This window comes from Xanthomonas sp. NCPPB 2864, assembly GCF_056675615.1.
In genome coordinates, this window is record NZ_JBWWVS010000001.1 from 57,672 (window position 1) to 173,014 (window position 115,343).

The window sequence follows — 115,343 nt, forward strand, 5'->3', positions numbered from 1 at the left end:
CCGCGAGTTCGTGTTACCGCATCAGTGTTACTGATCGTTCTTGCACTCAAACACCGACACGCTGCGCGGCGGGGCCAGGAATTCGCTGGCGCCGGCCGGCATCATGTCCACTTCCAGCGCTTCGTCGGTCGAGAGCGCCAGCTTCCAGTGCACCGGTTCGTCGGCCGAGGGCAGGGTGAAGGTCACGCCTTCGTGGTAGGCATTGATGACGATCAACAACGTGGCGTCGTTGGCCAGCTCCTTGACACCGGAGGTCTGTGCCTTGCCTTCCAGCAGCAGTCCCACCGAGCGCGCGCCGGCATCGGTCCAGTGCGCGTCGTCCATTTCGGTGCCACCCGGATTGAGCCAGGTGAGATCGCGCAGGCCTGCCTCCTCGTTGTACTGGCCGTTGAGGAAGCGGCCGCGCGACAGGATCGGATAGCGCTTGCGCAACTGTGTCAGTGCCTTGACGAAGTCGGTCAGGCGGCCATCGGTCGGGTCGTTTTCCCAGTCCAGCCAGGTGATCTCGTTGTCCTGGCAATAGGTGTTGTTGTTGCCGCCCTGCGACTGCGCACGCTCGTCACCGGCAAGCATCATCGGCGTCCCTTGCGAGAGCAGCAGCGTGGCGAGCAGGTTCTTCATCTGCCGCTCGCGGATCTGCAGCACGTCCGCGTTGTCGGTATCGCCTTCCTCGCCATAGTTGCAGGAACCGTCGTTGGACGAACCGTCGCGATTGTCCTCGCCATTGGCGATGTTGTGCTTTTCGTTGTAGCTCACCAGGTCGCGCAGGGTGAATCCATCATGCGCGGTGATGAAGTTGACCGACGCCCATGGACGGCGACCGCGACGATCGAACAGATCGGCCGAACCGGTGAAGCGCGTGGCGAACTCGGCGAGCTTGCCATCCTCGCCCTTCCAGAACTCGCGCGCGTTGTCGCGGAACTTGTCGTTCCATTCCGACCAGCCCGGCGGGAAATGACCGACCTGGTAGCCGCCGGGGCCGCAGTCCCAGGGTTCGGCAATCAACTTGACCTCCGACAGCAACGGATCCTGGTTGCACGCATCCAGGAAACCGCCACGCTGGTCGAAGCCACTGGGCTCGCGTCCCAGGATCGTGGCCAGGTCGAAGCGGAAGCCGTCCACATGCATCTCGCCGGCCCAATAGCGCAGCGAGTCGTTGACGAACTGGATCACCCGCGAGTTGCTCAGATTGAGCGTATTGCCGGTGCCGGTATCGTTGATGTAGTAACGCTTGTCTTCGGCAAGGCGATAATAGCTGGCGTTGTCGATGCCCTTGAACGACAGCGTCGGGCCCAGCTCGCTGCCTTCGGCGGTGTGGTTGTAGACCACGTCCAGGATCACTTCCAGGCCCTGCTTGTGCATGGCCTTGACCATGTCGCGGAACTCATCGCGATGTCCGCTGGACAGGTAGCGCGACTTCAGCGCGAAGAAGCCGATGGTGTTGTAGCCCCAGTAATTGCGCAGGTCCTTGTCCAGCAGATGCTGGTCGTCCAGATACGCATGTACCGGCAACAGCTCCACTGCGGTGATGCCCAGGTCCTTGATGTATTGCAGCACCTGCGGCTGCGCCAGGCCGGCGAAGGTGCCGCGTACGGCCTCCGGTACCTGCGGGTTGCGCATGGTATAGCCACGCACATGGGTCTCGTAGATCACCGTCTCGTTCCACGGCTTGAGCAGGCGCGCATCGTCTTCCCAGTCGTAGGTGTCTTCAACCACCACACACTTGGGCATGAACGGCGCGCTGTCGCGCTCGTCGAAACTCAGATCGCCGTCCGGGTGACCCACGGTATAGCCGTACAGTTCGTCTGCCCAGATCAGGTCGCCATCCATCTCGCGTGCATACGGGTCCATCAACAGCTTGTTGTGGTTGAAGCGGTGGCCTTCGGTCGGCTCATACGGGCCATGCACGCGGTAGCCGTAGCGCTGGCCGGGTTTGACGTCGGGTAGGTAGCCGTGCCAGATCTCGTTGGTGTATTCCGGAAGATCCACCCGCACTTCGGTGCCCTGTTCGTCGAACAGGCACAGCTCCACGCGCGTGGCATGCGCGGAAAACAACGCAAAATTGGTGCCCTGGCCATCGAAGACGGCACCGCGCGGAAACGGGCGTCCTTGACGGATGCGGGAGGGGTTGGCGTAAGCCGCGCTTGCTGGACGTCGCATTGAGAGTCTCGGGTGCGCCGGCATGCCGGCATTGAGGGAACTCAAGCATTGCGGGTTGCGCTGTGCAAACTGCGTCACGACGACAGGGGGGCGGCGTGAGGGCGGTCGATACGGCGCGCGGCGGCCGGTCATTCCGACCGAGGTGACGGAAGCGCGCGCTGACGCGGATGGAGCTGAGACGTTGAGTCGCGCATGTCTGCTGCGTTGTCTGCGCGACTGTCGCGGGCAAACCTGCGCCGTGCATCACCTGTGCCGAGGTACGTCAGCGCGCTTGAGCGCTGCGCAGCCGCCCTGCTAGCATCCGGGCCGTCGCAGCCACGCCGCGCGTGCAGTCTTACAGCTGCCTTGCTGCGTCACTTCCACCTCCCATTCTCGGGGCCGTCGCACACCCGTCGAGCGCAACGTGCAAGGGCAGGGAAGCTGCCCGCGCGTGCAGTCGGCTGGCAGACCTACGGACTTGGGTCACTCCGTCATCAGACTCCGACCATGTCCAGGCCCCGCCGTACACCTGCCGCGATGAAAATCGCCATTCTTTCCCGCAACAGCAAGCTGTATTCGACCCGGCGGCTCATCGAGGCCGGGCGCAAGCGTGGTCATACCGTGCGCATCCTCGACCCGCTGCGCTGCTACATGCGCATCGCCGCCGACGGTTTCAGCCTGCACTACAAGGGCAAGCCGATCACCGGCTTCGATGCGGTGATCCCGCGCATCGGCGCCTCGGTCACGCGCTATGCCACCGCCGTGTTGCGCCAGCTCGAATTCATGGGCACCTACACGCCCAACCCGTCCGACGCCATCCTGCGCTCGCGCGACAAGTTGCGTGCTCATCAGTTGCTGGCCGCGCAAGGCATCGACATGCCGGTGACCGTGTTCGGCGACAACCCGGACGACACCCAGGATCTGCTGTCGATGCTGGGCCCGCCGCCGCATGTGGTGAAGTTGAACGAGGGCGCGCAGGGCGCCGGGGTGATCCTCACCGAGAAAGCCAGCGCCTCGCGCGGCGTAGTCGAGGCGCTGCGCGGGCTCTATGCCAACTTCATCGTGCAGGAATTCATCGGCGAGGCCGAGGGCGCGGACCTGCGCTGCTTCGTGGTCGGCGACCGGGTGGTTGCCGCGATGCGCCGGCAGGCGGCCGAGGGCGACTTCCGTTCCAACCTGCATCTGGGCGGCAGCGCTGCGGTGGCCCAGGCCACCGAGCAGGAGCAGGAGGTCGCGGTACGCTCGGCGCGCGCGCTGGGCCTGGCCGTGGCCGGTGTGGACCTGATCCGTTCCAGGCGCGGGCCGTTGGTGCTCGAGGTCAACTCGACTCCCGGACTGGAGGGCGTGGAAGGGGTCTGCGAGGTGGACGTGGCGGCGGCGATCATCCAGCACCTGGAGCAGTCGATCCGTTGATCGGGCCGGGAGTGTTGTTAGCAAAAATTTAACGAAAATCTAATCCTTTCCTCGCTAGCCTCACCCGACCGTAGCTCCGCTCTCGGCAGTGACGGTGATCGGGATGAACTTTTGGCCCAAGTGCGTTGTCGCACTTGGGCCTTTTTACTTAGGCACGCTTGCTCCACCAGCGACGTCGAGTCTAAAGTGAGGAAATGTTAAACGGACGATGGAACAAGGAACGATCATGCTCAAGGCTTTCTGTTATACGGCATCTTTGTCTGTGCTCTTGCTAGTCAGTGCTGCGGATGCCTCGGCAACAGTAGACGTCAAGAAGCCTTTCGCCCAGCAGGCCGCTCAAGTGCGCAACGAGCTGGATGGCGGCACCAAGTACTCCGAGATCAGTCAGGAAGACCGCGCTAAGGTGCTTTCTGCGCTCACGAGAATAGAAATTGCAGTGGCAGAAAATGGTGATGCACAGGCGTTGACGCCGGACCGAAAGGCAGCGGTCTACAACGACCAAGAGCTCATCAATACAATTTTGACGAGGGCGGGTGAGGAAAGTCGCCTGGTTTGTACGCGTGAAAAGGCGACGGGTTCTCATCACACCACTTCGATCTGCAAAACCGTTGCCGAACGCAGACGCTTGCGTGACAGCGGCGAGCGTGACATGAGCTCCATGCAGCGGAGACACAAGGCCACCGACCCGGGCTCCTAAGTCCACCCCGACCATAGTTATTGAGGTTTCAGTGCGAATTCTAGTAATCGAAGACAACAGCGATATCGCCGCCAATCTGGGCGACTATCTCGAAGACCGCGGCCACACGGTGGACTTTGCCGCCGACGGCGTGACCGGTCTGCACCTGGCCGTGGTGCACGAGTTCGACGCCATCGTGCTCGACCTCAACCTGCCCGGCATGGATGGCATCGAGGTGTGTCGCAAGCTGCGCAACGAAGCGCGCAAACAGACACCGGTGCTGATGCTCACCGCACGCGATTCGCTGGACAACAAGTTGGCCGGTTTCGACTCCGGCGCGGACGACTACCTGATCAAGCCGTTCGCGCTGCAGGAAGTGGAAGTGCGGCTCAACGCGCTGTCGCGTCGTGGCAAGGGTGTGCACACCCGCGTGCTGGAAACCGGCGATCTGGAATACAACCTGGACACGCTGGAAGTGCGTCGCCGCGGCAAGCTGTTGCAGCTCAACCCCACTGCCTTGAAGATCCTGCAGTCGCTGATGGAGGCCTCGCCGGCCGTGGTCACCCGCCAGGAGCTGGAAACCCGCGTCTGGGGCGAAGAACTGCCGGATTCGGACTCGCTGCGCGTGCATATCCACGGCCTGCGTGCGGTGGTCGACAAACCTTTCGATGTGCCGATGATCCAGACCCGTCACGGCATCGGCTATCGCATCGCCTCGCCCGATGCCTGAAAGCAATAACGGCGCGCGGCCCGCCCGCAGGCGCGGCCGCTACCGGCGGCGTCTGCGCAGCCGCATCATCCTGTCGTTCGTGTTGTTGGGCTTCTGCCTGACCACGCTGTTCGCCTTCGCCACCAACTGGGCGCGCTCTCGCGTGGAAAACCAGTTAGTGGAAGACGTGATGAACCGCAACATCGACGCCTTTGCGCAGCGCTTCTATTCCGACCCGCTGCGCAACCCCGACCTGCCGGTGCAGCAGATGCGTGGGCGGGTGGTCAAAAGCGACAAGTTCGAAGCGCTGCGGCTGGAACAGCCGGAGTGGTATCAGTTCCCGGACGGCATCCACACCATCTCCGGCGTGGACGAGAACGGCAACGCGTATTCGTACAAGCTGGCGGTGCGCAAGACGCCGAGCGAGTGGTTCTTCCTCGCCTACGACATGACCCAGACCATCAAGGGTGAGATCCAGCTCAAGCGCACCTTGATGCTTTCGGTGCTGGTGTTCAGCGGCTTCTCGCTGCTGATTGGCTGGTGGTCGGCGTCCAAGGTCATGCGCCCGGTGTCGGACCTGGCCGCACGCCTGCGCGCCTACCGCGGCGGCACCAGCGAGCCCAAGCCGCTGGCCGCGCACTTCCCGGACGACGAAGTTGGCCAGCTGGCCGAAGCGCTGGACGATTACTCGGCCCGCCTCACCGAAGTGGTACAGCGCGACCGCGAATTCAATGCCGACGTCAGCCACGAACTGCGCACCCCGCTGGCGGTGATCCGCGGCGCCACCGAACTGCTGCTCACCAAGCCCAACCTCGACGAAAAGATGCTGCAACGCCTGCAGCGCATCCAGCGCGCCGAACTGCAGTGCAGCGACCTGATCGGTTCGCTGCTGCTGCTCTCGCGCAATGAACGCGGGCAGGGTAGCAGCAATGTCGCCAAGGTGGCCGAGCAACTGATCGACGCGCACCGCGCACAGCTGGGCGGCAAACAGCTGGAGCTGCTGCTGGAAGGCGAGCGCGACCTGGTCATCGACGCGCCCGAATCTGCCTTGTCGGTGGCGCTGGGCAACCTGATCGGCAACGCGGTCAAGTACACCCAGGACGGCCAGGTGCGCGTGCGCGTGCTTGGCGATGCGGTGGAAGTGATCGACTCCGGCCCCGGCCTGAGCGAGGAAGACGCCGCCAAACTGTTCCAGCGCGGCTACCGCGGCACCCACGCCGGCCACTCGCAAGGCGGCGGCATCGGCCTGTCGATCGTCAGCCGGCTGTGCGACCTCTACGGCTGGCGCGTCAGCGTGCGCCCAGGCCAGCAGCGCGGCGTCATCGCGACACTAGCCTTCCATCGCTAACCACCACCCGCACTCCCGTAGGAGCGCACCCGGGCGCGAGGGCTTTACACGTATCGTCCTTCCCACTGCAGGGCATCCAAACAACATCCGCACCCAAAACCCAGCTCAGCGCTCACCACCGTCACCACCAACTCGCCCGCACGCGCAGTGATCTGCAGCTTGCACCCAACCGCAAATCCCAACTGCTCCAGCCAAATCCCGCGCAAGCGCACGCTGGGAATCCGCTGGCTGTGCGGCCGGCCAGATTCTGCATCGTAGTAAGGGAGTAATGGATGCCACGCTTCGTGTGCTAACGATCTCGCCGGCGGTAACGGCAGCCGACTGTCCATGGCAGTATTTTGAGTGCGCACCCGTAGATGTCAGCGCCCGATTGGATGCGTTTGTAAAACTGCCCTGTAGCTCGCATCCAGGCTTCGCGCTTGTTGCGCCAATCGGTCCGTGTCGCCTTCGTTGCTGACTACGTCATCGGCAATGGCCAATCGTTGTTCGCGAGACGCTTGCGCGGCAATCATCTGATCGGCAAGCACCGATGTGCTCCCGTCGCGTTGCATCAGGCGAGCATGTTGGAGCGACACCGGCACATCGACGACGAGAATGCGGTTTAGCCAGGCATAGGTCGCTCGTCCGCCCGCTTCGGTCAGCAGGGGAATCGCGACGATCGTATAAGGGCCCACGGCTGCCAGCGCGGCGCGCTGCAGTTCTGCGCGAATGGCCGGGTGGGTGATCGCTTCCAGCGCTTTCCGTTGGACTGGATCGGCGAAGACGATCTTGCGCAGCGCTTGGCGGTCCAGCGTTCCATCCGGTAACAGAATCTCGCGGCCGAACTGCTCGGTAATGGCGTCGAGAATGGAGCCAGGCGCCACGACCTGCCGCGCAACAACATCCGCGTCAATGACCGGCACACCAAGCTTCTCGAACTCGGCGGCGAGGGCGCTCTTGCCGGAGGCGATGCCACCTGTGAGGCCGACGATGAAGTCGCTCATCGCCGTGCCCCGGTCAACGCAGGCCTGCGAAGTGCAGGTAGCCGTCCACCAGGTCGTTGCCCCAGAAGAACACCACCCAGCCGGCGATGGCCAGGTAGGGGCCGAACGGGATCGGGGTGGCGCGGTCGCGGCCCTTGGCCACCAGCCAGATCGAGCCGAGGATGGCGCCGACCAGCGAGGAGATCAGGATGATCGGCAGGATGCCTTTCAGCCCGCACCACGCACCGAGCGCGGCCAGCAGCTTGAAGTCGCCGTGGCCCATGCCTTCCTTGCCGGTGAGCTGTTTGAACAGCCACCACACTGTCCACAGCGAGACATAGCCAACCGCGGCACCCAGCAGGGCGGGCTTGGCCGGCATATAGAGGTTGTCCATCGAGCCGACCAGGCCCAGCCACATCAGCGGCAAGGTCAGTTGGTCCGGCAGCAGCTTGTGGCGCAGGTCGATGCCCGACATCGCCACCAGGAAGCAGCTCAGCACGATGGCGCCGAAGCCCTGCCAGCCAAAGCCGAACCGCCAGACGCTGGCCACGCACAGGATCGAGGTCAACAGCTCCACCAGCGGGTACTGGATGGAGATCGGCTTGCCGCTGTAGCGCGACTTGCCGCGCAGCATCAGCCAGCTGAAGAGCGGGATGTTCTCCCACCACTTGAGCTTGTCGCCGGTGACCGGGTCGTGCGACGGCTCCACCACGATGCCTGGCGGCGGCGGCTCGTAGATATCCGGCAGCTCCAGGATCTCGCGCGCATCGCGCCGCCATTGCCACTCCATGCGCTTGGGCAAGCGCAGGATCACCACGTTCAGGAAGCTGCCGATCAGCAGTCCCAGTCCGGCCGCGGCAGGAAAGCCGAGACCGGGATGCTGGTCGAGAAATGCCATTACGTCTTATCCAACCACCGAAGCGAGCTTGAAGATGGGCAGGTACATGCCGATGACCATGCCGCCGACGATGGTACCAATGAATACCATGATGATGGGTTCTAGCAAGCTGCTCAATGCATCGACAGCATTGTTGACTTCTTGTTCGAAGTATTCGGCTACCTTGAATAGCATCGCATCCAATGCGCCGGCCTCCTCACCGATTGAAGTCATCTGTACAACCATATGCGGGAACAGATTGACCTGTTTCATTGCCACGTTGACTGGATAGCCGACTGAAACGTCATCGCGCATACGTAACACAGCCTTCTCATAGACCGAATTGCCTGTCGCACCTGCAACGATGCTCAGCGCCTCTACCAAGGGCACGCCAGCCTTGAATGTCACCGCCGTCGTACGGGCAAATCGGGCTATCGAGCTGTTATGCATTATTTGGCCTAGGACGGGGGCCTTCAAGATCAGGCGGTCCATGCCGTGTTGCATAGCAGGCGACCGTTTATAAGCGAATATAAAGCCAGTGATACTTCCTGCTAATACAATCAAAAGGAGCCACCACCACGCAACCATGAATCGCGAAGCGTTGACAATCATCTGTGTAAATGCAGGAAGCTCCGCGCCAAAACCTTTGAAAACGTCTTCAAATTGGGGTACCACCCAGACAAGGAGGATGGAGCTGACAATCAGTGCGACGGCCATCACCATTGCCGGGTAAAACATCGCTTTTTTGATCTTTCCCTTAAGTGCTTCGATGTTTTCTTTGTAATTCGCCACCGTATCAAGAACGGTCTCAAGTACGCCCGCGCCTTCGCCTGCACGGACGAGATTTCGGTAGAGCTCGTCAAATTGCACGGGATGCTTGCTAATTGCTTCGTGCAACGAGGAGCCCCCCTCAATATCCGTGCGGATCTGGCCAACCATGTTCCGCATACGGGGGTTCTTGTGGCCACTGCCAATAATTTCGAGGGCACCCACAATTGGGACGCCTGACTTCATCATCGTCGCCATTTGACGGCTGAAAAAAGCGATATCTTTAGGTGTGACCGTCTTGCCCGCCGCGCCGAATAACGGCTTGGGTTTGACCTTCACTACCGTTGGCGTGATGCCTTGGCGACGCAATTCTGCGCGCAGCAAGTTAGCACTCTTGGAGGTCTGTTCCCCCTTCATCTTGACGCCGCGCTTGTCCTTACCCTCCCAGATGAATTGCAACTGCTGGTCGATTGAGCGGGACACGGCCTCTTTCTTGATTGCGCTACGTATTGCTGACATTAGCTCTGCTCCCCGTCCAGCCATCCCCAGGTGGACACTGTCTTATCTTATCTGGTTCTAAGGCGTATGACACTCGTTCGAACAGGAGCGTTGCACGCATATCGGTACTCAAACAATGTGACGCGCAGAGTCACTTTCTGGCCTTGTCCGGCAGAGGGTTAGCCCTGTCGCAGATATCACTTTTCACCATGTGCCCTACGGCGCTACGCAGATAGACTTGCTACCGGGGAGGCAGGTCATTGTTCATGAAGTTGGCACGTAATCTGCTTGTATCACCCGCACGGGGCGCTCTGCGCCGCCGAGGCGCTCAAGGGGATCAGTAGCCTTGAGAGCTGAGTGTCCGTCAACCTACTCAACTTATCTCTAGGGGATTCACAATGAAGAAGCAGCAGGGCTTTACCCTGATCGAATTGATGATCGTTATCGCGATCATCGCCATCCTGGCCGCTATCGCACTGCCGATGTACCGTGACTATGTGGCCAAGTCCCAGCTGACCGCTGCCCTTGCGGAAGTGAGTCCCGCCAAGACCATGCTGGAATCCAAGCTTCAAGAAAACAGCCTGTATGTTCCTGCAGACGCGCAGGAGGTTGGTCTTCAGACTACATCCCCGCGCTGCACGAGCTTTGGTGCAACCGCTACTACGCTTACGTGCGTCAATATTAAGGGCAATGACATCGTTGCCGGTGCGACTTTGACGTTGACTCGTAACGCAGGTGTTTGGACGTGCGGTATCAGTGGCGGCGCCGTAGTTGCCAAGCACAAGCCGGCTGGCTGCACCTGATCGTTGTAAGCTTTGAGTCTTGAAAAGGCCCTGTATGGGCCTTTTCTTTTATCAGCATGCAAGTGCTGTCGGGGTATGTGCGGCGCAAGCTTTTTGTATTTGTTGCCGGGTTTCTCTGAATTGGTAGGGTTTTTGGCTTGGGGAGTGTGTTGTACATTTATATCCCCGCTTTCGGAGCGACAAGATGAACGTAGTCATTGCCAATCTGGTCGGCATTACCGGCATTGCTCGTCGGCTTGTCCAAGACGGGGCTTTAGATGAGTCAGCGGCAAGGCTGGCGATGGATCAGGCTAGCGCTGCCAAGGTGCCTCTGCCCCAATGGTTTGCTGAGAAAAAATTGGTAACCGCGTCTCAACTTGCCGCCGCTAACGCGGTCGAATTCGGTATGCCACTGATGGACGTGTCGGTCTTCGACGCCAATCAGAACGCGGTCAAACTGGTCAGTGAGGAGTTGCTCCAGAAGTACCAGGTGCTGCCGCTGTTCAAGCGCGGCAACCGGTTGTTCGTGGGGGTGAGCAACCCGACCCAGACCAGGGCGCTGGACGACATCAAGTTTCATACCAATTTGGTGGTCGAGCCGATCCTGGTCGACGAGGACCAGATCCGTCGTACCTTGGAGCAGTGGCAGGCCAGCAACGCATCGTTGGGCTCGTCGCTCGGGGACGATGATGAGGGGATGGGCGACCTGGACGTGTCGGCCGGGGACGAGGACATGGGCGCCGGCGGGGATTCCGGGGTCGATGCCAAGGGCGACGACACGCCGGTAGTGAAGTTCGTCAACAAGGTGCTGGTGGATGCGATCCGGCGGGGAGCCTCCGACATCCATTTCGAGCCCTATGAAGACGACTACCGGGTGCGGCTGCGGATCGATGGGCTGCTGAAGAACGTGGCCAAGGCGCCGGTGAAGTTGAGCCAGCGTATCGCGGCACGCCTGAAGGTGATGTCGCAGCTGGATATCGCCGAGAAGCGGGTGCCGCAGGACGGGCGCATCAAGCTCAACCTGTCCAAGACCAAGCAGATCGACTTCCGTGTGAGCACTTTGCCGACCCTGTTCGGCGAAAAGGTGGTGCTGCGTATCCTGGACGGCAGCGCGGCCAAGCTGGGCATCGAGAAGCTGGGCTACGAGGCTGACCAGCAGAAGCTGTTCCTGGATGCGATTCACAAGCCGTACGGGATGGTGCTGGTGACCGGGCCGACCGGTTCGGGCAAGACGGTGTCGTTGTACACGGCACTGGGCATCCTCAACGACGAGACGCGCAATATCTCCACCGCCGAGGACCCGGTGGAAATCCGCCTGCCCGGCGTCAATCAGGTGCAGCAGAACAACAAGCGCGGCATGACCTTTGCCGCGGCGCTGCGTTCGTTCCTGCGCCAGGACCCGGACATCATCATGGTCGGCGAAATCCGCGACCTGGAGACGGCCGAGATTGCGATCAAGGCCGCGCAGACCGGTCACATGGTGCTGTCCACGCTGCACACCAACGATGCGCCGCAGACCATCGCGCGTTTGATGAACATGGGCATCGCGCCTTACAACATTACTTCGTCGGTGACCTTGGTGATCGCGCAGCGTCTGGCGCGGCGCCTGTGCAACAACTGCAAGCGCAAATCGACCTTGCCCGAGCATGCGTTGCTGGCGGAAGGCTTCACGCCTGCGCAGATCGCTGCCGGGATCGAGCTGTATGAGGCGGTCGGTTGCGACGAGTGCACCGAAGGCTACAAGGGCCGTACCGGTATCTACCAGGTGATGCCGATGACCGACGAGATCGGCGCGATCGTGCTGGAAGGCGGTAACGCGATGCAGATCGCCGAGGCGGCACAGAGTATCGGCATCCGCGACCTGCGTCAGTCGGCGTTGGTCAAGGCCGCGCACGGTGTGACCAGCCTGGCCGAGATCAATCGGGTGACGAAGGACTAAGGGCTGGGATTTGGGGATTCGGGATTGGGGATTCGCAAGAGCCCCCGACCGGCGGGCTGGGCAGCTGTCTGTCTTGGATCGTTACTGGCGACCTGCATCAGGTGGACTGGATGAAGGTCGCACGGGTGATCAGCCTGGCCGAGATCAATCGGGTGACGAAGGACTAAGGGCCGGGAATAGGGAATCGGGATTGGGGAATCGGAGAAGCTGGCTACGGGGGGAATCCTTTTCACCCAAGCTTCTGCTCACCGGTTTTGGCGAGACTTGGCAAAGTTGCGAAGCCCCCAAAAAAACGGCGCTTCCTCGTAAGGGGAGCGCCGTTTTTATTAGGAGAACAGCATCCGGCCATGAATGCCGTCCTCTAAGGTTCTCGAGACGTAGAAGCCAGAACAGAGCCGTCAAAGCAACTAAACACGGCAACCCGCTGTTACGATTCCCGATTCCCCAATCCCGACTCCCGGCCTTTTACTCCATCCCCAACTTCTTCAACTTGTAACGCAACGCCCGAAACGTGATGCCCAGCTGCGCGGCGGTCTTGGTCTTGTTCCAGCGGTTTTCTTCCAGCGCCTTCTGGATCGCGGCGCGCTCCAGTTGCTCGATGTAGGAAGGCAGGGCGGCCGAGGCCGGGTCGATGTCGACCACCGCTTCGCGGGGTTCGACGGCGGCGCTGCCGGGGGTGGCGGCCAGACGATGGCCGCCGTGGGCGGGCAGGCGCAGGTCGGTGGCGCTGATCTGGTCGTCTTCGGCCAGGGCCAGGGCGCGTTCTAGGATGTTTTCCAGCTCGCGCACGTTGCCGGGAAAGCCATATTGGTCCAGCGCGTCGAGCGCGGACTGGGTGAGCAGCGGAATCGGCCGGCCGTGGCTATGTGCCAGGCGCGCGATGATGGCCGCGGCCAGTTGCGGCAGGTCGCCTCCGCGTTCGCGCAGCGGCGGCACGCGCAGTTCGATGACGTTGATGCGGTAGTACAGGTCGTGGCGGAAACGGCCGTCGGAGACCAGGTCGCCCAGGTTCTTGTGGGTGGCCGAGAGAATGCGCACGTCCACCAGCGACTCGCTGGAGGCGCCTACCGGACGCACTGATTTTTCCTGGATCGCGCGCAACAGCTTGACCTGCATCTGCAGCGGCAATTCGGCCACTTCGTCCAGAAACAGCGTGCCGCCATGCGCCGCCTGGAACAGGCCGGGCTTGTCGGCATGCGCGCCAGTGAAGCTGCCCTTCTTGTGGCCGAAGAACTCGCTTTCCATCAGCTCGGCGGGAATGGCGCCGCAGTTGACCGGCACGAACGGGCCGGCCGCGCGTGCGCCCTGTTCGTGGATGGTGCGGGCGACCAGCTCCTTGCCTACGCCCGATTCGCCGACGATGTAGACCGGCGCCTGGCTGCGCGCGACCTTGCCGATGGTGGCGCGCAGGCCTTCCATCGCACTGGAATCGCCCAGCAGGCGGCTGGCCTGTTCCGGCGGCGGCGCGGGCGGGGCGGGGCGGTCGCGGTTGTTCAATTCCAGCGCGTGCTTGACCAGGCCGCGCAGCACGCTGATGTCCACCGGCTTGCTGACGAAGTCGAAGGCGCCGGCCTTCAAGGCTTCCACCGCCAGGTCCATGCTGCCGAACGCGGTGATCATCGCCACCGGGGTCTGCGGATAGTGCTTGGCGATTTCGGTGACCAGCTCGATGCCGTTGCCGTCAGGCAACCGCATGTCGGTCAGGCACAGGTCGTAGGGATTGTTGGCCAGCAGCTCGCGTGCTTCGGCCAGGTTGGCGGCGGTGCTGATGCGCAGGCCCATCCGGCCCAGGGTGAGAACAAGCAGTTCGCGAATGTCACGCTCGTCATCGACAACCAGGGCACTTTTCGGTTCGTTCATGTGGCGCACGATAGCCCACGGCGATGACCGTCGACAATTGCCGGTCGGGTCCGGGCGTAACGATTCACGCGATCACACGATGGTGCGCGGGCGCAGCACGATGCGCAGCGGCTGGCCGCACGGACACGATCGCAGTGCCAGCGCAGGCCGCAGCGCCATTGGCTTGCTGCTGGCATGACGCAACGCTCCCGCTCATTTCCCGAGCAGGCTATTGGGCCCCTGCAACAGGATCCGGAAACAGGCGCCGCCGCCCGGCACCGACACGTAGTCCAGTTGCGCCTGGTTGGCGCGGCACAGTTCCTGGGCGATATACAGGCCCAGCCCGGTGCCGTGCTCGGAGGTGGTGTAGAACGGGCGGAACAATTGCGCGGCCACCGTCTCCGGGATGCCGGGGCCGCGGTCGACCACGTCGATCACCGCCATGCGCTCCATGCGCTCCACGCGCAGTTTCACCCGTGCCGGTTCGTCCATGACCCGGCCGTACTTGAGCGCGTTGTGCACCAGCGCGGTCAGGATCTGGTGCAGGTGCTTTGGGTCGATCAAGGCATGCACGGCATTGCCCTGGATGCTGGCTTCCAGGATGTCGGTCTCCATCGACAGGGTCTGCCGGTACTCGACCACGAAGCGGCGCACGAAGGCGGCCAGATCCAGGTTGTCCGGGCTTGCGCGCTCGCGGCGGGCCAGCGCGAGCACGCTCTCGACAATGCCGTTGGTGCGCTGGCATTGCTGGTGGATGATCTGCAGCAGGCGGCGGTCGGCATCGCCGATGTCCGGGGATTCTTCCAGCAGCTGTGAGGCGTAGCTGATCGCCGCCAGCGGGTTGCGGATCTCGTGCGCCAGGCTGGCCGAAAAGCGCCCCATCGCCGACAGGGTGAGCGATTCGGCGCGCCGCGACACCACGCTGGCATCGTCCAGAAACACCAGCACCAGGTCGCTGTCGGCGAGCAGCCGCACGAAGCGCGGCTGCACTTCCGGGCGGTCGGCGCCCAGTTGCAGCGGAGCCTCTTCCTCGCGCCAGCCGCTGCGCCAGCGCTGCAGGCGGCGCAACAGTTCGGGCGTGAGCGCCGCCAGCGACAGGTCGACCGGGGCGTTGCGCTGGTCGCCGTCGCCGAGCAGCGCCAGCGCCGCCTCGTTGGCCAGGGTGATGCGGTTGTGCGTATCGACCACCAGCACGCCGGTGCGCATGCGGCGGATGATCAGTTCGTTGATCTCGTAGAGGTTGGCGACCTGCGCGCCGCGTTCTTCGGCCAGTACCTGATTGCGGCGCGCACGCGAGCCGATCTGTTCGCAGATGAAGGCCACCGCGACGTAGCTGGTGGCGAACATCGCCAGTTCCGCGACCGGGCGGGCGGCGCCGCCACCTTCGAGCAGGGTCCACAGGTATTCCAGCACGATGGCGCCGCTGGCGAGCACCGCGATGCTCATGCCGTAGCGCAGGCGCAGCAGGATCGAGGCAGCGGCGACATTGAACAGCAGCATCATCGCGATGCCGGCGCTGGCGCCGGGCAGCGCATGCGTGGCCAGGGTCGCGGCGGCGATGTCGGCCAGCACCGAACAGAACACGGTGGTGGTCAGCCGGCGCTCGCTGCGGCCCCAGAACAGCAGCGGGATCGCCACCGACAGATAGCCGATCGCCACGCCGGCCGCCAGGCGCGGGTAACGCGGCTCCGGGATCGCGTCGGACAGGGGGCTGAACACCAGGGCGGCGATCAGCCCGGCCACCAGCACCCGGTACAGCGAAAAGAAGTACAGCTCGCGCTGCGGCGCGGACTGGATCCGGTCGATAAGCGATGGGCTGGATGGCAAGCCGATTCCCCGCTGGAGCAAGCCGCGAGTATAGGCAGGTGCGCGGCCCGCGCAGCGCTTGCGCACAGTGCCGGGCTGCGTGCAAGCGGTGCAAACGGCAGGCCACGCGCGCCGACTTTTGCGCCGCACGGCGTGGTCGGCCACAATAGGCGGCCCGTTCGCGTCTCTTGACGTGCCGCCCAGGCGGTCTGCGTTGCACGCAGCGGTCGTTTCCTTTTCCCACGGTGACGCATGAATTTCCACGAATACCAGTCAAAACAGCTGCTTGCCGAGTACGGCATCCCCGTTCCGGCCGGCAAGGTCGCGGCGACCCCGGACGAAGCGGTTGAAGTCGCCAATTCCCTGGGCAAGGGCCCCTGGATGGTGAAGGCGCAGATCCACGCGGGCGGTCGCGGTAAGGCTGGCGGCGTCAAGTTCTGCAAGACCACCGACGACGTGAAGGCCGCAGCGGCCAAGATGCTCGGCACCAAGATGTCCACCTACCAGACCGCCGGCGTCGAGCTGCCGATCAACCTGGTGCTGGTGACCACCGCCGGCGAGATCGTCAAGGAGCTGTACCTGTCGATCCTGGTCGACCGCGGCACCAAGACCATCACCTACATCGCCTCCAGCGAGGGTGGCGTGGAGATCGAGCAGGTCGCCGCCGAGACGCCGGAGCTGATCCATTCGCTCAACGTCGATTTCGTCGAAGGCGTGCAGGGCTACCACGGCCGCGATTTCGGCTTCAAGCTCGGCCTGACGGCCAAGCAGGCCGGCCAGTTCGCCAGCATCATGGTGAACCTGTATCGCCTGTTCAACGAAAAGGATCTGGCGCTGGTTGAAATCAACCCGCTGGCGATCCTGGACGACGGCAACCTGTACGCGCTGGACGGCAAGTTCGACAGCGACGACAACGCCGCGTTCCGTCAGAAGCAGCTGATCGCCATGCGCGACAAGACGCAGGAAGACGAGACCGAAGTGACCGCGTCGGAGCTGGACATCAACTACGTCACCATGGACGGCAACATCGGTTGCATGGTCAACGGCGCAGGCCTGGCCATGGCCACCATGGACGTGATCAAGCTCAACGGCGGCGAGCCGGCGAACTTCCTGGACGTGGGCGGCGGCGCCAACAAGCAGCGCGTCATCGAGGCGTTCAAGCTGATCCTGTCCTCGGACAAGGTCGAAGGCATCTTCGTCAACATCTTCGGCGGCATCGTCCGTTGCGACATGATTGCCGAGGGCATCATCGCTGCGGTCAAGGAAGTGGGCGTCAAGGTCCCGGTCGTGGTGCGCCTGGAAGGCACCAATGTGGAAGAAGGCAAGCAGCTGCTGCGCGACAGCGGCATGGCCATCATCCCGGCCGACAACATCAACGACGGTGCCAAGAAGGTCGTCGAAGCTGTCAAGAACGCCGCCTGATCCACGACACCGAAGGAACTATCCATGTCCGTTTTGATTAACAAGAACACCAAGGTGATCGTGCAGGGCTTCACCGGCCAGCAGGGCACCTTCCACGCCACTCAGATGATCGAGTACGGCACCCAGGTCGTCGGCGGCGTGACGCCGGGCAAGGGCGGCACCACGCATATCGACCTGCCGGTGTTCAACACCGTGGCCGATGCCGTGCAGAGCACCGGCGCCGATGCGTCGGTAATCTACGTGCCGCCGCCGTACGCGGCCGATGCGATCCTGGAAGCGGCCGCGGCCGGCATCAAGGTCATCGTCTGCATCACCGAAGGCATCCCGGTGCTGGACATGCTGCGCGTCAAGAACGTGCTGACCCGCTCGCATCCGGACACCGTGCTGATCGGGCCGAACTGCCCCGGCGTGATCACCCCGGGCGAGTGCAAGATCGGCATCATGCCGGGCCACATCCACAAGCCGGGCAAGATCGGCATCGTGTCGCGTTCGGGCACCCTGACCTATGAAGCGGTCAAGCAGACCACCGAAGTGGGCCTGGGCCAGAGCACCTGCATCGGTATCGGTGGCGACCCGATCAACGGCCTGAACTTCGTCGACTGCCTCAAGCTGTTCAACGAAGACCCGCAGACCGAAGGCATCATCATGGTTGGCGAAATCGGTGGCGACGCCGAGGAAGCCGGTGCCGAGTACATCAAGCAGTTCGTGAAGAAGCCGGTGGTCGGCTTCATCGCCGGTGCGTCGGCGCCGGCCGGCAAGCGCATGGGCCACGCCGGTGCGATCGCATCGGGCGGCAAGGGCACCGCCGAAGGCAAGTTCGCGGCGATGGAAGCTGCCGGCGTCAAGACCGTCCGTTCGCCGGGCGATCTGGGTGCGGCGATTGCTGCGCTGGTGAAGTAAGCACGCCGCGCGCGTAAGCGTGCGAGCGTCGGAGAGGCCGCCTTCGGGCGGCCTTTTTTGTGGCTAGCTACTGTGGCTAGCCGTTTGTGGCAATGTCCGACGTGGCCATTGCCGTTGGCCAATGGCTGGCTGGTGCCAGCGTCTTCGCCGGCCGCTGTTGCCTGCCGCGGCCTGGCGGCGGATTCGAGCGGCTTGCAGCGTTCGATTCAAAGCTCGTGCTGTTGCGCATTGAGCTCAAGCAACAGGTCCACGAACGCGCGCACCTTGGCCGGTCGAAAGCGCGTTGCCGGAAACACGGCGTGGATGCCGCCGGACGGCAACTGCCACTGCGGCAGCACATGCAGCAAGCGACCGGCGGCCAGATCGTCGGCGACCACATAATCGGGCAGCACCGAGATGCCTGCACCCTGGCACACCGCCTCGCGCACGGCGAGGGTGGCGTCGAGAAAGATGCCCGGCTGCACGTCCACACTCTGCGGCGCATGCGTGGCGTGCGCGAATTGCCAGCGCTGGTGATCGCGCAATGCAGTGTTCGCCACGAAGGGCAGGGTGGCGACGTCCTGCGGCGATGCGATTCGGGCCAGCTGCGCGGCCATCGCGGAAGGCGCGACCAGCAACTGGCGAAACGCGCCGATCTTGCGTGCCTGCAGGCTGCTTTCGGCCAGCCAGCCGACGCGGATCGCAAGCTCGATGTTGGCCGTCATCAGGTCCAGGGTCTGGTCGCTGAGGATTGCGTCGACCTTGCAGGCCGGATGGCGCCGGGTGAAGGCCGCGATCGCCGGCACCACCACGCGCACGCCGTAGTCCAGCGGGGCGGTGAGCCGGAGCAGGCCGGACGGTTCGGCGGCGGTGTCGGTGAGTGCGTCGAAGGCGTCGTCGGTATCGCGCAGGATGGCCGCGCAGCGCTGGTAGAACGCCTGCCCGAGTTCGGTGGTGCGCACCCTGCGGGTCGTGCGCACCAATAACGAGGTGCGGCATTCGCGCTCCAGGCGGGCGACCTGCTGGCTCACCACCGCCTTGGTGATGCCCAGGCGCTCGGCGGCCGCCGTGAAGGAGCCGGTGTCCACCACTGCGACGAAGTAGGCCAGGCGGCGCAGATTGCCCAGGCCGCCTGGTCCGGTCTCGCTTCGATTGTGTGTCTTTGGCATACGGTATGTTTATGGCGGATGGATTTAAGAGTCAACGGCGCGGGCCTAGGATGCCTTCCTCGCCACCGGATGCCGCTGCCATGTCCACTACCGTTCACTACATTTACGACCCGCTGTGCGGCTGGTGCTATGGCGCCAGCGCGGTGGTGTCGGCGCTGCAGGCACGGGCCGATGTCGCGCTGCAACTGCTGCCAGCCGGGCTGTTTCTGGGCGCGGGCGCCAGGGCGATGGACGACACCTTCGCCGGCTACGCCTGGTCCAACGACCAACGCATCGCACAGCTGACCGGCCAGGATTTCAGCGCCCAGTATCGGCAGCGCGTGCTCGGCAATCGTCAGCAGCGCTTCGATAGCGCTCCGGCGACGTTGGCACTGACGGCGGTGGCGCGTGTCGCTCCGTCGCGCGAAGTGCAGGTGCTGGGGGCCATCCAGCGGGCGCGCTATGTCGAGGGCGACGATGTGACCGCGCTGGACACGCTGGTGGGCCTGCTGCAATCGCTCGGGCTGGAGCAGGCCGCGAAGCAGATCGCCGCGCCGGATGCGCAGCTGCTTGCGCTGACACAGGCGCGCATCGACCAGGCGCTGGAGCTGTTGCAGGAATTCGATGTACGCGGCGTGCCGACGCTGGTTGCGCAGTCGTCCGGCAAGCGGTGGTTGCTGGATGTCGGGGCGGGTTATGGGAACCCCGATGTCGTCCTGCGGCAGTTGGATGCTGGGCATTTTTTGGCATCTGGGTGACGGGTTTCTCGCCATGGGGTTGGCTTTCTTGCAGCGGACCTTTCCCCACACACGTCTCCAGTGACTTGGCTGTCTTCCGCCGCACCCTCACCCCAACCGTCGCCATCCCCAAAGGCCAAACCAATGCCAACCCGACGAGACGTCATCAAAACCCTGGCCGTTGCGAGTGTCGCAACCGCCTTCCCTGGAGCGAATACCGCCATGGCTGCACCGACCACACTGACGTATCAACATTTCCCCGCCGGTGAACATGGGTTCTTCCGCGCGCCGGTGCTGATTTCCGGCACGCACGATGCGGTGCTGATCGATGGTGGCTTCACCCTGCCCGACGGCAAGGCGCTGGTCGAGGCGATCCGCGCCAGCGGCAAGACGCTGACCACCATCTACATCAGCCAGAGCGACCCGGACTACTACTTCAGCCTGGCGCCGATCAAGGCTGCCTTCCCCGAGGCGCGCGTCATCGCCGCCTCGGCCACCATTGCGGCGATCAAGGGCAATGTCGAAAAGAAACTGGCCACCTGGGGCCCGCAGCTAAAGGAAAACGGCCCGCAGCGCCTGGCCGACATCGTGATGCCGGAACCCTTCGATGGCCCTGCACTCACACGTGAAGGCCACGCGCTGGAGATCGTGGAGGCCGACGGTCTGGCCAACCGACGCTATATCTGGGTGCCTGCGCTGAAGGCGATCTTCGGTGGCGTGCTGGTGTTCTCCGGCACGCATGTGTGGACCGCCGATACGCACGGCGCCGAAGGCCGTGCAGCCTGGCGCAAGACGCTGGAGCGCATGGCGGCGCGTTTGCCATCGGTGGTGGTGGCCGGCCATTTGCTGCCGGGCGCGCCCACCGATGCCTCGGCCATCGCCTACACGCGCGATTATCTGCTGGCTTTCGAGCAAGAGCTGGCCAGGCACAGCAACAGTGCCGACCTGATCAAGGCCATGACCGCGCGCTACCCCGATGCCGGCATGACGGTGGCATTGCAGATCGGCGCCAAGGTCGCCACCGGCGAGATGCAGTGGGGCTGATGCGATGACGGCGCAGCCGGACACCATCCGCGCAGGCGCCGTGCATGCAGTGGACGCGCAACACCGACGCAGCGCCAGATCCCTGCACGCCGCTGCGCTTCTGGAATAATGCAGGCTTGGCGGCGACGCCGGTCTGCATCCCGGTCTGTTGCGGGATGCGGCGCAGCCACGCCTTCCCCGCTGCATTCGCATAGGCCTTCCAATGTCCCAGACGCTCCGCATCGCCATGGCGCAGTTCGACTTCCCGGTCGGCGCCGTGACGCGCAATACCGATCGCATCATCGACTTCATCGCGGCAGCGCGCGACGAGTTCGATGCGGACATCGTGCTGTTTCCCGAGCTGGCGATCAGCGGCTACCCGCCGGAAGATTTGCTGCTGCGGCCCGGTTTTCTCGCCCATTGCCAGGAAGCGCTGGCGCGCATCGCCGCCAGTACGCGCGGCATCGTGGCGGTGGTCGGCTGGCCGCAGAGTGCCGGCAGCGTGGTCTACAACGCCGCCAGCGTGTTGCGCGACGGGCGTATCGAGGCGACGTATCGCAAGCGCGAATTGCCCAATTACGCAGTGTTCGACGAGCGCCGCTACTTCGACGTGGACCCGGATGGCGACAACTGCGTGGTCACGGTCAAGGGTGTGCAGGTGGGCGTGGTGATCTGCGAGGACCTGTGGTTTGCCGAACCGTTGGCCAGGACCGTGCAGGCCGGCGCCGAGCTGGTGCTGGTGCCCAATGCCTCGCCCTACGAGCGCGGCAAGCATGCGCAGCGCGATGCCCTGCTGGCCGAGCGCACACGCGAGAGCGGGGCGGCGATTGCCTACCTCAACGTGGTCGGCGGCCAGGATGCGCTGGTGTTCGACGGCGCATCGGTGGTGGCCGATGGCGACGGTACCGTGCATCCGGCCGCTGCCGCCTTCGTCGATCAGTGGCTGGTGGTGGACTACGCCGCCGGCGAGCGCAGTTTCACCCCGGTGGTGTGGGTGGACGATGGCGACGAGAGCATGGATGCGCTGGCCTGGCGCGCCGTGGTGCGCGGGCTGCAGGACTATTGCCGCAAGAACGGCTTTACCAAAGTCTGGCTGGGCCTGTCCGGCGGCATCGATTCGGCGTTGGTACTGGCGATGGCGGTCGATGCGCTGGGCGGCGACAACGTCACCGCGGTGCGGTTGCCGTCGCGCTACACCGCCAACCTGTCCAACGATCTGGCCGACGAGCAATGCCGCGCGCTGGGCGTCAAGCTGGAAACCATCGCGATCGAGCCGGCGTTCGAAGGCCTGCTCGCCGCGCTGGGGCCGATGTTCGAAGGCACCCAGCCGGACATCACCGAAGAGAACCTGCAGTCGCGCAGCCGCGGGGTGATCCTGATGGCGCTGTCCAACAAGTTTGGCGGGCTGCTGCTGACCACCGGCAACAAGAGCGAGTACGCGGTGGGTTACGCCACCATCTACGGCGACATGTGCGGCGGCTACGCCCCGCTCAAGGATCTATACAAGACCGAAGTGTTCGGCCTTGCCAAGTGGCGCAATACCGTGGGCGGGGCGCCGGTGATACCGCCGGCCGTGATTTCGCGCCCGCCCTCGGCCGAGTTGCGCGACAACCAGACCGACCAGGATTCGCTGCCGCCGTACGATGTGCTGGACGGCATCCTGTACCGCTACGTCGACCAGGAACAGTCGCGCGATGACATCGTCGCGGCCGGCTATGCCGCCGACACGGTGGAACACGTGCTGCGGCTGGTGCGGCTCAACGAATGGAAGCGCCACCAGGCCGCGCCCGGGCCCAAGGTGTCGCGGCGCGCGTTCGGCCGCGAGCGGCGTTACCCGATCACCAATGGTTATTCCGGCCAGTAGCCCGACGGCTATTGCGGTCGGTCGTCCGGCGCACCAGCCACCGCTGCGGTGGCCGGTGCTTGGGCAAAGCGGGTGAGCAGGTCCAGGGTCGGCTTGGGCCGGGTCAGGTCGTACATCAGGCCGAAATGGCCTTCGGCGCCCTGGATGCTGGTCTGGTCCAGCAATTCGTAGACGTTCACCTCGGACACCACGTCGGCATAGTTGTCGCGCACGTTGCGCAGCAGCTGCGCCAGGCTGTCGTAGCAGCCGCGGTCGCCTTCCGCACCGCCGGTGGTGTTGCCGGTGTAGATCTCCGCACAGTTGAGTTCGTTGAAGAACACCGGGGTCTTGTAGGTCTGCGCCGCGGTGCGCAGCTGGCCCAGGTACAACGCGCTCCAGTAGCCGGCATCCTGGTGGAAGGCGTAGTAGTGGAAGCTGATGTGGTCGAAATTGAAGCCGGCCGCCTTGGCCTTGGCCAGGAACCATAGCGAGCCATTGCGATCGCCGGGGCAGCGTGCGTTGGCGCTGCGGTCGTCGCTGTTGCAGGCGGTGATGTTGATGGTGAAACGCAGGCCGGCGCCCAGTTCGTTGGAGGCCTGGCGCATGCCCAGGTACATCGTGGTCATTGCCGCGATGCGCGCATCGGCCTCGGCGCGCACCAGGTCCTGTTCGTTGCCGATCTCCCAGACCTTGATGTCGGCCGCATAGCGGCGTGCCAGCTGGTAGCCGATCTCGCGCGACATCGGGTAGACCATCGGGCGCAGCGTGATGCCGTACTTGCGCGCCAGCGGGACCAGCGCATCCAGCGTTGCGTAATCGCGCGGGTCCACATCGAAGCGGTAGCTGCGCAGATTGCGTGCGGCCAGCAGCTGGAAGCGGGCCTCGGCCTGGGCCATGGAATAGCCGGGGCGATTGTCGTGAGCGTTGACGCCGTAGACGATCGGCGCCGCGGTGGCGGTGTTGGTCATCGCCGCCAGCAACAGGGCGAGCAGGAACGGGACGATGCAGCGGGACATGCGGCCTCCTGGGCGGGCGCCAGCGGGGAGTCGGGTCTTCTTCAGGGCCGAGTATAGGCAGCGCACAGGCGCGGTTCGGTGACCTGGTGCCGGGTCTGGCGAGGTGCCTGCAGCTGTCGCGGGCAGGCGCGCCCCGCGTTGCGGGAGAGGGTGGGGCGCGGGCGCGGAATGCGGGACGGCCGATCTCCCGGTCGATCAGGCGTCATTGTCGCCAGGCATCGCGAGTGCCTGCGGCAGCCGGCGCGCCGTCACCGCCGCAGGCGCGTTACCGCAATAAAAAAGGGGCCTTGCGGCCCCTTCTCATCACGCCGGCGACTGATGTCTCAGTCGCGGCTCATCTGTGCATTGCGCTGACCGGTGGCGGCAGACTTCTCGCCGGCGAACGGATTGAGCTTGCGAATGGCCCAGGGATACTTCGGCCAGTCGCCGGTCAGCCACGGGTGCTGCGGGCTGTTGAGCTCCAGCACGCGGCGTGCGTCGGCGGCCAGGGTCTTGTTGCCCAGGTGGGTGTAGGCCTCGGCCAGCACCGCGACCGCGTCGTATTGGTAGGCGCTCTGCGGATAGGTTTCCAGCAGGTAGTTGGCACGACCGGCCGCCGAGACCCAGGCGTTGCGCCGCAGGTAGTACAGCGCGTTGTCCAGTTCATGCTGGGCGAACACGTCGCGCAGCTCGATCATGCGCTTGCGCGCATCCGGCGCGTATCGGCTGTTCGGATAGCGGTCGGTGACGGTGTTGAAGTCGTTGTAGGCCTGCTGCGGCGAGGACAGGTCGCGACGGCTCGGATCCAGCGACCACACGCGGCGCAGGAACACCGTATCGCGGTTGCTGTTGGCCAGCCCGCGCAGGTAGTACAGATACGAGATGTTGCGATGGGTCGGATAGGTCCGGATGAAGCGGTCGACGCTGGAGACGGTGTCGTCGTGCTTGCCGGCCTTGTACTGGGCATAGGCGGTTTCGATCATCGCCTGCTCGGTGTACGGGCCGTACGGGTACTGGGCGATCAGGCGCTTGTAGCTGGCTTCGGCGCCGGCCCAGTTGCCTTTCTCCATCAGGCCGTGGCCCTTGCCGTAGAGCTGCTCGACCGGCATGCCCTCATCGGGATTCTTGTCCTTGGCGCCGCGGTGGCAGCCGGTGACGACGAACGCCATGACCAGCATGAGGGCAATCAGGCGCGCAGGCGCGGAAAACGTGGACCGTCGGATCATGGGTCTGGGCAGGACGCATCAGGAAAACGAGAGCGCGATGATAGCCTAGTGGCCTGTCCGGCGACTGACTCCCGCCGCCCGGACCGCCAAATTCCCGCTTTTGCCTGAGTGCCCGTGTCCATGTCCGACCCATCTGCCGACCCCCTCGACCCGTCCATCCGCCAGGCCATCGTGCCCGACAACGCCGCTGGACGCCGTTTCGACGCGGTGCTGGCCGAGCTGTTCCCCGAATTCTCGCGCTCGCGCTTGTCGGAGTGGATCAAGTCCGGCGATGCGCTGCTGAACGGGGAAATGGCGCGCCCGCGCGACACCTTGCGCGGCGGCGAGAGCGTGCAGGTGCAGGTGGTGCTGGAAACCCAGACCCACGCCGCGCCGCAGGACATCCCGCTGAGCGTGCTGTACGAAGACGACCAGGTACTGGTGATCGACAAGCCGGCCGGGCTGGTGGTGCACCCGGGCGCGGGCAATCCGGACGGTACCCTGGTCAACGCCTTGCTGTTCCGCGACCCGGCGCTGGCGGCAGTGCCGCGCGCAGGCGTGGTGCACCGGCTGGACAAGGACACCAGTGGGGTGATGGTGGTGGCGCGTACCGTGCAGGCGCAGACCGCGCTGGTGGAACAGCTGTCCGCACGCGATGTGCATCGCCAGTATCTGGCGGTGGTGGTGGGCGCGCTGGTCTCCGGCGGCACCGCCAACGCGCCGATCGACCGCCATCCGCGCGATCGGCTGAAGATGGCGGTGCGCGACGACGGCCGCGATGCGGTCACCCATTACCGCCTGCGCGAGCGCTTCCGCGCACACACCGCGCTGGAATGCCGGCTGGAAACCGGGCGTACCCACCAGATCCGCGTGCACATGGCGCATCTGAAGTCGCCGATCGTCGGCGACCCGCTGTACGGCGGCGCGCTCAAGCTGCCCAAGGGGGCCACCGACGAACTGGTGCACGAGCTGCGCACCTTCAAGCGTCAGGCGCTGCATGCCGAAACCCTGGAATTCCTGCACCCCGTCAGCGGCGAGCCGGTGCGCGCCAGCGCGCCGGTGCCGGCCGACCTGCAGCGGCTGATGACGGCCCTGCGCGAAGACAGCGCACGCGCCGCCGAGCTGGCACGCCGCTGACGTGGCCGCCGCCGCACCCTTCGTGCTGCCGGCCGACTGGCCGGCGCCACCACGCATCCATGCGCTGACCACGCTGCGTCACGGCCTGGGCGGCTCGCTGGCGCCGTTCGACACGCTCAACCTCGGCAACCGCCACAGTGCCGATGGCGACGTGCCGGAGCAGGTGGAACGCAACCGGGCGCTGCTGGTCGAGGCGCTGGCACTGCCCGGTACCCCGCAGTGGCTGCGTCAGGTGCATGGGGTGGAGGTGTTGCGTGTCGACGCGCCCGTGCTCGCGCCCGGCGAACAGCCGCCTGCAGCGGGCACTGTCGCGCCAGGCGCGCAGGAACCGGTCGCCGATGCAGCGGTGACCGCTGTGCCCGGCGTGGTGCTGGCGATCCTCACCGCCGACTGCCTGCCGGTCGTGCTCGCCGCTGCCGATGGCAGCGAAGTGGCCGCCGCGCATGCAGGGTGGCGCGGCCTGGCCGACGGCATGCTGGAGCGCAGCGTGGCGGCGATGCGCACGCCGCCGCAGCAGGTGTTGGCATGGTTGGGGCCGGCAGCGGGGCCGCAGGCCTATGAAATCGGTGAAGACGTGTTCAACGCCTTCGTCGCGCACGATGCGCAGGCGCAACGCGCGTTTGTTGCGACCCGTCCGGGGCATTGGCGGGTGGACCTGTATGCGTTGGCGCGTCAACGCCTGCAGCATGCCGGTGTGCCGGCCAGCGCCATCCATGGCGGCGGGCTGTGCACCATTTCCGAGCCGCAACGCTTCTTCTCGCATCGTCGCGACCGCCGCAGCGGACGCATGGCCACGCTGGCATGGATCGCGCCCTGAGCGTGCCGTTGTTTGCGCAGGTGTTGGGGCAGGACGCGTTCGCGCAGCTGCCTGCGCCGGTGCGCGCGCTGCATTCGGTGCAGCAGCGGCAGACCTTCGCCGGCCGGGCAAGGATTCAACGCGGCACGCATGCGCTGGTCCCGTTACTGGCGCTGTTGAGCCGCTTGCCGCGCAGTGGCGAGGTGGAGGTCGAAGTGGAGTTTCTTGCAGACGCGGCGGGCGAGCGCTGGCATCGGCGGTTCGGCGGCCTGCCGATGCATTCGCGCCTGTGGCGCGAGGGCACGCGCCTGCGCGAACATCTGGGCGCGGTGCGGTTCGAATTCGCGCTGCGCGCCGACGCGCAATCGCTGTACTGGCAGGCCACGCGGGTGTGGGCATTGGGCTGGATCCGGTTGCCTGCGCGCTGGTTCGAGCAGGTGCGTTGCCGCGAGCATGCCGACGCCGGGCGTTACGGATTTCTGGTCGACGTGCACTTGCCGCTGGTCGGCCCGTTCATTCGCTACGAGGGCTGGCTTGAACCACGTTGATCCACCGCTCGCTGACGTGTCTCAGCTGGAGTCGTCTCGGTTGGAGCCTGCTCACTCGAAGCCGTCGCGCGTGGAGCCGCCCGGCCGTCAGCCAGGTGCTGTGCCCGCGACCATCGTGTTCGATGGCGTGTGCCTGCTGTGCAATGGCTGGGTCAGGTTCCTGCTGCGTCATGATCGACGCGGGCGTTATCGCTTTGCCGCAATGCAGGGCCAGGCCGGACGTGCGCTGTTGCAGCAGCATGGGCTGGATCCGGACGACCCGTTGTCGTTTCTGCTGGTGGATGACCGCGGTGCGTGGACCGACAGCGACGCGATCGTGCGGGTGCTGGCCGGGTTGGGCGGCTTCTGGCGGCTGGCCACGGTGTTGCGCGTGGTGCCGCGTCGCGTGCGCGACATCGGCTATCGCCTGATCGCACGCCATCGCTACCGCTGGTTCGGTCGCACCGAGCATTGCATGCTGCCGACACCGAAGCAGCGCGAGCGGTTTCTCGACTAGCGCCCCAGCTAGACGTAGGAGCGCACCTGGGCGCGATGGGGCGTTACCGATAAAGCTTCGTCGCGCCCAGGTGCGCTCCTACGACTGCGCGTTGATTTCTATGATGGCTTGTCGATACGGAGTGCTGTTCGGCCGCGTGCGCTGGATCTGTGGTGGCGGACAGGCACGCCTGCTCGGTGTAGGAGCGCACCTGGGCGCGATAGGGCGTTACCGGGAAAGCTTCGTCGCGCCCAGGTGCGCTCCTACGACTGCGCGCTGATTTCTATGATGGCTTGTCGATACGGAGTGCTGTTCGGCCGCGTGCGCTGGATCTGTGGTGGCGGACAGGCACGCCTGCTTTGTGTAGGAGCGCACCTGGGCGCGATGGGCGTTACCGGGAAAGCTTCGTCGCGCCCAGGTGCGCTCCTACGACTGCGCGCTGATTTCTCTGATGGCTTGTCGATACGGAGTACTGTTCGGCCGCGTGTGCTGGATCTGAGGTGGCGGACAGGCACGCCTGCTCGGTGTAGGAGCGCACCTGGGCGCGATGGGGCGTTACCGATAAAGCTTCGTCGCGCCCGGGTGCGCTCCTACGGTGATCCGTGACGGCGGCTTACGCGGCTGCGTTTTTGAAGCTTGCGGGCGCTGCTCTCGGGTTGCCGCTGTGCGCAGGCTGCAGGCGGAAGATCGACACCGCATCGGCCAGTTCCACGGCCTGTTCTTCCAGGCTGCGCGCGGCGGCGGTGGCTTCTTCCACCAGCGCGGCGTTGCGTTGGGTGACTTCGTCCAGTTGCGCGACGGTGCGGTTGACCTGTTCGATGCCGCTGGATTGCTCGGCGCTGGCGGCGGTGATCTCGCTCATGATGTCGGTGACGTGTTTGACCGAGCCGACGATCTCGCGCATGGTCGCGCCGGCGCGGTGCACCAGGCCCGAGCCCAGTTCGACCTTGTCGGTGGAGTCGGCGATCAGCGTCTTGATCTCCTTGGCCGCATCGGCCGAGCGCCGCGCCAGCGCGCGCACTTCCGAGGCGACCACCGCAAAGCCGCAGCCCTGTTCGCCGGCGCGTGCGGCTTCCACCGCAGCGTTGAGCGCCAGGATATTGGTCTGGAAGGCGATGCCGTCGATGACGCCGATGATCTCGCCGATCTTGCGCGAGGCGGTGCTGATCTGCCCCATGGTGGACACCACATCGTCCATCACCTGGCCGCCGTTGTGCGCGACTTCGCCGGTGCCCACTACCAGCCGGTTGGCCTGCAGCGCGCTGTCGGCGTTCTGCTTCACGGTGGAGGTGAGCTCCTCCATGGAGCTGGCGGTTTCTTCGAGATTGGCGGCCTGTTGCTCGGTGCGCTCGGACAGGTCGGCGTTACCGGCGGCGATTTCCACCGCCGCGCGGCGGATCGTGTCCGATGCGATCTGGATGTCGCCGATGATCTCGGTCAGCCGGGTCACGGTCTGGTTGGTGTCGTCGCGCAGGCGCGCGAAGATGCCGTGCGCATCACCCTCCACGCGTTGGGTGAGGTCGCCTTCGGCCAGTGCACCGATCACCCGCGCCAAGGCGGCCAGGTGGGTTTCCACCGAGTCGTAGATGCGGTTGATGCCCTGCGCCAGCGACAGCAGCACGCCGTCCATGCCGTCGATCTGCATGCGCCGGCTGAAATCGCCGGCCGCGGCGGCATCGATGATCTGGATCAGCGCCTGCTCGGCGTTGACCTGCGCGGTGACGTCCATCCACTGCGCGATGGTGCCCAGCTTGGTGCCGTCGGCGGCAATGATCGGGCTGTAGACGAAGTCGATCTGGCGGCCGAAGAACGGTGCGCGCACCGCCTTGGAGGCGGTCAGCGCACGCATGCGGTCGATCGCGGCCTGGCTGTCGGGATAGATGTCGCCGATGCTGCCGCCGACGAAGCCTTCGGCATGGAAGCTGGGGCGGAAGCTCTGCACATCCGGCTCGATCAGCTTGAGCATCGCCAGCAGTTTGCGGTTGGCGAACAGCACCTGGCCGTCGTCGTCGGCGATGCGGATCATGGTGTCCAGATCGTCCAGCGCCTTGATCACGAACTGGCCGTGGCGCAGCCCCTGTTCCATCACATCGAGGCGGATGGCCAGCTTGTCCTGGGTCGCCTGCAGGGCGTGCAGCAACGGCGCGAGTTCGCCGGAGGCGGTGCGCAGATCCAGGCGCTGAAAGCGCCCTTCACCGATGGCGGTCACCGTGCCGATCGCCTGTTGCAGTTGCGCCACACCGCGACGGCGTGCCCACCACCACAGCCCGGCACTTGCCGCGCCCAGTACCAGCAGCGCCGGCAGCAAGCGGCCCAAGCCGCTCCAGACACCGCCGGGCAGCAGCGTGGCGGCGTAGAGCGTCAGCAAGCCCAGCAGCCCGATCTGTGCAGCGGCAGGCAGCCATGCGGCCGTGCTGGCACGCGCAAGGTTCCGGCCGGAAGGCGGGCGGGAGACGGCGGTGGCATCGGGTGAGGGCGACATAGGCTGAGTCCAACTGAGTGATTCGGAGTGGGGAGCGGCGTCCTGCGCTGCATGGGCTGCTATGGGGTATCGGCGGCCGAGCCCGAATCATGACGGCGTGAAATCACCGTTCGTCGGAATCTGCCGACCATACCCCCAAAAACACCGATGTAGTTGATTTGGAAGCGGTTTCAGTACGTCCCGATGTGCTGCGAAACCGTGATTTGCAGCCGGATACCGGTCTTGCAATTGTAAATTTCACGTGAAATATTGGCGGGCTTCGTAAACACTTCGTAGACCTCGACGCCACGCAGTCCGATCGCATGCACGCCACCAAGACTGGCCAGCGGCGCCATCGGTGCAACGCGACGAACACGCATCGAAGCGCGGGGAATCGGGAGTGGGGATTGGGGAATCGGGCGCGCCATCAATCCAGCCCAGCCCTGAAAGACGACAGAAAAGCGCTTTTCCCATTCCCGAATCCCGATTCCCGATTCCCCAAAAAAAAACCGGCCATCTCACGATGACCGGTCTATCGATACCTAACTAGCTGACGCTACACCGGCTTACTTCGCCGGCTTGGCGCCCGCGTCGTCGGGCAGCGCCCAGGCGATCACGCTGTCGCCCGACTTGGTTTCCATGCGGTCGTGTCCACCCACGGCGGCCACGATGTACTGCTTGCCGTCGATGGTGTAGCTCAGCGGAGCGGCCTGCGGGCCGGCCGGCACGCGGGTCTCCCAGACCTGCTTGCCGGTGCGGGTGTCGAAGCCGCGCATGAAGTCGTCCAGGGTCGCGCCGATGAAGGTCACGCCGCCGGCGGTGGCCAGCGAGCCGCTGTTGTTGGGCGTGCCGATCTCGAACTTGGTCTTGGACGGGATACCCATCGGGCCCTGGTCGTAACCGGTGCCCAGCGGACGCCGCCAGATCACCTGCTGGGTGCGCAGGTCCACGCCGGAGATGTAGCCCCACGGCGGTGCCACGCACGGCGTGTTGAGCGGCGACATCCACGGCTCCTTGCGGGCGCCGTAGGCCAGGCCCTTCTGTGCCATGTAGCCGGGCGTCTTGCTCTTGCCGTCGAACACCGACACCACGCCCAGCTCATTCATCTTTTCGCGGGTGTAGACCTGCAGGGTGTAGGGCAGGCGATTGCTGTTCATCACCATGATGCCGCGCTGCAGATCGACCGAGACGCCGCCCCAGTTGATGCCGCCGTGGTTGCCGGTAAAGGCCAGCGAGCCCTGCAGGGTCGGCGGGGTGAACATGCCTTCGTAGCGCAGCTGCTTGAACTGGATGCGGCAGGCCAGCTGGTCGAACGGGGTCATGCCCCAGGCGTCGGATTCGACGATGGTTTCGTACTCGCGGCTCGGTGCGCCCACGGTATTGGGCATGCCCGGCGAGATCGGCTGGGTGGCCGCGGTCCAGTCGCCATGATCGGTGCCCTGCGGCACGGCGATCTGCTTGACCGGCATGAGCGGGGCACCGGTGGCGCGGTCCAGCACGAACACCTGGCCGGACTTGGTGGCCTGGATCACCGCAGGGCGGGTAGCGCCGCCGGCGACCGGCCAGTCGACCAGGTTCGGCTGCGGGCCGATGTCGTAATCCCACAGGTCGTGGTTGACGGTGCGGAAGTGCCAACGCTCCTTGCCGGTGGCCGCATCCACGGCAACCAGGGAGGCGGTGTATTCCTCATCCTGCGGGGTGCGGCCCTTGCCGAAGAAATCGCCCGAGGCATTGCCGGTCGGCAGATACACCAGGCCCAGTTCGTCGTCGGCGGCCATCAGCGACCACACGTTCGGGGTGGAACGGGTATAGGTCTGCCCGGCCGGCGGCTCGGCGGTGATCGCCGGGTTGCCCAGGTCCCAGGCCCAACGCAGCTGGCCGGTGAGCGCATCGAAGCCGCGCACCACGCCCGACGGCGCATCGCCTTCCTGGCCGTCGCGCACCTGGCCGGTGGGCTGGATCACCACGCCGCGCATCACCACCGGCGGCGAGGTGGGGCCGACGAAGCCCGGCTTGGTGTTGCCGGTGCCGGCATTGAGATCGACAAAGCCGTTGTTGCCGAAGCTGGTGCACAGCTTGCCGGTCTGCGCGTCCAGCGCGCCGAGGCGGCCATCGACCATCGGCCAGAAGATCCGCGTCGGGCACTCGGCGGTGCCTTGCGGCGCCTGGTAGTACGACACGCCGCGGCAGGTGGTGGCGGCAACGCCGGCCATCGCCTTCGGATTGGTCTGCGGGTCGAAGCGCCAGCGCTCCTTGCCGTTGGCCGCTTCCACCGCGATCACCTTCTGGGTCGGGGTGCAGATGTAGAGCAGCTCGCCGACCTTGAGCGGGGTGTTCTGGAAGGCGTAGCCCAGCTTGGAGCCGGCCGGCTTCAGATCGCCGGTATGGAACTCCCAGGCCACCTTCAGGTTCTTGGCGTTCTCCGGGGTGATCTGCGCGCCGGGGGTGTAGTGGTTGGACAGGTTGGAGCCGGCGTACGAGGTCCAGTTGCTGGCATCGTGATTGGCCGCGACGTTACCGTCCGGGCTGGGCACGTTGGCGCGGCTGAACGGCGTCGCATTCTCGGCCGGCAGCTTGGAGGCATCGGCCAGTTCGACATTGCGCGGCACCAGCAGTGGCCACAGGATCAGCGTCGCGCCCAGGATCGGCAGCACGCCAGTCACCAGCACATAGCCCAGCCCCGACAGCGGCTGCATACGGCGACGGGCCACGCCCCAGAACGGCAGCAGCACCAGCCCCAGCACCGACATCCAGGCCAGACGCGGGACCAGGCCCCAGCCATCCAGGCCCACTTCCCACAGCGCCCAGGCGATGGTGGCCGCCAGCGTGGCGCCAAACAGCCACAGGCCGGCACGCTTGCCCAGCGCCAGCAACACGCCGGCCAGGAACAGGCCGATGCCCGCCAGCAGGTAATACCAGGAGCCACCGACGGCGACCAGGCGGCCGCCTTCGTAGGCAAGCACCGCACCGAGCACGGCGATCACCACGGCATAGACCACCAGCAACCAGGTGCCTAGTCCACGTTTTGAGGATTGATCAGTCATTTTGAGATGTCAGGAAGGACCCAGGCACCGGCAGGCGGTGGCGAGTCGTGGAGGGAGCAAGATCACAGGCTGGCAAAGGGCGGCCTTGGATCCAACAAAAACGTCCTAAAGCAGAACGTCCGGATATGAACGCGCAGCCCCTCCCAGGGTCCTCAGCGCTACTCATGCGGATATTTTAGACCGCAATGACGCTTGTGTCCGTGATGGAATGAGAACCAACGTTCCAGGCCATGCGGTTGAGGCGCTGAAATTGCTCAAATTCGATATGGCTGGAGATTGCTGCAGGCGTCAGTCGGTGTTTGGTGCATTCGTGCGCCGCGACAAATGCAGGATCCTGCAGTAGTTCTATAGAGTTATTGACTCAAGTGGTGAGGCGGGGATGTGGCATTCGGGAGTGAAGATTTGTAGAAGCTGGGAATTTGCGCTTCGGACATTTCCACTTGTACGTGCACGCGTACCCTCATCCGCCCTTCGGCCCCCTTCTCCCGAGGGGAGAAGGGGGGCGCTGCCGGTGCGCAGCGCGTCTGTGCTGATAGCGTGGTGCTGGCAGCCTGCGTTGCGGACACCGGAGTCAGATATCTGCAAGTGCCTGCAGGTAGCGCTGGCGCCAGTGATTGATGTTGTTCTTGCGCAGATGATCCATCATCGCGCTCCAGCGTTCGATGCGTGTTGCCAGCGGCATGCTTGCCGCAGTGGCGATCGCGTCGGCTACGCCGTCCAGATCGTGCGGATTGACCAGCAGTGCCTCTTTCATTTCGTCCGCTGCACCGGCCAGCAACGACAGCACCAGGACGCCCGGATTCTGCGGATCCTGCGCCGCGACGAATTCCTTGGCGACCAGGTTCATGCCATCGCGCAGTGGCGTGACCAGGCCGACCGAGGCTGCGCGATAGAAACCGGTCAACGTCGCATGGCTGAAGTTCTGATTGACGTAACGCAGCGGCGTCCAATCCGGCTCGGCATGTCCACCGTTGATGTGGCCGGCGATCTGCTCCAGCTGCCCGCGCAACTGGCGATACTCGTTGACGTCGCCGCGCGATACCGGCGCGATCTGCAGATAGGTCAGGCTGCCGGATTGGTCCGGATAACGCTCCAGATAGCGCTCGAAACCCTGGAAGCGTTCCGGCAGGCCCTTGGAATAATCCAGCCGGTCCACGCCGATCGCCAGTTGCCGGCCGCGCAGGCTTTCGCGCAGGTCGCGCACCGCCTGCTTGCCGACCGAGGCCTTGGCCTGGTTGGCGATCAGGTCGGTATCGATCCCGATCGGGAACGCCGCGGCACTGAAGCGACGCCCGCCGGGGCCTTCGACGATGTCGCCGTCGAGAATGCGGCCACCGCCGAACAGACGCACATAGGCCTTGAAGCGCTCGGCATCGCGCTGGGTCTGGAAGCCAACCAGGTCGTACGCATAGAACGTGCTGAACAAGCGCGCGTGATCCGGCATCGCCTGCATCAGGTCGGCCGAAGGCATCGGCACGTGCAGGAAGAAGCCCATCTTGCAGCCCACACCCAGCTCGCGCAGCATCGCGCCCAGCGGAATCATGTGGTAATCGTGGATCCACAGCGTGTCGCTGTCTTTCAGCAACGGCGCCAGCTTCTCGGCGAACAGCCGGTTGACGCGCATATAGCCTTCGCGGGTGGCGCGGTCGTAATCGACCAGGTCCAGGCGGAAGTGCAGCAGCGGCCACAGCGTGCGATTGGCGAACCCGTTGTAGTACGAATCGATGTCGCGCTTGTTGAGGTCCATGGTGACGAACTTGATGTCGCCCTCGGTCTGTTCGTGCATGCCGCCGCTGTCGCCGCGGACGGTCTTGCCGCTCCAGCCGAACCACACACCGCCGCGCTCCTTGAGCGCAGCCAACAGACCAACCGCCAGCCCGCCGGCGCGGTTTTCGCCGGGCACTGCAACGCGGTTGGATACCACCACCAAACGACTCATGACGCCTCCTGCCAGCTCCGCGACAAGCGCATCGCTGCGATGATCAAGCCCACATGCGAATAGGTCTGGGGGAAATTCCCCCAGGCTTCGCCGTCTTCAAACGATAGGTCCTCCGACAGCAAGCCGAGGTGATTGCGGCGCGAGAGGATGCGCTCGAACAATTCACGCGCTTCCTCCTTGCGGCCGATCGCGGCCAGCGCGTCGATGTACCAGAACGTACAGATGGTGAAGCTGGTTTCCGGCTCACCGAAGTCATCCGGTGCGATGTAGCGATACAGCGCATCGCCATGCTTGAGCACGCGGCCGACCGCTTCGACCGTGCGCACGAAGCGGCTGTCGTCGTTGGCGACGATGCCGATATCGGCCAGCAGCAACAGCGATGCGTCCAGGCGATGACCGCCCAGCGTATCGGTGAAATGGCCGCGCTCTTCGCTCCAGGCCTCGCCCAGCACGCGTTCGCGGATGGTGTCGGCGCGCTCGCGCCAGTACACGCTGCGCTCGGGCAGCACCAGCCGGTCGGCGATCTTGGAGAGGCGATCGCAGGCGGCCCAGCACATCGCGGCGGTATAGGTATGCACTTCAGCGCGGCCGCGGAATTCCCACAGGCCGGCATCGGGCACGTTGTGCAGCGCGAACGCGCGCTCGCCCAGTGGCTCCAGGCGGCGGAAGGTGTCCGCATCGCCCTGATCCTTCAGGCGAAGATCGAAGAACAGTTGGGTGGACGCCAGCACCACGCTGCCGTAGACATCGTGCTGCTGCTGGATCCAGGCCAGGTTGCCGCGGCGTACCGGGCCCATGCCGCGGTAGCCGTCCATCGTTTCGACTTCGTGCTCTTCCAGCTGCGATTCGAAACCGATGCCGTACAGCGGCTGCATGGTGCCGTCGGCGGTGGCGATGTTGAAGATGTAGCCGATGAACTGCTCCATCGTGCGGGTGGCGCCCAGGCGATTCAGCGCACGCACCACGAATGCGGCGTCGCGCAGCCAGCAATAGCGGTAATCCCAGTTGCGCGGGGTATTGGGTGCTTCCGGGATCGAGGTGGTCATCGCCGCGATGATGGCGCCGCTGTCTTCGTACTGGCACAGCTTGAGCGTGATTGCGCTGCGGATCACCGCTTCCTGCCAGTCGAGCGGAATCGACAGGTAGCGCACCCATTCGCGCCAGTATTCTTCGGTGCGTTCCTGCGCTTCCTGCACATAGCCGGTGAGCGAGCGGGTCAGCGATTCGTCCACGCCCAGCACCAGGTTGACCGGGTGGCTGAGCACGAACGGCAGGCCGTCGCGTACGAAGCGTACCGGCACGTCAGTGGTCAGGCGCAGGGTGAATTCGGGCAGCACCCAGCGGATGTGATTGCTGCCCCAGGTGGTTTCCGGGCTGCGTCCGCCCCAGTCGGCCAGCGGGCGGGCGCGCACGATGATGCGCGGGTTGCCGGCCAGCGGGCGGATCTGCCGGATGATGCTGACGGGCCGGTAGAAACGCCCGTTGTTGCGCCAGCGCGGTGCGAAGTCGATGACTTCCACTTCGCCGCCGTGGTGGTCGCGCAACACGGTGCGCAGCACAGCGGTATTGGGCAGATAGTGTTGCTCGCTGCTGGCGAAGTCCTCCAGCTCCACGGCAAAGTCACCGCCTTCACGCTTGGGCGAGAGCAGCGAACAGAACGCCGGGTCGCCGTCGAAGGCCGGCAGGCAACTCCACACCACGCGTGCCTGCCGATCGACCAATGCCCCAAAGCTGCAGTTGCCGATGACGCCCAGATCCAGGTTTGGCTCGGTCATGGAGTGCGAACGATCCTTTTGAAGAGAAGAGGGGAAGGCGCGCTGCACTCAGACCCGGCGCGCATTGCGTTGCAGCCACGCATGCACGTCGGCGGTGCCGTCGACGCGGAACCGCGCGCTGGTCTGGGCGCGATCGCCGACCAGCACGCTCCAGCCGCCGAGACGATTGGCCGCTTCGAAACCGAATTCGTCGGTGAGGTCGTCGCCGACGAACACCGGCGTGCGGCCGGCGAATGCGCCCTGCTGCATCAGCTGTTCGACCGCCAGGCCCTTGTTGCTGCCTTCGGGGACGAATTCGACCACGTGATCGCCCGGTTGCAGGCGGTACCCGGAAAGCTGGGCGATTTCCTGCTGCGCAAAGGCGAGCACGTCGGGCCCGGCCAGCGGCTGCGCGCGCCAATGCAGCGCGACGCTGACGCCCTTGTCTTCGACCAGCACGCCGGGGTGCCGGTGCGTGAGTGTGGCGGCACGCTGATGCAGGCCATGCAGCCACTCGGAGGTGTCCTGCGGCATCGCCGCGCGTGCGGCGATGTCGCTACGCAATTCGTGTCCGTGCAGGCCGGCGGCCGGAAGCAGCAACGGCGCGAACAAGGCGTCCAGTTGCGACAGCGGTCGGCCGCTGACCAGCGCCACGGCGCCCTGCAGGCGGTCACTTAGCTGGCCGATGGCCGCGCGGACCTCGGGCAGGAGCCGCACAGCCTCGGGGCTGTCGGCAAAGTCGATGAGGGTACCGTCCACGTCCAGAAACAATGCGCAGGCATCGTCCAGCAATGGCGGCGACGGAAGGGGGGAGTGCACGTCTGCCATCGCGCTAGTGTGCGCAAGGCGATGTGATATTCAGGTTATGCAACAGCGGGGAGTGGGGTTCGGGAGTGGGGATTGGTGATGCGCCGCCCTTGCCAATCCCGAATTCCCGATCCACCCATCCCGGCGTCAGAACGAGTAGCGCACCCGCCCATACCAATACGCGCCGTTGCTGCCGATCGGCGAGAGCACGTCGTAGGGCAGGTTGCCGAAGTAGGCGATGTCGTCGATGGAGCGGTCCGAATAGTTGTCGAGAATGTTCTGGCCACCGATTGCCAGCGTCCACTGCGTGCCCAGGTGGTACTCGGCTTCCAGGTCCAGCTGCCATTCCGCGCCATAGGTCTGGCGTGGCACGAAGCCGCCGCCGAAGTCGAACACGCGCGTGGCGCTGCCGTAGCGATTGACCCGGGTCTGCAGGTTCCAGTGTTCGTTGTTCCAGTTGGCGGCCAGCGCGGCGCGCGTGCGTGGTGCGGCATCGGTGAGCGTGTTGCTCTCTTCGACACCGAACAGCACGTAGTCCGGGTCCAGCGCGAGCAGCTGCGCCGGGGTGCCGATGACGTTCTTCAACTCGGTCTTGGCATAGCTGTAGGTGCCGGTTAGCAGCAGGTCGCCGCCGAAGGCGTACTGTCGCCAGTTGCCGACCAGCTCGGCGCCGCGGGTGCGGGTGTCGGCGGCGTTGAGGAAATAGCTGGCGCTCTGCACGCCGGCAACGGCGAAGTTCTGCTGCACGAAGTCGGTCAGCGTGGTGCCGGTGATGTCTTCGGACAGCGCGATGCGGTCGTCAATATCGATCTGGAAGAAGTCCAGCGACAGGTCGAAGTGATCGCCCAGCTGGCTGGTGAAGCCCAGGCTGTAATTGAGCGATTTTTCCGGCTTCAGGTCGGTGGCACCGAGCGCGCGTGCGATCGGGTTGTTGACCGACAGCAGGCGGCCCTGGGTCAGGCGGCCGGCGGCGTCATAACCGGTGGACGTGGCTTCGTAGCCGATCTGGCTGAGCGAGGGCGCACGCACGTTGTTGGAGACCGCACCGCGCAGCGCGAACGCCGGGGCGAAGGCATAGCGTGCGGCCAGCTTGCCGGTCCACTGGCTGCCGAAATCCTGGTAATGCTCGTAACGGCCGGCCAGGTCGGTGGAGAACTTGTCGCCGAACTGGCTGGACACGTTGGCATAGGCGCTGGCCACGTTGCGCGACAGGTCGGCCTCGTCCTGCGGGGTCAGCCCACCGCCGGCCTGCGAGCCGGTGGGGCGATCGATGAACGGGCCGGCCGCATAGCTGGCCGGGTCGCCGGCATGGGTGCGGTATTGCTCGCGGCGGAACTCGGCACCGGTGCCGAAGGTGTGGGTGGCGCCGGCCGCATCGAACACGCGGGTCAGATCCAGATTGCCCACGGTCTGCGCAAAGGCGAAATCGCCGGTCTTGAAGCGGGTGGTGCTGCCCGGGCCGAGCGAGGCGTTGAGCGAGTTGCGCAGCCGGTAGGTGAAGTCGTTGCGGCCGTAGTTGACGCTGGCGTCGTAGTCCCAGCTGCCGAGCTGCCCACGTGCGCCGGCGACGACCTGCAGGTCGCGGTTCTCGCCTTCGGAAATCGGGCGGTAGCCGTTGGGATAGATCTCACGCCAGTTGGCGCTGCCATCCGGGTAACGGAAGTAATTGGCGCCTTCGGTGTCGCGCTGGTTGTAAGTGCCGAAGGCGTAGAACTCGCCGGTGGCACTGAAGGGCACCTTGGTGTTGAGCCAGGCGTTCAGGCCCTTGGTGGCGCCGTCGCCGAGCACGTAATTGCGCTTGCCGGCCAGCGCCAGGTTGGCCGGAGTCTGCTCCTCGAACGACGGAATCTGATCGAAGCCGGCGCGGTTGGTCGCCTCGCGATTCTTCAGCTCCAGGCCGACCTTGAAGAAGCCGCCGTCATCGCCGAGCAGGCTGCCGACCTTGGCGCTGGCGTAGCTGGTCTGGCCATCGGTGACGCGGCGATTGATCGGCTCCACGTCGGTGTTGTAGGCGCCGAAGCTGGCTTCCAGCTCGCCACGCTCCGGGTTGTCGTCCAGGATCACGTTGATGACGCCGGCGATCGCGTCCGAGCCGTACTGCGCGCCGGCACCGTCGCGCAGCACTTCGATGCGCTTGATCGCGTTGATCGGGATGGAATTGAAATCCACCGGCGTGGTGCCCTTGCCGATCTTGCTGTCGGTATTGACCAGCGCCGAGGTGTGGCGGCGCTTGCCGTTGACCAGCACCAGCACCTGGTCGGGCGAGAGCCCACGCAGCTGCGCGGCGCGGATATGGTCGGCACCACCGGAGTTGGACTGGCGCGGGAAGTTGAACGAGGGCAGCAGCGCCTGCAGCGCGCTGCCCAGCTCGCCGTTGACCACGCCGGCCTTGCGGATGTCCTCGGCGGTGAGCACGTCCACCGGCACGGTCGATTCCAGCACGGTGCGGTCGCTGGCGCGGGTGCCGGTGACGATCACGGTGTCCAGCGTGGTGGCGCCGGGGGCGGCCTGCTGGGCCTGGGCGTTGGCGCTCAACACGGCGGCCACGGCCAGGCCGATAGCCGAAAGGGTGGGGCGGGTCATCTCTCTCTCCTGCGACAGCAACTGCGAACGCGCCGCGCGGACGGCATCCGGCCGGGCAGGGGCGCAAAGGGGGGTTCGGATCGTCCACATTCATCCGGATGGAGAGATATTATCGCGTTGTTCAGGCGCGTGCGAGATGGCACAGTGCGCGCACGCCGGCATCAGCTGATGCCGGCCCTGCATGAGCCCGCCCCCGATCCGTCGTAAACGTACCCGTTGTGGAGAAGTCGATGAAGTTGCTGCCGTCCTGCCTGCTTGCCGCCATGCTGGCGCTGTCCGCCTGCGCCACCACCCCCGGCGGCGCGCCGGGTTCGACCACTGCCAGCCTGCAGGGCGATGCGGCGCGGCCGGCGGCGGCGCGCGGCTGGGTGCGCAGCGAGCTGTACTTCGGGGTGGGCGAGGAGACCGGCCCGGCCGATCGCCCGCAGACCCGTACCATCGACGAAACCCAATGGCGCGCGTTTCTGGACAAGGAAGTGACCCCGCGCTTTCCCGACGGCCTGACCGTGTTCGACGCCTACGGCCAGTGGCTGTTCCGCGGTGCCAAGGAGCCGAACCGGCTGGGCACCAAGGTGCTGGTGATCCTGCACGAGGACACCCCGCAGCGGCGCAACGACATCGAGGCGATTCGCCTGGCCTGGAAGCAGGCCACCGGCCACCAGTCGGTGCTGTGGTCGCGGCAGGCGGTGGAGGTGTCGTTCTGAGTCTGGCGACCATGCGGCTTGAACATCTGCAGCGACTGCGCGTGAGCGCTGCACGCAAGCTGTTGTTCGCCGCACTGGGCGGGCTGTCGTTTGCGTGCTTTGCGCGCGACACCAGCGTGCAGGTGACGCTGGACGCAAACACGCAGGCGACCGCCACACTGGTCGGCGCACGCCTGCATGTGGTGTTGGGCCCGGGCGGCAAGGAGCAATGGTTCGACGCGAACCTGGACGAGGGCGAAGGCGGCGCCGGTGTGGACAGCGACGACTACAACTTCGACGGACATGCGGATCTTGCGGTGTCGGCGATGCTTGGCCAGGTCAACGAAGCGGTGCTGGTCTTTGTGTTCGATCCGGCGCAACGGCGCTTTCGTGCGCTGACCGCGCCCACGCGCCCGGCAGTGCAGTGCGAGGGCTTCTTCAATCTGACGCCCGACAAGCAGCAGCGCAGCCTGACCAGCTCCTGCCGCAGCGGGCCGATGTGGTACGCCGATGTGTATCGCTACGCGGCCGATGGGCGGTTGTATGTGGCCAGGACGCAGCAGCCGATCGCCTCGCCCGACATCCAGACCTTGCTGGATCCAGGCACCGGCGATGGCATGCCGCTCTCGGTGTGGCCCAGTTACGACGCGCGCGGGGCGAAGCTTTCAAGCGAGATCGGCACCACCCTGGACGCGCCGATGCCGGTCCAGCTGCGCGTGCAGGTGGCGCGTCTGCCGCTCTACGCCACCCCTACGGCGACCGGCACCAAGCGCTATCTGGTGCAAGGCGATCGGGCCGACGCGCTGGATGTCAGCGCCGATGCCACGCGCGTGCAGGTGCGCTATCGCAGTGCCGGCCGTGGCGACATCGTCGGCTGGATCGAGGTCGCTGCGGCAATGAAGTAGGGCCGTTGCTGCCACGCAGCCGCCTGGCATGGAACAGACCGGCGCAATCGCGGCGACACGCTCTGATCCACCGCGCCGCTGTCGCGCGTGCGGAGCAGCGGCTACCATCGGTCGATCCCCACGCTTCCTGGCTCCCATGTCGGCCCCTTCCTCGCGTACTGCGGCATCGCCGCGCTGGTTCGTCGCCGGCGACCTCAATGGCTTCTTCGGCCTGGTCGTCGACAATCTCTCCATCCTTGGTTTCATCGCGATGGCGTTGGTCGGGATGTTCCAGTTCCCGGCCGAGGTGGTGTTCGGGCGCATGTTTCCCGGCACCGCGTTCGGCGTGCTGGTGGGCAACCTGCTCTACACCTTGATGGCGCGGCGGCTGGCTGCACGCACCGGGCGCGACGACGTCACCGCGATGCCGCTGGGCCTGGATGCGCCGACCAGCATCGGCATGGCGCTGTTGGTGCTGGGCCCGGCATTCGTCGGCTTCAAGGCACAGGGGCTGGACCCGCAGGCGGCTGCCATCGCCACCTGGAAACTCGGCATGGCCGCGCTGGTGGTGATGGGCCTGCTCAAGCTGGTGCTGTCGTTCGTCGGCGAGGCGGTCACGCGCGCGCTGCCGCGCGCGGCCTTGCTGGGTTCCATCGCCGGCATCGCGCTGGTGTTGATGGGCTTGCTGCCACTGCTGGAAACCCTGCGTTCGCCGGTGGCCGGCTTCGTCACCCTGGGCCTGCTGCTGTACGTGCTGCTGGCCAAGGGCCGGCTGCCGACCAAGTTGCCCGGCGTGCTGGTGGCGTTCGTGATTGGCACGGCGTTGTACTACGGGCTGGGACTGGCCGGATTGGGCGCACCGGGCTTCGCGGTGCCGGAATGGACGCCGCCGCAGATCGTGTTGCCGTTGCCGAATCTGGGCTTCATCGACGGTCTGCCCGCCACGCTGGCGTACCTGCCGCTGCTGCTGCCGTTCGGCCTGTTGATGGTGGTGGGCGGCATCAATGTCAGCGAGAGCGCACGTGCCGCGGGCGATGACTACCGCACCCGCGACATCCTGCTGGTGGAAGCCCTGGCGACGCTGGTCGCAGGCGTCTGCGGCGGGGTGGCGCAGACCACGCCCTACATCGGCCAGCCGGCCTACAAGCACATGGGCGCGCGCTCCGGTTACACGCTGCTGACCGGCCTGTTCGTCGGCATCGGTGGCATGCTCGGCGTGATCTCCGGCTTGGTGCAATGGCTGCCGCTGGCGGTGCTGGCGCCGATCATCGTGTACGTGTCGATCGACATCACCACGCAGGCGTTCCAGGCCACGCCCAGGCAGCACGCCGGTGCGATGGTGCTGGGCTTTCTGCCATCGGTGGCGTACCTGCTGACCATCAAGGCACCAGGCTGGATTGCGCCGGATCAACTGGTCGCACTCACCACCAAACTCGATGGGCATGGCCTGCCGGAGCTGGCGGTGATCTTCGCGTTGGGCAATGGCTTCATCATCACCGCGATGCTGTGGATCGCCGCCGTGGCGGCGATGATCGATGGCCGCCTGCGCCGTGGTGCGGTCTTCCTGCTGGTGGCCGCGGGGCTGACGCTGTTCGGCCTGATCCATTCGGTGGACCCGCGCGGCGGCATCTATCTGCCATGGTCGCTGCACGGCCTGGCGCGCGTGATCAGCTGGCAGTTCGTGGGTGCCTATGTCGCGCTGGCGGTGACCCTGCTGCTGCTCTCGCTGCTGCCCGCACGCAAGGAGGCAGTGCAATGACATCCTGCTCCAGCGTGTTGCGGGTGATCATCGGTGGCGCACTGTTGCTTGGCGCCGGCGGTGCCTGGGCGGCCTCGTTCGATTGCAAGCAGGCCGGCACGGCGGTCGAAAAACGGCTGTGCGCGGTGCCGGCGCTGGGCCATCTGGACGATCAGCTGGACGAGTCCTATCGGGCGCTGCTGGACACCACGCCGCGTGGCGCGGTCGCAGGCGTGCGTGATCAGCAACGCGCCTGGCTGCGGCAGCGCAATGCCTGCGCGCAGGACGCCAAACTGGACGACTGCCTGCAACGCACATTGAAGGCCAGGGCCGATGTGCTGGCCAAGGCGCTGACTGTGCAGCAACAGGCGCTGGATCGCATCATCGCCTTGATTCCCACTGCGCCTGCCGACGCCGCGCGCCAGTTGCAGGGCTACGACACGCCGCTGGCTTCGGCGTGGCTGGCGTATCTGCATCAGTTTGTCCCCGCCGCGGGCGTGGATGCGAAGCTGGCGAGTGCGCGGTTTGAAAGTGCGCGCAAGGCGCTGCGCAAGGTCGACGACTTCGCCGCATCCTTGCTCGACGATGTGGATGGCATGCCCGCCATGCAGGCGCAGGAACGCGTGCTGACATTGCTGCGGATGTGGATCGAACGCGACAACAGCGATCATCGTCCTTACGTGCATTGCTTCATCTTTGCTGCAGTGGGCGAGCCGGCGTATGAGGCGTTCGGGTCGCTGTATGGCTCGACACGCGACGGGTTCGCGCCGATCTGCGAGCCGCCGGGCGGTCTGTTTGCATTGGCCAGCTGGAAGCAGCTGGATGCCGGCTTCGACGGGTTGATCGAGGCCCTGAGCAAGGACGCCGGCACCATTCGCTACGCCAGTTACGCCGAGTGGAAAATCATCGCGTTACGCGCGTCGGTATCGCCATTGCTGTACCTGACCCCGGCATTGCGCAAGCGCTACGGCGACGATCCGGACAAGGCGATTGCCGCCTGGACCGGGGAAGACAGCGACTGGCCGGCGGCACAGCGCAAGGCCGTGCGCGCGTTACTGCCGAAGGTGCGCGCCGACACGGCCGCATGGCTGGTGCGCGAGAAGCGCCTGCCTGCGAAGCAGGCCGAGCAGGCGGCCGCCGCCATCGTGGCGGCCTGGGTGAACGCGCGGCTGGATTTCGCAAGCTGAGAGCGGCGGAGACAGCCACTCGCGGCCATCGGGCGGGCGGCGTTGTTGCTTGATGCGGCGATGCTGGGCGTTCTGGTTCGAGCGTTGGCGATGTGGGTGAGCCAAAGCCAAACCAGAGCTAGAGCTAGATGCGATCTGCGGCCTGGCTGCAGGGCCCTTGCCCGCCCACCGTCGCAGGACACGCCGCAAGTACGTCCCTGTAGGCTCTTACGCGGCATCCATGCCGCGTAAGGTCCCGCGACGGTGGGCGGGCAAGGACCAGTGGAGATGGTCGGTATGCATAGGGGAAGCGATGCATGACATGTGCTGGTCGGATCACTAAGCGTTCGATCAATCTCTGACCATTTTCCATTCGCAAGCCAAACAATACGCTTTCAAGAAAGCAGCCGACTAACTCCCTGGCGCGGTGTCCTTGCCGGTTGCGGGACCCTTGGCGGCATGGATGCCGCCAAGGAGCCTCCATGGACGGATTCACGGCGTGTCCCGCAAGCGGCGAGGGCACCGCGCACTCGACCAACTCGGCTTTGGAACGTCCAGGTGCTGCTGAAGCTCAAGCGCTCGGTCGCCTTGGAAGGTATTAAGCGGTGCGAATGCGTCGACTGTAGAGCAGACGATGTGTGGCTTGGCTGCAGGGCCCTTGCCCGCCCACCCTCGCAGGACACGCCGCAAGTACGTCCGTGTAGGCTCTTACGCGGCATCCATGCCGCGTAAGGTCCCGCGACGGTAGGCCGGCAAGGACCTGTCGAGATGGTCGGTGGTTTGGTTGCAAGCAAAGCATGGTGTGCGTTGTTCGGATCACCGTGCGTTCGATCAGCTTTCCAGCGCAGACCGAGTAACGGCAGCGGCTCAACAAAGCAACCTGCAAACTTTTCAGCGTCCCGACGCAAGACTTGCAATCGCAACAGGCAGCTTTTCATTCGACCACCAACCAACCTCCTGGCGCGGTGTCCTTGCCGGTTGCGGGACCCTTGGCGGCATGGATGCAGCCAAGGAGCCTCCACGGACGGATTCACGGCGTGTCCCGCAAGCGGTGAGGGCATCGCGCCCCTCGATCACTGAGTTGTGACTGCATCGGATTTCGCTGCGCGCGTGATCGGTTCGCAATGAGGACGGTGGTCAGGCGTATGTCGTTGCCAGTTCTAGCGCTGCAGCCAGCGTTCTCTGCCAGAAACAGTCCTCTTCGCGGCCAATCGCCCTTGTGCGATGCACATGGTCTGCTTGATCGCGTCATCGCCGCACATCGATGGAACCACCGCGATATCTGGTTGTCACACCATGGATGTCGTCGATGTAAGGAGTTCCACGATGCAATCCAAGTCTTCGCGTTGGCCGTGGCTGCTGGCGGTGCCGGTGGTGGCTGGCGCCGCCTGGTGGCTATTCAGCGGGTCACCCACTGCACCGGGCGCATTGCCTGCGCCGATCAGCCAGACCGCCAGCGCCGTGGCAGCGGCGGTGACCCCCGCGCCGCCGGCACCGGCCGGGCCGCGCCATCCGGTGCAGCAGCCCTCGGCCGATGCCGCCGACGCCGCGATTCCTGCGCTGGCACAGAGCGATGCCGCTGCGTGGCAGGCCTTGGTGGAGTTGGTGCAGGACGATGGCGCCTTGTCGATCGTGCTGCGCAAGCACCTGATCGAACGCGTGGTGGTGATGATCGACAATCTCACCCAGCCCAGCATCAGCCGTCGCGCCTCGGTGCTGCAGCCGGTGGCGGGCGAGTTGGCAGTGTCCGATGCCAGCGGCAGTGTGGTGATCGATCAGGCCAATGCGGCGCGGTATGCGCCTTATGTGGCGGCGTTCACCCAGGTGGATGCGCAGGCGCTGGTGCGCAGTTATGCGCGTTTCTATCCGCTGTTCCAGCAGGCCTATGCCGACCTGGGCGCGCCGGACCGCTACTTCAACGACCGCGTGATCGACGTGATCGATCATCTGCTGCGCACGCCCGACCCGGTACAGCCGATCAAGGTGCAGCGCGACGAGCGTGGCCGTTATCGTTTTGTCGATCCCGCGTTGGAGTCGCTGTCGGTCGGTCAAAAAGCGCTGCTGCGGTTGGGGCCAGCGCAAGCGGCTGCAGTGAAGGCGCAGTTGCAGCGGATCCGGACGGCGTTGCTGCAGGGACGCTGACGCAGCGTGTGATGACGTGAGGAGAAGGCCGCCCGAATGCGGCCTTGCATGCATGGATGCAGCGTCGTGCGCCAGCCCAGCAGGGAAACAACGCAACTTCGGCGGCACGCGGTGCATCACACGCCGCCATCGCTTACGCCGCATCCAGCTCCGGATAGTGGCGGAAGATGCCGTTGGTATTGAACGCCACGCGTCGTTCGGAGGCGAGATAGGCCGCGATGCGTGGGCGGGCGGCCACGCGCTCCTGCAAGGCCTTCAGGCCGGGAAGATCGGCTGACAGTGTCTTCATGCGCTTGGGGAACATGTATTCCAGCCCGCTGATCAGCTGGAACAACGACAGATCCACATAGGAATGCGTGCCAAGCACATGCGTGCCGCCGGCCTGTTGCAGCACCTGCTCGAAGTGGCCCAGGAACTTGGGCAGGCGGTTGTCGCGTAGATCCTTGGCGCGCTTTGCTGCCTCGGCTTTCTGGTCTTCGTAATACAGCCCAGTGGCAATAGGATGATGGCTGTCGTGCACCTCGGCCACCAGATCGGCGATGGTCAGCTGCAACTGCAATGCCTGGATGCGCTGTGCGTCCGAATCCGGCACCAGCTGCAGTTGCGGTCCGATGACATGCAGGATCGCCGCCACCTGCGCAACCACCGTGTCGCCGGCCCTGAGGAAGGGTGGTGCGAACGGCTGCGCGCCGGCCTGGTGGCCTTCCAGAAAGGCATTCATCACCTCATCGCCTTCGACGCGCGCCACGTCGGTGTAGTCGGCGCCGGCGTCTTCCAGTGCGAGCCGGACGAATTCGCCGCGGCCTTGCAGGCCGGTCCAGTAATAGAGCTGATAGTGCATGCGCTGCTCCGCGATCGATGGCGCTACAGCGTAGAAACCGCGCGGCTAGGCGGGCGTGAGCGAAGCGTCAGCGGGCTGTGACCCGATATCGTCGTGCGGTTGCGCCAGCAACCAGGCCAGCTTGCGCGCCCGCGGTTGCTGCTTGAGCTGCCACTCTGCGCGCGAGGCGGCGGCGCGGTCCGCATACGGATGGCTGGCAAGCAGCTCCAGCGGCGGGTTTGCACGGGTATAGCGCGCGCCGGTGCCGCGCTGATGCGCCTGGAAGCGCCGCTCCAGATCGTTGGTGATGCCGGCGTAATAGCTGCCGTTGCGACACAGCAGCAGATAGAGGTGCCAGGGCTTGGGTGCATCCATGGGCCCATTATCGCCATTGGCCTGGTGTCGTGCAGCGATGGTCTTGGCGAGCGCTGGGCACGGACGGTCGACACGCGGCGGCGCGTGAGTGAATAACCACCTAAACATTGGTTATTTGACGCTCGCGGCCGCTGCAAACAGCATGCGCTACTGCGTTGCAGCGCCGTGTCGGTCTGCACTGCGGCCGGGTCGCCGTGCATGCATGGCGCTGGCCAATTCGCAAGAAATCTCCCCACGCTGCTGCACGACAGCCGACGCCACGAAAGGACGTACATGCCTGCGCGACACCGGACCCCTGCAAGGATCCTCGCTGCTTCGAGATGGTTGGCCAGGCCGCAGGTGCTGGCGTGGAGTCTGGTGTGGGCATGTGCGCCGGTGCTGGCCGATGAAGTGAGCGAGGCTGCTGCGACGCCGGAGCACGCCGCGCAGACCCTGGGCGCGGTCACCGTGACCGCCACGCGTCGCGAAACCACCTTGCAGCAGGTGCCGGTGGCGGTGTCGGTGGTGCAGGGCGAGACGCTGGAGCGCGAAAACCGCAACAGCGTGGCCGACCTGCCGGCGCTGGTGCCCAGCCTGAGCTTTCGCAACGGTGCCTCCAACAAGGACACCTCGTTGTTCCTGCGTGGCGTGGGCACCATCTCCACCTCGCCAGGCGTCGAGCCCAGCGTGGCGACGGTGATCGACGGCGTGGTGCTGGGGCGTCCGGGCCAGGCCACGCTGGACCTGCTCGATGTCGAACGCATCGAAGTCCTGCGCGGGCCGCAGGGCACCTTGTTCGGCAAGAACGCCTCCGCCGGCGTGCTCAATATCGTCAGCAGGCCGGCGCCGGAGCTGTTCGGCGGCTATGTGGATTACTCGCACTTCGGTGGCGGCGACGAAGACCGCGTGCGTGCCAGTGTCGGCGGCACGCTGGTGCCGGAGCTGCTCAAGGCCAGCGTGTCGGCAGTGTGGGCCGAGTACGGCGGCAACGTGCGCAACGTGGCCGACGGCCAGACCGTCAACGGCTACCGGCGCGCCGGCGCGCGCTTGCGGCTGGACCTGAGCCCGAACCCTGGCTTGAACGCGACGCTGCTGGCCGACTACCTGCAATCGCACAGCGACGCGCCCAGCGGTGTGGTGGTGGACAGCACGCGCGCCGACTTCGCCGCGGCGCTGGCACCGGTCGTCGCCAGGGACGACAACCGCCAGATCAACAGCGATTACCGCACGTATCTGGACGACATCAACAAGGGCGCCTCGCTGCAGCTGGACCAGCAGCTCGGCGATGCGCTGCTGACCTCGATCAGCGCGTGGCGGCAATGGGACAACACCCAGTTTCAGGATGGCGATCGCACCGCGCAACGCAGCGCGGCGTTTCCGTCCTCGCACGACCGTGGCGACCTGGGCTACACGCAGTATTCGCAGGAGTTGCGCATCCAGACCCCGCGCGATCGTGCGGTGGAGGCGGTCGCCGGGCTGTATTACCTGCATGCGCGCAATGACGAAACCTACCGCCGCACGGTGACGACGCCCACCGCCAGCAACGTGGGCGTGGCCGATTACGCCACCCGCGCGAAAACCTATGCCGCCTTCGGCGAGGCCACCTGGCATTGGCGCCCGGATCTGCGTGCGCTGCTGGGCGCGCGCTTCACCCGCGACACGCTCGACTACCAGCATCAGCGCCTGTCCAGCTCGGCAACCGCAGTCACCGGCATCCAGCCGTCCACCGCAAGCAGCGGCAGCACCGCAGAAAACGGCGTGTCCGGCCGCACCGGCCTGCAATACGATTTCGACGCGCGGACCACCGGTTACCTGACCTATTCGCGCGGCTACAAGGGCCCCGCCTACAACGTGTTCTTCAACATGCAGCCGCGCGATACGCCGGCGCTGAAACCGGAGACCTCCAATGCCTGGGAGCTGGGCCTGAAGGCGCGCGCCCTGGACGATCGCCTCAGTGCGAACGTGGCGCTGTTCCATACCGACTACGCCAACTATCAGGCTAACTTCTTCGACACCGTGGCCGGGCAGGTGGTGACGCGCCTGATCAACGCCGGGCAGGTGCGCACGCAGGGCCTGGAACTGGATCTGGACTACCGGCCCACCGAGCGGCTCAGCCTGGCCGCCTCGCTGGCCTACACGCAGGCGCGCATCCAACGGTTTGCCTGCCCCACCGCAGCGGCGGCCAACTGCAATGTCGACGGCCGGCCGTTGCCGTTTTCGCCGGACTGGAAGGGCAATCTGCGCGCCGGTTACCGGGTGCCGTTGCGCGGCAGCCTGGCGCTGGAATTCAATGGCGACGTGAGCTGGCAGGACAGCGTGCAGTACGACCTCAGCCAGACCCCGCAGACCATCCAGGGCCCGTACGCGATCTGGAATGCCAGCATCGCACTGGCCGACGATGTGCATGGCTGGCGGGTGGCGGTGCTCGGCCGCAATCTCGGCGACCGCTCATACGCCCCGCTGCTGGCCAATGCCACCGGCAACGTGTTCCGGCTGGTGCCGCGCGACGACCAGCGCTATGTCGGGCTGCAACTGCACAAGGATTTTTGACGATGTCCGTGATGTTCTTCGATGCTGATTCGAGCAATGCAGGCGCACCGCACGGTGGGCTGCCATGAGCGCTGCACGACAGCTCTCGCTCGGTGCGTTCCTGATGGCCACCGGCCATCACGTGGCCGCATGGCGGCACCCGCAGGCCAGTGCCGACCCGCTGGTGTTCGACCATTATCGCGAGATGGTGCGCATCGCCGAAGCCGCCAAGTTCGATGCGGTGTTTGTCGCCGACAGCCTGGCTGCAGCTGGTGGGCCGGTGGCGTCGCGGATGGCGCGTTCCAGCCTGTTCGAACCGCTCACGCTGCTGAGTGCGTTGGCGGTGGTGAGCGAGCGCATCGGCCTGATCGCCACCATGACCACCAGCTACAACGAGCCGTATCACGTGGCGCGCAAGTTCGCCTCGCTGGATCATCTGTCCGGTGGGCGTGCCGGCTGGAATCTGGTCACCTCCGATGCCGCCGACGAAGCATTGAACTTCAACCGCGACGCGCATTACGTGCATGCGGAGCGCTATGCGCGGGCGCGCGAATTCCAGCAGGTGGTCGCGGGGCTGTGGGACAGCTGGGACGACGATGCCTTCATCGCCGACACCGCTGCAGGCGTGCACTACGATCCGGCGCGGCTGCATGTGCTGGATCATCGCGGCGCGCACTTCCAGGTCCGCGGCCCGCTCAACATCGCGCGTGCGCCGCAGGGGCATCCGGTGCTGGTGCAGGCCGGCTCGTCCGAGCCCGGGCGCGCGCTGGCTGCGGAAACCGCCGAGGTGGTGTTCACCGCGCAATCGTCGCTGGCCAAGGCGCAGGCGTTCTATGCCGACATCAAGGGGCGGCTGGAACAGTTCGGGCGCGCGCGCGATGCGTTGAAAGTGATGCCGGGTGTGTTCATCGTGGTCGGGCAGAGCCAGGCCGAGGCGCAGGACAAGTTTGCGCAGTTCCAGGAGTTGGTGGAGCCGGAGGTCGGCATCGCGCTGCTGTCGCGCATGCTGGGCAACTTCGACCTGTCCGGCTATCCGCCCGATGGCCCGTTGCCGGAATTGCCGCTCACCGAAACCGGCCAGCGCAGCCGCCAGCAGTTGTTCACCGAGCTGGCCGGACAGGAGCAGCTGAGCATTGCCCAGCTCGGTCGGCGCATCGCAGGCGGACGCGGGCACTACAGCCTGATCGGCACGCCGACACAGATTGCCGACGAGCTGCAGGCCTGGTTCGAAGGCGGGGCCGCGGACGGTTTCAACGTGCTGGTGCCGCATCTGCCCGGCGGCCTGGCCGATGTGGCCACGCACGTGGTGCCCGAGCTGCAGCGGCGTGGACTGTTCCGGCGTGAATATGCAGGGCGCACCCTGCGCGATCATCTGGGGCTGGCACGCCCCGTCAATCGCTTCAGCGCACGCTGACTCACCGGATACCCTGATGACCTATCTCGCACATCCCGATCGTTACGACCGTATCGCCTACCGCCGTGTCGGCCGCAGCGGCCTTGTCCTGCCTGCGCTGTCGCTGGGCCTGTGGCACAACTTCGGCGACAGCACACCGATCGACACGCAGCGCGCATTGCTGCGGACCGCCTTCGATCTGGGCATCACCCATTTCGATCTGGCCAACAACTACGGCCCGCCGTATGGCAGCGCGGAAATCAACTTCGGCCGCCTGCTGCGTGAAGACTTCAAGCCGTATCGCGATGAATTGATCCTCTCCACCAAGGCCGGCTGGGACATGTGGCCGGGTCCGTACGGGCAGGGCGGCAGTTCGCGCAAATACCTGCTGTCCAGCCTGGATCAGAGCCTGCAGCGGCTGGGCGTGGACTACGTGGACATCTTCTACTCGCACCGCTTCGATGCGGACACGCCGCTGGAAGAGACCGCTGGCGCATTGGCCAGCGCGGTGCAGCAGGGCAAGGCGCTGTATGTGGGCGTGTCGTCGTATTCGGCGGCGCGCACGCGCGAGATCGCCGCGTTGCTGCGCGAGTGGAAGGTGCCACTGCTGATCCATCAGCCGGCCTACAACCTGTTCAATCGCTGGGCCGAGCATGAGCTGTTCGAGGCGACCGACGAGGTCGGCGCGGGGGTGATCGCATTCACGCCGCTGGCGCAGGGCCTGTTGACCGGCAAGTACCTCAATGGCGTACCCGGCGACGCGCGCGTGAATCGTCCCGGTGGCGACTCGCTGCGGCCGGAACATCTGTCCGAGGCCAACCTGCAGCGCGCACGCGGGCTGGATGCGATCGCGCAGCGGCGTGGGCAGAGCCTGGCGCAGCTGGCCCTGGCCTGGGTGCTGCGCGACCCGCGGGTGAGCTCGGCATTGCTGGGCGCCAGCCGCCCGGAGCAGTTGATCGAAAACGTCGCGGCCCTGCAGACGCCCGAGTTCAGTGCGGACGAGTTGGCCGAGATCGACCGCTTTGCAGTCGAGGGTGGCGTCAACCTCTGGGAAAAACCGTCCACCGATTGGCAATGAGGAACGCTCCGATGCGCTACCGCTTTTTGATTGCTGCGTTGCTGTTGTCCGGCATCGCGTGGCTGCAACCCGCAGCGGCGGCCGAGCCGGCGCAGCTGCGTATCGGCTATCAGAAAGCGGTGTCCAGCCTGGTGCTGGCCAAGCAGCATCGGTTGCTGGAGCAGCGCTTTCCGCGCACCAGAATCAGCTGGGTCGAGTTTCCGGCCGGCCCGCAGCTGCTGGAAGCCTTGAACGTGGGCAGCATCGACCTGGGCGGTGCGGGCGATATTCCGCCATTGTTCGCGCAGGCCGCCGGTGCCGATCTGCTGTACGTGGGCTGGGTGCCGCCCACGCCCAAGGCCGAGACCATCCTGGTGCCGGCCAGCAGTACGCTGCGGCGCGTGGCCGACCTCAAGGGCAAGCGGGTGGCCTTCCAGAAGGGTTCCAGCGCGCACAACCTGCTGCTGCGGTTGTTGGCCAAGTCCGGCCTGAGCATGCGCGACATCACGCCGTTGTATCTGTCGCCGGCCAACGCACGTGCGGCATTCGCGGCCGGGCAGGTGGATGCCTGGGCGATCTGGGACCCGTGGTATTCGGCATTGACGCTGGATGGCAGCGCACGCCTGCTCGCCAATGGCGAAGGGCTGGGATTGACCGGCGGGTTCTTTCTGTCCTCGCGGCGTTACGCCACCGCGTGGGGTCCGTTCGTGCAGCAGGTGATGCTGAAGCTCAATCAGGCCGATGGCTTGCTGGAGCGCGACCGCGCCGGCAGCATCAAGGTGCTGGCGCAGGTCAGCGGGCTGTCGCCTGCAGTGGTCGAGCGCACGCTGACGCATCGCCCGCCAGCCAGCGTGCAACCGCTCAGCGCCGAGGTCATCAAGGCGCAGCAGGCCACCGCCGATCTGTTCTACGCGCAGCGCCTGCTGCCCAAGCGCGTGCTGGTGGCGCCGGCGGTATGGCGGGCGCCCGCAGTTGCCGCGGTGCAAGCGGCAGGCAAGCAGGCGGTGGGCAAGTGATGCACGCAAGCCGTACTACACCCGCAAGCAGGAGCGCATGCGCAGGCCAGAACGCGTGCTCAGCACCCGTGAGCGGGCAGGCGCACGCCGTTGTTTCGCTGCATCGCCCAACCAGCAAGGCCGTGCGATGAGTCGCCGCTCGCAGCGTCTAGGCAACGTGCTGGTGCCCTGGCTAGTGCCGCTGGCCTTGCTGGTGGCCTGGCAGGTCGCGGCCTCCGGTGGCTGGTTGCCGCAGCGCATCCTGCCCGCACCGGATGCGGTATTGCGTGCCGCAGTGACGTTGGTGCAAACCGGCGAGTTGTGGCAACACCTGGCCATCAGCAGCTGGCGCGCGGCCGTGGGCCTGGCCATCGGCGGCAGCATCGGGTTTGCGCTGGGCCTGCTCACCGGCGTGTCGCGTATGGCCGAACGCCTGCTCGACAGCACCTTGCAGATGCTGCGCAACGTGCCGCATCTGGCGCTGATTCCGCTGGTGATCCTGTGGTTCGGGATCGACGAGGGCGCCAAGCTGTTCCTGGTGGCGCTGGGCACATTCTTCCCGATCTATCTCAATACCTATCACGGCATCCGCAGCGTGGACCCGGCCTTGATCGAGATGGCGCGCAATTACGGTTTGCGCGGCCCGCAGCTGTTTGTCGATGTGTTGTTGCCCGGCGCATTGCCGTCGATTCTGGTCGGCTTGCGCTTTGCGTTGGGCCTGATGTGGCTGACCCTGATCGTGGCCGAAACCATTTCCGCCAGTTCCGGCATCGGCTATCTGGCTAACAACGCACGCGAGTTTCTGCAGACCGACATCGTGGTGGTGGCCATCGTGCTGTACGCGCTGCTCGGCAAGCTGGCCGATCTGGCCGCACGCGGGCTGGAAGCCTGGTGGCTGGGCTGGCATCCGGCGCAGCAACAGCGTGCGGAGCTGCGCCGGTGAGCGCGGCCGACACCGGCCTGCCGCTGAGCCTGCGCGGCATCGGCAAGCGCTACGGCGACAGCGAGGTCTTGCGTGGCGTCGACCTTGAGATCGCGCCTGGCGCCTGCGTGGCGGTGGTCGGGCGCAGCGGCTGCGGCAAGAGCACCTTGCTGCGCGTGATCGCCGGGCTGGAAGCAGCCGATACCGGCACCGTCGACAGCGGTCATGCAGCGCTGGCAGCGCAGCGCGATGCGGTGCGGCTGATGTTCCAGGACGCGCGGCTGCTGCCGTGGAAGCGCGTGATCGACAACGTGGCGCTGGGCCTGGGGCGTGCCGGGCGTGTGCAGGCACAGGCGGCGCTGGATGCGGTGGGGCTGGGTGCACGCGGTGGCGACTGGCCGGCGGCGCTGTCCGGCGGTCAACGCCAGCGCGTGGCCCTGGCGCGCGCACTGGTACACCGGCCGCGACTGCTGTTGCTGGACGAACCGCTGGGCGCACTGGATGCGTTGACGCGCATCGAGATGCAGCAGCTGATCGTGCAGTTGTGGCGGCAGTACGGCTTCACCCTGGTGCTGGTGACCCACGATGTGGCCGAGGCGAGTGCGCTGGCCGATCGCATCGTGCTGATCGAGCATGGCCAGGTCGGCCTGGACCTGCCGGTGCCGGTGCCGCATCCGCGTGCCCCCGGCGCGCCGGCCCTGGCGGCAATCCAGGCGCAGGTGCTGTCGCGTCTGCTGGGGGCGTCGCACGTGCCGGCGCCAGCGGCTGCGGAGAATCCTGCTGCGGCGCCTGCATCGCAGCCGCTGCGGCGGATCGTGTAACGACGTGTCCGTCGGCCTGGGGTGGTCCAGGTCACTGGGCGAGCCCACACCGCCCAGCCCAGGCGCCGCCGCGTGTGAGCCGGTCCTACTGCCCCGCATCGGCACCTGCGCAGCCGCCAAACCTTGAAACCCCGCACGGCAGCCGCATCTGCACGGTATCGTCGGCGTCGCCGGCCACCAGTTCAGAGGATTATCCCCATGCGGATGGACAAGCTCACCTCGCGGTTCCAGCAGGCGCTGGCCGACGCGCAGTCGCTGGCCGTGGGCCGCGACCACAACATCATCGAGCCGGTGCACGTGCTCGCCGCATTGCTCGACCAGAGTGGCGGCAGCACACGCCCGCTGCTGTCGCAGGCCGGCGTCAACGTGCCGCTGCTGCGCGAGCGGCTGGGCGAGGCGCTGGACACGCTGCCCAAGGTCTCCGGGCAGGAAGGCAACCTGTCGATCGGCAACGATCTCAACCGCCTGCTCAACCAGACCGACAAATTGGCCCAGCAACATGGCGATGCCTTCATCGCCAGCGAGTGGTTCGTGCTGGCCGCCGCCGATGATGCCAGCCCGCTGGGCGTGGCCTTGCGCGCGGCCGGCGGCGACAAGAAGAAGATCGAAGCCGCCATCGACAAGCTGCGCGGCGGCGAGACCGTGCAATCGGAAAATGCCGAGGAACAACGCCAGGCGCTGGAAAAATACACCATCGACCTGACCGCACGTGCGGAGAGCGGCAAGCTCGATCCGGTGATCGGCCGCGACGAAGAAATCCGCCGCACCATTCAGGTGTTGCAGCGGCGCACCAAGAACAACCCGGTGCTGATCGGCGAACCCGGCGTGGGCAAGACCGCCATTGTCGAAGGCCTGGCGCAACGCATCATCAACGGCGAAGTGCCCGAAGGCCTGCGCGGCAAGCGCGTGCTGTCGCTGGACATGGGCGCGCTGATCGCCGGTGCCAAGTTCCGCGGCGAGTTCGAAGAACGGCTGAAGGCGGTGCTCAGCGACCTGTCCAAGAACGAAGGCCAGATCATCCTGTTCATCGACGAGCTGCACACCATGGTCGGCGCCGGCAAGGCCGATGGCGCGATGGACGCCGGCAACATGCTCAAGCCGGCGCTGGCGCGCGGCGAGCTGCATTGTATCGGCGCCACCACGCTGGACGAATACCGCAAGTACATCGAAAAGGACGCGGCGCTGGAGCGGCGCTTCCAGAAGGTGTTCGTGGGCGAACCGACGGTGGAAGACACCATCGCGATCCTGCGCGGGCTGAAGGAACGCTACGCGGTGCATCACGGTGTGGAGATCACCGACCCGGCGATCGTTGCCGCCGCCACCTTGTCCAACCGCTACATCACCGACCGCCAGCTGCCGGACAAGGCGATCGATCTGATGGACGAAGCGGCATCGCGCATCCGCATGGAGATCGACTCCAAGCCGGAGGAACTCGATCGCCTGGAGCGTCGCCTGATCCAGCTCAAGATCCAGCGCGAGATGCTGAAGAAGGAAAAGGACGACGCCTCGCGTCAACGCCTGGCCGATCTGGAAAACGACATCGACAAGCTCGAGCGCGAGTTCTACGACCTCAACGAGTTGTGGAAGTCGGAAAAGGCCGCGCTGCAGGGCACCACCAAGGTCAAGGAGCAGATCGAGCACGCCAAGCTGGAGCTGGAAGCCGCGCAACGGCGCCAGGACTACGCCAAGATGAGCGAGATCCAGTACGGCGTGCTGCCGCAGCTGGAAAAGCAGATGGCGCTGGCCAACGAGGTCGAACATCACGACTTCAAGCTGGTGCAGGACCGCGTGACCGCCGAGGAAATCGCCGAAGTGGTGTCGCGCTGGACCGGTATCCCGGTCAACAAGATGCTTGAGGGCGAACGCGACAAGCTGCTGCGCATGGAAGACGAGCTGCACCAGCGCGTGGTCGGCCAGAACGAGGCCATCAAGGTCGTCTCCGACGCGGTGCGGCGTTCGCGCGCCGGCCTGTCCGATCCCAATCGTCCGAGCGGCTCGTTCCTGTTCCTGGGCCCGACCGGCGTGGGCAAGACCGAGTTGTGCAAGGCGCTGGCGGATTTCCTGTTCGACAGCACCGAGGCGATGATCCGCATCGACATGAGCGAGTTCATGGAGAAGCACTCGGTCTCGCGGTTGATCGGCGCGCCTCCAGGCTATGTGGGCTATGAGGAAGGCGGCTATCTGACCGAGGCGGTGCGGCGGCGCCCGTATTCGCTGATCCTGCTGGACGAGGTGGAAAAGGCGCATGCCGATGTCTTCAACATCCTGCTGCAGGTGCTCGACGACGGCCGCCTGACCGATGGCCAGGGCCGCACGGTGGACTTCCGCAACACTGTCATCGTGATGACCTCCAACCTGGGCTCGCACCAGATCCAGGAGCTGTCCGGCGACGGCAGCGCCGAGGCCTATACGCAGATGAAGGCGGCGGTGATGGGCGTGGTGCAGGCGCATTTCCGCCCGGAGTTCATCAACCGGCTCGACGACATCGTGGTGTTCCACCCGCTGGACAAGGCGCAGATCAAGTCGATCGCGCGCATCCAGTTGCATGGGCTGGAAAAACGCCTGTCCGAGCGCGGCCTCAAGCTGGACCTGGACGATGCCGCGCTGGAATTGCTCGGCAATGTCGGTTTTGATCCGGTGTATGGCGCGCGCCCGCTCAAGCGTGCGATCCAGTCGCAGGTGGAAAACCCGCTGGCCCAGCAGATCCTGTCTGGTCAGTACCTCGGCGGCGACACCGTGCGCGTGCGTGCCGAGGGTGGGCGGCTGGTGTTTGACAAGGGCTGAGTGAGTAAGGATCGTCCCGCAGAATGCGGGACGATCCGCTGACGTCTGGCAACGTGTTCGGATGGTGTTCCGGGGCAAGCAGTCTCCGGGTACTATCGGGCCATAGACCGACGGAAGAAACACAGATGCGCGTGGCTGATCTGATCATCGGTATCGTCATGTGGACAGGCTCGGCAGTTGCAGGCCACGCCGCCCAACCACCGGATTTCGTGGCTGCCGTCGATGCCTATGAAGCAAAGGACTATCCGCGCTGCGCGGAAATTTTAGGTTCGCTGCAACGCGCTTCCATCCCGTTTCCACAAAATGCGCAGCTGCTGCAGGTGGAATGTCTTGCGGCCGCCGGCCGCACCGATGAAGCGTTGCGTTATCTCGATTCGGAGATTCCGCACGGTCGTATCGCTGTCGAAGACCTGCGTGGTAAAGATCGTCCCGGACTCAATCGACTACGCAAGACCGAGGCGTGGCCGGCGTTGTTGGCGAAGGCAGAGCGTCTTGGTGCGCAGCAAAATGCTTTTTTGGATCAAGCGCTGCGACAGGAACTGCTGGCGCGTGTCGAAAAGGACCAGCAGGTCCGTCGCGCCGCGATTGCTGCCGGCGGAAAGCCGGAAGATTGGGCACGCATCGCACCGGTCGATCGGGATAACACCGCATGGTTGAAGCAAGTCGTCGCACGCCAAGGCTGGCCAGGCAATGCACTGGTTGGAGAGGACGGCGCAGAGGCCGCGTGGATACTGGTACAGCATGCCGATGCAGATCCGACGTTTCAGGCGCAGATGTTGCCGTTGCTGGAAGCGGCGCTTTCCCGCAGAGATGTAGCGGCAGACCATGTTGCGTTGCTGACTGATCGCGTGTTGCGTGCACAAGGCAAACCGCAGCGTTACGGAACGCAGTTTGAGACCGAGACAGACGGGCACATGTCGCTGCAACCTACCGAGGACGAAGCGGGACTCGATGCGCGGCGGCGCGCAGTGGGGTTGCCGTCCATTGCCGATTACAAGCGGATGCTGCAAGAGACGTATCACACGCCAGTGCGTTGATCGTCGCGCAGTGGGTACGCAATCGCGTAGTCAAACCGGGCGTCAACGGAACTAACCGCTAGCGATGTCGTCATGGCGTGCTGGCATGAGGTGCGGGCCGGTAGCCAGGTATTGTCGAATGTCCTGTCCGAGCGAGCCGCGCCATGACCGATCCGCAGTGGAAGCCCGAAACCATCGCCGTGCACGGCGGCTATCAGCCCGATCCCACCACGCGGGCGGTGGCGGTGCCGATCTACCAGACCGTCGCCTACGCCTTCGACGATACCCAGCACGGTGCGGACCTGTTCGACCTCAAGGTGCAGGGCAATATCTACAGCCGCATCATGAACCCAACCAATGCCGTGCTGGAGCAGCGCGTGGCTGCGCTGGAAGGCGGCATCGGTGCATTGGCGCTGGCCTCCGGGCAGGCCGCGGTGACCTATGCGATCCAGACCATCGCCGAGGCCGGCGACAACATCGTCTCCTCCAGTGCGTTGTATGGCGGCACCTACAATCTGTTCGCGCACACCTTGCCGCAGTTCGGCATCGGCACGCGCTTTGCCGATTATCGCGATCCGCAGGCGTTTGCCGGCTTGATCGATGAACGTACCAAGGCGGTATTCGTCGAGTCGATCGGCAATCCGCGCGGCAACATCACCGATATCGAGGCCGTGGCCGCGGTGGCGCATGCGCATGGCGTGCCGCTGATCGTGGACAACACCGTGGCCACGCCGTCGCTGCTGCGGCCGATCGACTTCGGCGCCGACATCGTGGTGCACTCGCTGACCAAGTATCTGGGCGGCCATGGCAACAGCATCGGCGGGGCGATCGTGGACAGCGGGCGCTTCCCGTGGGCGGCGCACAAACAGCGGTTTGCACGGCTCAACGAGCCGGACGTGAGCTATCACGGCGTGGTCTACACCGAAGCGCTGGGCGAGGCGGCGTACATCGGCCGTGCGCGCGTGGTGCCGCTGCGCAATACCGGCGCGGCGCTGTCGCCGTTCAACGCATTCCTGATCCTGCAAGGCATCGAAACGCTGCCGTTGCGGATGGAGCGCATCAATGCCAACACGCTGGCGACTGCGACGTATCTGCAGCAGCACCCGCGAGTCGCCTGGGTCAATTACGCCGCGCTGCCGGATCATCCGGAGCATGCGTTGGCGCAGAAGTACCTGGGCGGGCATGGTTCGGGCGTGCTGACCTTCGGCCTGCCCGGCGGACGCGCGGCCGGCGCGCGTTTTCTGGATGCGCTGCAGTTGTTCACACGGTTGGTGAACATCGGCGATGCGAAGTCGCTGGCAACGCATCCGGCATCGACCACGCACCGTCAGCTGGGCCCGGCCGAACTGGAACATGCCGGGGTCAGCGAAGACACGGTGCGGCTGTCGATCGGCATCGAGCACATCGACGATCTGCTGGCGGATCTGGAGCAGGCGCTGCAGGGGGCGTGAGGTTTGATAGCCGTGAACTGAGCAGGAGTGCGGGAAGGGACGAGCTAGCCCCTCTCCTGCGGAGGACGGTTAGCCCCTCTCCCGTCGGGGAGAGGAGGCACAGCTTGCGCGCCATGGGCGCGCGTGCCTTGGAGCGCCCGCGCCGCAAGCGCGGGCCGGGGCGCGGGAGTTGGGGTGAGGGTACGGGTTCTCCAGGCACCGCCAAGTACGCCGTCTGTCTCTGGCTTCGGTCAGGGCGTCAGCGCGGCCGGGGATCGGCTCTTCGGCTCGGCAGACATCCTGTCTGACTCGCCGTCGCGGCACATCCCTGTGCCGCTCTCCGCCAATCCCCGGCCCCGCTGCCGCCTCGGCACGTTGTTGCCGCGACTTCGAAAAGTGCTGAACGCGGTCATGACGAAGTTGCCCGAAGCCCCTCTTCCGTCGGGGAGAGGAGGCACAGCTGGCGCGCCATGGGCGCGCGTGCCTTGGAGCGCCCGCGCCGCAAGCGCGTGCCGTGGCGCGGAGTGGGGCTTAGGGTGAGGGTACGGGGGCGAAGCCCACTCGCATGTGCGAGATGACGCTCGGTGGCAGGCATGCGGCCATGCCGGTAGTCCCGGCATGCTGCTTCCATCCATGGCATGAGGCTTCGCTCCGTACCCTCATCCGGCGCTGCGCGCCACCTTCTCCCGGTGGGAGAAGGGATTGGCCCCCCCGGTGCGTGGAGACGCGTTGCGCCTGGCCGCCTGCCGCAGACCTCGGAAGCGCCTCTGGCCAATCCTGCTACCATGCGCGCCCCTGAGGTGACTGCCGGTTTGCCGGTGGTTTAAACGGGAATCCGGTGCGCGGATCGCCTTGGCGAACTGCAATGCCGGAGCTGCCCCCGCAACGGTGGGCGAGGTCAGATGCCGCAACACGCCACTGTGCAGTCGCATGGGAAGGCGCGGCATCGGAGGCGTAGGCTTCCACTCGCGAGCCCGGAGACCGGCCTGAGGGATTGAACCGGCACGCGGTGGGCGTGGCCTTGATCGTCTGGCGCTGCCGCGTTGGACGGCTGGCCCGTTGCTGCCTGCCGTCCCCATTGCCTCCGCGCGGGTAGGCGCGGCTCCAGGAGCAGCAGTCGATGTCCGTTTCTTCCGTTTTGCCGCGTCGTGCGGTGCTGGCCGTGGGGCTGTCGCTGTGCGTGGCCACCCTGGCCCATGCCGAGGCCGCCCTCGATCTCGACCAGGTCGTGGTCACCGCCTCGCGTACTGCGCAGACCCAGGACCAGACGCTGGCGCCGGTCACCGTGATCGACCGCGCACAGATCGAGCGTCGCCAAGTGAATTCGCTGCAGGACCTGCTGCGTGGCGAAGCCGGGGTGGCGCTGGCCAACAACGGCGGCCCGGGCAAGCCGACCTCGCTGTTCCTGCGCGGCACCGAGTCCGACCAGGTGGTGGTGCTGATCGATGGCGTGCGCATCGGTTCGGCCACCTCGGGCGGAGCGGCGTTGCAGGACCTGCCGATCGAGCAGATCGAGCGCATCGAAATCGTGCGTGGCCCGTTCTCCAGCCTGTACGGTTCCGAGGCGCTGGGCGGGGTGATCCAGATCTTTACCCGGCGCCCGCAAGGCCGCTTCGTGCCCACCTTCAGCGCGGCGGCCGGCAGCGACAATGCGCGCCGCTATAGCGCGGGCCTGGCCGGGCGCAGCGAAGGCGATCTGAGCGAAAGCGGCGGCTGGTATGCGGTCAACGCGGTGCATGACGAAACCGATGGCATCAACGCATATCTGGACACCAGCTCCAGCGACTACGACCCGGATCGCGATGGCTACCGCAACGATTCGCTGAGCATGCAGGGTGGCTGGCGCTTCAATCGCCAGTGGGACGCCGACGTGCATGCCTTGCGCGCGCAAAGCCGCAACGAATACGACGGCTCGGCCTTCGGCGGCAACCTGTCCAAGGGCGTGCAGCAGGCGGTCGGTGGCCGTGTGCGTTACGCGCCTACCGATGCGGTCAAACTCACTGCCAGCGTCGGCAGCAGTTCCGACTTCAGCGATGCGTATTACGACGGTGCCTATCTGTCCACCTATGACACCCGCCGCAAGCAGGGCGCGTTGCAGGCCGATATCGCTGCCGGCGCGGGCCTGTTCACGGTCGGCTTCGACTGGCAGCGTGACGCCATCGCCAGCAGCGACAATTACGATGCCGACAGCCGCATCGACCGCGCCGCATTCGCGCAGTGGCAACAGAGCTTCGGTGCGCAGTCCGTGCAGGCCAGCCTGCGTCGCAACGACAACAGCCAGTTCGGCGGCAAGACCACCGGCAGCCTGCTGTGGGGCTGGGATGTTGCCGAGCATCTGCGCCTGACCGCCAGCTACGGCACCGCGTTCAAGGCACCGACCTTCAACGAGTTGTATTACCCCGATTTCGGCAATCCGTTGCTGGGGCCGGAAACCTCCAAGAGCGCCGAGCTCGGCCTGCGTGGCAGCTACGGCTGGGGCACCTGGACGCTGAGCGCGTTCCAGACCCGCATCGACGATCTGATCGCCTACGACGCGTCGTTGGTGGATGCGGCGCATCCGTTCGGGCAGCCGAACAATATCGATCAGGCGCGCATCCGCGGCGTGGAAGCCGGCTACGACACCGAGCTGGCCGGCTGGACCGTGCGCAGCGCCTTGACCTGGCTGCAGCCGCAGGCCGATGGCGAGGTCAACAACGGCAACTGGTTGCCGCGGCGTGCGCGGCAGAGCGGGCGCATCGATGCGGACCGCAGCTTCGGTGCATTCGGCGTTGGCGCGAGCCTGTTCGGGTCCGGCAAGCGCTTCGACGATCTGGCCAACACCGAGCGCCTGGCCGGTTACGGGTTGCTGGATCTGCGCGTGAGCTATGCCGTGACTGCGGACTGGAAGGTCTCGCTCACCGCCAACAACGTGTTCGATCGCCAGTACGAAACCGCACGCTGGTACGCGCAGCCCGGGCGCAATTATCTGCTGACGTTGCGTTATCAGGCCGCGCAGTAAGCGCGGCTGTTGTGTCGGGCATGCGCACTGTGGGGTGAGCGCGCAACGAAGCGGGGCAGGGCGTCGTGCCGCTGGGCGAACTCACGCCTCGATTTGTCGACAGGCCGGCTGCACCAGGCATTGGCGCTACAGTGCGAGCGTGTGGTGCTGGTGATGGCAGGTTTGCCGATGGTTCTGACGGGAGAGGCGGTGTGACAAGCGATTGGATCCATGGTGCCTGTGCGGTGCCGGACGCGCGCGTGCGCGCGGCTGCGCTGGCGCGGCAGGAGCAACTGACCAAGCCGCACGGCGCGCTGGGCCGGCTGGAACAGCTGGCAGTGCAGCTGGCGGCCTGGCAGCGCAACGAGCACCCCACCGTGCAGCGGGTCTGGATCGCGGTGTATGCCGCCGACCACGGCGTCGCCGCCGAGGGCGTGTCTGCGTTTCCGCAGGCGGTCACTGGCGAGATGGTGCGCAATTTCGCCCGCGGTGGCGCCGCCATTGCGGTGCTGGCACGCGAGCTCGGCGCGCGCCTGGAAGTGGTCAATCTGGGCGTGGTCAACGACCCGGGCGAGTTGCCGCGGGTGCGGCGTGCCTGGATCGCGCCGGCCAGCGCCAACATCTGCGAGCAGCCGGCGATGAGCTCCACCCAGTTGCGCGACGCGCTTGCCGCGGGCGCCGAAAGCGTCGCGCAGGCAAAGAGTTGCGACACGCAGCTGTTTGTCGGCGGCGAAATGGGCATCGGCAACACCACCTCGGCCGCGGCGTTGGGCTGCGCGCTGCTGTCGCAGTTTCCGCAGGCGATGGCCGGCGCCGGCACCGGGCTGGATGCCGAGGGCATCGCCCACAAGGCCACCGTGATCACCCGTGCGCTGGCCCTGCATGCCGATGCTGCGACGCCGCTGGAGCGGTTGCGCCGGCTGGGCGGTTTCGAGATCGCCGCCCTGGTCGGTGCCTACATCGCCGCTGCGCAGGCCGGGATTCCGGTGCTGGTGGATGGCTTCATCAGCACTGCTGCAGCGCTGGTCGCCACCCATCTCAATGGCGGCGTGCGCGAATGGCTGTTGTTCGGGCATCGTTCGCAGGAGCGCGGCCACGCCGCCTTGCTGCGCGCACTGGATGCCGAGCCGTTGCTGCAACTGGACCTGCGCCTGGGCGAGGCCAGCGGCGCAGCGGTGGCGATTCCGCTGCTGCGTCATGCCTGCGCCTTGCACAACGGCATGGCCACCTTTGCCGAAGCCGGCGTGTCCGACGCATGAGTGCGCAGATCAGCCTGCTGCGGCACGGCGACACCGGCCAGCGCAGCGACCGCGGTTAGCTCGACGACCCCCTCACCGCCTTGGGATGGCAGCAATTGCGCGTAGCCACCGCCGCAGGCGAATGGGACGTGGTGGTGTCGTCCAGCTTGCAGCGCTGCGCGGCCTTCGCCACCGAACTGGCCCACGCGCGTGGGGTGCCGCTGCAGCTGAACGCGCGGCTGCGCGAATATCACTTCGCCCGCTGGCAGGGCGTGCCGGTGGCCGAGATCGATCGCGACGAAGGACAAGCGCTCGGCCGCTTCTGGGCCGACCCGCTGCGCTACCCGCCGCCGCAGGCCGAGCCGTTTGCCGATTTCTGCGCGCGCCTGTCTGCCGCACTCGATGCGATCATTGGCGCCCATCCGAACCGACGTGTCTTGGTGGTCACCCACGGCGGTGCGATCCGCGCGCTGCGCTGCATGGTGGCCGGCAACGGATTCGCCCGCATGACCGAGCTGGCGGTGCCGCACGCCTCGCTGCATCCGCTGGCCTGGCCACCGGCCAACGGCGTCGCTGCGGCGCTGCCGTCGGAGCCGTCGGCAGCGCCGCAGTCGGCACGCGACGCCGGATGATCAACGGGCTGCTCGCGGCGATCGGCTTCCTGACCCGCATTCCGGTGCCCGGCGCGGTGTTCGCTCGGCCGGGCGCCCAGGCGCGTTCGTTGCCGTGGTATCCGGCGGTCGGCCTGCTGCTCGGTGCGCTGCTGTGCGGCCTGACAGGGTGCCTGCGCGATGTGGCGCCACTGCTGGGCGCGGCAGTGTTGTTGAGTGCATGGACTTGGCTGACCGGCGCCCTGCACCGGGACGGGTTGGCCGACACGACCGACGCCTGGGTCGGCGGCATGGGCGACCGCGCACGCACGCCGGCGATCATGAAGGACCCCGCCAGCGGCCCGATGGCGGTGACTGCGCTGGTGCTGGTGTTGCTGCTCAAATGCGCCGCATTGGCCAGCCTGCTGGCGCAGGCGCCCACCACGCTATGGCTGGCGCAGCTACTGGCGCGCAGCGCGCTGGTTGCCGCGTTCCTAAGTACGCCGTATGTGCGCGCTGGCGGGCTGGGCAGCGCGCTGTCGGGCGCCCCACGTGCAGGCCTGTGGCTGGCGCTGAGCGCCGGCATCGCGGTGTGCATCGTTGCCGGGCTGGCCACCGCGGCGTTGTGCGTTGGTATCACCGCACTGGTGTTCGCACTCTGGCGCCGCGCCTGCCTGCAGCGCCTTGGCGGCATGACCGGCGATACCTGCGGCGCATTGGTGGAACTGACCGAAACGGCCGTGCTGGTGACGCTGGCGCTGTAGTCGGCTTGAACAGGCAGGCGCTGCAGCTGATGCAATCGTCCTCACGACTGATGCCCCAGCCCGCGCGTCGTCTGCGCCTGCGTAGCGGCCGTGGGCGCTGCGACCAACGGCATCCGTCAGCGTGCGTCATCTGCTGAGTTCTCCGGTGCAGGTGCAACGCCAGCGTCGCTCGTGGCTTCCCGGCACTCAGAGAAGTCCCTCGCTTGGTCTACAAGGCTAACGAGGGCGTTCCGCAACAAGGCTTAGCATTTCCGACGTCGCTGCAGCACAATCGACCTGGAAGCGCCAGGTTCCGGCAGAAGCTTCAAAATTGCGTACTCAAATTTTGAGAACGTCTTGATATCAGTAATATACGTGCGCGGTAGAGCGCGAGTTGGCATAACGGGTAAGGAAGCGCTCATGACACGACAAATCACAAAACTCGTAATCGGCGCGGGCATTATGGCCATCGCAACGCAACTCGGGGCCAGCGAGTTTCTGATCGATATGCAAGGTGCAGTCGGAAAGCGTGTCAACGTCTACGCCAGTGACGCAATTATGGACCACACACCGATCAATGATGATCTCGCAAATCCTGACTCAAACCGTGTCATTCAGATTGATTTGACGATGGTCTATGAAGCGGTCGACCAACCCCTATGGTTGGAATATCAACTTCAGTTCAAATGCCCCAAGTCGATTCGGCGCGGCCGTGGCGCACCCAAGCACAAGGCTGATTCAACCGGCATATTGGACACGCCGGATTCCGTAGAATTCCGGGTGGCCAGCGGCGCAAAGACCATGAAACAGGATCCGGCGATCATTGATCTGCAGCCCACCGATTGGCAAAGCACGACCAGCTACACGATGCGACAGGCATGGAATGTAGCCTGCAACAGTGCCAGCATTGGCGATGCCAAACAAGCTGCGGCGGTCGATCGTGTGGTTAAGTCCGATACATTGCGAGCGAAACTGGCAGCCATCGGCTTGAATGGACTGGAACTGGTCCCCGCCGGACTGTCAATGAGTTCGCTTGCCGATTTTACCTGGGAAACGCTGTGGTCTGACGTGCCGAAGCCTGCGATCAATCGCGGCCGCAAGCTGACGCCAGCAGAATCGGCAGCGCTCACGGCAAAATTGGCCCAAATGCAGCAACAAGTAACCGAAGCGCAGGGGAGGGTACAGGGCAACCTGGCGGCAATGAAGGCCGATATGGACTTTACTCAGATCGCCGCTGAATACCGTGGGAAAAGGCGTTTATCGCGCAGTGAATCGCTCCTGATCCAGGTGTGGCTGGGTAAGACTGAGCAAGAGGTCGTCGCCGCGAACGGCAACCCCGCTGTCCGTCAGGCCGGGATCGCGCGGACGCTCTCTTATGGGCAGGCCTTTGACAATCGCGTCATGTGGCAGAATCTCGTGACCGGCGCGACTTACACTGGCGGCGGCTATAAAAGTTGCAACGTTCGCTATGCGCTGATCCCGGACAGCGCCGGGATGCTGAGGGTTGCCGATGTGAATATCTTCGTTGATTCAAGTGGCGACACAAGCGGGATGGGTCGCGCCTGCGCCGACATCTTGAACGTGCCAAACGGCTGAAATCATGGTCTATTTTCGAGCCGCGCTCATGCAAGCCGAAAGCTGGCGATACGCCAGCTGCAACTGGACAACTTTTGACCGGAACACCTCTTTCCCCTGAAGCTGGATGGCGAGCTCATTACTGTCCGGCTTTTCCTGTACCGATTTCTGTACGTCGATGGTCAGCAACAACGCCCCACTGCTCTGGCCAGGCATGCTCACATGGGCGGCCTGAACATTCTGCGTAGGGTGGTTGGTAGATGACAACGTGATCGGAGCGATCTCGGGCTTTGTCACCGGGGGGATTGCCTCGCTGATGAACCAAAGACTGCCATGACCCTTTCTCGCCATCCCAGCGTCGGCGGGACCGCGAAACGACAAGGTGGAATCTGGCGTGATGAAATTAACCGAGCAGTGGTACCCGGTGTTGACGGGTTCGCGTACCAGCACCCAATTGCCCTCGATCCCCTTGTAGAAGGATTCGCTAAACATCGACTTATCCGGATCCGCGCCCCCGAGCAACTCAGGGGCGATTTGAGCAACGCAGGGGCTAGTCCATGCCATGGTGACTACTAAGCCGATCAGCCAATTCTTCATCTAAAATCGTTCTCCATTCGTTGGTCTTTGACATACGGTTTCGTGCAATTCTTGTCGTGACCCTATGCAAGCGGCTACAAGCCATAGCTTAGCCTTCCAGGATTGCAGTGGGGGTTCTACCCCGTTTTCACGGACACTTACAAGAAGGTCCAGGCCATGATGAGTATTCATGTCAAAGCATAGGAAGTTCAGTGCCGAGTTCAAGCGCGGTGCGGTTGAGCAATGGTTCCGAGCGTGCAGCTTCCAGCATCCGGAACCATTCCTGCGCCTGGCAGGCGGTGAGCGATAGCCACGCCAAATCTTCCGGGAGCAGCTCGCGACCTTCCGGGAGCGGTCAGGCGATCACCGAGGAAATAGAACCGGTCCGAGGGCCGGTCAGATCTATACGATGGTGCGGGTCGAACTCAATCATGCCGCGATCCCATCCTTTTTCGGGGTCTGAGGGCACAGGCAAGAGCCGAGCCATAGGCCAACTGATGGATGGTGCGCCGGCAATTGCTGCCGGCCCGGGGGTAATGCTGCCTGGCGGCAGCTAAAACGCTAGAAAGTTGCAGAAATCGCACTAAACACGACATGTTGCTCGTCACTGACATGCAAGAAGCTGGAATTTGAGAGGTTTGGTGGGTCGTTCAGACCTTCCCTAGGAGAGTTGTCACTGGGCAACAATCCGCTTGGCTAACTTCTACGAAATTTCTGCACAGCTACTTCGAGTCACCTCAGGAAATTGCGGCAACAGCACATCTGCATGTGGGCCTGCTGACCCAGGCCTAAGCTTTGTTCGTCCGCAATCGGTACGTCAATGCCCCTGCGTTAGGAACACCATCTGCGGCGGCGGATGCATCAGGAACTGCTGGTGCGAGATATTCCACGCATACGCACCGGCCAGCGGGAAAGCCAGGCAGTCGCCTGGCGCCAGCGCTGCGACAGGTTGGTTGCGCGCCAGCACGTCCTTGGGCGTGCACAGCTGCCCGACCAGGGTGACCGGGGTGTCGCGCAGCACCGGCGCGTGCCTGCCACGCAACACACGGAACGGATGATCGTGGCCTTGCGCGGCCGGGGTGCGGAAGTGATGGGTGCCGCCGCGGGCGATCGCAAACCACGCGCCGTGGCTGCGCTTGAGGTCCAGCACGTCCATCAGATACCAGCCACAGCTGGCGCTGACATAGCGCCCCGGTTCCAGCCGCAGGCGCAGCGCCTGGCCGTGTGCGCGTAGCAAGGCAGGCAGCCCGGCGCAGAAGCCGGCCCAGTCGAACGACGATTCCGGCGCCAGATAATCCACACCGAAGCCGCCGCCTGCATTCACCCGCAACGGGCCAAGCGCGTAGGTCTGCCGCCACTGCTGCACGGTGCGCAGGTAGGCGGCGATCAGATGCAACTGCGCGCCGGCATCGCGCTGGTGCGACATCAGATGGAAATGGAAGCCTTCCAATCGCAGCGAGGGGCTGGCCCGCAGCCGCTGGATCGCCGCGTCCAGATCGTCCGGGTCCAGGCCGAACGGCGAGGGCTGCCCGCCCATCATCAGGCGCGTGCTCTGCGCACCGGGCACGGCGATATTCATGCGCAGGAACACCGGCACGCAGCGGCCGGCCTGCACCGCGATCGCGGCCAGGCGCTCCAGTTCGCCCAGGCTTTCCACATGCACGGTGCAGTCGGGCAGTGCGACGGCCTGGGCCAGTTCGCCATCGAGCTTGCCAGGGCCGCCGAACAACAACGCAGCCCGGGGTTGTTGCGTGTGCAGCCAGGCCAGTTCGCCGCCGGAGGCCGCCTCGAAGCCATCCACGTGCGGGGCGAGCGTGTGCAGGATCGGTGGCTCCGCATTGGCTTTTGCCGCGTAGAACAGCTCGCAGTCGGCCGGCAGTTGCGCGCGCATCCAGGCCGCATGCGCATCCAGGGCGGCCAGGTCGTAGACGTAGGCGCACAGCGGGCCATCGCTTTGGTCGCGGATGCCCGGCAACGCCTGCATCACGGCGTCCATATCGATGCGCAGGCTCATGCCGCCACCCGCCGTGCCGCTGCGATGCATGGAATCGGATTGGGCAGCGCGGTGTAATCGGATTGGCGATCGGCGCGTTGCCACAGCCGCGTGCCCAGGTTGTTCTTGCCGGGCAGCGGCGCGCCGTCGAGCAGGCCCTGCAGCGCGGCTTGCGTGCCATGGCGCTGTTGCCAGCGTGCGGCCAGCTCGCCCACGCATTGCCACAGGCGCGCCTCCAGCACGGTATCGCCTTCGGTCAGATGGAAGATCGCCTCGGCCAGGTTGTTGACCAGTGCGCAATACGCCACGCGATTCCAGCCCTGTTCCGGCGTGTAGTACAGCGATTGCCGGGCGCGTTCGCCCACGCCCTGCAAGCGCGTGGCGGGCCAGTGATGTGCGAGCAGCTTGGTGCCTTCCAGGTCGCGGATCCATACCCGCGTCGGCCAGCCATCGGCAAAGCCGATCACAGTGTTCTGCAGGTGCGGTTCCAGCGCGATGCCGTGCTGGAACAGGGCACTCCACACCCCGTCCAGCAGCAAGCCGGCATAGGCGCGGAACCACAGCAGCGTGGCGGTGTGGCGATCCATCTGCGCGCCGCCCAGTGCCTGCAGCCTGGACGCACACACGCTGTTGCCCTGCGCATCGCAGGTGAACAACGCGGCGGCCACCTGCGGCTGCCAACGCGCGCGTTGCGCGGCGGGCAGGGTCTGCCGGTACAGGATGCCGAAGCTCTCCGACAGGCCACGCGCCGCCAGCGGATCGGCATCGTGCAAGGCGGGATCGACCTGGGCGACCTCCAGCGAGGTGGCTGCCGGCTCCAGCATCACATCGAAGCCCGGCACCTGCACTGCCAGCGCACGCCAGCTCGGTGCCAGCAGCTCGGTGAGCGCGACCGCACTTTCCAGCTCGTACCAGGCGTTCTTGCGCACGCAGTTGGTCAACCGCACATGCACCGAGCACTTGAGGAAATAGTCCAGTTCCGGGTGATACAGCGTGCGCACTGACGAGGTGGGGCGCAGTTCATCGCCCAGCGTGCCGACAGGCTCGATCAGCCCGCGCGCCTGCAGGGTGCGCAGCAGCGGGTCGTCGAGCAGGCGCTGCGCTTCCCACGGATGACAGGGATACAGCGCGTCGCTGCCGGAGAGTTGCCGCAGGCTGGCACGCACATCGCGGCCCTGCATGCGCAGCAGCCGTGGGTCGATGCGGAACCAGAACAGCTGGAACGCGGCGCGCGCTTCCGGCGCGCAGGCCAACACCTGCGCCAGATCGACGCCTTCGCGGCTCTTGGGCGTGGGATGCAAGGCATGCCCCCACAGCATCGATTGTTCGGCGTCGATCATCGCCTCGCCGGTCGCGGCGGTGCCCTGTGCCTGGCGCAGCAGTGCGGCAGTGATCGCCACGCTGTTGGCGCTTTGCGCGAGCAGTTCCGGGTTGACCGCCTGCGTGCTGCCCAGCGCCTGCAGCAGGCAACGCGCCAAGGCATGCGCGTCCAGGCTCTGCCACGGTTGGCCGGCGCCCTTGAGAAACGGCGTGGAGGCAAAGCGGCAGCGGCCCAGGCGATCGGCATAGGCAATGCGCACGCACAGCGTGCCGGTATCGCCCAGCGCGATCCGCAGCCAGCGCTGCTCGGCCACGCGCGGGCCGGGGCGATCCAGCCCGCGGTAATCGAAGTCCACTGCGCGTTGCGGAATTGCGAACTCGCGCAGGTAGCAGTTCAACCAGCAACTGCAGGCCTGCGCGTCGGCCATGCTGTCGTACCAGGGGTCATGCATCGTGTGCGGCGACATCGGCGGATCTCCTCGAAGGGAAGCGCACCAGAACGGTGAGCGCAGCGGCCGCCGCAGCCAGCGCGGCAGCCAGGAACGGGGTGGCAGGGCCGGCCGCCTGGGCCAGCGCGCCGGCAGCGGCACCGGCGAACACGCCGGCCCATTTGCCGCAGGCATCGAAGCGGCCGAACAGGCGCCCGGCGCCATGCCCGCTGGCGACCAGCGCCAGGCTGCGGTTGAGCCCACGCAGGCCGAACAACATGCCGAACCCGAACAGCAGGCGTGCCGCTGCCAATGCGATGGCGTCGTGCAGCAGCGCCTGCCACAGGCAGGCCAGCGCGAATAGCACCAGGCCGGGCACCAGCCAGGCTTCGCCATCGCCGCGCCGCCACCACGGCAACACCACCAGATAGACCAGGTGCGGCAGGCTGTAGAGCAGGCCGGCCAGCGCGTCGTGGCCGCCGCCGCGCGCCAGCGCATACGGGATGAAGTAGGGGAAGGTCACCACCATCGCGAAGCAGAACAGGAACTGCGCGATCAGCAACGCAGGCCACAGTGCGCTGGCCGGTGCTGACGCCGATGGCGCCGACGCAGCCGCATGCCCGGAGGGCGCGGACTGCGCAGGGGACGAGGTCAGCCGCGGCGCAGGTCGGTCGGCGGGCAGACGCCAGGTCAGCGCGAACGCCAGCAGCGGCAGCAGTGCAAGCGCGCGATACAGCGACTGCGCCGGGCCAAGCGCCACGGCCAGGCCCAGCAACGCGGGCGCGCTGACCATCGCCAGGCGCGCCGAGTACTGCGTCCAGTCGAGCGCACGCGCCAGCGGGCCGGCCTGCGGCTGGCTGGCCAGGTACGCATTGGCCGCCGCCAGCGAGCCGCCGCAGGTGCCTTGCACGATCAGGCCGATCACCAGCCAGCTCAGCGACGGCGCAAAGCCGGCGATCGCAAAGCCCAGCGCCAGCCCCAGCTGCGCACGCAGCAGCGAGCGCTTGCGTCCATAGCGGTCGGCCAGACGCCCCCAGGTGCCGGCCGTCAACGCGGTGCACAGCGTCGGCAACACGTACAGCACGCCGCTCCAGCCAACCGCCGCCGAGGGCGCCAGTTCGGCCAGCACCTGCGGCAGAAACAACGGCATGCCCAGTGCGGTGAAGGCGGCCAGGTAATGCGCGGCCAGCACCGGGCCCAGGATGCGCTTCATCGCTGGGCACCCGCCTGCCGACGCGGCCTGTGCTGCGCGCCAGCGAAGGCGTCGCCGAAGGGATTGGGCGCGCTATCGCCGTAGAACTTGTTGATGTCGCTCGCACCGGTGAGTTGCTTGCTGAGCAGGCTGCCGGCGCTGAGCAGGTATTTCACCGGCAGCCGCGGTGCGGCCAGCAGGCGACGTGCGGGAGCGGTATCGATGCCATCGACATCCAGCTGCGCCAGCGTCAAGGCGAACTGCGTCTGCAACTGCGTGTACAGCGGCGCGCGCAGCGCCGGCTGCCATTCGGCCAGGCCTTCCAGCACCGCCTGCAGATCCAGCTGCAGCACGATGGTGCAGAACATCTGCGCCAGGGCTTGCGGCTGGTCCACCGCGATGCGCGCATCGTGCAGCGGGCCCAACGCGTCCAGATCCGGCAGCTGCGCGCGCAACTGCGGCATCGCGATGCGCGCGGCGTCGTTGTCCTTCATCAGCAGCCGCGTCGCCTGGCCATCGGCGTAGACCAGCACGCTGTTCTGCTGATTGGCTTCCAGCGCGATGCCGTAGCGCAGCCAAAGACGCAGATGCACCGCCAGCATCAGCTCGGTGTACTCGCGCCACCAGCCGAGCAGATCGCCCTGCGCAAAGCGCTCGGCCAGATGGATCGCCATCGGCCGGCCATCGGGCAACCGCGCGCACAGCGCGGCCACCGGTACCAGCGTGGTGGCGTCCAGCGGTGGATAACGCCGCAGCAGATAGGCCAGATGACGGGTCTGTCCCACATGCCCGCCATGCGATTCGTCCACGAACACGCAGCGGCCGCGCAGGGCCGGATCCAGCGCATCGATGCGCCGCAGTGCGCGCTCCAGCGAGTGGCCGTCGTACAGCGTGGAGGGCTTGATCAGGCGCAGATTGAGCGCGCCCAGCGTGCGCATCGGAATCGGCAGCTTGAGATGCAGCTGCGGATGCTGCAGCGGCACCAGCGTGCGGACCGACAGGGTGGGGCGCACCTCCAGCCAGGCCTGCGGCGCCCGCAGTGTGCCTGGCGGCAGTGCAAACCCGTCCTGCTCCAGCCGCGCCCACACCAGCGGATGCACCGGCCAGGCGACATGCGTGTCGGCCACCGCAGGCGGCAGGCCCAGCGTGGCGAAGTCCGGCCACAACTCGGCCGGCGTAGCGCTGGTGCAGCTGACCTGCGCACGCGGAACCGCCAGCCAGCGCAGCGTAAAGGTGGGCGCGAATTCCGGTGCGTAATCGCGCAGTTCCGAGGCATCCAGCCCGGCCTTGGCACGTGCGGTGGGATAGAACGGATGATCGCGATAGCTGGCCAGTTGATCGCAGCGGTATGCACGCTCGGCCGCATCTGCATGCTGCAAGGCGTTGAGCAGCGCAGGTGCCTGCGCGTCGTAGGCCTGGCGCGCCAGGCCCAGGTGGGCGGCAGCGCACTCGGCTTCTTCGGCGTAGGCGCGATGCAGCTGTTGCGTCTCGCTGTCCAGCTGCGCGCTCATGCGTTGCAGCCAGGCCTGCGCACCGCGTTCGACATGCGCGCCATGGGCGCCCTGCACGATCCAGCTGTCGCCGCAGGCGCTGATGTCCTGCAGATAGCCCTGCCGATGGATCGGCAACCACAGCGTGCCGTCGGGCAGATGCGCGATGCGCCACCAGCCCTCCACCGGGCTGGGGTCGGTCCATGCCGCCAGTACGCCTGCCTCGGGTATTGCGGCGCTGCCGCGGGTGGCGATGCCGCGCAGGTCCTCGCGCAGGCAGGCATCGATGATGCGGGTGGCGATATAGCGTTGGTCGGCGGCACTGCTCATGCGCGCAGCTCCGCGCCATCGATCCGCCACTGCAGCCCCGCTTCGGCATGCACCACCGCCTGTTGCAGCGCCTGTGCATCGCTGGCCACCGCGCTCAGCACACCCAGGTAATCCTTGTTGGAATGGCTCAGGCGGATGCGTTCACCGGGCGCGCGCATGCGCCGGTACTGCACATCGCTGTGCGCATCGTGGTGGCGGCGATCTTCGCTGGCGGTCACCAGCTCGCCGTCCTGCGCGGCGACGTAGTAACGCAGCAAGGCATGGGCGCGATCGCAGCGCAGCTGCGGCAGCGGCAGGCCCAGATGCGGCGCCAGCGCGGCGGTGAACCACTGCCCGCCGAACATGTCGTCGAGCAGGAACTCGCGGCGGTCGCCGATGCTGCGGTAGTTGATCTCCACCAGCACCGGGCCGTCGCTGGTGAGGATGAATTCGCTATGGCACAGCCCGAAGCCGACCCCGAAGCTGCGCAGCTGTTGCAGCGCCTGCGCAATCACCGGCGTGTCCACGCGGGCATCCCACTGCGCCTCGCATTCCACGAAGTGCGGCGGTGGCGACAAGCGCACCTTGAAGCCGCCCAGCGCCTGCAACGTATGGCCGTCGCCCAGCGTTTCCAGCGTAAACAGCTCCCCTTCCAGCATGCCTTCCAGCAGCACGGTGCGCTGCGGATGGCGCTGCCACACATCGTCCAGATAGGCCTGCAACTGCGCGGCATCTGCACAATGGCGCACGTCCAGACTGGCCACGCCCTCGCGCGGTTTGGCCACCACCGGCCACGGAATGTCGGCCGGCAATGCGGCGCCCGGCGCCAGCGTGCAGAACCACGGCGATGGCAGCCCACGCGCACGCAGGCGCTGACGCATCGCCGCCTTGTTCTTGGCCGCGTAGCAGACCTGCCAGTCCTTGCCGGGCAGGCCGAGACCCGCTGCGACCAGCGCGGTGCTGGTCTGCAGATGATCGCTGTTGCTGAACACCGCGCGCGGCGACACATCGGCGTCGTGCAGTACATCCAGCACGCCGAGCGGATTGAACACATCGCATTCGATCACCCGTTGCGGTGCATGCGCCGGATGCTCGCGGAAATGGCTGAGGTGATCGAGTCGGTGGTCGGTCAGCAGCCACACCGGCAGGCCGAGCGCATGCGCGGCCGGAAGAAACCCTTCGGTGATGGCCGGATGGCAGACATGGGTGAGGATCACCAACGGTGCAGCGGATGTCGCAGTCATGGCAGCTCTCGTTCAACAGGACGGTGGAAAAAACCGGTACTGAAACGGGCTGCCTGGCGCCGCAGGGGCGTTGGGTGGCCTGCGATACGGTGATCGCATGCCGCATGCTGCGGCAGGGAGACGTGCGTCATGCACGCCGTGTTGTCTGCGGCGCCCGCCAGCGCGAGCGCCGTTGCCGTCAGCCGACCGACGCCCCTGTACGTCGGTTGCTACGGCATGTGCCGGGTGGGAGGCCTAAAACGTGTACTCCAGCCCGGCGGTGACGGTGCGTGACGGTGCGGCCTGGCGGCCCCACGGGCTGGTATCCACACCGCGGAACCAGTACTGCCGATCGAACAGATTGTTGATCGCCAGCGACGCGCTGAATTTTTGTCCATCGCGTTCGAACAGGGTATGGCTCACCTGCGTGTTCCATACCCAGTACGACGGCAACTCGCCGACCGAGGCGATCGCGTTCTCCTGCACGGTGTTTGCCGCATCGCTGTAGGCCTTGCTGAAGTAGTAGCTCGACAGTGCGACAGTGGTGTGACCGAGCGTGTAGTTGCCACCCAGGGTGATCTGGTTGCGCGAGGTGTAGGGCACGCGCAGTCCACGGAATGCGCCCGATTCCTGGCTGGCATCCAGATATGCATAACCGGCGTTGAGGGTGAGCGCGCGCAGGTTTTCCGGGCTCCATTGCAGTTCCAGCTCGCCGCCTTGATGGCGGGTCTTGCCGAGGTTGCGGAACACGCGCGTGGTGTTGTCCAACTGGATCTGCTGATCGAAATCGATCAGATAGGCACCGAGTTGGATGCGGGTGCGGTCGTTGGGCTGGTAACGCGTGCCGGCTTCGTAATTCCATGCCAGTTCGGCATCCAGGTTGTTGCCGAAGATGATCTGGGTGACCTGCGGCGCACGCAGCGAGCGCTGCCCGTCCGCATAGAAGAACCAGTGTGCGTTGGCCTGGAAACCAATCGTCAACCCCGGCAATACATCGCGGGTCTGGTTGAGCGTACGCAGGCCGGTGGCGCGATTGAAATAGCGCGAATCCAGCCGCTCGTAGCGCAGGCCCGGGGTGATGGTCAGGCGTTCGTCGGGCAGGGTGATCGCATTGCTGACGTAGGCGGCCAGGGCGCGGTCTTCGAACTGCCAGTCACGCACGCTGGTGAACAGGCCATCGCGCAGGCGCAGATTGCCGACCAAAAAATCGATGTCCTCGTGCACCGCACGCACGCCGGCGGTCCACTGCTGACGCACGCCGCCGGCATTCCCCATGCTCCAGCTCAGCCGCGGCTCGCTGCCGACCACGCGGAAGTCGCGCGGTGCGGTCTGGCGCAGTTGCGGCGGCAGGTCCGAACGCCAGGTTTCGGTGGCGGCCTGGCGCATGCCGACGATGAAGTTGCGGCTGCTGCGCGCGCTGAAGTTGGTCCAGGACAATCGAACATCTTTCAGCGGGCCCCAGTCTCCGAACAACTGCTCGTAGCTCAACGACGCGCGCGTGGTACGCCCATTGAAGCTGTCCAGCGGGCGCGTGGACTGGCGCGGGTCGCGCCGGTAATCGTCCGGGCTGAGCGCGCCGGCCAGATCCATGTCGACCAGATAGCGTTGCACGCTGGCCTTGAGCAACTTGGTGTCGTCCAGCCACCACTCCGCACGCACGCGCAGATTGCTGATGTCGGTATCGCTGTGCGCGCGCCAGTACTCGCCGTAAGTGCGATTGGCATCGACCTGCAGGCCGAGGTTGTCGGTGAGGTAGCCGCCGCTGCTGAGCGCGCTGTCCTGCAGGAACTGGCCCTGGCCGCCGGCGGTGACCTTGTGCGCCAGCGTGGTACTCCACTCGCTGGGGATCTCCTTGCTGACCAGATTGATCACCCCGCCGACGTTGTTCGGCCCGTATTGCACGGCCGCGCCACCGCGCACGATATCGATGCGGTCGATCTGGTTCAGTCCCACCGGAAACAACGAAAGGCTGGTCTGCCCGTACGGCGCCAGTGCCAGCGGAATGCCGTCTTCCAGCACCTGCACGCGGCCGCTGCGGCTTTCGTACAGGCCGCGCAGCATCAGCTGCGGCAACGCCCCGGTGCCGGTCTCGTCGAAGATCTTGATGCCCGGCACGCGCTGCAGGGCATCGTCCAGCGAGCGGTTGCCGCCATTGCGCAGTTGCTCGCGGTCGATCACCTGGCGGCTGCCGGCATAGCGCTGCACGTCGTCGGGCCTGGAACGCCCGAGCAGGCTGCCTTGCACCTGGATCGTGTCCAGCGCACGGATCGGCGTCTGCGCATCGGTGGCTGCCGCATCCGGTGACTCGGTGGCGAACACCAACGGCGGCAGGGCCCAGGTGGCCGCAGCGATGGCGATGGTCAGGGCGTGGAAACGGAACGTCGACATCTACGGCGTGCTCCTGCAGGCGGGTGGTGGAGTGGGTGCGGCGAAGCTGGCCAGGTGGCCGCGCAGTGCGCGTTGAATCAGCGCGCGGTCTTCGCCGGCCAGCAGCCAGCGCAGGTCAGGCTGTTGCAGCCAGTGCGCGCGTTGCGCGTCGGTGCGCGGATTGGGGCAGAACGGCACGTTGGCCGCAACGCAATGCGCATGCAATTGCAGCAGCAGCTCCCACACCTGTGGATGGGTCGGTTGTGGGCCCAGGCCCAGATCCAGCGCAAGATCCAGCGCGCCTTCCATCACCAGCGCCACGCCGGGCAGCGCCAGCAGCTCGGGCACTGCCGCAATGCCGGCGGCACTTTCGATCATCGGCACGATGCGGATATTGCGATTGGCCTGCGCGATATACGTGGGCAGGTCGACATTGCCGAAACCGGTGACGCGCCCGCCGGTGATGCCGCGCCGGCCCAGTGGCGGAAACCGTGCCGCGGCGATGGCATCGGCCAGTTGCGCGGCCGATTCGGCGCGTGGAATCACGATCCCGCGCGCGCCGGCATCCAGCACGCGGCCGATCAGTTTTTCGTCCACCTCCGGCACGCGCACCCAAGCCTCGCAGCCGGACAGCTCGCAGGCGCGGATGGCGTGTTCCAGTTCGTCCGGCGCGCGCAGCACATGTTCCAGGTCGAGCACCACAAAGCCGTAGCCGATGCGGCCCAGCAGCTCGCACAACTGCACGCTTGGCACTGCGTTGAGAACGCCAACCGCAAACGTCATGGATGAGGCCGCCAAGGAAACGGGCGCTCATCCTGCTCCGGATGGGAATGATTATCAAGTGGATTTGGTGGGCATTTTTCGGTGCCCTGGTCGCAGTTCGATCAATGCACGGCTGCAAGCCGTTTCGCACTGAACCACCTGCAGGCAACAAAAAACCCGCAGGCGCCGCCGGCGGGTTTTCGTGTCGTGCAGCGCTGCGTCGCCCCGCCTTGCGGTTACGACGCCGGTACGCGCAATGCCCGATACGGCGGGGTGGACATCACCATCTCGGCCAGCGAATAGGCCAGCTCGCGTTCGGCCAGCACCGCGCCGTCGGCGCCGTGTTCGAGCAGGTGCTTGACCTCGGTGTCGCTGTGCGCGCGCGCCAGCAGCGTCAGCGACGGGTTGATCGCGCGCAGCTTGGCCAGCGCCTCGCCGGCTTCCAGCGGCTGCGGGATCGCCAGGATCGCGATCTTGGCGTGCTCCGGGCGGGCTTCGGCCAGCACGCGGTCGGCCGCCGCACTGCCGCGGATACCGGGAATGCCGGCCGCATGCGCCTTGGCCACATGATCGCTGTTGTCGTCGATCACCAGCACCGGCACGCCGCGGCTACGCAGCAACTGCGCCAGCGCGCTGCCGACGCGGCCATAGCCGATCACGATGGCATGGCCGTCCAGCGGTAGCGGCGGGCCGGGCGGCAGTTCCGGCTCCACCGCGGCTGGGGCGTCCTGCGCCTGCCTGGCCTGCCAGCGGTCCAGCCACGAGAACAGGAATGGGTTGGCGATGATCGACAGCAGCGCGCCAGCCAGGATCAGGTCGCGCCCGGTTTCCGGCAGGATCGCCAGCTGCACGCCCAGCCCGGCCAGGATGAAGGAGAACTCGCCGATCTGCGCCAGGCTGGTGGAAATGGTCAGCGCGGTGCCGGTGGGGTGGCCGAATGCACGCACGATCACGAATGCGGCCAGCGACTTGCCCAGGGTCACGGTCAGGAACGTGGCCAGCACCTGCCACGGATGCTCGACCAGGATCATCGGGTCGAACAGCATGCCCACCGAGACGAAGAACAGCACCGCGAATGCATCGCGCAACGGCAGCGAATCGCTGGCGGCCTTGTGGCTGAGCTCGGATTCCTTCAGCAACATGCCGGCGAAGAACGCGCCAAGCGCGAACGACACGCCGAACAGCGTGGCCGACAGGAACGCCACGCCCAGCGCGATGCCGAGCACGGCCAGGGTGAACAGCTCGCGCGAGCCGGTGGCGGCGACCTTTTCCAGCGACCACGGAATCACCCGCCGCCCGACCACCAGCATCACTGCCACGAACGCCACCATCTTGAACAGCGTCAGGCCCAGCGCGGCCAGCAGCGAGGTGGATTCGCCGGCATGCGCCGCGGCCGGCGCGGCGGTGCCCAGCACCTCGGCCAGCGCCGGCAACATCACCAGCGCGATCACCATCACCAGATCTTCGACGATCAGCCAGCCCACCGCGATGCGGCCGCGCTGGGTTTCCAGCAGGCGGCGTTCCTCCAGTGCACGCAGCAGCACCACGGTACTGGCCACCGACAGCGCCAGACCGAACACCAGCCCATGCATCAACGGCCAGCCCATGCTCCAGGCCAGCGCCCAGCCAAGCAGCGTGGCGACCACGATCTGCGCCAACGCGCCCGGAATGGCGATCCATTTCACTTCCATCAGATCGTCGAGCGAGAAGTGCAGGCCCACGCCGAACATCAGCAGCATCACGCCCAGCTCGGACAGCTGGTTGGCCATGGTCTGGTCGGCCACGAAGCCGGGCGTGAACGGCCCGACGCAGACGCCGGCCAGCAGATAGCCGACCAGCGGCGAGAGTTTCACTTTCTGTGCGAGCGTGCCCAGCACGAAAGCGACCGCGAGGCCGACTGCGATGATGTCGATGAGGCTGGTGTCGTGATGCATTCCAATCCGTTGTGAGAGTGTCCGAGAGAGCGTCGCGGGCGCGACCAGCCAACGGCACTGCGCCGGGCGTCGCCTGCGGGCATTGCGTGGTCATGGCTGGAGTCCGGCGCGGGGGAACCGGGACCGCGTTGCTGGTCCGGTTGGCCGGACGCCCATAGTACACAGCGCTTGATTAACGCGATGCGACACGCAGCGCATGCACGCAGGCCGATCCATGCGTCAGACGCCGCGCGTAAACCGCTGTGGCCCGCGCCTGCGCGTGCGAGTTGCGACGCAGGGCGCAAGTCCGGCACGCCGATTCAACATTGACGACACCTCTTCGCGCTTGCGCAAGGCCACAGCGTGGCGCCGGCCGACAATCCGGGCTCCCAGTGGAGCGCCTGCGTCGTTCGGCAGGCCCACGCACGCATCGCCCCTGTTGCGGGTGACGCCACACGAGCCAGGCCATGCATCTCAGCGATTTGGCAACACTCCAGTTCCGGCACGATCCCTATCCGACCTATGCACGCCTGCGCGCCGAAGGCGCGTTGGTGCAGGTGGCAGACGGGCGGCTGATGTCTGGCCGCTACGCCGTGGTCGATCGCCTGCTCAGCGATCGCCGGGTCGGCCGCGACTATCTGCAAAGCATTCGTCTGCGTTACGGCGAGGCGGCGGTGCAGCTGCCGCTGTTTCAGGGCATGAGCCGCATGTTCCTGCTGCTCAACCCGCCGCTGCACACCCAGTTGCGCGGACTGATGACACAGGCCTTCGGTGCGCGGCAGATGGAGTCCATGCGTGAAGTGGCCAGCGATACCGCCGCCGGGTTGATCGATGCTTTCCAGGCAAACGGCCACTGCGATCTGCTGACCGAGTTCGCGTTCCCGCTGCCGATCGCCATCATCTGCCGGATGCTGGATATCGATGCGGCCGATGTCACCGCGTTGAGCCACGCGACCAGCGCACTGGCAAAAGTCTTCGATCCGATGATGACGGCGGAAGAACTGCAGGCCACCAGCGTTGCGTACGACCAGCTGGCGACATATTTCCACGGCGTGATCGCGCAACGGCGCAGCGCTGGCGGCGATGATCTGATCGCGCGTTTTATCCAGGCCGAGGACAACGGCCGCCGCCTGAGCGACGAGGAGATCGTCTCCAACGTGATCCTGCTGTTCTTTGCCGGCCACGAAACCACCTCCAACATGATCTGCAATGCGCTGGTCGCGCTGCATCGGCATCCGCAGCAATTGCGCCTGCTGCAGGAAACCCCGAGCCTGCTGCCCAATGCAGTGCTTGAATGCATGCGCTACGACAGCTCGGTGCAGATCGCCACGCGCACGGCGTTGCAAGATGTCGAGATCGAGGGCGTGGCGGTCCCCCAGGGCGCCATGCTGTATCTGATGCTGGGCGCGGCCAATCACGACACGCTGCAGTTCACCGACCCGCAGCTGCTGGATATCCGCCGCCAGCAGGGCCGTGCGCTGTCGTTCGGTGGCGGCATTCACCACTGCCTGGGCAACCGGCTGGCGCTGATCGAAATGGAGGCCGCGCTGGCCTGCCTGCTGGCGCGTCTGCCGGCGCTTCGGCTGGAGCAGCTGGACACGCTGAGCTGGAACGATCGCGCCAACCTGCGTGGTGTGGACGCGCTGCTCGCCTCCTGGTGAGCTGCGGCCAGGCGGCGCAGTGCCGGGCCGGGCCAGGTCGGCACGCATTGTTGCTGCAGTCGTAGTGCTGGCAATCACCGCGGCAGATGACGCAGGGCCGCTGCACGCGAATCGAGATGCCACAACGACAAACACCGCCGATCACTCGGCGGTGTTTGCGTTGACGCAGGCGCGGATCGTCAGGTCCGCTCAAACCCGCCAATCAGAACCGGTAGGTGACCCGCCCGTACCAGTAGCGGCCGTTGAAGCCGAACGGCGACAGCGACGAATACTGCAGGCCGCCGGCGCGGTCGTCGTAGGCGGTGGTCAGCTGCGCCTTGGTCGGATACTGATTGGTGAGGTTGTCCGCGCCCACGGTGAAGGTGAACGCGTTCCAGGTCTGGCTGGCGGCCAGGTTCAACAACCAGCGCGCGTCGTAGGTCTGGTCCTGGCTGCCATCGGCCGGGTCGCTGATGCGCTTGATCGATCCGTAGCGGGTGGCGTTGAAGTTCAGCGCAAAACCGCCCAGCGTCCAGTCCGCCGCCGCCATGTACTTGGTGCGCGGGGTGGCGTCGGTGAGCAGGCCCTGGCTGGCGCGCCCGAAGTTGGGGTTGGACAGTTCCAGGATCGTGGTCTTGTTGTAGTTGGCGCTGGCACTGAGATTGAGCTTGCCGTAGCTGCCCAGGTCGGCGAGATAGCTGTTGATCCAGTCCACGCCACGGGTGCGGCTGGTGGCGCCGTTGACGAAGAACTGCATCGCGGCCACCTGACCGATCGGCTGTGCCAGCTGCAGCTGGTCCGAATACAGGATCTGGTCCCAGATGCGGATCTGGTAGACGTCCAGGCTGGAAGTGAAGCTGGCGGTCGGCTGCCACACAGCGCCCAGGCCGTAGTTGGTGGATTTCTCCGGGCTCAGCGGGCCGGCGCCCAGTGCCACCGCGACCGGGTCGGAGGTGCGGTAGGTACCGACCTGCACCAGCTCGCCGTTCTGGATCAGCGTCACCACCGAGGCGTAGTTCTGCTGGGCCAGCGACGGTGCGCGGAAGCCGTTGGAGATGGTGCCGCGCAGCGAGAAGGTGTCGCTGAAGGCGTAGCGCGCCGACAGCTTGCCCGAACGCGTGGAGCCAGCGTCGCTGTAGTTTTCGTGGCGCCCGGCGATGCCGCCGGACAGCTTGTCGGTGATGTCCGCTTCCAGGTTGGCGTAGACCGCATTGCTGTGGCGTCCGAACTTGCCGGCCACCGTCGGCTCCAGGCCGGAGAACACCTGTGCGCCGCCCGGATACGGCGCGCCGTCGTCGGGATTGATGGTATTGGGATCGAAGAAGTACGACTCCGGCGAGCCGGCGGTGATCTGGTAGCGGTCCTGGCGATGTTCGGCACCGAAGGCCACATTGACCGGATACGCCAGGCCCCAGTCGAAGGACTTGTTGACGTCCAGGTTGATCGTGCCCTGTTCGGTTTCGAAGCCACCGGAATTGAAGTTGGTCGGCGAGCTGCCGGTGGTGTAGTACAGGTTGGTGTTGATGCTGTTGAGGATGTTGAAGGTCATGTCGTTCTTGCCGTAGGTGGCCGACACGTCCCAGTTCCATTCGCTCTCGGTGCTGCCTTTCAAACCCAGCACGGCCGAGCGGTCGTTGGTGGGGTTGTAGATCTGCGGCAGGAAGCCGTTCGGGTAGATCGCCTGCACATTGCGCGCGGTGTTGTCGGCGGCGCGGTAATAGCCGTTGGAGGTGACCTCGCGACGGCTCATGCTGAGATGGCCGTACAGTTCCAGGTTGGGCGAGAACGCGTAGCCGAATGCGGCCAGCCCCTGGTAGAACGTGGAGGCCGGGTCGCCGTGGCGCTGGTAGGGGACACCGCCCGGATTGGGCGTGCCCGGCACGGTGGTGGCGCGGTTGGTGTTCTCGCCGCGGTTGGTGCTCATGGTGTTCTGGTAGTTCCACGACAGCCGCACCCAGCCCGGTGCGGTGTCGCCGCCGCTGCCGCCGAACGGCAGGCCGACCGAGCCGTCGATGCCGTTCTGCTCGCCATCGCCCTTGTCCATGATGCCGCCATTGACCGACACGCTGTTGCTGCCGGCATCGGCGCCATGCTTGAGCACGATATTGACCACGCCGGCGATCGCATCGGAGCCGTACTGGGCCGAGGCGCCGTCACGCAGCACTTCGATGCGTGCGATGGCCGACATCGGCAGCGAGTTCAGGTCGGCCGGCGCCGAGCCGCGGCCGACGTACGGGTTGTAGTTGATCAGCGAGGAGGTGTGATAGCGCTTGCCGTCCACCAGCACCAGCACCGCATCCGGCGACAGGCCGCGCAGCGTGGCCGGGCGCGCGGCATCGTTGCCGTCGGAGATCGCCGGGCGCGGGAAGTTCAGCGACGGCAGCAGCTTGCCCAGCGCGGTGGCGATGTCGGTGGCGCCGGTGGCCTGCAGTGACTGCTCGGTGATGATGTCGATCGGCGATTCGGATTCGGCCACCGTGCGGTCGCTGACGCGCGTACCGGTGACGATCAGGGTGTCCAGGGTCTTCTGCGGCTGGGCAGGCTGCGATTGCGCACTGGCAGCGAACGTACAGACGGTGAGTGCGACCGAGATCGCAAGCGAGAGTGCGTTGGAGGTGTGCATGGGAATGGGGACTCAAAGGGGATGGTGGACGCAGCGATGCGCTGCGCGCATTGCCGGGGGAAAGACGACGGCGGACTGCGTGATCCGTGTTGCCTGCGCGCAGCGCGTGTGCGCTGGCAAGGCGACGTGCACAGCAAGACAGCAGACTGCAACGCAGCGTCTGCTGCGTGGCGCATCCTTGCGAAAGAAGGGGGGGGAACTCGCCCTTTCGCGACAATCGGAAAGGGCGAGTGATGCTGCGGGCGTGCTGCCTCGTCTCAGCGAGGCGGGACGAGGTGATCGACATGCCGGTCGCTGCCGACCGGCACGCGGCGATTTACCACCTGTAGCTCACGTTGGCGTACACCAGCGCACCGTTGAAACCGAACGGCGAGGCGCTGCTGTAGGGCAGGTAGGTGCGCGTGCCCAGGCCGGCTTCCTGACGGTCGGGATACTCGTTGAGCACGTTGTCGCCGCCGATGGTGAAGTTCCAGTCGTTCAACTTGTAGGACGCGGCAAGGTCCAGCGTCCATTTGGCCGCATAGGTCTGGTCGCTGCCGGCGTTGGTGCCGAAGGTGCTGAACTCGCCCCAGCGCGTGGCGGTGCCGGTGAACGACCAGTTGCCCGGCGACCAGGTGCCGCCCAGGAAGAACTTGTCGCGCGGCGTGCCTTCGGTGATGCGACCGAGTTCGGCGCGGCCGATGCGCACCGCACCCGGATCGATCGCTTCCAGCGCTGCCGGGTTGTCGGCGACCCGTTCCACTTCGGTCTTGTTGTAGTTGTAGCCGGAGGTCAGCTCCGCGCTGCCGCCGTCCAGGTTCCAGCGATAGGTGCCGACCGCATCCACGCCCTGGGTCTTGGTGTCCACCGCGTTGGTGAAGTAGCGCCCGCCACCGATGCCCGGGAAGCCATTGGCCTGCAGGTAATTGCGCGCTGCATTGGAGGTGAGGTTTTCCGACAGCACGATGCGGTCATCGATATCGATGCGGTACGCATCGACCGTGATGTACAGGTTTTCGATCGGCTGCAGCACCACGCCAAGACCGTAGTTCTTGGATTCCTCGGCCTTCAACGGCTCGGCGCCGAGTGCGATCGCGGCCGGGTTGTCGGTACGGAAGGTGCCGATCTCGAACGGGATCGCGGTGACCGTGCCGTTGGGCTGGGCCACGTTGAGGAACTGCGTGGCGATCGACTGGAAGTTCTGCTGCTGCAACGACGGCGCACGGAACCCGGTGGAGGCGGTGGCGCGGACGGCCACCTTGTCGGTGAACGCGTAACGCAACGACAGCTTGCCGGTGGCGGTATCGCCGAAATCGCTGTACTTCTCGTAGCGCCCGGCCAGGCCGGCCGAAAGCTTTTCGGTCAGATCCGCTTCCAGGTCGACGTACGCCGAATGGCTGTTGCGGTTGTAGTAGCCGGCGTCGGAGAGTTTGAAGCCGGGAAACACCTGTGCGCCCGGGATCAGTGTGCCTGCCGCAGAGGGAATGCCGCCATTGGCCGAGGACGCCGCATCGCCGGGCGACTGGTTGAACTTCTCACCGCGCCATTCCGCACCGAAGGCCAGCGTGACCGGATACGCCAGGCCCCAGTCGAGCGTCTTGGTGAAGTCGGCATTGAGCACGTTCTGGGTCACTTCCAGCGTACCGGCATGGAAGTCGGTCGGGCTGGCCAGGCCCAGGCTGTTGTTCAAGCTGTTGCGCACATCGAAGGTGAGATTGTTCTGGCCGTAGTTGTAGCTCAGATCGATGTTCAAGCCGCCTTCGGTGGAGGTCTTCAAGCCGCCCACCCACGACACGTCCTTGCTGACGTTGTAGATCTGCGGCAGAAAGCCGTCCGGATAGATTTCCGGGCGGTTGCGGTTGTCGCCGGCAAAGCGGAAGTAGCCGTTGGACAGCACTTCGCGGCGGCTGACCATGCCGAACGAGTAGAAGGTCAGGTAATCGGTGGGGCTGTATTCGCCGTTGAAGGAGATCGCGCCCTGGTCGATGTCCGGATCGCCGTAACGCTGCTCCACGCGGCCCTGGAATGGCAGTGCGCGGTTGGTCTGGTCCGAATGTCCCGCCTGTGCGGCCAGATGCACCTTGCCGGTGCCGGCAAAGCTGAAACCGGCATCGCCGGACAGCTGATATTGCTCGCCATCGCCGGCGCTGTACTTGCCGTAGCGGCCATTGACGCTGCCGCCTTCGCCGCTGCCCTTGAGCACGATGTTGATCACGCCGGCAATCGCATCCGAACCGTATTGCGCCGATGCGCCGTCACGCAGCACTTCGATGCGCTCCACTGCGGCGATCGGAATGGTGTTGAGATCGGCCGGCGACGAACCACGGCCCTGGGTGTCGTTGAGATTGATCAACGCGGTGCTGTGATAGCGCTTGCCGTTGACCAGCACCAGCACCTGGTCGGGCGACAGGCCGCGCAGCTGCGCCGGGCGCACTGCGTCCGAGCCGTCGGAGATGGCCGGGCGCGGGAAATTCAACGAGGGGATCGCGCGTGACAGCGCGGTAGCCAGCTCGGTGGTGCCGGTCGATTCCAGTGCCTGTGGCGAGATGATGTCGATCGGCGATGCCGATTCGGCCACGGTGCGATCGGCCACGCGCGTGCCGGTCACGATCAAGGTATCGAGCGTTTTCTGGGTGGGAGCCTGTGACTGCGCGGACGCGTTTGAAGCGGAAAACGACAGTGCAAGAACAACGGCAACTGCGAGTGGACTGGTCTTGCAATTCATGCGGTGACAACTCCGAGTGGGGAACGGATGCATCGCAGGGGGCCCCCTCCCGGGCCGCGTCCGTTGCGGCAGCTGCGGTGCGTTCCCAACCATTAACCACGTGTAACCGCATGTCAAATTTTGGTTACGTTGCGCAAGTAACTGTCATGTATGACGTGCTACTGCCATCGTTGTCATCGTGCACCAAAGTGATGCGTGGTTTGCACCAGACCTGCGGTATCAGCCGCTTGCCTGCACCATCATGGACATCGATACGAGATATGAAACTTCTGCATCAGAACGTGATCTGCACCGCATCGACACTGCGTTGCGCAGGACCATGGAACACCGCTTCGATGTTGTTGCCATCCGGGTCGAGCACGAACGCGGCGTAGTAGCTCGGGTGATACGGGCGCACGCCCGGCGCGCCGTGGTCGCGACCGCCGTGGGCGAGGGCGGCCTGATGGAATGCATGCACCATGGCCACGTCGTGCGCCTGGAAGGCGAGATGGTGGCGGCCAGTGAGTTGGCCTTGCGCCATCGTGTCGCGATCGGACACGAACAGCTCGTCGGCCCAGAAGAATCCCTCGCCTTCGCCACCGATCGGAATGCCCAGCACATCGAGCACCGCCTGGTAGAAATGTCGGCTCGCTGCCAGGTCGTGGACGACCAGATGCAGGTGATCGATCAGGCGGCCACGTGAGAGCTGCGCTGCGTCCATGGTGGGTGCTCCGGCAGGGTGGAAGCGGTGTTGATACCACCGCGGCCGCCGGCAGCTCTTCACGGCGCATCGATGCCCGCGCCTGGATGGCTGCATCAGAACGCCGCACGGACAACGGGCAAAAACGCACACGCCCCGGGCAGGCCGGGGCGTGTGGTCAGGCGTCAGGATGCGGCCGTGCCGCATGCGTCAGCAACCAACGCGTGGCAACACCGCAGCAGTGTGGATCGCTGTCTTGATTACCAGCGATAGTTGATGCGGCCGTACACGTAGGCACCGTTGAAGCCAAACGGCGACAGATTGCTGTACGGGAACTGCCCGCTGGTGGAGTTGGCGAAGTTGTTCTCGTCCGGGTACTCGTCCAGCAGGTTGTCCGCACCCAGGGTCAGCGTCCAGCGATCGATCTTGTAGCTGGCCGAGGCATCCACCACCCACTTGGCGCCGAAGGTCTGGTCGTTGGTCGCCGCGGCCGGACGCGTGCTGTACTTGCCATAGCGCGTGGCACCCAATGCCAGCGTCCAGTGCTCCAGGTTCCAGCTACCGTTGACCAGGAACTTGTCGCGCGGGAAGCCTTCCTCGATGCGACCGCGTTCGGTGCGGTCGATGCGCTCCAGGCTCAGCCCGTTGGCCGACAACGCAGCCGGGTTGGCGGCGACGCTGCGCACTTCGGTTTCCGAATAGTTGTAGCCGGCGGTCAGGTCCACGCTGCTGGCGGCGAGCTGCCAGCGGTAGCTGCCGACCACGTCCACGCCGCGCGTACGCGTGTCCACCGCATTGGTGAAGTAGCGCCCGCCGTTGATGCCGAAGATGCCCTGCGCTTCGAGCAAGTTACGCACGCCGGTGCCGGTGAGGTTGGACGACAGCACGATGCGGTCGTCCACATCGATCTGGTACGCATCCACGGTGAGGTAGAGCGCATCGGTCGGCTGCAGCACCAGGCCCAGGCTGTAGGACAGCGAGGTCTCGGCATCCAGCGGCTCTGCGCCCAGCGCGCGCGCCACGTTGCTGTCGGCCGGGAAGGTGCGGATCTCGAACGGGTTCGGATTGCCGGCCAGGAAGGTGGTGCTGGTGGACTGGAAATACTGCTGCGCCAGCGATGGCGCGCGGAAGCCCGACGCCACCGTGCCGCGCAGCGCAATCTTGTCGGTGAACGCATAGCGCCCGGACAACTTGCCCGATGCCTGGCTGCCGAAGTCGTTGAAGTCTTCGTAGCGCCCGGCCAGGCCGGCGGAGAACTTGTCGGTGAAATCGGCTTCCAGATCTGCGTACAGCGCGTAGCTGTCACGCGAGTATCGCCCGGACACGCTGGGCGCGAATCCGCCAAAGCCCTGCGCGCCACCGGCCAGCGTGCCGGCCTGGAAATACGAGCCCACTTCGCCCGGCGACTGATTCCACTTCTCGTTGCGGTATTCGGCGCCGAAGGCCACCGTCACCGGGTACGCCAGGCCCCAGTCGAAGCCGCGCTTGACGTCCAGGTTGACGATGTTCTGCGTGGTCTCCAGCGCGCCGTCGTAGAAGGAGGTCGGCGAGCTCGGCCCCAGGCTCACGTTGAGCGTGTTGCGGGTGTGGAAATCGATCTTGTTGTAGCCGTAGTTGTAGCTGGCATCCCAGTCCCAGCCGCTGGCGGTGGAGCCGCGCACGCCGGCCACCAGCGAGCGGTCCTTGGCGTAGGTCTGGATTTCCGGCAGGAAGCCCTGCGGATACACCGACAGGATGTTCTGGCTGCTGCCCGGCGCGCGGAAGAACGCGAACGAGGTGATGTCGCGGTTGCTGGCGGTGGCGAAGGCGTAGCCGGTGATGCTGTCGCTGAAGGCGAACTCGGTATTGGCCGACACCGCCTGCGCATTCACGTCCGGGTCGCCGATCTTGAACGCCTTCTGGCCCACGGCCGGCTGCGAGGCGCTGGGTGCGCCGGCATAGCCGCGCGCGCGGTCGGTGGGGTCCTGCTGGTTGAGCTGGGCGGCCACGTGCAGCCAGCCGCGCTCGTTGCCGTAGGCCACGCCGGTGTCGCCGGACAGCTCGTAGTTGCTGCCGTCGCCGGCCGAATACTGGCCGAAGCCGGCCTGCAGGCTGCCGCCCTTCTCCGCGCCCTTGAGCACGATGTTGACCACGCCGGCGATGGCATCGGAGCCGTACTGCGCCGAGGCGCCGTCGCGCAGCACTTCCACGCGCGCGATCGCCGCCACCGGAATGGTGTTCAGGTCCACTGCCGCGGCGCCACGGCCGATGGTGCCGTTGAGGTTGAGCAGCGAGGAGGTGTGGCGGCGCTTGCCGTTGACCAGCACCAGCACCTGGTCCGGCGACAGGCCGCGCAGCTGCGCGGGACGGATCGCGCTGGTGCCGTCGCTCAGGGCCGGGCGCGGGAAGTTCAGCGACGGCAGCGCGCGGGCCAGCGCGGTGGCCAGCTCCGAGGTGCCGGTGGCCTGCAGCGACTCGGCGCTGATGATGTCGATCGGCGACTGCGACTCGGCCACGGTACGGTCGGAGACGCGGGTGCCGGTGACGATGACGGTATCGAGCGTATTGGCGGGCGCGCTGGCCGGGGTGGCGGTCTGGGCGAAGGCGGGGGAGGCGAGCAGCGCCGCAACGACGGCGGTTGCGAGCGTGGACAACGGGTAATTCATGACAACTCCGAACGGGGGTCCAGGCAGGACCAGCAAGGCTGGGCGGGGTCTGGTCGCGGCGATGCGAAGGGAACGACGGCCAGCCCGAAGGCGCTAATTATTCGTTAACGCTAGAATGGCGTCGCAGGAGTGCTGCTCATCTGCTCATTCCTTTTCGTTCTATCGGACTGTCCATCAATGATTTCCCTGCGCAACTTCTCCATGCGACGCGGCGAGCGTCTGCTGTTGTCCAACGTCGACCTGACCATGCATGCCGGCTACCGCGTCGGTGTGGTGGGCCGCAATGGCACCGGCAAGTCGAGCCTGTTCGCCGCGGTCAAGGGCGAACTGGAAGCGGACAAGGGCGATGTCGACCTGCCCGGCAAGGTGCGCACCGCCAGCGTCTCGCAGGAAACCCCGTCGCTGCCCGATCCGGCGCTGTCGTTCGTGCTCGGTGGCGACATCGAGGTCTCGGCGATCCTGCAGGAAGAGGCCGCAGCCACCGCGCGCGAGGATTGGGAAGCGGTCGCCAACGCGCACCAGAAGATGGCCGAGCTGGGCGCCTACGACGCCGAGGCGCGTGCCGGCAAGTTGCTGCACGGCCTGGGCTTCCCGGCCGACACCCATCACCGCGCGGTGTCCTCGTTCTCCGGCGGCTGGCGGGTGCGCCTGAACCTGGCGCGCGCGCTGATGATGCCCAGCGACCTGCTGCTGCTGGACGAACCGACCAACCACCTGGACATGGATGCGGTGCTGTGGCTGGAGCAATGGCTGCTCAAGTACCCGGGCACCTTGCTGCTGATTTCGCATGACCGCGAGTTCCTCGACAACGTGGCCACGCATACGCTGCATCTGCACGGCGGCACCGCCAAGCTGTATGTCGGCGGCTATACCGATTTCGAGCGCCAGCGCATCGAGCACCTGCGTCAGCAGCAGATCGCCCACGACAAGGAACAGGCCGAGCGCGCGCATCTGCAGAGCTTTATCGACCGCTTCAAGGCGCAGGCCAGCAAGGCCACCCAGGCACAGAGCCGCATGAAGCGCCTGGCCAAGATGGCCGGCACCGAGGCGGTACGCGCCGAGCGCGAATTCCGCATCCAGTTCGCCCAGCCCAATCGCTTGCCGTTTTCGTTGATCCGGCTGAATCACGCTGCTTGCGGGTATGCGGCTGCGCCGCGGGAATCGGGAATCGGGAATGGGGAGTCGCAAAAGCGCGGGTCCAGCGATGCGATTACCGTGTTGCACGATGTTGGATTCGGATTGGAGGCGGGTGACCGGATCGGGTTGCTGGGGCCGAATGGTGCGGGTAAGTCAACGCTGGTCAAGACGCTGGTGGGCGAGCTGCAGCCGCTGTCGGGCGAGCGCAGTGCGCATCCGGATCTGCGGATCGGCTACTTCGCGCAGCACACGGTGGAATCGCTGCACGAGGGCCAGTCGCCGATGGATCACTTCCGCGAACTGTCGCCGGATGGCGCCAATCAGGCGTTCCGTGATTTCCTGGGCAAATGGAACTTCGCCGGCGACCGCGCCTTCGAAGTGGTGGATGGGTTCTCCGGCGGCGAGCGCGCGCGTCTGGCGCTGGCGCTGATCGCCTGGCAGCAGCCCAACGTGCTGCTGCTGGACGAACCGACCAACCATCTGGACCTGGAAATGCGCGAGGCCCTGGCCGAGGCGCTGAGCGACTTCGAGGGCGCCATCGTGATGGTCTCGCATGACCGCCATCTGATCGGCCTGGTCTGCGACAGTTTCTGGCGCGTGGCCGATGGCGTGGTCGAGCCGTTCGCTGGCGATCTGGACGAATACGCCGCCTGGCTGCGCAGCCGCCCGGCCGCCCAGGGCACCAAGCAGAAGATGGCCGAAGTGGCGCCGACTCCGCCGCCGCCGACCAAGCCACTGCCGCCGAAGAAAGCCGTCAACCCGCACAAGCTGGCCAGCGCGGAAAAGCGCGTCGGCGAGCTGGAAGCCGCGTTGGCAGAGCTCGACCGCCAGCTGGCCAACCCGGCGAACTATGCCGACACCGACAAGATGGCGGTCCTGGGCCGCGACCGCGAGGCGACGGCGCAGCAGCTGGCCACAGCCGAGGCGGCGTGGATGGAGTTGATCGAAGGCGCGTAACGCGCAGGCGTTACGATGCGCGTGGGGCCAAGCACAGGGAGGTAGGCAACATGATCAGCGCCACCATCAGTCTGGAAGACCATCTGGCCGCGCAGCGCCTGCATGCGCGACAGACGGCCAAGCTGTTGATCGTGATCCTGGTGGTCCTGCTGTTGATCGGGGCGGGGTTGCTGCAACTGATCGGGGCCGGCGAAATCATCGGCCCGATGCTGATCGGTGCCGGAGGCGGCGGCTTGATCGGCCTGGTGGTGTTGCACGTCTGGGGCTTGCCGCGGAAGATCAAACGCCTGCACGCGCAGCAGGCCGCGCTGCGGCATACCTACACCTTTGCGTGGGACGAGACCGGGCTGGAGATCACCTGGGCAGACGGGCGACTGCGCCGGCCCTGGTCCGATTACATCCGCTACCGCGAGAACGAGCGGGTGCTGCTGCTGTATCACAACGACCGCTTGTTCGAGCTGTTCGCCCCGCACTGGTTCGCCGACAGGGCGCACTACGAGGCGTTTCGCCGCGTGGCGGTGCAGGGGATCGCGGCATCCGCGCGCCGCTGAGCGCAGCGGCGGGCTCGCTCAACCGGAGCGCTGTTGCTCCGTTGTCAGCCAGTCGCGCAATCGTGCATCGGCATCGCCTTCCGGGCGCGAGCGCAGCCGGGTGAGCCAATAGCGTCCGGCGTCGATCTGGATCGGGAACGGGCAGACCAGGCGCCCGGCATCCAGATCCTGGCGAAACATCGGCAACGGCAACAATGCCACGCCGGCACCGGCGGCCGCCGCGCTGGCCAGCGTCAACGACGAATCGAACATCGCCCCGCGTGCGGCGACTTCGGCCACGCCCGCCGCGCGAAACCACTGCGGCCATTCGTCCAGACGGTACGAGCGCAATAACGGCAGCTGGGCCAGATCGGCCGGTGTGCGCAGGCCCCGCGCCATGCTGGGCGCGCACACCGGCGCAAACGGCGCCTCCATCAGCGCATGGGCGATCTGGCCCTGCCAGTCGCCGTCGCCAAAACGGATCGCCAGATCCAGCCCTTCGCCAGCCAGATCGACCCGGTTGTTGTGGGTGGAAAGGCGCAATTCGATATCCGGATGCGCGGCATGAAACGCTGGCAATCGCGGCAGCAGCCAGCCGGTGGCGAAGGTGCCGACCACGCCGACGCTGAGCACCTCGCGATAGCGCCCGTCGGCAAAGCGCTCCAGGGTCGCCGCGATGCGGTCGAAGGCCTCGCCGAGCACCGGTGCCAGCGCCGCGCCCTCGTCGGTGAGCGCCACGCCGCGTGGCAGGCGGTGGAACAGGCTGCTGCCCAGTTGCTGTTCCAGCGCCTTGATCTGGTGGCTGAGCGCGGCCTGGCTGACGCACAGCTCGCTCGCGGCGCGGGTCAGGTTCTGGTGGCGCGCGGCGGCCTCGAAGGCGCGCAGGGCATTGAGCGGAAGACGGGGCCGGGGCATGCACAGAGATTAGTTCAATTCATGCCAGGGATCGAAACATCGCAATAGTCCGGTGGCCGGCATGCGCCGATACTGCGGGCTCTCACCGGGAGGCTGCTGCATGTTGAACCGTCGACAATTCTTGTACGCAACCGGCGCGGGCGTGCTGCTTGCTGCCTCCAGACCTGCATGGGCACTCACGCCGGCGATGACGCTGGACGATGTGCTGCGGGCACAGTGGGCGGAGATCGAACGCCGCACCGGCGGCCACCTGGGCATCAGCCTGCTCGACAGCGCCACCGGCAAGCGCCTCGGCCAGCGCGAGGACGAGCGCTTTCCGATGTGCAGCACCTTCAAATTTGTATTGGCTGCGGCAGTCTTGCAGCGGGTGGACCAGGGCAAGCTGACGCTGGTGCAACGGGTCAAGATCCGTGCCTCCGACATGCTCGAGCATGCCCCGGTCACCGAGCGCCATGTCGGCGGGGCGCTGAGCGTGGCCGAGCTCTGCCGGGCCACGATGATCTACAGCGACAACCCGGCCGCCAACCTGCTGTTTCCGCTGGTCGGCAACCCGGCCGGCCTGACCGCGTTCCTGCGCGGCATCGGCGATGCGCACACCCGCAGCGACCGCCGCGAGCCGGAGATGAACCGGTTTGCCCCGGGCGACCCGCGCGACACCACCACGCCGGCGGCAATGGCCGCCACCTTGCGCACCCTGCTGCTCGGCAACGCGCTGCAACCGGCCTCGCGCAAGCAGCTGACCGACTGGATGATCGACAACCGCACCGGCGATACCTGCCTGCGCGCCGGCCTGCCGCGCGGCTGGAAGATCGGCGACAAGACCGGCAGCAACGGCAGCGACACCCGCAACGACATCGCCATCATCTGGCCACCGGCAGGCAAGGCGCCATTGCTGCTCACCGCGTACTTGAATGGCGCCAGCGTCGACAGCGATGCGCGCGACGCGGCGTTGAAGGCAGTGGCGGCCGCGGTGCGCGACAGCATGGTGGGGTGAGCGCAACGACCCGCTGCCTCCCGCGTTATGTCGCGTGTGAGTCCGCAAGCTGCTTGCGGTTTCCTGCCAGCTGTTCGAGGTACGACCGTGCGCATCAGGGGGTGTCATTGCCATCGCCGTCTATCCGGGCCATCTGTGGGCGCACGAGCACGACGACCGCGCCACACGCGATCCTACCCATCTGTCGCTGCGGCCAGACAGCACCGTCACTGCACGGACGCCGCCAACCTTCTTGCCGTAGGCCGAGGACTGATGCGGTGAATGGCGTGAGTCAATCGCTGGCCTACTACATGGCGCTCAAGCAAGCCGGCGTACCGGCAGAAAGGCGTCTCTATGCCGAAGGTTGGCATGCGTTCGGTCTACGCGCAGTTGCACTGCCGATCGCGCAATGGCCGCATCTGGTGGAAACCTGGTTGGGGACGATCGGCATGCTGGATGCGGCCGACGCGCACTGAGCGCGACCGTGCGCAGCAAAGCGGGCCAGCCAGCCACATGCGCGCTCACCGCATGCCCGGCTGCAAGGTTCAGCCGGGTGCGCCGATCGGCAAAGGCAGATCTTGCTGCAGCCGCGCCGGCCCGCCCATGGCTGGATCACTGACGCTGTCTGCACCGGTTTCGATACGTCCGGCCAGACGCTGGGCTGCGCCGGCGTGGTGCACCCACAGGTCGTACCAGCCGCCAGTTGCCGCCGCTTTCCAACGGCGCTGCTCGGTGGTGCCGGGTGCAACGCTCAGGCGTTCGTGCGGCTGCGCGGCTGAATATGCGGCCGGTTGCAGCTCCACCTGCACGGCAGTGCTGCCGGCATTGCGCAGCGATAACGACACGGCTGTAGGATCGTTTGCATCCTGTGTGATCTCGGTCACCAGCAACGGTGCGCTCAGATCGCCACGGTAGTGACGATGGAATCCGTTGGGGCCGAGCAACCACAGATCGTAACGGCCATCGGCGGTGGTCCACGTGGCGTCCACTGCTGCGCCGCTCCCTACGGTGTAACGGCGCGGAATCGCCGCAAGATCGAAGCGGTCGTAGACATGCAGGACCACCGCAGCACCCGCGTTGGACATGCGCAGCTTCACCTGGCCACGCTCGGGCAACGGGACCAGTTCCACGCCTGGGCGATACGGCAGCGCCCGCGAACGGCGTGTACCGAAGGGCTGCTGCGGCGGTTGCAACGCGGCAGGCAAGGGTGGCAGTGCGTGTTCGCGCAGGGCTGCTGCGCGCGCTGCGGTCGCGCTGACATCGGGCAGCGTCGCGGCGAACGGGCGCGCATCGGCCTTGCGGAAGTCGAACGCATTGACCAGGTCGCCACAGACCGCGCGCCGCCACGGCGTGATCTCCGGTGCGGGCACGCCGAAGCGGCGTTCCAGCAGCCGCAATACCGACGTGTGGTCGTACACCTGCGAATCCACCCAGCCGCCGCGGCTCCACGGCGAGATCACGTACAGCGGCACACGCGGGCCCAGGCCATAGGGGCGGCCGCGCAGCTCGGGCAGATCCACTTTCTGTTCGCCCGGTGCCGGGTGGCGGTGGTAATCGTCGTCGGTGGCAATGCTGGATGCGCCCGCAAAGCCGCCGGCCGCGCGTGGGTCCGGCGACGGCGGCGCCGGCGGCGGCATGTGATCGAAGAAGCCGTCGTTCTCGTCGAACATCAACAGCAATGCGGTGCGGCTCCATACCTGCGGATCGGCGGTGAGCGCATCCAGCACGCGTGCGGTGTAGGCCGCGCCTTGCGCTGGACTGGAGGGATCAGGATGTTCGCTGCTGGCCGCATCGGCAATGATGAAACTCACCGATGGCAGTTGCCCGCCCAGCACATCGGCGCGCAGCTGCTCGACACCGCGCGTGCTCACGCCACGCGCGCGCAGTTGCGCATCGTGCCCGGGCGCGGCAGTGAAGGCCTGCCGGAATGGCGCGAAGCCCGCCAGCGGATTGTCGGTGAAGTTGTCGCGCATGTCCTGATAGATCTGCCAGGACACGCCGGCGTTCTGTAGCTGCTCGACGTAGGTCGTCCAGCGGTAGGAGTCGGGGAAACCGCCCAGCTCCGCAAAGTTGTCGTGCGAGTTGCCGATCACCGGGCCACCGGCACGCGCCTGCGGGTCGTTGCCGCCGCTCCACAGGAACACGCGATTGGAATTGGTGCCGGTCTGGATTGAGGCGTGGTACGCATCGCAGATGGTGAAGGCGTCGGCGAGCGCGTACTGGAACGGAATATCCGCGCGCCGGTAATAGCCCAGCGCATGGTTGTGCTTGGCGGCGGCCCAGTGGCCGAGCCGGCCGTGATCCCAGGCGTGTTGCGCATCCACCCAACTATGCGGCGTGCCTTGCACGCGCATGAAGCCGAATTGCGCTGCCGTATCCAGCGCAAACGGCGTCAGCCATTGGAGGCCGTCCTCGCTGGGCTGCAGCCACACCGTGCGCGCGGGCGCGCCCGGTAGCGGCGGTGCGGGAATCGGAAAACGATCGCCGAACCCGCGCACGCCGGGCAGGCTGCCGAAGTAATGATCGAAGGCGCGGTTTTCCTGCATCAGGATCACCACATGCTGCAGATCCTCCAGCGTGCCGGTGCGGCGGTCCGGCGCGATGGCGGCGGCCCGCGCGATGCTGGGCGGCAGCAGCGCGGCGGCGGCACTGGCAAGCCCGGTCTGCAGAACGCGGCGGCGGGGAAGGTCGATCATCGTGTCACCTGGTTGGCGTTCCCATCCTGTCTGCGCTGGAGCGGGCTGAGCGTAACCGACGCGTCAGCGGGTTTATTGTCTTGCGCTTGCAACACCGCCGATCCTCTCCGTTTGCACCTGCGTGGCAGGCGATGCAGGGAGCGGATCGGGCGGCGTGTCTTCAACCCGATCCGCTCGCGCACGTTGCAGGCCCATCTCGCGCAGATCGGCAATGCGCCGCCGACGTTAGAGATCCAGCGTCAACGTCAGCCCGACCGTGCGTGGCGCGGCGATAAAGGCGCTGTCGCTGCCGTCCACGCCTTCCAGGTAGCGTTTGTCGGTGAGGTTGCTGACGTTGAGCGCCAGCTGCAGGCCCTTGAGCTGCGACGACAGCTGCGACAGCTCCACCCCGAGGTTGGCATCGAAGGTGGTCACGCCATCGAGTGCGGCGCGGTTGGAGGCATCCAGGTAGCGCTTGCCCAGATAGCGCCCGGACACACCGAAGCGCCACGCCTGGCCGCGCCAGTCCGCCGACATCACCAGGGTGTTGCGCGGTTGGCCGATCACCTGCGCGCCCGGGGTGATCTCCAGCGCGGTATCGCGTGCGGCGTCGCCGCTGCCCAGGTAATCGGCCTTGTTGTAGGTGTAGGCACCGTTGATGCGCCAGCCGTTGTCCCAGCCATAGCCCAGTGCCGCTTCCACGCCGCGCGCATGCACGCCGCCGAAGTTCTCGTACACGCCGTCGGTTTCGCCCAGGTAATCGATGCCGGTGACGAAGTTGGCCGGCACATAGACGATGCGGTTGTCGAAGCGGATGTCGTACAGGGTCACGCTGCCGGTCAACGGCCAGCGGCTGAGGCGCAGGCCGAGTTCGACGTTGTCGGCGGTTTCCGGTTGCACGCGGCTCAGTGCGACCGGGTCGGTCTCGCCGAGCACGCCGGAGGGAATCGCAGCGAAGTTCTGCGAGTAGCCGGCAAAGGCTTCCAGGCCCTGCACCGGTGTGGTCCAGGTCAGGCCGGCCGACAGCAGCGGGTCCGAATGCGAATCCGATTCCACATGCTGCGCATCGCCGATGCGGCGGTCGCGGGTCTGGTCGACGAAGAACTGCTTGACGCCCACGCGCCAGGCGAAGGCGCCGTAGCGCATCACGTCCTCGACGTAATACATCTGCTCGTCGGTCTGGTAGTTGTCCTTGAACTGCACCCAGTACGGCTGATGATCGAAGCTGATGTTGGTGCCGACGTTGAGCAGGCGATGCCAGTCGCGGGTGACACTGCGGTCGTAGCGCTCCAGCCAGGCGCCGGCGCGCACGGTGTTGTCGATGGCGCCGAGATCGGCGCGCCATTCCACGTCGGCCATCGCACCGGCGCGGTGGTTGTCGTAGTGGCTGTGCCGATACGACTGCACCGGCACCGAGCCGGCCGGATAGCAGGCCGGGTTGGATTCGGCCGGCACCGCATCGCTGCCGGCGCAGCCGGCCAGCATGGTCGCGGCCGCGCCGCCGGGCGTGAGGTAATACAGCTTGCCCAGGTCGCTGCCGGCGTACACGGTGTTGCCGCCGCGGGCTTCGGATTCCGGCGCGCCGGAGCCATCGTTGGTGACATCCACCAGATACGGCGGAATCCAGTCGCCGCGGCCCTGCATGCGATGCGCATAGCCGGTCAGCGTGGTCTTGAAGCCGTTGCCGCCATCGAAGGCGCCACGCAGGTAGCCAAAGGTGTTCTTGCGCAGCGCACGCGAGCCGGAGCGGTAGTTCTGGTCCAGGTACGGAATGCCGGTGAGCGTGCCGGTCAACAGATCGTGCTCGGGGTCGCGCGCGAACTGCTCGGGCGTCACGCTGGTGTATTCGGATTCGTCGGCATCGTCGTAGGAGGCGTAGCCGCTGAGGGTCCACTTGTCCAGGATGCTGACGAACTTGCCGGCCAGATGATCGCGGCTGGTGTGGCCGCTGCCGTCGATCCAGTCGTCGTTGCGTGCCGACGAGCCGCTGACCCAGGCGCGTGTGCTGCCCCCGAGCAGGCCGGTGTCGTAGCGCGCGTAATACTTGCGCGCCTGGTTGTCGCCGATGCCGCCGATCACGCGCACGCGCTGCTCTTCCAGCGGCTCGCCGGTGAGATAGTTCAAGGTGCCGCCCAGCGCTTCGTTGGAGCGCGAGGCGATGTCGGCGGTGCCCTGGCTGACTTCCACCGTTTCCAGGTCCGGCATGTCGATGAAACGGTTGGCCTTGGAGCCGCCGCCATACGCCGAGCCGCCGTTGGGCACGCCATCGATGGTGGTGCCGATCTGCTGGGTATCGCGATTGCTGACAAAGCCGCGCATGCTGATCTGGGTGCCCCAATCCGACGAGCCGAAGGCATCGGCCTCGGTGACCACCACGCCGGGCAGTTCGTTGAGCGCATCGTTGACGCTGCCGAGCACGAACTGGCGGTCCAGCATTTCCTTGCTGACGTTGGTCTTGGAATACGTCATCGCCTGGCCGACCACCTGCACCTGGTCCAGCGTGGACACCTGTTCGCCAGCGCTGCCCGGTTCGGCCGCAGCCGGGCCAGACGCTGCGCCATCGGGGACTTGTTGCGCGTAAGCGGGCAGGGTGAGCGGAACCAGCAACAAGGCGAGCGTGGCCGGACGGCGCACGCGCGAGGAGGACGTCGAATCCATTGCAATCCAACAAGCGGGGAGGGTCTGCAAAGACTGCCGCGCTTGCATTGCGTGATGATGACCGCGCTAAAGGTGTGGACGGGATCACCAGATGGACTTGGGAAGTCCTAACGTCGGGACGATGGCGATTCAGCGCTTTTTCGATGTTTCTGGGCTGCGCTATTGCAAGACACCCGGAGTTTCGTGTTGCAGCGTTGTCTCCACTTCAAGACAAGCGATTTCGAGTCGTCGCGTTGTTGTAGATGCACTCAAGTGCTCAGGTCAAAAGCCTGCTGAGTCGAGTGCGCAGTGCCCTCACCACTTGCGAGACACGCCGTGAATCCGTCCATGGAGGCTCCTTGGCGGCATCCATGCCGCCAAGGTTCCCGCAACCGGTAAGGACACCGCACCAGGAAGTTGGTCGATGCCCGCGCGAAAAGCTGCTTGTCGCACGTGTGTCGGGCTTCGAGCGGCACGCCACTATCGAGCAGCGCGCATCACGCACTGCTCTTAACCATGCACACCGACCATCTCGACTGGTCCTTGTCCGCTCACCGTCGCGGGACCTTACGCGGCATGGATGCCGCGTAAGAGCCTACAAGGACGTACTTGCGGCGTGTCCTGCGATGGTGGGCGGGCAAGGGCCTTGCAGCCAAGCGGCAGATCGACCGCTCCATAGCTGATCCATCCAAAAAGTCGTCCACCAGCTGCTTCGCCTTGCGGCGCCCCTCGCAATGGTGGGCGGGCAAAGGGGCCTCTGCAGCAACGCTGCAGATCGCCTGATCAGCAGCGCAGCGACTGACGACGGTGAAACAGGTGTGTCAGCCGCCCTTGACGTGCGGCGGTGCTTCGGCCTGTTGTGTTTCCGGCATCAACTCCAGCGCCGATGGCGTGGTGCGCAACATCGGGCGGAACGAGATCGGATGGGTGCGGCGGCGCGTGAAGCGCAGCAAGCGTGTCAGGGTAAATCCGGACAGCGCCAGCAGCATCACCGCGAAATACACCGGCAGTGCCGCTGGTCCGAATTTCTGCATTGCGCCACCGGCCAGGGCCGGACCGATCGCTGCGCCCACGCCATGCACCAGCAGCAGGCTGCTGCAGCCGGAGAGCAGATCTTCGCGCGGCAGGTAATCGAGCATGTGCGCCACCGCAAACGGATACAGCGAGAACGCCAACCCGCCGTACACGAAGAACAGCACGAACAGCAGGTGGGTCTGTGCCTGCACCATCGGCACCGCGGCAGCGATCGCAATGCCGGCCGCCAGCACGCTGATCGTGACCAGGCCGATGCGCCGGTCATGGCCATCGCTGATGCGCCCGATCGGCCACTGCAACACCGCGCCGCCGATGATGGCGGTGAGCATGAACATCGCCACGCCATCGGCATCCAGCCCGAGGCGGTTGGCGTACACCGGCAACAATCCCCAGAACGCCCCCATCGCCAGGCCCGACAGTCCCGCGCCGATGGTCGCCACCGGCGCCAACGCGTACAGCGTTTTCAGGCGCAGCCGCGAGACGTGCGGCACTTCGGGCGGAATCAGGCGCGTGGTCATCACCGGCATCACTGCCGCACAGATCAGGATTGCCGTCAGCGTGAACATCGCCGGTGCGCCCGCATCGCCTACAGTGAGCAGGATCTGGCCCAGTGCCAACGCCGACAGATTGATCGCCATGTACACCGAGAACACCCGGCTGCGCCGACGCGCGTCCGGCTCGGCGTTGAGCCAGCTTTCGATCACCGTGTACAGGCCGACCAGTGCCGCGCCGGTGACCAGGCGCAGCAGGCCCCAGCCCCAGGCGTTCAACCAGATCGGATGCAGCAACACGGCAATCGCCGCCAGCGCCGCGTAAAAGGCGAATGCGCGGATATGCCCGATGCGCCGAATCAGCGGCGGTGCGAAAAAGGTGCCGAGAAAGAAGCCGGCGAAATACCCGGACATGATCAGGCCCAGCGCACGCGCATCGAAACCGGCCTGGCCGCCGCGCACGGCAAGCAAGGTGCCGAGCAGCCCGCTGCCGGTCAGCAGCAGGGCAACGCCCAGCAATAAGGCAGTCAGCCGCAGCATGGATGCGGTCCTCGTGGGGGGAGAGGCGCGTCGATCACGTGTTCGAGTGTAGCAGCCCGGATTGTGCGGCTTGATCGAAACGACCTGGCTCAGTGGCTCTCGATAGCGGCCGGTGTGAGGTCAGGCCGATGCAAAGCGTGAGTTTGTGGCGTGCGGGATGGTCGCCTCATCTCTCTGCGCGGTTCGCGAGATCACGCCGATTTGATGACTGCTCGATGCGTAGGCTGCTACCTTCGATACGCGCGCGACACTCCGACCTCGTGTTTCTGCCGATTGGAACGGCGATGTCGAGCGAGCGCACCTGGCGCGCAAGCGCCACCCAGCCACCATCGATCGATGTCTCTCGCCCGCAAGATGTTCGCGCGCGTGCAGGGTCGCAGACGGCCCACTGCACCTGCCCGCCCGCATCCGTCTAGAATCTGCGCCCCGCATCGTCTTCAGCTGATCCTGCCATGCCCATCTACGGTTTCCAGTGCACCACCTGCGGTCACGCCTTCGACCGCCTGCAGAAGATGGCCGACCCCGATCCGCAGACCTGTCCGGCCTGCGCGGCGGCCACGATCAAGCGCCAGATCACCGCGCCCTCGTTCCGTCTGTCCGGCAGCGGTTGGTACGAGACCGACTTCAAGTCGGCGGGCGAGAAGAAGAAAAACCTCACCGAAAGCAGCAGCGCCGGCGGCGATGCCAAGCCGGCGGCCGCCGCCGAGAGCAAGCCTGCTGCCAAGCCCGCGGCCGACCCCGCCTGAGCCGGACCAGCGCGCCGCAGGCGCTGGCAGGGCGGAAGGCCTAACCCCTGGACCCAGCCGCGCGCGGCGCGCCCATCCGCGGCCTCAACGCGCCTCGAAGCGTGCCCGGCAACCATCGTTGACCCATACCGTCGCGCGGCGCTCGTCGTACCCCCAGCTGCGGCCTTCCTCGCAACGGGTGTCGGACAGCTGGCGGGTCAGCACCGGGCGGCCATAGCGGCCATCCCAGCCGCAGGTACGCAGGCGGCGGTCGTCGCTGGCGCAGGTGATGGCGTAATCGTTGCGCGGGCGGTCGTCGCGGCCACCGTAGCCGCCGTCACCCCGGTCCCAGCCGCCGCGTGCCTGCGCAAACTCGCCCCGGCAGCCGTCGTCCACCCAGATCCGGCCCCCGTCCTGGCGCCAGTTGCGGCCTTCCACGCAGGGCGTGTTGGACAGCTGGCGCACCAGCATCGCGCGGCGCCAGCCGGTGTCGCAGATCTTCTGGCGCTGGTCGTTGCTCTCGCAGCGCACCGTGCCGGCGACCCCGCCACCGGGGCCACCGTTGCCGCCCCAGCTGCCACCGTTGCGGCCATCGACAAAGCGCGCCCGGCAGCCGTTGTCGACCCAGACGCGGCCGCGCTCGCTGCCCCAGTTGCGGCCTTCGATGCAGCGCGTGCCGGAGATGTTCTCGACCAGCACCGCGCGGCCGCGGAACGGCGTATCGCACTCGCGGCGACGGTTGTCGTTGCTGGAGCAGGTGATGCTGGGGCCGTTCCAGCTGCGGTCCTGCGCGGCGGCAGGCGCGCTGGTCAGCAGGCCGGTCAGGGTGATCAGGCCGAAGCCGGAGAGCAGCAGGGCGGTGCGCAGCATCGTGGCGTCCTTGGTGCGGAAGGGTCTGGCGCCTATTCGGCCGGGCCCTGACTTAAGCGGCCATGAGCGCCCGCCGATTTGCTCCTGCCGCCCGCCGGCCCCAGAATATCCGGCTCTCCGGCGCTGTCCTGTGTCGGGTTTTTCAGCGGAGCTTTCGATGCGTACCCACTTCTGCGGCCTGGTCGATGAGACCTTGATCGGCCAAACCGTCACTCTCGCCGGCTGGACCGACGTGGCCCGCAACCTGGGCGGGGTGTGCTTCATCGACCTGCGCGACCACGAAGGCATCGTGCAGGTGACGGTCGAACCGGTGGCCGGCGACGACGCCAGTGCCGAGCTGTTCAAGGTGGCCGCCAGCCTTGGCTACGAGGACGTGCTGCAGGTCGAAGGCGTGGTGCGTGCGCGGCACGCGGTCAACGACAAGCTGCGCACCGGCAAGGTGGAAGTGATCGCCACCCGCATCAGCATCCTCAACAAGGCCGCGCCGCTGCCGTTCCACGCGCACGAGAACCCGGGCGAGGAGACGCGCCTGAAGTACCGCTATCTGGACCTGCGCCGTCCGGAAATGCAGCGCATGCAGCGCACCCGCATCAAGCTGGTGCAGGCGCTGCGCCGGCACCTGGACGCACGCGATTTCCAGGACATCGAAACCCCGATCCTGACCAAGGCCACCCCGGAAGGCGCGCGCGACTTCCTGGTGCCGGCGCGCATGCATCCGGGCGAGTTCTACGCCTTGCCGCAGAGCCCGCAGCTGTTCAAGCAGATCCTGATGGTGGCCGGCTTCGACCGCTATTACCAGATTGCGCGTTGCTTCCGCGACGAAGCGCTGCGCGCCGACCGCCAGTTGGAATTCACCCAGCTCGACATGGAATTCGCCTTCGTGCGCGAGCGCGACGTGCAGGATTTCGTCGAAGACATGATTCGCGCCATCTTCGCCGAAGTGGTGGACGTCGAACTGGCCGCGCAGTTCCCGCGCATGACCTGGGCCGAGGCGATGCGTCGCTATGGCTCGGATAAGCCGGACCTGCGCATCGCGCTGGAACTGGTCGACGTGGCCGAACTGGTCAAGAGCAGCGAGTTCCCGGTGTTCACCGCCGCCGCCAACGATGCCGACGGCCGCGTGGCCGCGCTGCGCATCCCCGGTGGCGCCACGCTGTCGCGCAAGCAGATCGACGAATACGCCGCCCACGCCGCCAAGTACGGCGCCAAGGGCCTGGCCTACGTCAAGCTGTCGGCGAGTGGCGAAGTCAGCTCGCCGATCGCCAAGTTCTTTAGCGAAGACGCCTTCGCTGCGCTGCTCAAGCACGTCGGGGCCGGCAACGGCGACATCGTGTTCTTCGGTGCCGGCGGCTACAACAAGGTGTCCGACTTCATGGGCGCGCTGCGTTTGAAGGCCGGCAAGGATTTCAACCTGATCGCCGATGGCTGGGCGCCGCTGTGGGTCACCGATTTCCCGATGTTCGAGTGGGACGAGGAGGCGCAGCGCTACGTCGCCCTGCATCACCCCTTCACCGCGCCGGCGGTGGACGACATCGCCGACCTGCGCGCCAATGCCCGCACGGCGGTGTCGCGCGGCTACGACATGGTGCTCAACGGCAATGAAATCGGCGGCGGCTCGATCCGTATCCACCGCCCGGACATGCAGAGCGCGGTGTTCGAACTGCTCGGCATCGGCGCCGAGGAAGCGCGCGCCAAGTTCGGCTTCCTGCTGGATGCGCTCAACTACGGCGCACCGCCGCACGGCGGCATCGCCTTCGGCATCGACCGCATCGCGGCGCTGATGGCAGGCACCGACTCCATCCGCGACGTGATCCCGTTCCCCAAGACCACCGGCGCACAGGACCTGATGACCGACGCCCCGTCGCCGATCGCCGCCGATCAGCTGGCCGAAGTGCACGTGCAGGTACGCCCCAAGCAGGTCTGACCTGCCACCCACACGGCCACCCCAGCGTGGCCGTGCAGCCGACACGCTGCGCCGTGCAGCGTGTCGCGTGCAGAGATGCCGCGGGCGCATCGCGCCCCCGCTCAACGATCGATGCCCACACCGGCGGCGGTGCCTGCCGCAGCCGCGACGCAGGGCCTTGCCCCGCGCTCGCCCTCAACAACGCACTGCGCGCAGTCCACGCCGCGCCGGCCCGCAAACGCGTATCGGATCGCAGATGCTCTTCCGATTCCCGAATCCCGAATCCCGAATCCCGAATCCCGAATCCCCGCTTGCGACCCCACCACCGCATGCGCGAAGCTGCCACGTCCACCCGGCACGAGACGCCCGCATGACCCGCATCCGCCGCGCCACACCGGACGATGCCGAAGCCTTGTCGCTGCTGGCTGCGCAGACCTTTACCGAAACCTTCGGGCATCTGTACCCGCAGGAGGATCTGCACGGCTTCCTGCAGGAGACCTATGCGGTCGAGCGCGCGCGCATCGTGCTGGCGCATCCGGACTATGCGATCTGGCTGCTGGAGATGGACAACCTGCTGGTCGGCCACGCTGCCGCCGGCCCCTGCGGGCTGCCGCACCAGGACGTGCGTCCCGGCGACGGTGAGCTCAAGCGGCTGTATCTGTTGAAGGACTACCAGAACAGCGGTTGGGGCAGCCGCCTGTTCGAGACCACGCTGGACTGGCTGGAGCGCGACGGCCCGCGCACGTTGTGGATTGGCGTGTGGTCGGAGAATTTCGGCGCGCAGCGTTTCTACGCCCGCTACGGGTTCGAGAAGGTCGGCGAATACGATTTCCCGGTCGGCAAGATCCTCGACCGCGAATTCATCCTGCGCCGCACCCCGCGCGTTGCGGCCGATTGAACGGCGCGCCGATGCCCGGCTGGCGCGGCGTGCGACCACGGTTGCCCGCGCCCGGCCACGCTGAGTGCCACCGGCACCATCCCTACCTCGGTCGCCTGCAGGCCGGCACGCGCATCGGTTGCCGGTCTGCCGGCCCGGCGCGGGTGGCGTTGATTCGCGCGCAAGCGACCTGCGGCAGATCCGCCGCACATCCGCGCTCACCTGAAGCCGGCGCCAAGTCGCGGTCATGACGTCCGCGTCCGGCGCACCCTCGTTCATCCCGGGTCACTCCCAACGCATCCTGCGTGAGCGGGCGAGCGCCGCGACCGCCGACGTGCTGCTGGTGCACGGCATCTGGAACACCGCGCACTGGCTGTTGCCGCTCGCGCGCCGGCTGCGTGCCGAGGGCTTGGCGCCGGCGCTGTTCGGCTACGCCAGTGTGCTCGGCGGACCCGAACGCGCCGTGCCACGGCTGATCGAACGCCTGCAGGCGACCGGCGCGCAATTGCTGGTCTGCCACAGCCTGGGCGGCCTGGTCGCGCTGCAGGCCCTGCGCGCCGCGCCCGAATTGCCGGTGCGCCGCGTGGTCTGTCTGGGCTCGCCGTTGTGCGGCAGCGCCGCCGCGCGCGGCCTGGCCCGCCGCGGCGGGCGCTGGGCGCTGGGGCGCAGCGCGGCCTTGCTGCAGCACGGTGTCGTGCAATGGGAGGGCGAGGCGGAGATCGGCCAGATCGCCGGCACCGTCGCGCGCGGGGTGGGGCGATGGCTGGCGCCGCTGGACGGCGGCTCGGACGGCACCGTGGCGCTGGCCGAAACCCGCCTGCCCGGGCTGCGCGACCATTGCGTGGTGCAGGCCAGCCACAGCGGCCTGTTGCGCTCGCCCGAGGCCGCGCAGCAGGTGCTGCGCTTCCTGCGCCAGGGCCGGTTCCGCCACTGAACGCCGCCGCCCCGGTGCGGGCGAGCAATCAGGTAAAATCCGCGCCCTGTCATCCAAGCCAGTCTGGAACCACCCATGGGTAGAGGCCCCTCCATCGAAGGCCGCAAGAACGCCTCCGACGCCAAGCGCGGCAAGATGTTCACCAAGATCATTCGCGAGATCAGCGTCGCCGCGCGCGGCGGCGGTGGCGATCCGTCCAACAACCCGCGCCTGCGCGTGGCGGTGGACAAGGGTCTGTCGGCGAACATGTCCAAGGACGTGATCGAGCGCGCCATCAAGAAAGCCACCGGCGAGCTGGAAGGCGTGGAGTACGAGGAAGTGCGCTACGAGGGCTACGCCCCCGGCGGCGTGGCGGTGATCGTGGACTGCCTGACCGACAACCGCGTGCGCGCGGTGGCCGACGTGCGCCATGCCTTCAGCAAGTGCGGCGGCAACATGGGCACCGATGGCTCGGTGGCCTTCATGTTCAAGCGCCTGGGCGTGCTGAGCTTTGCCGCCGGCACCGACGAAGACACCCTCACCGACGCGGCGATCGAAGCCGGCGCCGACGATGTGGTGGTCTACCCGGAAGACGGCGCCATCGACGTGCTGACCGCCCCGGACGCCTTCGCCCAGGTCAAGCAGGCGCTGACCGCCGCCGGCCTGGAGCCGGCACACGCCGAAATCACCTTCCGCGCCGAAAACGACATCGCCGTCGACGGCGACACCGCCGTGCAGGTCCGCAAGCTGCTCGACATGCTCGAAGACCTGGACGATGTCCAGGACGTCTATTCGAACGTCGATCAAGCGGCGCTTGGCGCCTGATGATGGCCGGGATGGCGGGATTCGTTATTCGGGATTCGCAACAGCAATGCGATCGCCGCACGGCAGGTGCGTCACCAATCCCGAATCCCGACTCCCCAATCCCGGCGTTTCGATGACCCGCATCCTCGGCATCGATCCCGGCTCCCAGCGCACCGGGCTCGGCATCATCGACGTCGACGAGAGCGGTCGCAGCCGGCATGTCTATCATGCGCCGCTGGTGCTGCTGGGCGATGGCGACTTCGCGCAGCGGCTCAAGCGCCTGCTGCACGGGCTGGGCGAGGTGATCGAGACCTACCGGCCGCAGGAAGTGGCGATCGAGAAGGTGTTCATGGGCAAGAGCGCCGATTCGGCGCTCAAGCTCGGCCACGCGCGCGGCGCGGCGATCTGCGCGGTGGTGCTGCGCGATCTGCCGGTGCACGAGTACGCTGCCACCGAGATCAAGCTGGCGCTGGTCGGCAAGGGCGGGGCGGACAAGGTGCAGGTGCAGCACATGGTCGGCATCATGCTCAACCTGAAAGGCAAGCTGCAGGCCGACGCCGCCGACGCACTGGCGGTCGCCATCACTCACGCCCACGTGCGCGCCACCGCGCAGCGCCTGGGCGTCAATACCCAACAGGCCTGGAGCCGCAAGAAATGAGAATCGGGATTCGGGAATCGGGAATCGGGAATTGCAAACGCAGAGTCCACAGCAGCGCGCGCTGTTGCGATTCCCCATTCCCGATTCCCCATTCCCGGCACCGCCAAGGCGGTGCCCAATGATCGGCCGCCTGCGCGGGCTGCTGGCCTACAAGCAGCCGCCGTGGCTGGTGATCGATGTCGGTGGGGTGGGGTATGAGCTGGAGGCGCCGATGAGCACCTTCTACGACCTGCCCGATGTCGGCCGGGACGTGATCCTGTTCACCCACTACGCGCAGAAGGAAGACAGCGTGTCGCTGTACGGTTTCCTGCGCGAAGGCGAGCGCAGGCTGTTCCGCGACGTGCAGAAGGTCACCGGCATCGGCGCCAAGATCGCGCTGGCGGTGCTGTCCGGGGTCAGCGTGGACGAGTTCGCCCGGCTGATCACCAGCGGCGACATCACCGCGCTGACCCGCATCCCCGGCATCGGCAAGAAGACCGCCGAGCGTATGGTGGTGGAGCTGCGCGACCGCGCCGCCGACTTCAGCAGTGGCGCGCCGATCACCGGCCAGCTCGGCCCGGATGCGGTGTCCGAAGCCACGGTGGCCTTGCAGCAACTGGGTTACAAGCCGGCCGAGGCCGCACGCATGGCACGCGAGGCCGGGGCAGAAGGCGACGAAGTCGCCACGGTCATTCGCAAGGCCCTCCAGGCCGCGCTGCGTTAGGTCGCGCCGTCCTCCTCTCCTTCACGCCACTTGGCGATACCCTGCCCACTCCATGTCCCAGACCCCCACTTCCGCAGCTGGCCACGGCCATGCGCCTGCCAATAGCCATATGGCCTTGGTCATCGGCGCCATCGGCGTCGTCTTCGGCGATATCGGTACCAGTCCGCTGTACACCCTCAAGGAGGCGTTCTCGCCGCACTACGGGCTGACCAGCGACCACGACACCGTGCTGGGCGTGCTGTCGCTGGCGTTCTGGGCGCTGATGGTCACGGTGACGCTCAAGTACGTCACCATCATCATGCGCGCCGACAACGAGGGCGAGGGCGGCATCATGGCCTTGATGGCGCTGACCCAGCGCACCCTGCGCAGCGGGTCGCGCTCGGCGTACGTGGTCGGCATTCTCGGCATCTTCGGCGCCTCGCTGTTCTTCGGCGATGGCGTGATCACCCCGGCCATCTCGGTGATGGGCGCGGTCGAAGGCCTGGAAATCGCCGCGCCCAGCCTGCATCCCTTCATCGTGCCGATCACCGTGATCGTGCTGCTGGTGGTGTTCATGGTGCAGCGCTTCGGCACCGAAAAGGTCGGCAAGGTGTTCGGCCCGATCACCTGCCTGTGGTTCCTGTCGCTGGGGGCGATCGGCGCCTGGAACATCGTCGACGCGCCGGAAGTGATGAAGGCCTTCAACCCCTGGTGGGCGATCCGCTTCTTCATGGAGCACGGCTGGCACGGGGTGTTCATCCTGGGCGCAGTGGTGCTGGCGGTGACCGGCGGCGAGGCGCTGTATGCGGACATGGGCCACTTCGGCGCCAAGCCGATCCGCCATGGCTGGTATTTCTTCGTGTTGCCGATGCTGCTGCTCAACTACCTGGGGCAGGGCGCGCTGGTGCTCAATCACCCCTCCGCACTGAAGAACCCGTTCTTCGAAGCAGTGCCGGGCTGGGCGCTGTATCCGATGATCATCCTGGCCACGCTGGCGGCCGTGATCGCGTCGCAGGCGGTCATCACCGGCGCCTATTCGGTGGCCCGCCAGGCGATGCAGCTGGGCTACATCCCGCGCATGCTGATCAAGCACACCTCGCGCACCACCATCGGCCAGATCTACGTGCCCGGCATCAACTGGCTGCTGATGGTGATGGTGATCGCGCTGGTGCTTATCTTCCGCAGTTCCACCAATCTGGCGGTGGCCTACGGCATCTCGGTGTCGATGACCATGCTGATCGATACCCTGCTGCTGGCGCTGGTGGCGCGCTCGTTGTGGCCGCGCTGGCGCAACTGGGTGCTGCCGCTGTGCGTGGTGTTCTTCTTCATCGAGCTGGCCTTCGTCATCGCCAACGGCGCCAAGCTGTTGCAGGGTGCCTGGTTTCCGCTGGCGCTGGGCATCGTGGTGTTCACCCTGATGCGCACCTGGCGCCGCGGCCGCGCGCTGCTGCGCGAGGAAATCCGCAAGGACGGCATCCGCATCGACAGCTTCCTGCCGGGCCTGATGCTGGCCCCGCCGGCGCGCGTGCCGGGCATGGCGGTGTTCCTCACCGCCGACCCGATGGTGGTGCCGCATGCGCTGATGCACAACCTCAAGCACAACAAGGTGCTGCACGAGCGCAACATCTTCCTCAACGTCGACACCTTGCCGATCCCGTACGCGCCGGCGGACAAGCGCCTGCAGATCGAATCGATCGGCGACGAGTTCTACCGCGTCTATGTGCGCTTCGGCTTCATGGAAACGCCGGACGTGCCGCTGGCGCTGATGCGTTCCTGTGACCAGGGCGGCATCCATTTCGACCCGATGGACACCACCTTCTTCGCCAGCCGCGAGACCATCGTGGCCAGCGCCAACCGCGGCATGCCGATCTGGCGCGACAAGCTGTTCGCGCTGATGCATCGCAACGCCGCCCCGGCCACCGGCTTCTTCCGCATCCCCGGCAATCGCCTGGTCGAGCTGGGCGCGCAAGTGGAGATCTGAGCATGGCAGCGCTCAAGTGGATGATCTACGGTCGTTCGCCGAGCCTGGACACCTTCTGGGACGAAGCGCTCAACCTCGGGCGCGTGCCGGCGAGCGAGGCCGCCATCGCAGCGGCGCAGGCGCGGCTCGGTGTACGTCTGCCGGCGTGGCTGCGCAGCCTGTATGCACGCTATGACGGCGGCGCTGTGCAGATGGCGCGTGGCCAGTCGCTTGAGGAACCGGACAACTGGCTCAAGGCCGAATGGCTGATCCCGCGTGCACGCCTGCTTGGCAGTGCAGAATTGTTTTCCTTTGCACAGGTGCGCGCTCGCGAGGACTACCGCGATGACGCATTTGCCGGTCTGGCTGCCGGTCGCGATGACGGCCGCCTGATCGTCATTGCCGCCGATGACCGCACGCCTAGCCGCGCGCTGTGCCTGGACTACTCCGTATCCGATGTTGAGCCCACCGTGGTCTATGTCGACGCAGGCAATAATCGCAGGCTGGCGGAGTTCGCCAACGTGGACGCTCTGCTGTCGCAGTTGGTCGATGTCCACTACTGGTCGCCCGCCTTGCAGGCCAAGCACGATGGGGATGTGGTGCGTTGGCAGCCGCAGCCGCCCGCGTTGACCACGTTCTGGAGCGGTGCCGGGTACTGGAACGACGGCGGGGCCGCTGCGGACGCCTCTGTGTTGGCTGCCACCGAAGCGCGCCTGGGCGTGCGCCTGCCGGCGTTGTTCAAGCAGCTCTACAGTGTCCAGGACGGCGGCGACACCGGCTGGTGCTGGGTGCCGCGGACCCGCTTTCCCTCCGATCTTTACGTGGATTGGGAATGCGTGCTGGTGGATCGGTATCTGTCGCCGCTGGCGAAGATCGGCAGCCTGCTGGATCTGGCCGCTGCCTTCGAAGACCCCGACGACTTCAGCGCGGCGGCCTGCCTGCACGCCGGCCTGGATCGGGTGCTGGTGCTGTCAAGCCATAACATTGACTGTCTGTTGTGCCTGGACTATCGCGCGCGCGGCCCGCAGTGCGAGCCGGACGTGGTGTATTTCGATCGCTGGGAGGGGCTGGTCCCCACCTGGCGCGCGCCCAGCTTCGACGCGTTCTTCAGTGTGCTGCGGCAGGCCGATCTTGATTGCTAGATGCTGCGCCGCCCGCACGCGGCATGCGAAGATGGCGGGATGACCGAACAGCGCATCATCGCCAGCAGTGCCACCCGCGAAGACGATGCCGCCGATGCGAGCATCCGCCCCAAGCGCCTGGCCGATTATCTGGGCCAGCAGCCGGTGCGCGAGCAGATGGAGATCTACATCGAAGCGGCCAAGGCGCGCGGCGAGGCGATGGACCATGTGCTGATCTTCGGGCCGCCCGGTCTGGGCAAGACCACGCTCAGTCATGTCATCGCCAACGAGCTGGGCGTGAACCTGCGCTCGACCTCCGGCCCGGTGATCGAGAAGGCCGGCGATCTGGCCGCGCTGCTGACCAACCTGCAGCCGCACGATGTGCTGTTCATCGACGAGATCCATCGCCTCTCGCCGGTGGTGGAGGAAGTGCTGTATCCGGCGATGGAAGATTTCCAGATCGACATCATGATCGGCGACGGCCCGGCCGCGCGCTCGATCAAGATCGATCTGCCGCCGTTCACCCTGATCGGTGCCACCACCCGTGCCGGCCTGCTGACCGCGCCGCTGCGCGACCGCTTCGGCATCGTGCAGCGGCTGGAGTTCTATTCGCCGCAGGAACTGACCCGCATCGTGATCCGCTCGGCGGCGATCCTGGGCATCGACT

84 protein-coding genes, 3 pseudogenes and 1 riboswitch (1 of these 88 only partly in view) are annotated in these 115,343 nt (G+C 66.0%); of the genes and pseudogenes, 50 read left to right on the forward strand and 37 right to left on the reverse strand.

All coding sequences use genetic code 11. The features are described from left to right. Positions 1 to 27: 27 nt before the first annotated feature. The gene (gene glgX, locus AC1KVE_RS00195) at positions 28 to 2,160 is read right to left on the reverse strand and encodes a glycogen debranching protein GlgX (RefSeq protein ID WP_065032736.1); all 2,133 of its coding nucleotides are present in this window, start codon (positions 2,158 to 2,160) and stop codon (positions 28 to 30) included. A gap of 516 nt (positions 2,161 to 2,676) precedes the next feature. On the opposite strand from glgX, the gene rimK reads away from it, so the two are divergent. The 4 genes from rimK (at position 2,677) to AC1KVE_RS00215 (ending at position 6,285) form a co-directional block, all read left to right on the forward strand. Further along, positions 2,677 to 3,552, forward strand: a complete 876-nt coding sequence (gene rimK / locus AC1KVE_RS00200) for a 30S ribosomal protein S6--L-glutamate ligase (protein ID WP_016904091.1) — start codon at positions 2,677 to 2,679, stop codon at positions 3,550 to 3,552. Positions 3,553 to 3,778: 226 nt separating this feature from the next. Beyond that, positions 3,779 to 4,249 carry a hypothetical protein gene (locus AC1KVE_RS00205; protein ID WP_049818129.1) on the forward strand — a complete coding sequence of 157 codons (471 nt, stop codon included), beginning with the start codon at positions 3,779 to 3,781 and terminating at the stop codon, positions 4,247 to 4,249. Positions 4,250 to 4,280: 31 nt separating this feature from the next. Continuing rightward, positions 4,281 to 4,958 (forward strand): response regulator transcription factor, encoded by a 678-nt coding sequence (locus tag AC1KVE_RS00210; protein ID WP_006448355.1) that lies wholly within the window; start codon positions 4,281 to 4,283, stop codon positions 4,956 to 4,958. After that, complete coding sequence (locus AC1KVE_RS00215; RefSeq protein ID WP_016904089.1) at positions 4,951 to 6,285, forward strand: sensor histidine kinase; 1,335 nt, start codon at positions 4,951 to 4,953, stop codon at positions 6,283 to 6,285. The genes AC1KVE_RS00210 and AC1KVE_RS00215 overlap by 8 nt, the downstream gene beginning before the upstream one ends. A gap of 44 nt (positions 6,286 to 6,329) precedes the next feature. Here the strand turns inward: AC1KVE_RS00215 and AC1KVE_RS00220 are convergent, their stop codons facing one another. Genes AC1KVE_RS00220 through AC1KVE_RS00235 form a run of 4 tightly spaced genes read right to left on the reverse strand, consistent with a single transcriptional unit; the run spans position 6,330 to position 9,411 of the window. Further along, complete coding sequence (locus tag AC1KVE_RS00220; RefSeq protein ID WP_425519005.1) at positions 6,330 to 6,635, reverse strand: SymE family type I addiction module toxin; 306 nt, start codon at positions 6,633 to 6,635, stop codon at positions 6,330 to 6,332. Between the two features lie 9 nt (positions 6,636 to 6,644). Next, on the reverse strand, positions 6,645 to 7,268 hold the full coding sequence (gene coaE, locus AC1KVE_RS00225; protein WP_126966295.1) for a dephospho-CoA kinase: 624 nt from the start codon (positions 7,266 to 7,268) through the stop codon (positions 6,645 to 6,647). 13 nt (positions 7,269 to 7,281) lie between these two features. After that, on the reverse strand, positions 7,282 to 8,145 hold the full coding sequence (locus AC1KVE_RS00230) for a prepilin peptidase (RefSeq protein WP_016849610.1): 864 nt from the start codon (positions 8,143 to 8,145) through the stop codon (positions 7,282 to 7,284). Between the two features lie 6 nt (positions 8,146 to 8,151). Beyond that, positions 8,152 to 9,411, reverse strand: a complete 1,260-nt coding sequence (locus AC1KVE_RS00235) for a type II secretion system F family protein (protein ID WP_047130423.1) — start codon at positions 9,409 to 9,411, stop codon at positions 8,152 to 8,154. A gap of 377 nt (positions 9,412 to 9,788) precedes the next feature. On the opposite strand from AC1KVE_RS00235, the gene AC1KVE_RS00240 reads away from it, so the two are divergent. Together AC1KVE_RS00240 and pilB are read left to right on the forward strand one after the other, a co-directional pair. Then, complete coding sequence (locus AC1KVE_RS00240; protein WP_047129199.1) at positions 9,789 to 10,193, forward strand: pilin; 405 nt, start codon at positions 9,789 to 9,791, stop codon at positions 10,191 to 10,193. Between the two features lie 184 nt (positions 10,194 to 10,377). Next, positions 10,378 to 12,111: a type IV-A pilus assembly ATPase PilB gene (gene pilB, locus AC1KVE_RS00245; protein WP_047129198.1), complete on the forward strand. Its 1,734-nt coding sequence runs from the start codon at positions 10,378 to 10,380 to the stop codon at positions 12,109 to 12,111. A gap of 465 nt (positions 12,112 to 12,576) precedes the next feature. Here pilB and AC1KVE_RS00250 read toward each other — a convergent pair whose 3' ends face one another. Further along, positions 12,577 to 13,971: a sigma-54-dependent transcriptional regulator gene (locus AC1KVE_RS00250; protein ID WP_166770466.1), complete on the reverse strand. Its 1,395-nt coding sequence runs from the start codon at positions 13,969 to 13,971 to the stop codon at positions 12,577 to 12,579. Positions 13,972 to 14,163: 192 nt separating this feature from the next. Next, the gene (locus AC1KVE_RS00255) at positions 14,164 to 15,777 is read right to left on the reverse strand and encodes a sensor histidine kinase (protein ID WP_039525813.1); all 1,614 of its coding nucleotides are present in this window, start codon (positions 15,775 to 15,777) and stop codon (positions 14,164 to 14,166) included. A 231-nt stretch (positions 15,778 to 16,008) separates the two neighbouring features. On the opposite strand from AC1KVE_RS00255, the gene sucC reads away from it, so the two are divergent. Next, positions 16,009 to 17,178 carry an ADP-forming succinate--CoA ligase subunit beta gene (gene sucC / locus AC1KVE_RS00260; protein WP_039519379.1) on the forward strand — a complete coding sequence of 390 codons (1,170 nt, stop codon included), beginning with the start codon at positions 16,009 to 16,011 and terminating at the stop codon, positions 17,176 to 17,178. A 24-nt stretch (positions 17,179 to 17,202) separates the two neighbouring features. Next, a complete protein-coding gene (sucD, locus tag AC1KVE_RS00265; RefSeq protein WP_011038208.1) occupies positions 17,203 to 18,078 on the forward strand; it encodes a succinate--CoA ligase subunit alpha in 876 nt (291 codons plus the stop codon). A gap of 206 nt (positions 18,079 to 18,284) precedes the next feature. Here sucD and AC1KVE_RS00270 read toward each other — a convergent pair whose 3' ends face one another. Then, a complete protein-coding gene (locus tag AC1KVE_RS00270; RefSeq protein WP_228912334.1) occupies positions 18,285 to 19,226 on the reverse strand; it encodes a LysR family transcriptional regulator in 942 nt (313 codons plus the stop codon). Between the two features lie 80 nt (positions 19,227 to 19,306). Between AC1KVE_RS00270 and AC1KVE_RS00275 the strand changes: the two genes are divergently transcribed. The 3 genes from AC1KVE_RS00275 to AC1KVE_RS00285 all read left to right on the forward strand — a co-directional run bounded on the left by AC1KVE_RS00275 (position 19,307) and on the right by AC1KVE_RS00285 (position 22,829). Then, positions 19,307 to 19,963, forward strand: a complete 657-nt coding sequence (locus AC1KVE_RS00275; RefSeq protein WP_184456709.1) for a DsbA family protein — start codon at positions 19,307 to 19,309, stop codon at positions 19,961 to 19,963. Between the two features lie 201 nt (positions 19,964 to 20,164). Further along, positions 20,165 to 20,986: an MBL fold metallo-hydrolase gene (locus AC1KVE_RS00280; RefSeq protein ID WP_456362945.1), complete on the forward strand. Its 822-nt coding sequence runs from the start codon at positions 20,165 to 20,167 to the stop codon at positions 20,984 to 20,986. A 202-nt stretch (positions 20,987 to 21,188) separates the two neighbouring features. Beyond that, the gene (locus AC1KVE_RS00285; protein ID WP_102255998.1) at positions 21,189 to 22,829 is read left to right on the forward strand and encodes an NAD+ synthase; all 1,641 of its coding nucleotides are present in this window, start codon (positions 21,189 to 21,191) and stop codon (positions 22,827 to 22,829) included. 8 nt (positions 22,830 to 22,837) lie between these two features. On the opposite strand, the gene AC1KVE_RS00290 is transcribed toward AC1KVE_RS00285, so the two are convergent. Continuing rightward, positions 22,838 to 23,824 carry a hypothetical protein gene (locus tag AC1KVE_RS00290; protein ID WP_481092050.1) on the reverse strand — a complete coding sequence of 329 codons (987 nt, stop codon included), beginning with the start codon at positions 23,822 to 23,824 and terminating at the stop codon, positions 22,838 to 22,840. A 323-nt stretch (positions 23,825 to 24,147) separates the two neighbouring features. Further along, on the reverse strand, positions 24,148 to 25,029 hold the full coding sequence (locus AC1KVE_RS00295) for an outer membrane protein assembly factor BamD (RefSeq protein ID WP_024939405.1): 882 nt from the start codon (positions 25,027 to 25,029) through the stop codon (positions 24,148 to 24,150). Positions 25,030 to 25,149: 120 nt separating this feature from the next. Between AC1KVE_RS00295 and rluD the strand changes: the two genes are divergently transcribed. The 4 genes from rluD to AC1KVE_RS00315 all read left to right on the forward strand — a co-directional run bounded on the left by rluD (position 25,150) and on the right by AC1KVE_RS00315 (position 27,985). Then, the gene (gene rluD, locus AC1KVE_RS00300) at positions 25,150 to 26,145 is read left to right on the forward strand and encodes a 23S rRNA pseudouridine(1911/1915/1917) synthase RluD (protein WP_054592204.1); all 996 of its coding nucleotides are present in this window, start codon (positions 25,150 to 25,152) and stop codon (positions 26,143 to 26,145) included. 1 nt (position 26,146) lies between these two features. Next, complete coding sequence (gene pgeF / locus AC1KVE_RS00305) at positions 26,147 to 26,962, forward strand: peptidoglycan editing factor PgeF (protein WP_184456715.1); 816 nt, start codon at positions 26,147 to 26,149, stop codon at positions 26,960 to 26,962. A 2-nt stretch (positions 26,963 to 26,964) separates the two neighbouring features. Further along, complete coding sequence (locus AC1KVE_RS00310; RefSeq protein ID WP_179465334.1) at positions 26,965 to 27,489, forward strand: DUF4166 domain-containing protein; 525 nt, start codon at positions 26,965 to 26,967, stop codon at positions 27,487 to 27,489. A gap of 70 nt (positions 27,490 to 27,559) precedes the next feature. Then, positions 27,560 to 27,985, forward strand: coding sequence for a thiol-disulfide oxidoreductase DCC family protein (locus AC1KVE_RS00315; protein ID WP_481092058.1), 426 nt, complete (start codon positions 27,560 to 27,562; stop codon positions 27,983 to 27,985). A 592-nt stretch (positions 27,986 to 28,577) separates the two neighbouring features. Here AC1KVE_RS00315 and AC1KVE_RS00320 read toward each other — a convergent pair. The 7 genes from AC1KVE_RS00320 to AC1KVE_RS00350 form a co-directional block, all read right to left on the reverse strand. Beyond that, on the reverse strand, positions 28,578 to 30,446 hold the full coding sequence (locus AC1KVE_RS00320) for a methyl-accepting chemotaxis protein (RefSeq protein ID WP_481092049.1): 1,869 nt from the start codon (positions 30,444 to 30,446) through the stop codon (positions 28,578 to 28,580). 170 nt (positions 30,447 to 30,616) lie between these two features. Next, positions 30,617 to 30,781 carry a hypothetical protein gene (locus AC1KVE_RS00325; RefSeq protein WP_481092048.1) on the reverse strand — a complete coding sequence of 55 codons (165 nt, stop codon included), beginning with the start codon at positions 30,779 to 30,781 and terminating at the stop codon, positions 30,617 to 30,619. Positions 30,782 to 30,991: 210 nt separating this feature from the next. Next, positions 30,992 to 33,430 carry a glucose/quinate/shikimate family membrane-bound PQQ-dependent dehydrogenase gene (locus tag AC1KVE_RS00330; RefSeq protein WP_172641715.1) on the reverse strand — a complete coding sequence of 813 codons (2,439 nt, stop codon included), beginning with the start codon at positions 33,428 to 33,430 and terminating at the stop codon, positions 30,992 to 30,994. Positions 33,431 to 34,040: 610 nt separating this feature from the next. Continuing rightward, positions 34,041 to 35,408, reverse strand: coding sequence for an alpha,alpha-trehalose-phosphate synthase (UDP-forming) (gene otsA / locus AC1KVE_RS00335; RefSeq protein WP_024939412.1), 1,368 nt, complete (start codon positions 35,406 to 35,408; stop codon positions 34,041 to 34,043). Beyond that, positions 35,405 to 37,183, reverse strand: a complete 1,779-nt coding sequence (locus tag AC1KVE_RS00340) for a glycoside hydrolase family 15 protein (protein WP_039525842.1) — start codon at positions 37,181 to 37,183, stop codon at positions 35,405 to 35,407. Before AC1KVE_RS00340 ends, otsA begins: the two co-directional genes overlap by 4 nt. Positions 37,184 to 37,231: 48 nt before the next feature. Further along, on the reverse strand, positions 37,232 to 37,990 hold the full coding sequence (gene otsB / locus AC1KVE_RS00345; protein ID WP_102255990.1) for a trehalose-phosphatase: 759 nt from the start codon (positions 37,988 to 37,990) through the stop codon (positions 37,232 to 37,234). A 126-nt stretch (positions 37,991 to 38,116) separates the two neighbouring features. After that, complete coding sequence (locus AC1KVE_RS00350; protein ID WP_481092047.1) at positions 38,117 to 40,552, reverse strand: TonB-dependent receptor plug domain-containing protein; 2,436 nt, start codon at positions 40,550 to 40,552, stop codon at positions 38,117 to 38,119. Between the two features lie 230 nt (positions 40,553 to 40,782). Here AC1KVE_RS00350 and AC1KVE_RS00355 point away from each other — a divergent pair, with 230 nt between their 5' ends. The 5 genes from AC1KVE_RS00355 (at position 40,783) to AC1KVE_RS00375 (ending at position 47,165) form a co-directional block, all read left to right on the forward strand. Continuing rightward, positions 40,783 to 41,256: a DUF3574 domain-containing protein gene (locus tag AC1KVE_RS00355; RefSeq protein ID WP_016901292.1), complete on the forward strand. Its 474-nt coding sequence runs from the start codon at positions 40,783 to 40,785 to the stop codon at positions 41,254 to 41,256. Positions 41,257 to 41,267: 11 nt separating this feature from the next. Beyond that, on the forward strand, positions 41,268 to 42,140 hold the full coding sequence (locus AC1KVE_RS00360) for an XAC2610-related protein (protein WP_184456722.1): 873 nt from the start codon (positions 41,268 to 41,270) through the stop codon (positions 42,138 to 42,140). A gap of 136 nt (positions 42,141 to 42,276) precedes the next feature. Beyond that, positions 42,277 to 43,878 carry a SulP family inorganic anion transporter gene (locus AC1KVE_RS00365; protein WP_102580633.1) on the forward strand — a complete coding sequence of 534 codons (1,602 nt, stop codon included), beginning with the start codon at positions 42,277 to 42,279 and terminating at the stop codon, positions 43,876 to 43,878. Then, positions 43,875 to 45,044, forward strand: coding sequence for a lysozyme inhibitor LprI family protein (locus tag AC1KVE_RS00370; RefSeq protein ID WP_184456724.1), 1,170 nt, complete (start codon positions 43,875 to 43,877; stop codon positions 45,042 to 45,044). Before AC1KVE_RS00365 ends, AC1KVE_RS00370 begins: the two co-directional genes overlap by 4 nt. A gap of 1,305 nt (positions 45,045 to 46,349) precedes the next feature. Beyond that, the gene (locus AC1KVE_RS00375; protein ID WP_065032709.1) at positions 46,350 to 47,165 is read left to right on the forward strand and encodes a DUF3014 domain-containing protein; all 816 of its coding nucleotides are present in this window, start codon (positions 46,350 to 46,352) and stop codon (positions 47,163 to 47,165) included. A gap of 133 nt (positions 47,166 to 47,298) precedes the next feature. On the opposite strand, the gene AC1KVE_RS00380 is transcribed toward AC1KVE_RS00375, so the two are convergent. Further along, positions 47,299 to 48,006: a glutathione S-transferase gene (locus AC1KVE_RS00380; RefSeq protein WP_184456727.1), complete on the reverse strand. Its 708-nt coding sequence runs from the start codon at positions 48,004 to 48,006 to the stop codon at positions 47,299 to 47,301. 45 nt (positions 48,007 to 48,051) lie between these two features. Continuing rightward, on the reverse strand, positions 48,052 to 48,360 hold the full coding sequence (locus AC1KVE_RS00385; protein ID WP_047129181.1) for a GIY-YIG nuclease family protein: 309 nt from the start codon (positions 48,358 to 48,360) through the stop codon (positions 48,052 to 48,054). Positions 48,361 to 48,633: 273 nt separating this feature from the next. On the opposite strand from AC1KVE_RS00385, the gene AC1KVE_RS00390 reads away from it, so the two are divergent. The 15 genes and pseudogenes from AC1KVE_RS00390 to AC1KVE_RS00460 all read left to right on the forward strand — a co-directional run bounded on the left by AC1KVE_RS00390 (position 48,634) and on the right by AC1KVE_RS00460 (position 68,430). Then, entirely contained in the window at positions 48,634 to 50,889 is a 2,256-nt protein-coding gene (locus tag AC1KVE_RS00390) for a TonB-dependent receptor (protein ID WP_456362946.1), read from the forward strand. A gap of 64 nt (positions 50,890 to 50,953) precedes the next feature. Further along, a complete protein-coding gene (locus AC1KVE_RS00395; RefSeq protein WP_126966277.1) occupies positions 50,954 to 52,282 on the forward strand; it encodes an LLM class flavin-dependent oxidoreductase in 1,329 nt (442 codons plus the stop codon). A gap of 16 nt (positions 52,283 to 52,298) precedes the next feature. Next, positions 52,299 to 53,339: an L-glyceraldehyde 3-phosphate reductase gene (gene mgrA / locus AC1KVE_RS00400; RefSeq protein ID WP_039519430.1), complete on the forward strand. Its 1,041-nt coding sequence runs from the start codon at positions 52,299 to 52,301 to the stop codon at positions 53,337 to 53,339. An 11-nt stretch (positions 53,340 to 53,350) separates the two neighbouring features. Continuing rightward, positions 53,351 to 54,334, forward strand: a complete 984-nt coding sequence (locus AC1KVE_RS00405) for an aliphatic sulfonate ABC transporter substrate-binding protein (protein ID WP_481092046.1) — start codon at positions 53,351 to 53,353, stop codon at positions 54,332 to 54,334. 127 nt (positions 54,335 to 54,461) lie between these two features. After that, complete coding sequence (gene ssuC / locus AC1KVE_RS00410; protein ID WP_481092045.1) at positions 54,462 to 55,256, forward strand: aliphatic sulfonate ABC transporter permease SsuC; 795 nt, start codon at positions 54,462 to 54,464, stop codon at positions 55,254 to 55,256. Beyond that, the gene (locus AC1KVE_RS00415) at positions 55,253 to 56,056 is read left to right on the forward strand and encodes an ATP-binding cassette domain-containing protein (RefSeq protein WP_481092044.1); all 804 of its coding nucleotides are present in this window, start codon (positions 55,253 to 55,255) and stop codon (positions 56,054 to 56,056) included. The genes ssuC and AC1KVE_RS00415 overlap by 4 nt, the downstream gene beginning before the upstream one ends. A 198-nt stretch (positions 56,057 to 56,254) precedes the next feature. Further along, on the forward strand, positions 56,255 to 58,840 hold the full coding sequence (gene clpB / locus AC1KVE_RS00420) for an ATP-dependent chaperone ClpB (RefSeq protein WP_226427330.1): 2,586 nt from the start codon (positions 56,255 to 56,257) through the stop codon (positions 58,838 to 58,840). Positions 58,841 to 58,965: 125 nt separating this feature from the next. Further along, the gene (locus tag AC1KVE_RS00425; RefSeq protein WP_481092043.1) at positions 58,966 to 59,877 is read left to right on the forward strand and encodes a DUF6624 domain-containing protein; all 912 of its coding nucleotides are present in this window, start codon (positions 58,966 to 58,968) and stop codon (positions 59,875 to 59,877) included. Positions 59,878 to 60,020: 143 nt separating this feature from the next. Continuing rightward, the gene (locus AC1KVE_RS00430; RefSeq protein ID WP_184613220.1) at positions 60,021 to 61,307 is read left to right on the forward strand and encodes an O-acetylhomoserine aminocarboxypropyltransferase/cysteine synthase family protein; all 1,287 of its coding nucleotides are present in this window, start codon (positions 60,021 to 60,023) and stop codon (positions 61,305 to 61,307) included. A gap of 760 nt (positions 61,308 to 62,067) precedes the next feature. Next, positions 62,068 to 62,290: riboswitch (cobalamin riboswitch) on the forward strand. A gap of 116 nt (positions 62,291 to 62,406) precedes the next feature. Then, positions 62,407 to 64,284 carry a TonB-dependent vitamin B12 receptor gene (gene btuB / locus AC1KVE_RS00435; protein WP_481092042.1) on the forward strand — a complete coding sequence of 626 codons (1,878 nt, stop codon included), beginning with the start codon at positions 62,407 to 62,409 and terminating at the stop codon, positions 64,282 to 64,284. Positions 64,285 to 64,328: 44 nt separating this feature from the next. After that, a pseudogene (locus tag AC1KVE_RS00440) lies at positions 64,329 to 64,479 on the forward strand (bifunctional adenosylcobinamide kinase/adenosylcobinamide-phosphate guanylyltransferase); the annotation flags it as partial. Further along, positions 64,476 to 65,522 (forward strand): nicotinate-nucleotide--dimethylbenzimidazole phosphoribosyltransferase, encoded by a 1,047-nt coding sequence (gene cobT / locus AC1KVE_RS00445; protein ID WP_024940845.1) that lies wholly within the window; start codon positions 64,476 to 64,478, stop codon positions 65,520 to 65,522. The pseudogene AC1KVE_RS00440 and the gene cobT, both read left to right, overlap by 4 nt. Continuing rightward, positions 65,519 to 66,133, forward strand: a pseudogene (locus AC1KVE_RS00450) (histidine phosphatase family protein). Before cobT ends, AC1KVE_RS00450 begins: the two are co-directional and overlap by 4 nt. Beyond that, a complete protein-coding gene (locus AC1KVE_RS00455; protein ID WP_481092041.1) occupies positions 66,130 to 66,855 on the forward strand; it encodes an adenosylcobinamide-GDP ribazoletransferase in 726 nt (241 codons plus the stop codon). Before AC1KVE_RS00450 ends, AC1KVE_RS00455 begins: the two are co-directional and overlap by 4 nt. Before the next feature lie 438 nt (positions 66,856 to 67,293). Further along, on the forward strand, positions 67,294 to 68,430 hold the full coding sequence (locus AC1KVE_RS00460; protein WP_104576491.1) for a hypothetical protein: 1,137 nt from the start codon (positions 67,294 to 67,296) through the stop codon (positions 68,428 to 68,430). 9 nt (positions 68,431 to 68,439) lie between these two features. On the opposite strand, the gene AC1KVE_RS00465 is transcribed toward AC1KVE_RS00460, so the two are convergent. From AC1KVE_RS00465 to ybaL, 9 genes are all read right to left on the reverse strand, one after another. Next, complete coding sequence (locus AC1KVE_RS00465) at positions 68,440 to 69,006, reverse strand: hypothetical protein (protein ID WP_481092040.1); 567 nt, start codon at positions 69,004 to 69,006, stop codon at positions 68,440 to 68,442. A gap of 796 nt (positions 69,007 to 69,802) precedes the next feature. After that, positions 69,803 to 70,999 (reverse strand): type III PLP-dependent enzyme, encoded by a 1,197-nt coding sequence (locus tag AC1KVE_RS00470; protein ID WP_481092039.1) that lies wholly within the window; start codon positions 70,997 to 70,999, stop codon positions 69,803 to 69,805. Further along, the gene (locus AC1KVE_RS00475) at positions 70,996 to 72,765 is read right to left on the reverse strand and encodes an IucA/IucC family protein (RefSeq protein WP_481092038.1); all 1,770 of its coding nucleotides are present in this window, start codon (positions 72,763 to 72,765) and stop codon (positions 70,996 to 70,998) included. Before AC1KVE_RS00475 ends, AC1KVE_RS00470 begins: the two co-directional genes overlap by 4 nt. Next, on the reverse strand, positions 72,743 to 73,939 hold the full coding sequence (locus AC1KVE_RS00480; protein WP_481092037.1) for an MFS transporter: 1,197 nt from the start codon (positions 73,937 to 73,939) through the stop codon (positions 72,743 to 72,745). The genes AC1KVE_RS00475 and AC1KVE_RS00480 overlap by 23 nt, the downstream gene beginning before the upstream one ends. Next, positions 73,936 to 75,738 carry an IucA/IucC family protein gene (locus tag AC1KVE_RS00485; protein WP_481092036.1) on the reverse strand — a complete coding sequence of 601 codons (1,803 nt, stop codon included), beginning with the start codon at positions 75,736 to 75,738 and terminating at the stop codon, positions 73,936 to 73,938. Before AC1KVE_RS00485 ends, AC1KVE_RS00480 begins: the two co-directional genes overlap by 4 nt. Further along, entirely contained in the window at positions 75,735 to 76,961 is a 1,227-nt protein-coding gene (locus AC1KVE_RS00490; RefSeq protein ID WP_481092035.1) for an ATP-grasp domain-containing protein, read from the reverse strand. Before AC1KVE_RS00490 ends, AC1KVE_RS00485 begins: the two co-directional genes overlap by 4 nt. 234 nt (positions 76,962 to 77,195) lie before the next feature. After that, positions 77,196 to 79,328 (reverse strand): TonB-dependent receptor family protein, encoded by a 2,133-nt coding sequence (locus AC1KVE_RS00495; RefSeq protein WP_481092034.1) that lies wholly within the window; start codon positions 79,326 to 79,328, stop codon positions 77,196 to 77,198. After that, on the reverse strand, positions 79,329 to 80,090 hold the full coding sequence (locus tag AC1KVE_RS00500; RefSeq protein ID WP_184613231.1) for an HpcH/HpaI aldolase family protein: 762 nt from the start codon (positions 80,088 to 80,090) through the stop codon (positions 79,329 to 79,331). Positions 80,091 to 80,305: 215 nt separating this feature from the next. Then, positions 80,306 to 82,003, reverse strand: coding sequence for a YbaL family putative K(+) efflux transporter (gene ybaL / locus AC1KVE_RS00505; RefSeq protein WP_046343878.1), 1,698 nt, complete (start codon positions 82,001 to 82,003; stop codon positions 80,306 to 80,308). A 446-nt stretch (positions 82,004 to 82,449) separates the two neighbouring features. Here ybaL and AC1KVE_RS00510 point away from each other — a divergent pair, with 446 nt between their 5' ends. Beyond that, a complete protein-coding gene (locus AC1KVE_RS00510) occupies positions 82,450 to 83,643 on the forward strand; it encodes a cytochrome P450 (RefSeq protein ID WP_481092033.1) in 1,194 nt (397 codons plus the stop codon). 202 nt (positions 83,644 to 83,845) lie between these two features. On the opposite strand, the gene AC1KVE_RS00515 is transcribed toward AC1KVE_RS00510, so the two are convergent. From AC1KVE_RS00515 to AC1KVE_RS00530, 4 genes are all read right to left on the reverse strand, one after another. Next, positions 83,846 to 86,245: a TonB-dependent receptor plug domain-containing protein gene (locus tag AC1KVE_RS00515; protein ID WP_481092032.1), complete on the reverse strand. Its 2,400-nt coding sequence runs from the start codon at positions 86,243 to 86,245 to the stop codon at positions 83,846 to 83,848. Between the two features lie 316 nt (positions 86,246 to 86,561). Continuing rightward, the gene (locus AC1KVE_RS00520; protein ID WP_184456757.1) at positions 86,562 to 88,949 is read right to left on the reverse strand and encodes a TonB-dependent receptor plug domain-containing protein; all 2,388 of its coding nucleotides are present in this window, start codon (positions 88,947 to 88,949) and stop codon (positions 86,562 to 86,564) included. 274 nt (positions 88,950 to 89,223) lie between these two features. After that, positions 89,224 to 89,649 (reverse strand): VOC family protein, encoded by a 426-nt coding sequence (locus tag AC1KVE_RS00525; RefSeq protein WP_184456759.1) that lies wholly within the window; start codon positions 89,647 to 89,649, stop codon positions 89,224 to 89,226. A gap of 239 nt (positions 89,650 to 89,888) precedes the next feature. Then, a complete protein-coding gene (locus AC1KVE_RS00530) occupies positions 89,889 to 92,273 on the reverse strand; it encodes a TonB-dependent receptor plug domain-containing protein (RefSeq protein ID WP_102256035.1) in 2,385 nt (794 codons plus the stop codon). A 177-nt stretch (positions 92,274 to 92,450) separates the two neighbouring features. Here AC1KVE_RS00530 and AC1KVE_RS00535 point away from each other — a divergent pair, with 177 nt between their 5' ends. Both AC1KVE_RS00535 and AC1KVE_RS00540 read left to right on the forward strand, forming a co-directional pair. Beyond that, the gene (locus tag AC1KVE_RS00535; protein WP_184456760.1) at positions 92,451 to 94,367 is read left to right on the forward strand and encodes an ABC-F family ATP-binding cassette domain-containing protein; all 1,917 of its coding nucleotides are present in this window, start codon (positions 92,451 to 92,453) and stop codon (positions 94,365 to 94,367) included. A gap of 50 nt (positions 94,368 to 94,417) precedes the next feature. Then, positions 94,418 to 94,918, forward strand: coding sequence for a YcxB family protein (locus tag AC1KVE_RS00540; RefSeq protein ID WP_046343867.1), 501 nt, complete (start codon positions 94,418 to 94,420; stop codon positions 94,916 to 94,918). 18 nt (positions 94,919 to 94,936) lie between these two features. Here the strand turns inward: AC1KVE_RS00540 and ampR are convergent, their stop codons facing one another. Beyond that, positions 94,937 to 95,812 (reverse strand): LysR family transcriptional regulator AmpR, encoded by an 876-nt coding sequence (ampR, locus tag AC1KVE_RS00545; protein WP_102251473.1) that lies wholly within the window; start codon positions 95,810 to 95,812, stop codon positions 94,937 to 94,939. Between the two features lie 100 nt (positions 95,813 to 95,912). On the opposite strand from ampR, the gene bla reads away from it, so the two are divergent. Both bla and AC1KVE_RS00555 read left to right on the forward strand, forming a co-directional pair. Beyond that, entirely contained in the window at positions 95,913 to 96,806 is an 894-nt protein-coding gene (bla, locus tag AC1KVE_RS00550) for a class A beta-lactamase (protein WP_184456761.1), read from the forward strand. Positions 96,807 to 96,915: 109 nt separating this feature from the next. Further along, positions 96,916 to 97,261, forward strand: a pseudogene (locus AC1KVE_RS00555) (alpha/beta hydrolase); the annotation flags it as partial. A 69-nt stretch (positions 97,262 to 97,330) separates the two neighbouring features. Here AC1KVE_RS00555 and AC1KVE_RS00560 read toward each other — a convergent pair. The 3 genes from AC1KVE_RS00560 to AC1KVE_RS00570 form a co-directional block, all read right to left on the reverse strand. Continuing rightward, on the reverse strand, positions 97,331 to 99,481 hold the full coding sequence (locus AC1KVE_RS00560; RefSeq protein ID WP_184456762.1) for a phosphocholine-specific phospholipase C: 2,151 nt from the start codon (positions 99,479 to 99,481) through the stop codon (positions 97,331 to 97,333). A 225-nt stretch (positions 99,482 to 99,706) separates the two neighbouring features. Continuing rightward, positions 99,707 to 102,118 carry a TonB-dependent receptor gene (locus AC1KVE_RS00565; protein ID WP_184456763.1) on the reverse strand — a complete coding sequence of 804 codons (2,412 nt, stop codon included), beginning with the start codon at positions 102,116 to 102,118 and terminating at the stop codon, positions 99,707 to 99,709. 800 nt (positions 102,119 to 102,918) lie between these two features. After that, complete coding sequence (locus AC1KVE_RS00570) at positions 102,919 to 104,163, reverse strand: MFS transporter (RefSeq protein ID WP_184456764.1); 1,245 nt, start codon at positions 104,161 to 104,163, stop codon at positions 102,919 to 102,921. A gap of 452 nt (positions 104,164 to 104,615) precedes the next feature. Between AC1KVE_RS00570 and AC1KVE_RS00575 the strand changes: the two genes are divergently transcribed. Then, positions 104,616 to 104,909, forward strand: a complete 294-nt coding sequence (locus AC1KVE_RS00575) for an FmdB family zinc ribbon protein (RefSeq protein WP_016904137.1) — start codon at positions 104,616 to 104,618, stop codon at positions 104,907 to 104,909. 84 nt (positions 104,910 to 104,993) lie between these two features. On the opposite strand, the gene AC1KVE_RS00580 is transcribed toward AC1KVE_RS00575, so the two are convergent. Next, a complete protein-coding gene (locus tag AC1KVE_RS00580) occupies positions 104,994 to 105,758 on the reverse strand; it encodes a DUF3011 domain-containing protein (protein WP_065032680.1) in 765 nt (254 codons plus the stop codon). 157 nt (positions 105,759 to 105,915) lie between these two features. On the opposite strand from AC1KVE_RS00580, the gene aspS reads away from it, so the two are divergent. The 9 genes from aspS to ruvB all read left to right on the forward strand — a co-directional run. Further along, positions 105,916 to 107,682 (forward strand): aspartate--tRNA ligase, encoded by a 1,767-nt coding sequence (gene aspS / locus AC1KVE_RS00585; RefSeq protein ID WP_065032679.1) that lies wholly within the window; start codon positions 105,916 to 105,918, stop codon positions 107,680 to 107,682. Positions 107,683 to 108,031: 349 nt separating this feature from the next. After that, positions 108,032 to 108,559 (forward strand): GNAT family N-acetyltransferase, encoded by a 528-nt coding sequence (locus tag AC1KVE_RS00590; RefSeq protein ID WP_054591029.1) that lies wholly within the window; start codon positions 108,032 to 108,034, stop codon positions 108,557 to 108,559. 226 nt (positions 108,560 to 108,785) lie between these two features. Beyond that, on the forward strand, positions 108,786 to 109,472 hold the full coding sequence (locus tag AC1KVE_RS00595) for an alpha/beta hydrolase (protein ID WP_054591028.1): 687 nt from the start codon (positions 108,786 to 108,788) through the stop codon (positions 109,470 to 109,472). 75 nt (positions 109,473 to 109,547) lie between these two features. Further along, on the forward strand, positions 109,548 to 110,276 hold the full coding sequence (locus AC1KVE_RS00600; protein ID WP_024940614.1) for a YebC/PmpR family DNA-binding transcriptional regulator: 729 nt from the start codon (positions 109,548 to 109,550) through the stop codon (positions 110,274 to 110,276). A gap of 112 nt (positions 110,277 to 110,388) precedes the next feature. Beyond that, positions 110,389 to 110,913 (forward strand): crossover junction endodeoxyribonuclease RuvC, encoded by a 525-nt coding sequence (gene ruvC, locus AC1KVE_RS00605; RefSeq protein WP_054591027.1) that lies wholly within the window; start codon positions 110,389 to 110,391, stop codon positions 110,911 to 110,913. Positions 110,914 to 111,031: 118 nt separating this feature from the next. After that, positions 111,032 to 111,616 (forward strand): Holliday junction branch migration protein RuvA, encoded by a 585-nt coding sequence (ruvA, locus tag AC1KVE_RS00610; protein WP_016904121.1) that lies wholly within the window; start codon positions 111,032 to 111,034, stop codon positions 111,614 to 111,616. Between the two features lie 52 nt (positions 111,617 to 111,668). Next, positions 111,669 to 113,576: a potassium transporter Kup gene (locus AC1KVE_RS00615; protein ID WP_026064726.1), complete on the forward strand. Its 1,908-nt coding sequence runs from the start codon at positions 111,669 to 111,671 to the stop codon at positions 113,574 to 113,576. A gap of 2 nt (positions 113,577 to 113,578) precedes the next feature. Next, positions 113,579 to 114,697: an SMI1/KNR4 family protein gene (locus AC1KVE_RS00620; RefSeq protein WP_481092031.1), complete on the forward strand. Its 1,119-nt coding sequence runs from the start codon at positions 113,579 to 113,581 to the stop codon at positions 114,695 to 114,697. A 39-nt stretch (positions 114,698 to 114,736) separates the two neighbouring features. Further along, on the forward strand, positions 114,737 to 115,343 hold the 5' portion of the coding sequence (ruvB, locus tag AC1KVE_RS00625) for a Holliday junction branch migration DNA helicase RuvB (protein ID WP_046346028.1). It continues 434 nt past the right edge of the window; the window shows 607 of its 1,041 coding nt (coding positions 1–607); its start codon is at positions 114,737 to 114,739; its stop codon lies off the right edge, out of view.

Coding starts and splice junctions, on each gene's coding strand:
- glgX (WP_065032736.1), bottom strand. CDS start 2,160: ATGCGACGTCCAGCAAGCGCGGCTTACGCCAACCCCTCCCGCATCCGT.
- rimK (WP_016904091.1), top strand. CDS start 2,677: ATGAAAATCGCCATTCTTTCCCGCAACAGCAAGCTGTATTCGACCCGG.
- AC1KVE_RS00205 (WP_049818129.1), top strand. CDS start 3,779: ATGCTCAAGGCTTTCTGTTATACGGCATCTTTGTCTGTGCTCTTGCTA.
- AC1KVE_RS00215 (WP_016904089.1), top strand. CDS start 4,951: ATGCCTGAAAGCAATAACGGCGCGCGGCCCGCCCGCAGGCGCGGCCGC.
- coaE (WP_126966295.1), bottom strand. CDS start 7,268: ATGAGCGACTTCATCGTCGGCCTCACAGGTGGCATCGCCTCCGGCAAG.
- AC1KVE_RS00230 (WP_016849610.1), bottom strand. CDS start 8,145: ATGGCATTTCTCGACCAGCATCCCGGTCTCGGCTTTCCTGCCGCGGCC.
- AC1KVE_RS00235 (WP_047130423.1), bottom strand. CDS start 9,411: ATGTCAGCAATACGTAGCGCAATCAAGAAAGAGGCCGTGTCCCGCTCA.
- AC1KVE_RS00240 (WP_047129199.1), top strand. CDS start 9,789: ATGAAGAAGCAGCAGGGCTTTACCCTGATCGAATTGATGATCGTTATC.
- pilB (WP_047129198.1), top strand. CDS start 10,378: ATGAACGTAGTCATTGCCAATCTGGTCGGCATTACCGGCATTGCTCGT.
- AC1KVE_RS00250 (WP_166770466.1), bottom strand. CDS start 13,971: ATGAACGAACCGAAAAGTGCCCTGGTTGTCGATGACGAGCGTGACATT.
- sucC (WP_039519379.1), top strand. CDS start 16,009: ATGAATTTCCACGAATACCAGTCAAAACAGCTGCTTGCCGAGTACGGC.
- sucD (WP_011038208.1), top strand. CDS start 17,203: ATGTCCGTTTTGATTAACAAGAACACCAAGGTGATCGTGCAGGGCTTC.
- AC1KVE_RS00270 (WP_228912334.1), bottom strand. CDS start 19,226: ATGCCAAAGACACACAATCGAAGCGAGACCGGACCAGGCGGCCTGGGC.
- AC1KVE_RS00275 (WP_184456709.1), top strand. CDS start 19,307: ATGTCCACTACCGTTCACTACATTTACGACCCGCTGTGCGGCTGGTGC.
- AC1KVE_RS00280 (WP_456362945.1), top strand. CDS start 20,165: ATGGCTGCACCGACCACACTGACGTATCAACATTTCCCCGCCGGTGAA.
- AC1KVE_RS00285 (WP_102255998.1), top strand. CDS start 21,189: ATGTCCCAGACGCTCCGCATCGCCATGGCGCAGTTCGACTTCCCGGTC.
- AC1KVE_RS00290 (WP_481092050.1), bottom strand. CDS start 23,824: ATGTCCCGCTGCATCGTCCCGTTCCTGCTCGCCCTGTTGCTGGCGGCG.
- AC1KVE_RS00295 (WP_024939405.1), bottom strand. CDS start 25,029: ATGATCCGACGGTCCACGTTTTCCGCGCCTGCGCGCCTGATTGCCCTC.
- rluD (WP_054592204.1), top strand. CDS start 25,150: ATGTCCGACCCATCTGCCGACCCCCTCGACCCGTCCATCCGCCAGGCC.
- AC1KVE_RS00320 (WP_481092049.1), bottom strand. CDS start 30,446: ATGTCGCCCTCACCCGATGCCACCGCCGTCTCCCGCCCGCCTTCCGGC.
- AC1KVE_RS00325 (WP_481092048.1), bottom strand. CDS start 30,781: ATGGCGCCGCTGGCCAGTCTTGGTGGCGTGCATGCGATCGGACTGCGT.
- otsA (WP_024939412.1), bottom strand. CDS start 35,408: ATGAGTCGTTTGGTGGTGGTATCCAACCGCGTTGCAGTGCCCGGCGAA.
- AC1KVE_RS00340 (WP_039525842.1), bottom strand. CDS start 37,183: ATGACCGAGCCAAACCTGGATCTGGGCGTCATCGGCAACTGCAGCTTT.
- otsB (WP_102255990.1), bottom strand. CDS start 37,990: ATGGCAGACGTGCACTCCCCCCTTCCGTCGCCGCCATTGCTGGACGAT.
- AC1KVE_RS00350 (WP_481092047.1), bottom strand. CDS start 40,552: ATGACCCGCCCCACCCTTTCGGCTATCGGCCTGGCCGTGGCCGCCGTG.
- AC1KVE_RS00355 (WP_016901292.1), top strand. CDS start 40,783: ATGAAGTTGCTGCCGTCCTGCCTGCTTGCCGCCATGCTGGCGCTGTCC.
- AC1KVE_RS00360 (WP_184456722.1), top strand. CDS start 41,268: ATGCGGCTTGAACATCTGCAGCGACTGCGCGTGAGCGCTGCACGCAAG.
- AC1KVE_RS00365 (WP_102580633.1), top strand. CDS start 42,277: ATGTCGGCCCCTTCCTCGCGTACTGCGGCATCGCCGCGCTGGTTCGTC.
- AC1KVE_RS00370 (WP_184456724.1), top strand. CDS start 43,875: ATGACATCCTGCTCCAGCGTGTTGCGGGTGATCATCGGTGGCGCACTG.
- AC1KVE_RS00375 (WP_065032709.1), top strand. CDS start 46,350: ATGCAATCCAAGTCTTCGCGTTGGCCGTGGCTGCTGGCGGTGCCGGTG.
- AC1KVE_RS00380 (WP_184456727.1), bottom strand. CDS start 48,006: ATGCACTATCAGCTCTATTACTGGACCGGCCTGCAAGGCCGCGGCGAA.
- AC1KVE_RS00385 (WP_047129181.1), bottom strand. CDS start 48,360: ATGGATGCACCCAAGCCCTGGCACCTCTATCTGCTGCTGTGTCGCAAC.
- AC1KVE_RS00390 (WP_456362946.1), top strand. CDS start 48,634: ATGCCTGCGCGACACCGGACCCCTGCAAGGATCCTCGCTGCTTCGAGA.
- AC1KVE_RS00395 (WP_126966277.1), top strand. CDS start 50,954: ATGAGCGCTGCACGACAGCTCTCGCTCGGTGCGTTCCTGATGGCCACC.
- mgrA (WP_039519430.1), top strand. CDS start 52,299: ATGACCTATCTCGCACATCCCGATCGTTACGACCGTATCGCCTACCGC.
- AC1KVE_RS00405 (WP_481092046.1), top strand. CDS start 53,351: ATGCGCTACCGCTTTTTGATTGCTGCGTTGCTGTTGTCCGGCATCGCG.
- ssuC (WP_481092045.1), top strand. CDS start 54,462: ATGAGTCGCCGCTCGCAGCGTCTAGGCAACGTGCTGGTGCCCTGGCTA.
- clpB (WP_226427330.1), top strand. CDS start 56,255: ATGCGGATGGACAAGCTCACCTCGCGGTTCCAGCAGGCGCTGGCCGAC.
- AC1KVE_RS00425 (WP_481092043.1), top strand. CDS start 58,966: ATGCGCGTGGCTGATCTGATCATCGGTATCGTCATGTGGACAGGCTCG.
- AC1KVE_RS00430 (WP_184613220.1), top strand. CDS start 60,021: ATGACCGATCCGCAGTGGAAGCCCGAAACCATCGCCGTGCACGGCGGC.
- btuB (WP_481092042.1), top strand. CDS start 62,407: ATGTCCGTTTCTTCCGTTTTGCCGCGTCGTGCGGTGCTGGCCGTGGGG.
- AC1KVE_RS00455 (WP_481092041.1), top strand. CDS start 66,130: ATGATCAACGGGCTGCTCGCGGCGATCGGCTTCCTGACCCGCATTCCG.
- AC1KVE_RS00465 (WP_481092040.1), bottom strand. CDS start 69,006: ATGAAGAATTGGCTGATCGGCTTAGTAGTCACCATGGCATGGACTAGC.
- AC1KVE_RS00470 (WP_481092039.1), bottom strand. CDS start 70,999: ATGAGCCTGCGCATCGATATGGACGCCGTGATGCAGGCGTTGCCGGGC.
- AC1KVE_RS00475 (WP_481092038.1), bottom strand. CDS start 72,765: ATGTCGCCGCACACGATGCATGACCCCTGGTACGACAGCATGGCCGAC.
- AC1KVE_RS00480 (WP_481092037.1), bottom strand. CDS start 73,939: ATGAAGCGCATCCTGGGCCCGGTGCTGGCCGCGCATTACCTGGCCGCC.
- AC1KVE_RS00485 (WP_481092036.1), bottom strand. CDS start 75,738: ATGAGCAGTGCCGCCGACCAACGCTATATCGCCACCCGCATCATCGAT.
- AC1KVE_RS00490 (WP_481092035.1), bottom strand. CDS start 76,961: ATGACTGCGACATCCGCTGCACCGTTGGTGATCCTCACCCATGTCTGC.
- AC1KVE_RS00495 (WP_481092034.1), bottom strand. CDS start 79,328: ATGTCGACGTTCCGTTTCCACGCCCTGACCATCGCCATCGCTGCGGCC.
- AC1KVE_RS00500 (WP_184613231.1), bottom strand. CDS start 80,090: ATGACGTTTGCGGTTGGCGTTCTCAACGCAGTGCCAAGCGTGCAGTTG.
- ybaL (WP_046343878.1), bottom strand. CDS start 82,003: ATGCATCACGACACCAGCCTCATCGACATCATCGCAGTCGGCCTCGCG.
- AC1KVE_RS00510 (WP_481092033.1), top strand. CDS start 82,450: ATGCATCTCAGCGATTTGGCAACACTCCAGTTCCGGCACGATCCCTAT.
- AC1KVE_RS00515 (WP_481092032.1), bottom strand. CDS start 86,245: ATGCACACCTCCAACGCACTCTCGCTTGCGATCTCGGTCGCACTCACC.
- AC1KVE_RS00520 (WP_184456757.1), bottom strand. CDS start 88,949: ATGAATTGCAAGACCAGTCCACTCGCAGTTGCCGTTGTTCTTGCACTG.
- AC1KVE_RS00525 (WP_184456759.1), bottom strand. CDS start 89,649: ATGGACGCAGCGCAGCTCTCACGTGGCCGCCTGATCGATCACCTGCAT.
- AC1KVE_RS00530 (WP_102256035.1), bottom strand. CDS start 92,273: ATGAATTACCCGTTGTCCACGCTCGCAACCGCCGTCGTTGCGGCGCTG.
- AC1KVE_RS00535 (WP_184456760.1), top strand. CDS start 92,451: ATGATTTCCCTGCGCAACTTCTCCATGCGACGCGGCGAGCGTCTGCTG.
- AC1KVE_RS00540 (WP_046343867.1), top strand. CDS start 94,418: ATGATCAGCGCCACCATCAGTCTGGAAGACCATCTGGCCGCGCAGCGC.
- ampR (WP_102251473.1), bottom strand. CDS start 95,812: ATGCCCCGGCCCCGTCTTCCGCTCAATGCCCTGCGCGCCTTCGAGGCC.
- bla (WP_184456761.1), top strand. CDS start 95,913: ATGTTGAACCGTCGACAATTCTTGTACGCAACCGGCGCGGGCGTGCTG.
- AC1KVE_RS00560 (WP_184456762.1), bottom strand. CDS start 99,481: ATGATCGACCTTCCCCGCCGCCGCGTTCTGCAGACCGGGCTTGCCAGT.
- AC1KVE_RS00565 (WP_184456763.1), bottom strand. CDS start 102,118: ATGGATTCGACGTCCTCCTCGCGCGTGCGCCGTCCGGCCACGCTCGCC.
- AC1KVE_RS00570 (WP_184456764.1), bottom strand. CDS start 104,163: ATGCTGCGGCTGACTGCCTTATTGCTGGGCGTTGCCCTGCTGCTGACC.
- AC1KVE_RS00575 (WP_016904137.1), top strand. CDS start 104,616: ATGCCCATCTACGGTTTCCAGTGCACCACCTGCGGTCACGCCTTCGAC.
- AC1KVE_RS00580 (WP_065032680.1), bottom strand. CDS start 105,758: ATGCTGCGCACCGCCCTGCTGCTCTCCGGCTTCGGCCTGATCACCCTG.
- aspS (WP_065032679.1), top strand. CDS start 105,916: ATGCGTACCCACTTCTGCGGCCTGGTCGATGAGACCTTGATCGGCCAA.
- AC1KVE_RS00590 (WP_054591029.1), top strand. CDS start 108,032: ATGACCCGCATCCGCCGCGCCACACCGGACGATGCCGAAGCCTTGTCG.
- AC1KVE_RS00595 (WP_054591028.1), top strand. CDS start 108,786: ATGACGTCCGCGTCCGGCGCACCCTCGTTCATCCCGGGTCACTCCCAA.
- AC1KVE_RS00600 (WP_024940614.1), top strand. CDS start 109,548: ATGGGTAGAGGCCCCTCCATCGAAGGCCGCAAGAACGCCTCCGACGCC.
- ruvC (WP_054591027.1), top strand. CDS start 110,389: ATGACCCGCATCCTCGGCATCGATCCCGGCTCCCAGCGCACCGGGCTC.
- ruvA (WP_016904121.1), top strand. CDS start 111,032: ATGATCGGCCGCCTGCGCGGGCTGCTGGCCTACAAGCAGCCGCCGTGG.
- AC1KVE_RS00615 (WP_026064726.1), top strand. CDS start 111,669: ATGTCCCAGACCCCCACTTCCGCAGCTGGCCACGGCCATGCGCCTGCC.
- AC1KVE_RS00620 (WP_481092031.1), top strand. CDS start 113,579: ATGGCAGCGCTCAAGTGGATGATCTACGGTCGTTCGCCGAGCCTGGAC.